This is a genomic window from Pseudarthrobacter sp. NamE5, assembly GCF_005796225.1.
In the GTDB taxonomy this organism is placed as follows: Bacteria; Actinomycetota; Actinomycetes; order Actinomycetales; family Micrococcaceae; genus Arthrobacter.
Window position 1 is genome coordinate 167,843 of sequence record NZ_VAHO01000002.1, and the last position, 115,343, is coordinate 283,185.

Consider the following 115,343-nt stretch of genomic DNA (forward strand, 5'->3'; position numbering starts at 1 on the left):
AACGGGAAAAACCACCCTTGCCCACGTGATCGCCCGCGGTCCCGGGCGGAAGTTTGTGGAGCTTTCCGCCATCACCGCCGGGGTGAAGGACGTGCGGCGGGTCATGGATGACGCGCTGACGGCCAGGGACCTGTACAAGACCACCACCGTCCTGTTTTTGGACGAAATCCACCGGTTCAACAAGGCGCAGCAGGATGCACTGCTGCCGGGGGTCGAGAACCGGTGGGTGGTCCTGGTGGCGGCGACCACCGAAAACCCGTCGTTTTCCGTGGTGTCGCCCCTGCTGTCCCGGTCACTGCTGCTGACGCTTCGTCCGCTTACTGACGGCGATATCGAGGGCCTGCTCCAGCGCGCCATTGCTGATCCGCGGGGACTCGGCGGGAAGGTGGCCGTCAGTGAGGAAGCGCTGGAGCATCTGGTCAGGCTTTCCGGCGGTGACGCGCGGCGCGCCCTGACCGCCCTGGAGGCGGCCGCCGGCGTTGCCTTTGGTGATGCAGACGACGCCAGTGACGGGCCCGTCGCCGTCGAACTTAAGCACACCGAGCGCGCCCTGGACGTCGCCGCCGTTCGCTATGACCGCGCAGGTGACCAGCACTATGACGTGATCAGTGCCTTCATCAAGTCCATCCGTGGCTCGGACGTCGATGCCGCACTGCACTACCTGGCACGGATGCTGGAGGCGGGGGAGGACCCGCGCTTCGTGGCCCGCCGGATCATGATCTCCGCTGCCGAGGATGTGGGCATGGCGGATCCCACCGCCTTGCAGACAGCCGTGGCCGCGGCCCAGGCAGTCCAGCTGATCGGCATGCCCGAAGGCCGGATTATCCTCGCCGAGGCCGTGGTGCACCTGGCCACCGCGCCCAAATCCAATGCGGCCTACATGGGCATCAACAAGGCCGTCGCCGACGTCCGGGCGGGCATGGGCAACGGCATCCCTGCCCACCTCAGGGACGCGCACTACCCGGGATCCAGGCAGCTTGGCCACGGGGTGGGATACAAATACGCCCATGACGCTCCGCATGCGGTGGCCACCCAGCAGTATCCGCCGGATGACCTGGTGGGGAAGGACTACTACCAGCCCACCGCGAACGGTGCCGAGCGCGACATTGCCGTACGGCTGGAGCGGCTCCGGAAGATCGTCCGGGGCAAGTGATCCGACTGGGGAAACGCGGGCGCCGTGGTAGGATGAATGTTTGTCTGGCAAGGCGCGGACGCACAATCTCCCCAATTTCACGTTGAGAAGGTTATGCCTGCGCCCAGTAGCAAAAGGCAGCGGTTGGCCGATGCTCTCCATCGTGGAGGCCAGTAACACTGACACACCGCAGATATTGGAAGGACACAAGTGGCTAACAACACTCGTGCTCGCCGTCAGGCCCGCCTCTCGCGGTCCCTCGGCATTGCTCTGACCCCCAAGGCCGCCAAATACATGGAGCGCCGCCCGTACGGCCCCGGTGAGCATGGCCGTGCCCGCAAGAAGCAGGACTCCGACTACGCCGTACGTCTGCGTGAAAAGCAGCGCCTGCGCGCCCAGTACGGCATCCGCGAAGCACAGATGACCCGTGCCTTCGAAGAAGCCCGCCGCACCAAGGGCCTGACCGGTGAGAACCTCATCGAACTGCTCGAAATGCGTCTCGACGCCCTGGTCCTGCGTGCCGGCTTCGCCCGCACCATCGCCCAGGCCCGCCAGCTGGTTGTGCACCGCCACATCATGGTTGACGGTGTCCGCGTTGACCGTCCGTCGTTCCGCGTCGGCGAGGGCCAGCTGGTCCACGTGCACAGCCGCAGCGAAACCATGGTTCCGCTCCAGGTTGCCGCCGCGGGCGCCCACCGCGATGTCCTGCCTGCCGTTCCGGCTTACCTGGACGTCAAGCTGGAAGCGCTGCAGGCACGCCTGGTCCGCCGCCCCAAGCGCTCCGAGATTCCCGTGACCTGCGAAGAGCAGCTCGTCGTCGAATTCTACGCACGCTAAATTCCGGCAGCGTATCCAAAGAAGCCCGTGGCAAGCGCCACGGGCTTTTTTGTATGTAAGGTACTTGGGGGACATCTGCGGAATGCGCTTGAGTGCGCTCCTTCCGGATGCAACCGAACCACAGAATTTTGAGGAGATGAACGTCTATGTCTGGTGGCGATATTGCCGGCCTGATCGCTGCCGGAGTGTTTGCGCTCCTGGTGCTGCTGCTCGCGGTGCCCATCCTGAAGCTCGGCAAGGTGCTGGACGAGGTGCGCACCACCATCCGTTCCCTGAGCGATGGCGCCACGCCCCTCATGGACGAGGTTACGGCCACTGTGTCCACCACCAACCAGCAGCTGAAGAAGGTGGACGGCATCTCGTCCAACGTCTCCGATGCCTCGGCCAACCTGTCCGCTTTGTCTTCCCTGGTGGCCGCCACCGTTGGATCGCCGCTCATCAAGGTGGCAGCTTTCAGCTATGGTGTCCGCACCGCGCTGACCAACCGCAAGAAACCTGCTGCCGGCCGCCGCAGCCGCTGAATTCCGGAGGATCACACACATGAAACGAATCGTCTGGATGGGAATTGGCGTCGCAATCGGAGTCATTGCCTTCCGCAAGGTCACCGAGGCGCAGGCCAGCGTCCAGTCCACCCTCGGCCCCGAAGGCCTGAACCGGGCGGTGGGGCGTCTCGCTGACGGCGTCTATGACTTCGCTGATGCGCTCCGGGCCGGCATGCGCGAACGCGAAACTGACCTCCGGACGGCTCTCGGGCTGGAGTCGGGAGACCTGGCACGCCGCTGACCTGGACAGCGGCAGCAACAACGTTAGAACCACACCGGGCTGGGACCGTGCACGCGGTACCGGCCACACGAAAGAACCTCCGTGCCGCAGACAATGCGCGGAGCAAGAAGGGTAAGTAGACAGCTCATGAAGTCGCAGGAGATCACAAAGCGCTGGGTGGACTTTTTTGTCAGCAAGGGCCACACCGCGGTTCCCTCCGCGTCGCTGGTCTCCAGCGACCCCTCGCTGCTGTTCACGGTTGCCGGCATGGTGCCGTTCATTCCCTACCTCACCGCCCGCGAAGAAGCTCCCTACTCCCGTGCCACAAGCGTGCAGAAATGCATCCGCACCGGCGATATCGAGGAAGTGGGCAAGACTGCCCGCCACGGCACTTTCTTTCAGATGTGCGGCAACTTCTCCTTCGGCGACTACTTCAAGGAAGACGCCGTCAAGTTCGCCTGGGAGCTGCTCACCAGGAGCGTTGACGACGGCGGTTACGGGCTTGCGCCGGAACGGCTTTGGGTCACCGTCTACGAAGAGGACGACGAAGCCAAGGAACTGTGGCTCAAGAACACCGGCGTGCCTGCAGAGCGCATCCAGAAGATGGGCAAGTCGGACAACTACTGGCACACCGGACAGCCCGGCCCTGCCGGCCCCTGCTCCGAGATCTACTACGACCGCGGCCCTGACTACGGCGTGGAGGGCGGTCCGCTGGCAGACGAGACCCGCTACATCGAGATCTGGAACCTCGTGTTCATGCAGTACCAGATCGAAAACGTCCGCTCGAAGGAAGATTTCGACGTTGTGGGCGAACTGCCCAAGCGCAACATCGACACCGGCCTTGGCATGGAACGCTTGGCCATGATCCTGCAGGGCGTCGAGAACATGTACGAGACGGACCAGGTCCGCCCGGTCATCGACAAGGCTGCCGAACTCTCCGGCAAGGAGTACACCTCCGCAGAGTCCGACGACGACCCCCACCACACAGACGACGTGCGGATGCGCGTGGTCGCCGACCACATCCGCTCGGCTTTGATGCTGATTTCCGACGGCGTGACCCCCTCCAACGAAGGCCGCGGCTACGTCCTGCGCCGCCTGATCCGCCGCGCCGTCCGCTCGATGCGGCTCCTGGGCGTCGAGCAGGCGTGCCTGCCGGAGCTGCTGCCGGCCTCCCGGGACGCCATGAAGGGCGTCTACCCCGTGGTGGACACTGACTTTGCCCGCATCAGCCGCATCGCCTACGCCGAAGAAAAGGCGTTCCTGCGCACCATCGCTTCCGGTACGGCCCGCCTGGAGGACGCCGTCAAGGAGTCCAAGGCTGCGAACAAGCCGCTGTCCGGCGAAGACGCTTTCACCCTGCACGACACCTACGGCTTCCCGATCGACCTCACGCTCGAGATGGCCGAGGAAGCCGGGCTCGAGGTCGATGAGGCTGCTTTCCGCAGCCTCATGCAGGAGCAGCGCCAGCGCGCCCAGGCAGATGCCAAGGGAAAGAAGGGCGGCCATGCCGACCTCAGCGCCTTCCAGGAAATCCTCACCCAGGGTGAGACCGTCTTTACCGGTTACACCGAGCTCGACGCCGAATCGCGCGTCCGCGGCCTCCTGTCCGGAGGCCGGCCGGTGCAGCAGGCCGCCACCGGCGACGAAATCGAGCTTGTCCTGGCGGAAACGCCGTTCTACGCCGAAGCCGGCGGGCAGGCGGCAGATACCGGCCTGATCACCGGGGACGGGTTCGTTGTGGAGGTCCTTGACGTGCAGCGCCCGCTGAAGGGCCTGAGCGTCCACAAGGCCATCGTGCGGGAAGGCGAAATCGGGGCGGACTCTCTGGTCCGCGCCGCCGTCGACCGTGAACGCCGGCATGCTGCCGAGCAGGCCCATACGGGTACGCACATTGTGCACGCGGCACTCCATCAGATCCTTGGGCCGGAGGCTACCCAGCGAGGCTCCTTCAACAAGGCCGGCTACCTGCGCTTCGACTTCGCCTGGGGCGAGGGCCTGAGCACGGCAACCCGCTCGGAAATTGAAGAAGTCTCCAACCTTGCCATCCGCAACAACTATGCGGTGGAGACCAAGGTGATGGCGCTGGCAGAGGCCAAGGCCCTGGGCGCCATGGCGCTCTTCGGCGAGAACTACGGCAACGAAGTGCGCGTGGTGGAGATCGACGGCGCGTGGTCCCGCGAGCTGTGCGGCGGAACGCACGTGTCCAACACCTCGCTGATTGGCAGCCTGTCGCTCCTGGGCGAACAGTCAGTCGGTTCCGGAAACCGCCGCGTGGAGGCCTTCGTCGGCATGGATGCATTCCGCCACCTGGCGGCCGAACGGGCCCTGGTTACCGAGCTGACCGAGATGCTGAAGGTCCCGTCCGGCCAGCTGGCCGGACGGATTGCCGCCACCCTTGCGAAGCTGAAGGCCACCGAGAAGGAACTTGACCGGCTGCGCAAGGAGCAGCTGGCCGCCTCGGCCGCCCAGCTGGTCAACTCTGCCAAGGATGCCGGCGGTGTCAGCGTCATCGCCCATGACGCCGGCCAGGTCAATGGTGCCGACGATATCCGCGGACTCGCCCTGGACCTGAGGAACCGGCTGGGATCGGCACCGGCAACGGTGGCAGTGGCAGGCGTCGCCAATGACCGTCCCGTCATCCTGGTGGCCACGAACGAGGCCGCGCGGGAAGCCGGAGTCAAAGCCGGAGCGTTGGTCCGCCTCGCTGCCGGCATCCTCGGCGGGGGCGGCGGCGGCAAGGACGACGTCGCCCAGGGCGGCGGAACCGACGCCGGCAAGACCGCGCAGGCGCTGGCCGCCGTCGTCGATGCCATCTCACGGCGCTGATCTTCCCATGACCGATCCTGCAGCTGCCGGCGCCTACCCCCAGGGCATCAAATTGGGGGTGGACGTCGGTACCGTCCGGGTGGGGGTTGCCGTGTGCGACCGCGACTCCATCCTTGCCACCCCGTACAAAACCCTGGACCGCAACGCGAAGAAGAACTCGGACATACGGGTGATTGCAAACCTGGTCGAGGAACTTGGCGCGGTGCAGGTCATCGTTGGGCTGCCCCGGACCATGAAGGGTGAAGAACGGTCCTCTGCGGAGATGGCCAGGGACTACGCGCAGCAGTTGGCCGCAGAGCTGGCAGCACGCGCCCTTGCGGTGCCCGTGAACCTCGTGGACGAGCGCCTCAGCAGCGTCACGGCGCACCGGAGCCTGCACGAAGCTGGCATGAGCAGCAGGAACCACCGTAAAGTGGTTGATCAGGTCGCGGCGGCAGGTATCCTTCAGCACGCCATCGACATGCAGAAAGCCAGGGGAGCGGACGTCGGCTCACGCGTGACGCCGCCAGCCCCTTCCGTGGACCTGGGAGGCAGCGGACAGGATGGTTCTGTTCATGCCGCCACAGGTGACACGGCCCGATCTTCAGATAATGGAAGGCAACAGTGAGCCCTGCCAACATTGACGACGCTTCCGGTCCGCTGCACGCCGGGGCAGCCAGACAGCTGACCCGCAAGGAACTCCGTGCCCGGGAAAAGACCCACACCGGGGACCACGACGCCGTTCCCGAGCAGGCCTACGAAACGGGCCATGATGTTCCCCCGCCGCCCGCCGGGGCTCCTTCAACTGCCGGTCAGGAAGACGCTGCCGCAGGCGGGAACGGTGCCCGGGAGGAGCAGTCCATACCGGCAGCGCCTGCTGCCCCACCCTCCATCCAGCAGTCCCGGCCGGACGACGTGGGCCGCGGGGACGCCCTGCAGTACCAGGACCCGCGCCACGGGGACGTGGACGCCGCCTACGCTGCGCCCATGCTGGCGCACCACGGTCACACAGGTGAGACGCCCTACACGGAGGACGTTCACTATGCCGACGCCGGCTATCCGGAGGGTGCGCACCACGACGATGCCTATGAAGAAGCCCAGTACCAGGACAGCGGTCAGCACGGGGATAACCAGCACGAAGACCTCCACCACAGTGAAGCGCATCACGGCAGCTATCAGACCGGCGGGCACCACGATTTCCTTCCAGGCGCCTCCGCGGCAACTGTAGTGGCCAAGCCGTCCAAAAAAGTCCGCCGCCGCCGTCGGCTACTGGCGCTTTTCCTGACCCTCGCCGTCTTCGTCACGGCCGTTGCAGTCGGAGCGCAGTTCCTGAAGCCGCTGCTTGGCAGCAGTAAACCCGAAGACTTCCCGGGACCCGGCACGGGCGAGGTCGTGCTGACCGTTGAAAACGGTGAAGGCGCCCGCTCGGTGGCGTCCAAGCTTGAGAACGAACGTGTGGTAGCGAATGCTGACACCTTCCTGCAGAGCTTCAGCGCATCCGGCGGGACGCTGGCCCCGGGGGATTACAAGTTCAGGAACGAGATGAAGAATTCCGACGCCGTGAACGTCCTGCTCGGCAAGGACCAGGAAAAGGTTATCTACTTCGCCCTGAGCGCCGGACTGCGGATCGGCGAATCGCTGCAGGCGATCTCCCAGGGGTCCGGCATCTCCATCCAGGATTTAAAGGCGCTCAGCGACAAGCCGGCCCAGTTCGGGCTGCCCGCCAGTGCCAAGAACCTGGAAGGGTACCTGGCTCCGGGCGAGCACCGTTTCCCCTTGGGGACGCCGGCAAAGGACATCCTCCAGGCACTGGTCAAGACCACCACGGATGAACTCGTGGCCCAGGGGATCACCGACCCCGCCAAGCAGTACGAGGCCGTGATCGTGGCAAGCATCGTGCAGGCCGAAGGCGGCCAGGCCGAGTACGGGGATGTGGCCGGGGCCATTTACAACAGGCTGAAGCCCAACGACCAGACCGGCGGCTTCCTGCAGGTGGACTCGGCGGTCACCTACGGCCTGGGCACCAAGAGCTACAACTTCACGGATGAACAGCGGCAGGACAAGTCGAACCCGTACAACACCTATGCGAATCCTGGACTGCCGCCAGGACCCATCGGTTCTCCTGGGAAAACGGCAATTGATGCTGCCGCCAAGCCGAAGTCCAACGACTACCTGTACTGGGTGACCATCAACCTGGACACCAAGGAGACCAAGTTCTCCAAGACGCTCGCTGAGCACAACGGCTATGTTGAGCAGTACAACGAGTGGTGCAGGGCCAACGCCGGACGTTGCACGTGAGCCTTCGGGCTGCCGTCCTCGGCCACCCGATCAGCCATTCCAAGTCCCCGGCGCTGCACCTTGCTGCCTACGGCCGGCTGGGAATCGGTATGAGCTACACGGCCATTGACGTAACAGAAAACCTGCTGCCGGCCCTGATGGGGCAGATCCGCGACCAGCCCGGCTGGCGCGGACTGTCCGTCACGATGCCGCTCAAAACGGCGATGCTTGGGCAGGTGGACGAGGTCCGCGGCGTGGCGGGAACCCTGGGTGTGGTCAACACCGTCACGTTCGAAGAACATCCAACCGGTACCCGCACTGTTGGTTCCAACACGGACGTTGCCGGGATCGTCAGTTCGCTCCGCCACGCCGGTGTTGCCGCAGCGCCCTCTGCCGTGGTCCTTGGCGGCGGTGGAACCGCGGCTTCAGCAGTGGCCGCACTCCAGCAACTGGGTGCCGGCCATGTAACGGTCTTCGTCCGGGACACGTCCCGCACCGGGGAAGTCTGCGCGGCTGCCGGAAGCCTGGGCGTTGAACTGGAAGTCCGAAACCTGGCTGACGCTGCCCGCCCCGCCGCGGGAGCCGACGTCGTCATATCCACCCTCCCGCCAAGAGCGGCGGATGGACTGGCCGCCGGGATGGCAGCCCTGAAGACCAGCACTCCGGGTGTGCTGCTGGACGTGGCCTACGACCCCTGGCCAAGCCTTATTGCCTCCGTTTGGCAGGCAGGCAGCGGAACAGTGGTGCCCGGACTCGAAATGCTGCTGTACCAAGCGGTGGAACAGGTACGCCTGTTCACCCGGCTGGATGAGGAAGTTAATGCATCTGTCATAGATGTGATGTGTGACGCAGTCGGGCTTCCCCGACGGGTGTTGTGACCGCCATACGTGGCAGGATGGAAAATATGTTGCGTTGGTTGACTGCCGGTGAATCCCATGGTCCGGCTCTGACGGGAATTATCGAAGGCATCCCCGCCGGTGTTGAAATCACCAGCGGGCACATCGCAGACTCCCTGGCCCGGCGCCGCCTCGGATACGGGCGCGGTGCACGGATGAAGTTCGAGCAGGACGTCGTCACCATCCTGGGGGGCGTCCGGCACGGCCTGACCCAAGGCGGCCCCGTGGCTATCCAGGTGGGCAACACCGAGTGGCCCAAGTGGGAGCAGATCATGTCCGCGGACCCGGTGGATCCGGAACTGCTTGCAGACCAGGCCCGCAACGCACCGCTGACCCGCCCCCGCCCGGGCCACGCAGACTTTACCGGCATGCAGAAGTACGGCTTCAGTGAAGCGCGGCCCGTCCTGGAACGCGCCAGCGCCCGCGAGACTGCTACCCGTGTTGCCATGGGCACTGTGGCAGCGCAGTTCCTGAAGCACCTCGGCATCGAGCTGGTCAGCCACACCGTCAGCATCGCCAGCGTCACCGTACCCGAAGGCCGTCCGCTGCCTGCACCCGGCGACGTCCTGGCCCTGGACGCGGATCCCTTGCGCTGCTTCGACCGCGAAACCTCCGACGCCATGGTTGCGGAGGTGGACGCCGCCCACAAGGAAGGCGAAACCCTGGGTGGGGTGGTTGAGGTACTCGCCTACGGCCTCCCGCCGGGACTGGGCAGCTACGTCCATTGGGACCGCCGGCTTGACTCCCGCCTGGCCGCCGCCCTGATGGGAATCCAGGCCATCAAGGGCGTGGAGGTGGGTGACGGTTTCCTGACCGCCGCGCGCCGTGGTTCCGCCGCCCACGACGAAATTGTCCGGGATGCCGACGGCCGCATCGTGCGCGCCAGCAACCGCGCTGGCGGCATCGAAGGCGGCATGAGCATCGGGGACGTACTGCGGGTCCGCGCGGCCATGAAGCCCATCGCCACGGTGCCCCGCGCATTGAGGACCATCGACGTCAGCACCGGAGAGCCCGCCAAGGCACATCACCAGCGTTCGGATGTCTGCGCCGTCCCGGCTGCCGGGGTGGTGGCCGAGGCAATGGTGGCGCTGGTACTGGCCGAGGCTGTCACCGAAAAGTTCGGCGGCGACTCCATCGCGGAAACAGCGCGGAACATCAAGGGTTACCTGGACAGCATTCCGGAATCCCTGGACTCGATTGGCCAGTAAGTGCCCGCCAGCAGCAAGACCATACCTGTGGGCAGGCCCATCGTCCTGATCGGGCCCATGGCGGTTGGAAAATCGGCTATCGGGCAGCAGCTGGCCCATCAGCTTGGAGTACCGTTCGTGGACACTGACGCCGTGATCGTCGCAGGCCACGGCTCCATCTCCGACATCTTCGCCGGCCGCGGTGAACATGCGTTCCGTGAGATCGAGGCAAGGACTGTAGCCGACGCCGTCGAGGCAGCGGACAACACTGCCACCGTTATCTCCCTGGGCGGGGGAGCGGTGCTGGACTCCGGCACACAGCAGCTCATCAGCCGCTGTACCGTGGTGTACCTCGAGTGTGATGCCCAAACCGTCGCCTCCCGCATTGCCCGGAACTCCGGGCGCCCGCTGCTGGCTGGGGACGCCATGGGACGCTGGACCGCCATGTTCGCCACCCGAAGGCCGGTCTATGAACGGCTGGCAGACATCACCCTGGACGTGCGCCACGGCTCGGTCGCCGAGCTTGGCGCGCGGCTCGAAGCAGCACTGCGCGAGTACGCAGCTGCCCAACAGGAAGTTGAAAAGTGAGCACCGAATCAACAGTCATCAGCATCACCGGCGGTTCCACCGCCGAGAACTACGACGTCGTCGTCGGCCGAGGGCTGCTGGGCGACCTTCCCGGCCTGCTGGGGGAGCGCGTGCGCCGGGTGCTGGTAATCCATCCGCGCGCCCTGCGCATGACCGGTGACACGGTCCGCGATGAGCTGGCCGCTGCAGGGTTCACCTCACTGACGGCTGAAATTCCCGACGCCGAAGAAGGCAAACACATCCAGGTGGCCGCCTTCTGCTGGCAGGTCCTGGGACAGAACGACTTCACCCGCTCTGACGCCATAGTTGCCGTCGGCGGCGGCGCCGTGACCGACCTTGCCGGTTTTGTGGCCGCCACCTGGCTGCGCGGAGTGAAGGTCATCCACATGCCCACCAGCCTCCTGGCCATGGTGGACGCCGCAGTTGGCGGCAAGACCGGGATCAACACCGCCGAAGGCAAGAACCTCGTCGGCGCCTTCCACCCGCCCGCCGGCGTGCTTGCGGATTTGGACACACTCAATACACTGCCCAGGAATGAGCTCATTTCCGGCATGGCGGAAGTCATCAAGTGCGGCTTCATCTCCGACCCCGCCATCCTTGACCTCGTGGAGAAGGACATCGCGGCAGTGCTCGATCCGCAGTCGGCGGTGGTGCGCGAACTGATTGAGCGGGCCATCTCCGTGAAGGCGAAGATAGTCTCCGAGGACCTGAAGGAATCCGGGCTGCGCGAAATCCTCAACTACGGGCATACGCTGGGCCACGCCATCGAGCTGGTGGAGCGCTATTCCTGGCGGCACGGGGCTGCTGTCTCCGTGGGCATGATGTTTGCCGCCGAACTCGCCCGCAGCGTGGGGCGGCTCAGCGATGCCGACGCCGACCGGCACCGCAGCATCCTCGAGGGCCTCGGGCTTCCGGTCACCTACCGGCGGGACCGCTGGCAGGGGCTGCTTGACGGGATGCGCCGGGACAAGAAGTCCCGCGGTGACCTGCTCCGCTTCGTGGTTCTGGACGGTGTCGGCAAGCCGGGGATGCTGGACGTTCCGGACACCTCGCTGCTGTTCGCCGCCTACCAGGAAATTGCCTCCTGATGCACGGCGACATGGAAGGAACAGCCGACTGGCCCGAGGCCGGCTTCCCGGGCATCCGCATCAACCCGGAGTCGCTGCTGCCGGAGATCGTGAACGCTGAAGCCTGCCGGGAGGCGCTGGCGACGTCCACCGATCCCGCAGACCACATCTTCGTGCTGCTGGTGGAAGGTCACGCGTCCGAGGCCGCCGAACTGCTCGCCGAAGCCCGGTTCAAGGACCCGGAATCCTTCCGGCTGCGCACGTTCGAAGCCGAAGTGCTCCGCGTTTCGAACCGCCTGGACCGCGCCGTGGAGCTGTTCCGACAGCTTTTGGCCGAGGTGCAGGGCACGCCCCGGGAGGCCCTGGTGTGGCAGTTCCTCGGCAAGACCCAGTACAGCGCCGGCCAGATGAGCGCGGCGGTGGAATCGTTCGCCCGTGCACTGGACCTGCGGGTGGCCCAGTCCGCGGACGCGGCACAGATCTACTCGTCCACTGTGGCCCTCCAGCGTGCCCGCGACGTCCTGGAACTGGCCTGCTGAGCCTGCCAACAGACATTCCCGCAACCCTGCCTGAGGCCGCTGCAGGATGGCGCTGCCGATTTACCGGTAGAATGGTCTTTGGATTTTTACCCACCCGATTTTTGACAAACACGCGCTGGCAGTCCGTTTGGCCTGTCCGCCGGCATAGCGCCTGACGCGCGACCAGACAGAGAAACCAGAGGAAACAGTGGCAACCACTAACGACATCAAGAACGGAACGGTCCTGAAGCTTGAGGGCCAGCTCTGGAACATCATCGAATTCCAGCACGTCAAGCCGGGCAAGGGTGGTGCCTTCGTGCGCACCAAGATGCGCAACGTCATGTCCGGCAAGGTCGTGGACAAGACCTTCAACGCCGGCCTCAAGATCGAAACCGCCACCGTTGACCGCCGCGACTACCAGTACCTGTACCAGGACGGCGCAGACTTCGTGTTCATGGACACCTCCGACTACGACCAAATTACTGTCTCCGGCGCGACCGTCGGCGACGCCACCAACTTCATGCTCGAGAACCAGATGGTCAACATTGCCATCCACGAGGGCACACCGCTGTACATCGAACTGCCGCCGAGCGTGGTCCTCGAGATCACCTACACCGAGCCGGGCCTGCAGGGCGACCGCTCCTCTGCGGGCACGAAGCCCGCAACCCTCGAGACCGGTTACGAGATCCAGGTCCCGCTGTTCATCGAGAACAACACCAAGGTCAAGGTGGACACCCGTGACGGCAGCTACCTGGGCCGGGTCACCGAGTAGTGAGCGCACGCGGCAAAGCCCGTAACAGGGCACTGGATATTCTTTTCGAAGCCGAGCAGCGCTCGGTTTCGGCCTTTGACGTGCTTCGGGCGCGCCGGGAGAAGACTGACCAGATCATTAATCCCTACACCCTGGAAATCATCGAAGGCGTGCTCTCGCAGCAGGCTGCCATTGATGAGTTCCTGGAGACTTACTCGCAGGGCTGGAGCCTCGAGCGGATGCCGTCCGTGGACCGCATCATCCTGCGCATCGGCACCTGGGAGCTCCTGTACAACGATGAGGTCCCGGACGGCGTAGCGGTCAGTGAGGCCGTTGCTCTGGCCAAGACGCTCTCCACTGACGAGTCACCGCAGTTCATCAACGGCCTTCTGGGCCGCCTGCAGCAGCTGAAGCCTTCGCTGCTCGCGTAATTCCGTAAAGCAGCATGAGGGGCTGGTTCCGACGTGGAACCAGCCCCTCATTGCTTTTAAGTGCACGCCGGGCCGGGAGGTCAGCCGGCGACGGCGGCGCGCAGGGCGAGGATACGCTGCAGTTGCTGGCGCTCCTCGGCCTGGTGCAGTTGGACGTCGCGGCCGCTGAGGATCCGCTGGCGGGTGTTGGCAAGATGGGTTGCAGCCTTGAGGAACTCCTTCATCTGCTTCTTCCGGCCATAGCTTCCGGCCCAGTTCAGCGCGGTCCGGCGACCGCCGATCGTTGCCAGGAGTTCCACCTCGGCCGGCGTGAACCAACCCGATGCCGAATACTCCAGGAGCCGCTGCCGGGTGAGCCTCTTCTCGGCTACCCGGAGCAGGATGATGCCGGCTATGGCAAGGAAGAAGATCGGCACCTGGACCATGATGTAGTCCACCAGGAAGCCCTGGCCCATGCTGTTCCAGCGGTTATGCAGGAACATCGCCGGCAGCAGTCCCACCAGGAAGGCGGCGACGGAGGCGCCCGTATGCCAGCGGCGGGCTGCGTAGCCCATGATCAGCCCGGTGGTGCCGGTGAAAATGGCGTGGGCAAATGGTGACATGACGCCGCGGAGGAGGAAGACCTGGGCGAAGCTGCTGGCGGGATCTGCCGATTCGGCTATAGCCCGGCCAAAGTAGAGGATGTTTTCCGTGAACGCGAAACCCCCGGCGATGGTGAACGCGAAAACCACGCCGTCCACTGGTCCGTCAAAGTGTTTCCTGGCGAGCAGGAGAAGAATCAGCAAGCCTAAGGACTTGGCGAATTCCTCAACGATGGGTGCCTGGACCGTGGCCATGTAGGTCTGCAGGTCCGCCTCATCGGTAAACTGGAACGCCAGGACAAAAAAGGGCTGGATGAGCAGGGTCACCGCAATGGACACTGCCGCGCCCCACGTAAAAGCGAAGTACAGGAGCCGTTTCGGCTCGGGCTCCCACTTGTCAATGATGTACACGGCAAGGAGCACCACCGAAAGGGGAACCAGGGAGGCCAGGAAGCCCACCAGGAAACCCGCAGTCCCCGTAGCGGACAGCAGGAACGGCACCACCAGGAAAAGGCTAAGGAAGGCCAGGGCGCTGCCGCCCAGCGTCAAAACCAGCAGCCCGCTGCGGGACCGCCCGGCCTTGAGCACTGCTCCTTGGACCTGCGGCGGCACCACCGTGTCCACCGGCCTGCCCTGGTGCCCGGGCGCGGGCCGGTAGTTTTCCGGCTGCACGTGCCCCATCCAACTGGGGTTCGCCTCACTGGGCAGGGGCGCGGTTGCCCGCTCCCAGGGATCCTCGGACGGGCCGGACGCGGGGTGGCGCGGATGCATTGACATAACGAAAGCCTAGATGCGGCGTGCCGGGACTCCTAGGATTCAGTCCACGAGCCGCCCCGGTGTGACCAGCACCGCGTCCTTCCGGCTGAAGTGCCAGCGGCCCTGTGTGGTAATTTTGTACCGCACATGATCCTTTTTTAATTCCGTCCTGTGAGGCGGGGAAAGGGGAGACGAGCGTTGACTTCTGTCACCAGCGCACCGGTTCCAGCCAGGGTTGTCCTCAGCCAGGCGGACATTGACCGGGCCCTCACTCGTATCGCCCATGAGATCCTCGAGGCCAACAAGGGTTCCCAGGACCTCGTTCTTTTGGGCATCCCGCGCCGCGGCTATCCGCTTGCACGCAGGCTTGCGGAGAAAATCGCCGCCGCCGACAACACGGTGGACGCTGGCGCCATCGTAGGCCAGCTCGATGTCACCATGTTCCGGGATGACCTTTCCCACCAGGGGACCCGGCCGCCCTACCCCACGAAGCTGCCGAGGACGGGCATCGACAACAAGGTGGTTGTCCTGATAGATGACGTCCTGTACTCCGGCCGCACCATCCGGGCAGCCCTGGACGCCCTCGTGGACCTGGGCCGGCCCCGCATCGTCCGGCTGGCTGTTCTGATCGACCGCGGCCACCGTGAGCTTCCCATCCGGGCGGACCACGTAGGCAAGAACCTGCCCACCTCCTCCGCTGAGAAGGTCCGCGTCCGGCTCGAGGAAACCGACACTGCCCCCGGCGGCGCCCCCGTCAATGAAGTAGTGATCGAGGGCCGCTCGTGAAGCACCTGCTCTCCACCGAGGACCTCAGCCTCGCCAACGCCATCAGCATCCTCGACACCGCGGAGGAAATGGCTGCCGTAGGCGACCGAGAGGTCAAAAAGCTGCCGGCACTCCGCGGTCGCACGGTGGTCAATCTCTTTTTCGAAGACTCCACCCGCACCCGGATCTCCTTCGAAGCCGCCGCCAAGCGCCTCTCGGCAGACGTCATCAACTTCGCCGCCAAGGGATCATCGGTTTCCAAGGGCGAGTCCCTCAAGGACACCGCCCAGACGCTCTCCGCCATGGGCGCCGACGCCGTCGTGATCCGGCACTGGGCGTCGGGCGCACCGCACCGGCTGGCAGCAACCGATTGGATCGACGCCGCCGTCATTAACGCCGGCGACGGTACTCACGAACACCCCACGCAGGCCCTCCTGGACGCGTTCACCATGCGCCGGCACTGGGCGCGGCTCGCGGGCACCGGCTCGGAGGGCACGGACCTCAAAGGCATGCGGGTGGCCATCGCCGGTGACGTCCTGCACTCCCGCGTGGCCCGCTCCAACGTCTGGCTCCTGCGCACCCTGGGCGCCGACGTCACCCTGGTGGCGCCGCCCACGCTGCTGCCGATCGGCGTCGAAAAGTGGCCCTGCAAGGTCAGCTACAACATGGACGAGACCCTTGCGCAGGGAGTCGATGCCGTCATGATGCTCCGGGTCCAGGGCGAACGCATGAACGCCTCCTTCTTTCCCAGTACCCGGGAATACTCCCGCCGCTGGGGCTTCGACGACAACCGGCTGCGGGCACTGGACACCCTGGGCATGAAGGACACGATCATCATGCACCCGGGCCCCATGAACCGGGGCCTGGAAATTTCCGCGGCTGCCGCCGATTCCCCCCGCTCCACCGTGCTGGCCCAGGTCCGCAACGGCGTGTCGGTCCGGATGGCCGCACTCTACCTGCTGCTCTCCGGGGACACCCGCGAACCAGCCGCCGCCCCAGCCCTGGCCTACGCCGGCACCCATCCCACCAAGGAGAGCAATTGATGGCAGCCACCACCGGAACCTACCTGATCCGCGGCGCGTCCATCCTGGGCGGTGAACCGGCGGACCTGCTGATCCGTGACGGCGTCATCGCCGAAACCGGAACAGGCCTTCAGGCTGAGGGCGCCACGGTCATCGACGCCGCGGGCCTGGTGGCGCTGCCCGGCATGGTGGACGTGCACACCCACCTCCGCGAACCCGGCCGCGAGGACGCCGAGACAGTGGAGACCGGAACCCGGGCAGCGGCATTGGGCGGCTACACCGCCGTCCACGCGATGGCCAACAGCACCCCGGTGGCGGACACGGCCGGCGTCGTTGAGCAGGTATTCTCCCTTGGCCGCGCAGCAGGATGGGTGGACGTCCGCCCGGTCGGGGCCGTCACCGTCGGCCTGGCAGGGGAGCAGCTCGCCGAACTGGGTGCAATGGCCGATTCCCGCGCCCGCGTCCGCATGTTCTCCGACGACGGCATCTGCGTCCACGACCCCGTGCTGATGCGACGCGCGCTCGAGTATGTCAAAGCCTTCGACGGCGTGGTGGCCCAGCATGCCCAGGAACCGCGCCTCACGTCCGGCGCCCAGATGAACGAAGGCGACGTGTCGGCCGTCCTGGGCCTTGCGGGGTGGCCGGCAGTGGCGGAGGAGAGCATCATTGCCCGCGACGTCCTGCTGGCCCAGCACGTTGGCTCCCGGCTGCACGTCTGCCACGTCTCCACCGCAGGGTCGGTGGAAATCATCCGCTGGGCCAAGGGACGGGGCATCAACGTCACGGCGGAGGTCACGCCGCACCACCTGCTGCTCACCGACGACCTCGTCCGCAGCTACGATCCAGTCTTCAAGGTCAACCCGCCGCTGCGCACGGATGCAGATGTTGAGGCGTTACGCGCCGGCCTGGCGGACGGCACCATCGACGTCGTGGGCACCGACCATGCTCCGCACCCCAGCGAACACAAGGAATGCGAGTGGGCGCAGGCAGCCATGGGCATGACGGGCCTGGAAACGGCGCTCTCAGTGGTCCAGCACGCCATGATTGAAACGGGTCTCATGACCTGGGCCGATTTCGCCCGGGTCACGTCCACGGCGGCAGCAAGGATCGGCCGCCTCGCCGACCAGGGCCGACCCCTGGAGGCAGGGGAACCTGCCAACGTCATCCTGGTGGACCCCGCCGCGCGCTGGACGGTTGACCCGTTCCGGATGGCCACCATGGGCCGCAACTCACCCTTCAAGGGAAGGGAGCTGCCCGGCAAGGTGGTGGCCACGTTCTTCAAGGGGCACCCCACCGTCCTGAACGGAGAACTCAACACCCCCTACGCGTTCACTGACGCCACTGCGGCAGGCGTTGCCTGATGGACAAAATCCTTCCCGGACTGGCGATGCTGGCGATCGTCGCCGTCGTCTTTGTCCTCCTTGCCATCGGGTGGCGCAACAGGCTGCGCCGCCAGTCCGACGTCGAACAGCTGCCTCCGGTGCCGGAGGCTCCCGGCCAGCCCACCGCCGTCGCAGAGGGGCAGTATGTTGCCACCACCACGGCAGGCGACTGGCTGGACCGGATCGCCGTGCACAGCCTCGGGATCCGCACCAACGCAACGCTAGCGGTGTACCCGCACGGCGTCCTCTTTGACCGTTCCGGGGCTCCCGCCCTCTATATACCCGCCACGTCCCTCACCGATGTCCGGCAGGACAGCGGAATGGCCGGAAAGTTCGTGGAGAAGGACGGCCTGCTGGTGCTGGCCTGGCTTCTCGGCGCCCACGCGCTGGACACCGGCTTCCGCACCCGCCGCGCGGCGGACAAGGACGTCCTCTTCGAAGCATTACGCCAATTGATCTCTTCAGCCCCGGCGGCTGACGCCAACAGTGGAAAGTAAGACAGTGACAACAAACACAGCAACCGCCGCCGCTCCGGCAGCCCCCGCGGCGCTCGTTCTCGAAGACGGCCGCATCTTCCGCGGGACCAGTTACGGCGCCACCGGAACCGCCCTGGGTGAAGCAGTCTTCGCCACCGGCATGACCGGCTACCAGGAGACCATCACGGACCCCTCCTATGCCCGCCAGCTGGTGGTGCAGACGGCGCCGCACATCGGCAACACCGGCGTCAACAATGACGACGCCGAGTCCCGCCGCATCTGGGTGGCCGGCTACATCGTCCGCGACGCAGCCCGCCGCCCGTCCAACTGGCGCTCCGAGCGTTCCCTGGACGAAGAACTCGCTGAGCAGGGCATCGTGGGCATCCAGGGCGTGGACACCCGCGCGATCACCCGCCACCTGCGCGAGCACAAGACCATGCGCGCGGGCATCTTCTCCGGCGACGCCGCCCGGGCAACGGACAAGGAACTCCTCGACGCCGTGCTGGCCAGCGCCCCCATGGAGGGCTCCCGGCTGGCGGAGGAAGTCAGCGTGGACAATGCCTATGTGGTGGAGCCGAAGGACTACGGCTGGGAAGGGGACCCGCGCTTCAGCATCGCCGCAATCGACCTCGGCATCAAGGCCATGACCCCGGTACGGTTCGCCGAGCGCGGCGTCCGCGTCCATGTCCTGCCGGCCACGGCCACGCTCGACGACGTGAAGGCAGTCAATCCCGACGGCTTCTTCATGTCCAACGGCCCCGGCGACCCCGCCACCGCCGATGCGCAGGTCAAGCTGCTCCGGTCAGTCCTGGACGAAAAACTGCCCTACTTCGGTATCTGCTTCGGCAACCAGATCCTGGGCCGCGCCCTCGGCTTTGGCACCTACAAGCTCCGCTACGGCCACCGCGGCATCAACCAGCCCGTGATGGACCGCCGCACGGGCAAGGTGGAAATCACCTCCCAGAACCACGGCTTCGCCGTGGACGCCCCGCTCGACGGCGCCACGCAGGCCCCGGAGGCACGCTACGGGCGCGTCGAAGTCAGCCACGTCAGCCTGAACGATGATGTGGTGGAAGGCCTGGCCTGCCTGGACATCCCCGCCTTCTCCGTCCAGTACCACCCCGAGGCGGCCGCAGGCCCCCACGACGCCGCCTACCTTTTCGACCGTTTCATCGATTTGATGGAGGGGACGCGGGACGGCAGGACCGCGAATCTGTCCAAGGACCCGGTTGACTCTGCCCACTCCGCCGGCGCTGAACACAAAAACGAAAACAAGACTGAGGACAAGAAGTAATGCCCAAGAGAACTGACCTTAAGAGCGTCCTGGTCATCGGTTCCGGCCCGATCGTCATCGGCCAGGCCGCCGAATTCGACTACTCCGGCACGCAGGCGCTTCGCGTCCTCAAGGAGGAGGGCCTGAGGGTCATCCTGGTCAACTCCAACCCGGCCACCATCATGACCGACCCGGAGTTCGCCGACGCCACCTACATCGAACCCATCACCCCCGAGGTGGTGGAAAAGATCATCGCCAAGGAGCGCCCTGACGCGGTCCTGCCCACCCTGGGCGGCCAGACGGCCCTGAACACGGCCATCGCCCTGGACAAGAACGGTGTGCTCGAGAAGTACAACGTGGAGCTGATCGGCGCCAACATCGCCGCCATCGAGCTGGGCGAGGACCGCGAGAAGTTCAAGGGCGTGGTGGAGCGCTGCGGCGCCGAATCTGCCCGCAGCCACATCATCCACAGCATGGACGAGGCACTGAAGGCCGCTGGCGACCTCGGCTACCCCATGGTGGTCCGGCCCTCCTTCACCATGGGCGGCCTGGGCTCGGGCCTCGCCTACAACGAGGATGACCTCCGCCGCATCGTGGGCCAGGGCCTGCAGTACAGCCCCACCAGCGAGGTGCTGCTCGAAGAGAGCATCCTCGGCTGGAAGGAGTACGAGCTCGAGATGATGCGGGACAAAAACGACAACGTCGTGGTGGTCTGCTCCATCGAGAACTTCGACCCCGTGGGCGTCCACACCGGAGATTCGATCACCGTGGCACCGGCCCTCACCCTGACCGACCGCGAGTACCAGCGGCTGCGGGACATCTCCATCGCCGTCATCCGCGAAGTGGGCGTTGACACCGGCGGCTGCAACATCCAGTTCGCGGTCGATCCCGCCACCGGGCGCGTCGTCGTCATCGAGATGAACCCCCGCGTGTCCCGTTCGTCAGCGTTGGCCTCCAAGGCGACCGGCTTCGCCATCGCCAAGATCGCCACGAAGCTCTCCCTGGGCTATACGCTGGACGAGATCCCGAATGACATCACCCAGAAGACCCCGGCCTCCTTCGAGCCCACGCTGGACTACGTTGTGGTGAAGGTGCCGCGCTTCGCGTTCGAGAAGTTCCCGGCGGCAGACAACACCCTGACCACCACCATGAAGTCCGTGGGCGAGGCCATGGCCATGGGCCGCAACTTCACCGAAGCCCTGCAGAAGGCCCTGCGGTCGCTGGAGCAGAAGGGCTCCCAGCTGGACTTCACCTCCGTTCCCGAATGGGAAGTGGCTCAGCTTATTGAAAAGGCAAAGCGCCCCACGACGGAACGCCTCCACCAGGTCCAGCGCGCCCTGCTGGGTGGCGCCACGGTTGAACAGCTCTTCGAGGCCACCAAAATCGACCCCTGGTTCCTTGACCAGCTGCAGCTCCTCAACGAAATCTCCCGCGAAATCCGCCAGGCCGGTGCGCTCACCAAGGAAATGCTGCAGCGTGCAAAGCGCCACGGCTTCTCTGACGAGCAGATTGGTGCCCTCACGCACAACTCCGAGGCTGTGGTCCGCGGAGTCCGCCAGGCGCTGGGCATCCGCCCGGTCTACAAGACCGTTGACACCTGCGCCGCCGAATTCGCCGCCTACACGCCGTACCACTACTCGGCCTACGACGAGGAGGACGAAGTTGCGCTGCACGCCAAGCCCTCCATCCTGATCCTCGGTTCCGGCCCCAACCGCATCGGCCAGGGCATCGAATTCGACTACTCCTGCGTTCATGCCTCCATGGCACTGCGCAAGGCCGGCTATGAGACCGTGATGGTCAATTGCAATCCGGAAACCGTCTCCACCGACTACGACATCTCCACCCGCCTGTACTTCGAGCCGCTGACGCTCGAGGACGTGCTGGAGGTCATCGCGGCAGAGGAGCGCACCGGCGGCGTGATGGGCGTTTTCGTCCAGCTCGGCGGCCAGACGCCCCTGAAGCTTGCCCAGCAGCTGGCAGACGCCGGCGTGCCCATCCTCGGCACCTCCCCGGAGGCCATCGACCTTGCGGAGCACCGCGGCGCGTTCTCCCGCGTCCTGGACAAGGCCGGCCTGACCTCGCCGAAGAACGGCACCGCCGTCTCCTTCGAGGACGCCAAAAAGATCGCTGACGAGATCGGCTACCCGGTCCTGGTCCGGCCCTCATACGTCCTGGGCGGCCGCGGCATGGAAATCGTCTATGACGAGCCCAACCTGTCCCGCTACATCGCCAACGCGACCGAAATCACCCCGGACCACCCGGTGCTCATCGACCGCTTCCTGGAGGACGCCGTCGAAATTGACGTCGACGCCCTCTTCGACGGCACCGAAATGTACCTCGGCGGCATCATGGAGCACATTGAGGAGGCCGGCATCCACTCCGGCGACTCCGCCTGCGTGCTGCCGCCCATCACCCTGGGTACCAACGTCCTTGAGCGCGTACGGACGGCAACCCGGGCCATCGCCGAAGGCGTGGGAGTCCGCGGGCTGATCAATATCCAGTTCGCGCTGGCTTCCGATGTCCTGTACGTCCTTGAAGCCAACCCGCGGGCTTCCCGGACGGTCCCGTTCGTCTCCAAGGCCACCGGCGTCCAGATGGCCAAGGCCGCGGCCCTGATCGGCACCGGCGTGACCATTAACCAGCTCCGCACCGGCTACAAGATGCTGCCGGAAGTGGGGGACGGCTCCTCCCTGCCCCTGGACGCACCCGTATCCGTCAAGGAGGCGGTCCTGCCGTTCAGCCGGTTCCGTACCATTGAAGGCAAGGTGGTGGACTCCCTGCTCGGACCGGAAATGCGCTCCACCGGCGAGGTCATGGGCATCGATAAGCACTTCGATACCGCCTTCGCCAAGAGCCAGGCGGCCGCCAACAATGCCCTGCCCACCGAAGGCAAGATTTTCGTCTCCGTCGCGAACCGGGACAAGCGCTCGGTGATCATGGGCGTCAAGCGGCTCTCCGACCTGGGCTTCGAGATCGTCTCCACCGGCGGCACCGCCGACGTCCTGCGCCGCAACGGCATCCAGGCCACTCCGGTCCGCAAGGTGGCAGAAGGCAGCAGCGCCGAAGGTGAAGGCACCATCGCCGACCTCGTCATCGCCGGCGAGATCGACATGGTCTTCAACACCCCATCCGGCGGCGAAGCACGCAGCGACGGATACGAACTCCGCGCGGCTGCCACGTCCATCGGCATTCCCTGCATCACCACCGTGGCCGAGTTCAACGCGGCAGTCCAGGCGATTGAGGCGATGCGGACCTACGAATGGTCCGTCACCAGCCTCCAGGAGCACGCAGCCGCCTTGGCTGAGTCCCAGAAAGCGGCCCTGCAGCATGCCTGAGCAGGTACCGGGCGCTCAGCAGGTACCAGGCGCCAGCCGGGAGCCCTTCGGCTCCCGGCTTGGCGCGGCCATGGCTGCCCGCGGCCCGCTCTGCGTGGGCATCGACCCGCACCCGGCCCTGCTGAAGGCCTGGGGACTTGACGACGACGCCGCCGGGCTGAGGCGCTTTTCCCTTACAGTTTTGGAGGCGGTGGCTCCGCTCGCTGCCGCCATTAAGCCACAGGTGGCCCTGTACGAACGCCTCGGTTCCGCCGGGATGGCAATCCTGGAGGACCTCCTCGCGGAAGCGAGGGACGAATCGGTGCTCACCATCGCCGACGCCAAGCGCGGGGACATCGGATCCACCATGGCCGCGTACGCTGACGCCTGGCTGCGCGACGATTCCCCGCTTGCGGCAGACTCGGTGACCCTCAGCCCGTACCTCGGCTTCGAGTCGCTGCGGCCGGCGCTGGACCTCGCGGCGGACACCGGACGCGGGGTTTTCGTCCTCGCGCTTACGTCCAACCAGGAGGGCGCCTCCGTCCAGCACGTCGGGGGGGCGGACTCAGTAGCACGGAGGATCGCCCAGGCGGCCGCAGTGGAAAATGGGCGTTACCAGGACAGCATGGGTTCCGTGGGCCTGGTGGTAGGGGCGACCGTGGGCTCGGCAATCGCCGACCTGGACCTCGACCTTTCCGCCGTCCGGGGCCCTCTGCTGGCACCCGGACTCGGGGCCCAGGGCGCCACGCCGGCTGATCTGCGCGCCACGTTCGGTGCTGCATATCCGCAGGTCCTGGGCACATCGAGCCGTGACATCCTCTCCGCTGGACCGGGGCTGCGGGGGCTTCGTGATGCGGCCCTGCGGACACTGGACGGACTCCGCGGCGAATAGCGTCCCGTTTCACCGGATGCATTGATTCGGGCAGCACCAAAGGGTAGTTTCAGGACAGGTCCAAGGGCGGCCGCCCTTGGACGAATCCGCCGAATCCGGGGGTGTCCTCCATGGTCCTGCGACCCTTGTCAGCGTCGGAACGGGCTGAGGCCCTGACCAAGGCAGCAGCAGCCAGGGCGGCCCGCGCAGCGGCCAAGGAAAGCCTGAAGAACGGTGAGAGGTCCGCCGCCGACATCATCAACTCGGCATTGCAGGACGACGCCCTGGCCAGGATGAAGGTTTCGGAACTGCTGGAGGCGCTGCCGGGCATCGGGAAGGTCCGTGCCGCTGCCATCATGGGCCAGTTGGGGATTGCCGCCTCCCGGAGGATCCGTGGCCTGGGCGTCCACCAGCGCCGGGCGCTGGTAGATTTTATAGACGAGAACTAGGACGGGCCGCAGCCCGCCGTACCGCGAACTTCGGCAAAAGGAATACGTGAGCAAGAAACCTGGACTGACAGTCCTCGCTGGTCCGACGGCTGTTGGCAAAGGCACCGTGTCCACCTACATCCGTGACAACTATCCCGAGGTTTGGCTGTCCGTATCGGCCACCACGCGGGCTCCCCGCCCAGGCGAGCAGGACGGCGTCCACTACTTCTTCAAAACGAAGGAGGAGTTCGAGCGACTCATCGCAGATGGTGAACTGCTTGAGTGGGCAGTGGTCCACGGCAAGAACACCTACGGCACCCTGAAGAGCACGGTGAACCAGGCGATCGCCGAGGGACGCTCGGTGCTGCTGGAGATCGACCTGCAGGGGGCCCGGCAGGTGAAGGCGGCCGTTCCGGACGCGCAGTTCGTCTTCCTGGCTCCGCCGAGCTGGGACGAAATGGTGCGCCGGCTGGTGGGGCGCGGCACGGAAACGCCCGCGGAACAGCAGCGACGCCTGGAAACCGCTAAACTGGAACTTGCTGCTGAACCGGAGTTCGACCACACCGTCATCAATGACGACGTCCGCCGGGCAGCGGACGAGCTTGTTTCACTCATGGGGCTGACCCCGCATCCACACCTGCCGGAACCCTCAGCCCGCTAGAAATTTGGAGAATTCGTGTCCACGAACCTTGAAGGCATCATCAACCCGCCCATCGACTCGCTGCTCGAGGCAGCCGATTCCAAGTACGGCCTGGTGATCTTCGGTGCCAAGCGTGCTCGTCAGATCAACGCTTACTACGCCCAGCTGCACGAGGGTCTCTTCGAGTACGTCGGCCCGCTCGTCGACACCAGGCTGAACGAGAAGTCGCTCTCGATCGCCCTTCGTGAGATCAACGAAGGCAAGCTGGTCTCCACGCCGATCGAAGCAGCAGAGTAATCCTGCTGCTGAACCTGACTTGCTGTTGACGGAGGTCACGTGCGCATAGTCCTCGGAGTCGGGGGAGGGATAGCCGCCTACAAGGTGGCATCGCTCCTCCGGCTTTTCACTGAAGCCGGACATCACGTCACGGTCATTCCCACCGAGGCATCCACCCGGTTTGTCGGCACCGCCACCTGGGAGGCCCTGTCCGGGAATCCGGTCAGCAACAGCGTCTTTGACGACGTCCACCAGGTCAACCACGTCCGCCTGGGCCACGAGGCAGACCTCATTGTGGTGGCACCGGCGACCGCCGACCTGCTGGCTAAGGCTGCCACCGGGCAGGCCGGCGACCTCCTCACCAACACCCTGCTGATGGCGCGCGGGCCGGTCCTGTTCGCGCCCGCCATGCACACTGAAATGTGGCAGCACGCGGCAACCCGCGCGAACGTCGAAACCCTCCGGGGCAGGGGGGCTGCCGTGCTGGAACCCGCCACGGGCAGGCTGACCGGGGCCGATTCCGGGCCGGGCAGGCTCCCTGAACCGGAAGCGATCTACGACGCCGCCATGGCGCTTGTGCAGGGTCAGTCGGATTTCCAGCTGCCACTGGCCGGCCGGACCGTCACCATCAGTGCCGGCGGCACCCGCGAGCCGCTCGATCCCGTGCGGTTTCTCGGGAACCGGTCCTCCGGGAAGCAGGGCGTTGCCCTGGCGGTAGCGGCGAGGAACGCCGGTGCAACCGTCCGTCTGCTGGCAGCCCACATGGATGTACCGGCGCCGGCCGGCGTCGAGGTTGTGCCGGTGGAGACTGCCCTGCAGCTGCGGGAGGCAGCGCTGGCAGCGGCAGCTGATTCCGACGTCGTCATCATGTCAGCGGCCGTTGCCGACTTCCGCCCGGCAGAGATCTCGGACACCAAGATCAAGAAACGCGATGACCATGCCGATCCGGTGATCACGCTGGTGCGGAACCCTGACATCCTCCAGGAACTGGTGGAGCTGAGGAACCTGAAGGGCGCCGGAGCGGGGGAGAAGCAGCAGCTCATTGTCGGTTTTGCCGCCGAAACGGGGGACAGCCAGGGGGACGTGCTGGCCTACGCCGAAGCGAAGCTGCACCGCAAAGGCTGTGACCTGCTGGTGGTCAACCATGTGGGAACGGACAGAGTCTTCGGCCAGGACCACAACTCGGTGGTCATTTTGGCGCGGTCCGGTTCCGAGCCGCAGGAGGCGACCGGGACCAAGACCGAGGTTTCGGCGGCCATCATCAGCCGCATCGGCCTTGAACTGAATTCCGTTTCGCCCCGCGCCTGAGTGTTTCAGGACACCTTTGCTTAGCACGGAGACATCTGCCGACGTCTCCGGGCGGGCGCGCATACTTCAACCAGTAAGGTAATTAAGTGACTTTACCGCTGCACCTTCCCCAGACGTCCGGGGCCTCGCCTTCCGCGCTTCGGCTCTTCACCTCCGAGTCGGTCACCGAGGGCCATCCGGACAAGATCTGCGACCAGATCAGCGACGCCATCCTCGACGCGCTGCTGGCCGCGGACCCGGAATCCCGGGTGGCAGTGGAAACCATGGCCACGACCGGCCTGGTCCATGTGGCCGGTGAGGTCACCACGGACGCCTACGTGGAAATCCCGCAGATTGTGCGCGAGACCATCCTGGGGATCGGTTACGACTCTTCCGCCAACGGTTTCGACGGCGCCCGCTGCGGTGTGTCCGTTTCCATCGGCCAGCAGTCCAATGACATCGCCGGCGGCGTGTTCAACTCCCTGGAGGCCCGCGAAGGGCGCCAGGAGGACGACTACGACCTGCAGGGCGCAGGCGACCAAGGCCTGATGTTTGGCTATGCCAGCGACGAAACCCCCTCCTACATGCCGCTGCCCATCTGGCTGGCCCACCGCCTGTCCGAACGGCTTACCGAAGTCCGCAAGACCGGCGAACTGGCCTACCTCCGCCCGGACGGCAAGACCCAGGTGACCGTTGGCTACGACAAGGACCTCCCGGTGTCCGTCGAAACCGTGGTGATCTCCAGCCAGCACGCCGAAGGCGCAAGCCTGGAACAGTTGCGGGCGGACCTCGCATCCGTGGTCATCGGACCTGTCCTGGCCGGCGCCAACCTGGACATCTCCCGGGCCCGGAACATCCTCAACCCTGCCGGCGAATTCGTCATCGGTGGCCCCGTGGGTGATGCCGGCCTGACCGGCCGCAAGATCATTGTGGACACCTACGGCGGGATGGCCCGCCACGGCGGCGGCGCCTTCTCCGGCAAGGACCCGTCCAAGGTGGACCGCTCCGCCGCTTACGCCATGCGCTGGGTAGCCAAGAACGTGGTGGCTGCCGGCCTGGCCAAGCGCGCCGAAATCCAGATCGCCTATGCAATCGGCCAGGCCCGCCCTGTGGGCACCTACGTGGAGACGTTCGGAACCGAAACCGTTGATCCTGCCCGCATCAGCGCTGCGATCGCCGAGATCTTCGACCTGCGCCCGCGGGCCATCATCGATGCACTCGACCTGAAGCGGCCCATCTACGCCAAGACTGCGGCGCACGGCCACTTCGGCCGCGACGAGCCGGACTTCACCTGGGAGCGCCTGGACCGCGTGGACGAGCTGAAAGCTTTCTTCAACGCTTAAAGTTCGGGGCAGCCGGGCTTCCTGCGCCGCCGGCAGCAATGTCAGTGCCCCGTGCTTTGATGGCCATGTCCAGCCGGAAGCCGAACGGAGGTAACTGCCATGGTTGCTGACCGGCCCTTCGCTGCCGGGAAAACCGTCCAGCCGGCACTGGATCTCCCGGGCTCCGTGCAGCCGTCCCTGCTGCAGGGTTTCCCCCCGACGCCACGGGCATCCGGGCCCCGGCTCGCCGAACACTTGCCGGTGGCCAAGGTGCTGGTGGAATCGTCCCTTCCGCACCTGGACAGGCTCTTTAATTACGGCGTTCCGGAGACCCTGGACAGCGCCGCCAGTCCCGGTGTCAGGGTCAAAGTTAAGTTCAACGGCCAGGAGCTCAACGGCTTCATCATGGAGCGCGTAGGGGAGTCCGACGCCGGACACACTTTGGTGCCGCTGGCGAAAGTTGTTTCGCCGGTCCCCGTTCTCACGCCTGCAGTGCAGGAGCTGGTTTCCGCCGTCGCCGCACGGTATGCGGGAACGGTCAGCGATGTGCTCCGCGTCGCCGTCCCGCCGCGGGTCGCACGGCTGGAGAAGGAGTTCGCCGCACCGGCACAGGATGCAGCCGCACCCGCGGAGGGGACTGCAGCGCCGGAAATCATTCCACCGGAGGGGGCGGCCGCGGGTGGAGAGTTGCCCGGTGCCGCCTGGAGGATGTACCGCAATGGCCCTGCCTTCCTGCGCCACGTGGCTGGGGGTGGTTCGCCGAGGGCGGTGGTGAACCCGCTGCAGGGTTACGGTCCGGGCGGGTGGCCGCAGTTGCTGGCAGAAGCAGTGGCCGCTGCCTGCGCTTCGGGCCGCGGCGCCGTGGTGGCGGTGCCCGACTACCGCGACCTGGACCGGCTTGAAGATGCCCTGCGGCCCCTGCTGCCGGAAGGTGCGGTTGCCCGCCTGGCGGCGGACGACGGTCCGACGCCACGGTACCGGAATTTCCTTCGGCTGCTTGCGGGGACAGCCCAGGTGGCCATTGGGACGAGGTCCGCGGCTTTCGCCCCTGTGCGGAACCTGGGCCTGGTCGTCTGCTGGGACGACGGGGACGACCTCCATATCGAGCAGCGTGCCCCCTATGCCCACGCCCGCGAAGTCCTGCTCCTGCGCGCAGAGCAGAAGGGCACCGCTTGTCTCCTGGCAGGCCACGCCCGCAGCACAGAGGCACAGCGGCTGGTGGAAGCCGGCTGGGCGCTGGCGGTGGAGGCCGGCCGCCCGGATGTCCGCCGGACTGTGCCGCGCGTCGTCAGTACTGCGGACAGCTTCGAACAGGAGCGGGATCCGTTGGCCAGGATTGCCCGGCTTCCCGGCGCAGCATGGCGTGCTGCCCAGGAGGGCCTGGAGCGCGGGCCCGTCCTGGTGCAGGTAGCCCGCGCCGGGTATGCACCGTCGTTGGCGTGCGAAACCTGCCGCGAGCCGGCGCGCTGCGGCGCCTGCCAGGGGCCCCTGGCACTGGCAGGCGCCAACGGCACCTCACTGATGCCCCAATGCCGCTGGTGCTCCACGCCTGCGCCTGACTGGCGCTGCGGACACTGCGGCGGACGCCGGCTCCGCAAGGGTGCTACCGGTGTCATCCGCACGGCGGAGGAGCTGGGCCGGGCTTTTCCCGGCACCACCGTCGTCACTTCCTCCGGGGACCAGGTGAAGGCAGAAGTCGGTGCGGGCAGGGCCCTGATCGTCGCCACGGTGGGGGCTGAGCCCGTGGCAGCCGGGGGATATGCTGCCGCCCTGTTGCTGGATGGGGATTCCCTGCTGCGGCGCGAAACACTCCGCGCCGCAGAGGACACCGTGCGGCGATGGTTCAACGCGGCAGCGCTGGTTCGCCCTGCCACAGATGGCGGCCTGGTGGTGGTAACCGCCTCAGACACGGCTGCCGTGGGCGCCCTGCTCCGGTGGGACCCTGCCGGTTACGCCCATCGGGAGCTGGCCCTGCGGGCAGAGTTGCAGCTTCCTCCTGCAGTGCGTATCGCGTCCGTCACCGGGCCACGCGCCGCCGTCGAGCAGTACACCGCCGCGGTCGCGGCCGAACTCGGCTCCGCCGGCATCTCCTTGCGCAGCGCCGGCCCTGCACCCCTGGTGCTCAATGGTCCGCCGTCCGCCCGCCGCTCCGTGGAGGATGTCCGCACCCTGCTGTTTTTCCCTTACGCCCAGGCGTCCGCCGTCACCCGCGTCCTGCGCGTCGCCCGGGCGGCGGCAGCAGCCAAGCGCACCATGGAGCCCTTCCAGCTCCGGCTGGATGGGGTTGACGTGCTTTAGCCTGAGCTGCCGTTGCGTGAGTTGGCCTTGCGTCGCCGCTGCACCACCTCGTGGGCAACCTCCACGAGCTGGCGGGCGGACTCGTCCCAGCTGAATTCCTGCGCCCGGGCAAGGGAACGCCGGGAGAAATCCTGCCAGCGGGTATTGTCCTGCAGCGTTGTCACGGCAGCGGCAAAGTCCCCGGGGGAGGCCGGGTCCACGTAAAGGGCAGCATCTCCGCCGACCTCCCTGAAGATGGGGATGTCGCTTGCTATGACGGGGGTGCCCAAAGCCATGGCCTCCACCAGCGGAAGCCCATATCCCTCCGCCCGGGACAGGCTGACAAGCGCAGTGGCCGACCGCAGGAACGCGTCGTACTCCTCGTCGGTGACGCCGTTGTGGAACACTACGTGGGCACCCTGCGGCACGAGCCGTTCCAGTTCCGCACGACGCTGCGGCGTGATGCGGCTGAGCAGGTGGAGGGTATAGCCCGGGAGTCCGGCCATGCCCGCCACCATGGTTTCCACATTCTTGTATGGCATGAAGGAGCCCATGTACACCAGTGACTGGTCCGCTCCGGCTTCGGCGGAGCGGGGCTCCTGCGCCGGCTGCGGTGCGTTGCTGATGATCCGGACCGGGCGGCGGGTGAGCCGGTACTTTGCCATGAGTGCTTCAGTGGTCCTGCTGATGGTGGCAACTGTATCTGCCCGGTTGAGGAGAAGCCGCTGCGGCCAGTACGCCTTGTGGTAGAGCCGCCAGAGCAGCCGCACGGGCGCCGGCAGGAACCCTGGAGGGGTCGGGTGCTCGTAATAGATGAGGTCATGGAGGGTCAGGACCAGGCCGTACTTGCGGCCCCACGTGCCCATCGTCTGCATGGGGCACACCACCACGTCAGCGTCGAGCCTATTGATGGTGCCCGCCACAAATAGCTCCCGCGGTGACAACGGGCTGCTGATCAGCGTGTAGGGAACGTCCGGCAGCAGGGCGAGTTGCCGGACATCGGAAACCAGCATGGAGACGTCCGCGATTTTGGCTGTGGCGGCGATCAGGCTTGCCCCATAGCGGCTGATGCCGTCGTGGTGGTCGGTCCTGGTGAAACGTGCATCGATCAGGATCTTCACGCGGGATGGTCCTTAAGGAAGCTACGGATGAAGGCGGCTGCCGGTTCGGGTGTTTCGTAATGGATGAGATGGCCGACGCCGGGAATCACCCGGAGTTCGCCGTCGGGGAGCCGCGCGGCCAGTCGGCGCTGGTCGCCGAGGACGGCAATTTCATCCTTTTCGCCCGCTATCAGGAGCACCGGCAGGGTCAGCCGGGGGGCTACTTCTGCCACATGGCTGGTGACGGATGCGGTGAATGCCTGAAGCAGGCTTTCGCGGCTCGCAAAGGCGCTGAAGTAGGCGTGGTGCTGCCGGTGGATGAAACGCCGGAGGCCCCGGTCAGCGGTCTTGGCCATGGTTTCGCTCATCACCCGGACGATCAGCGGACTCCGCAGCAGGGCCAGTCCCAAGGACCGGGGAAGGCGCGCGGACAGTCGGTAGTACAGCACCGCCAGCCGCGTCATCAGGCCTTTTGGCCCTTCAAGCGCCGGTGCTGCGATCGGATTGATGAGGATAAGGGGATAAACGGTTCCTGGGTTGTCGGCAACATAGTGCGCGGCAATGATGGAGCCGAAGGAATGGCCCAGCAGGACGGTATCCGGGCCCAGGCCCAGGGCTGTCATGAACTCCGTGATGAAAGCACCATAACGCTGCACGGAGTGCTCAGCCGACCTGAACGCCTCGGAGTCCCCGAACCCGGGAAGGTCCGGCATGATGATGCGCATGTCGGGAAGCTGGTCTGCTACCCGCAGCAGTCCGTGGTGGTCTCCCCGGAAGCCGTGGATGACCAGGATAGTCCGCGTTTCCGGAGTGGCAGGCAAGGGTTCGTAGGTCCAAAAGGCAACCTTGCCGCCGTCGAGCTCCACTGAGGAGGCAGAGGTGCGGGCGGCGAGGCCAGGGCTGAAGTAGGCAGGCGCGGCTGCTCCGGGGTGCGCTGTGGTCATCTGGTGCAGCCTAGCTGACGTGGTCCGGGTGTGAGCCTGTGCGGTGGCCACGGTCCAGCCCTGCCAGCGCCGCCATGTCCCGTTCGGAAAGCTCGAAATTGAAGAGGTTCAGGTTCTCACGGATGCGGGCTTCCGAGCTGGCCTTGGGGATGGCGATGTTGCCGAGCTGCATATGCCAGCGGAGGATCACCTGTGCGGGTGTCCTGCGGTGTTCGGCGGCGCAGGCCTGGACCACGGGATCGGCGAGGACCTGGCCGCGGCCCAGGGGGCTCCACGCCTCGGTGCGGATGCCGAGTTCGTCATGGATATTGCGGAGCTCTGCCTGCTGCAGCCAGGGGTGGAGCTCAATCTGGTTGACCGCGGGCACCACCTCTGCCGACTGGAGCAGCCGCTCAAGGTGAGCAGGCTGGAAATTGCTGACGCCGATGGCCCGGACTTTTCCTTCCCGGTAGAGGGTTTCCAGGGCGCGGTAGGTCTCCGGAAAAAGGCCCCGCTTCGCGCACGGCCAATGGATCAGGTACAGGTCCACGTAATCCAGGCCGAGGTTGACCATGGAGGTATCGAACGCCCGCAGCGTCGCGTCGTAGCCATGATCGGTGTTCCACACCTTGGTGGTGACGAAGAGGCCCTCCCTGGAGAGTGCCGGAAAAAGTTCACCTGATCCGCCGCGGTCCCCCTCCCCGCCCAGCTGCGAGCTGATCCCGCGGGCCAGCCCGGTTTCGTTGCCGTACATGGCGGCAGTGTCGAAATGGCGGTAGCCGGCGGCGAGCGCGATGGCAACCAGCTTTTCCGCGTCAGCTGCCGGGACCTTGTACAGCCCGAATCCAAGCTGCTGGATCAGCACGCCGTTATTGAGGCTGAGCCGCGGAGAGGTTTTCATAGCCACGACTCTACCCACTCAGTGTGGCGAGGCCCTCGAAGTCGACCAGGCGCCGTGCGGTGGCCTCGTCAAGGATCAGGTCGGTCGCCAGGCCTGCGGCGAGGGCGCCGCGAAGCCCCTTGATCTTCGACACGCCGGAAACCACGCAGATCCTCCGCCTGACCTGGCGCAGGTCAGCAAGGGCAGGCCCTGTGGACCGTTCATTCAGGACAATGCCGTCCGAGGATCCGTCGCCGCGGAAGAAGACCGTGGCCACGTCGCCCACCACATCGGACGTGGCCAGGATATTGAGGTCGGCCTCATCCAGGTATCCGCCGGCGTACACGTGGCTGGGATAGTCGGCATCCACGGAACCCACGCCGAAGATCGCGATGCTCATCTTTGCCTGGAGCTCCAGGATTCTTTGCACACTGCGTTCATTCCACATGGCGGTTTTGGTGGCTGCATGGTCGAAAAATGCAGGCACGGGGAACTGTTCCACCCGTGCTCCGTAGGCGCTTCCAAAGCGGCGCATAATGTCGCTCGCGTAGGTGATGCCTGTGGTGTGCATGTTGCCCGCCCCGTTCAGCTGCACCACGACGCTGTCGTGGGTGATCTTGCGGGTGAGGTGCCGGCTGACGGCGCTGAGGGTTGATCCCCAGGCCACGCCGATGATCGCGTTGGAGTCCACCAGCGGCCCGATGGTCCTGGCTGCCTGCATGGCCACCCGGTCAAGTGTTTCCGCTTCATTCAAGGTCTCCAGGACCGGCACCACATGTACATCCACCCCGAAACGCCGGCGGATCCTGCCCTCCAGTTCCGGTCCCGTGTCCAGCGGATTGCGGATCTGGATTTGCACCAGGCCGGAGTCCCGCGCGGCTGACAGGAGCCGGGAGACAGTGGATCTGGAAGTCCGCAGCTCTCGTGCGATCGCGTCCATCGTCAGGTCCTGCAGGTAGTACATTTGTGCAGCTCGAAGGGCATCTGAGTGCCTTGAAGCGTCCATGCCCGCTCCCTTCTGCACGTTCGTGCATAGTGCTTGACTCCATTTTCCATTAGTCCAAACAATAGTGGAGAACGGCGGCGCACCCCTGCGGTGCCCGCGCCATACAAAGCCCCAAGGGAGTTATTTTGGGACCCAAGGATGCAAATAACCCGCTTGTTGCGCCGGCGGCGAAGCCGGGCGCCGAGCGGAGCTCCGTCCATCATCTCCGCCGCAGGCCGCACGCGAAGGTCCTGGTGGTTGGAGGAGGCATCAACGGCGTGGGGACGTTCCGTGACCTGGCACTGCAGGGCGTGGATGTGGCCCTCGTGGAACGCGGAGATTACTGCCAAGGTGCCAGCGGCGCCTCCTCCCACATGATCCACGGCGGCATCCGCTACCTTGAAAACGGCGAGTTCCGCCTGGTCCGGGAATCAGTAGTGGAGCGCAACCGTCTCCTCCGGATCGCCCCGCACTATGTCAAGCCGCTGCAGACCACCATCCCCATCTTCAGCACGTTCTCCGGAGTGCTCTCTGCGCCTCTCCGCTTCCTGGCGCACAAGCAGCACGGAAAGCCCAAGGAACGCGGCGCCTTCCTGATCAAGCTCGGCCTCAGCCTGTACGACTCCTTCTCGCGGGACGGCGGCACCGTGCCCCGGCACCACTTCCGCAGCGGCGAACGTGCCCGCGCTGAACTTCCCAGCCTGCGCTCCGACGTCAAATACACTGCCACCTACTTTGATGCCTCGGTCCACAACCCGGAGCGGCTTACGCTCGATGTCCTCCAGGACGGTGAGAAGGCCGGGCACGCGGCAGCGGGCGAAGGCAATGCCCAAGGCAACACCGCCCGGGCCAGCAACTACGTCTCGCTGCAGTCCATGACCGGGCAACCCAACCCGGGGACCGGCAGGGGCAGCACTGTCCGGTTGCGGGATGAGCTGACGGGTGAGGAATTCGACTTCACTGCAGATGTCATCGTTAACACCACCGGTGCCTGGGTGGACCTGACCAATGAAGCGATGGGGGCCGCCTCCACGTTCATGGGCGGCACCAAGGGTTCGCATATCGTTCTTGACAACCCTGAGCTCCTCGCCGCCTGCCGCGGCCGGGAGATTTTCTTCGAGCACACGGACGGCCGGATCGTCCTGATCTACCCGATGGGGGACCGGGTCCTGGTGGGTACCACCGACGTGGATGCGGACATGGCGGAAGCCGCGGTCTGCACCGACGAGGAGATCGCCTACTTCTTCGATCTGATTAACCACGTCTTCCCCGACATCGCCGTAACGCGCGAACAGATCGTCTACACGTTTTCGGGAGTGCGGCCCCTGCCCCGCCATGACGCCACTCAGCCCGGGTTTGTCTCCCGGGACTACCGCATCGAGCGCCGCGGCCCTGCCAAGGGAACGGAGGGAACCGGCGCAGTGGTGCTCAGCCTGGTAGGCGGCAAATGGACCACTTTCCGGGCGTTGGCTGAGCATCTGGCCAACGACGTCCTGGCCGAAATCGGCATGGAACGCAAAGTCTCCACGGCGCAGCTTCCCATCGGCGGCGGCGCAGGCTTCCCTGCTGATGAAGCCGGGGTGCAGAAGTGGATCAAGGCGCACATGGGGGCCGGCCGGGACGCTGACCGGACCGTCGGCCTGCTGACCCGTTACGGCACCCGCGCGGAGGCCGTGATGGAGTACCTGGACGGTGCGCGGGACAGGCTGCTGCACTCAACCCGGGAGCTGAGCGTCCGGGAACTGGAATTCATGGCGGCGAACGAGCAGGTGGGACACCTCGTGGATGTCCTCATCCGCCGGACCTCGCTGGCCTTCCGTGGCCTGGTGACCGGCGAACTGCTGAATGAAGTAGCGGACGTGCTGTCAGGTCCGCTGGGTTGGGATGCTGCTGCCCGCGCAGCAGAAATCACGCACGCCCAGGAAGTGCTGCAGCGGTTCCACCGCGTAGAGATCCACAGCCTGGTCACCTAGGGCCCGGCTGCAGGCCGCGGCGGCAGCCCGCCCCGGTCACCGGTCCTTCAACCCGCGAAGGGCCTCCATCAGAAAATAAAAAAGGAGTCAAAGATGTCTCTTGGAATAGTTTTCTTATCTGAAGTATTTGGAACGGCAATGCTGACCCTCCTGGGCTGCGGCGTCGTCGCCAACGTCGCCCTGAGGGGAACAAAGGGCAACAGCGGCGGGTTCCTGATGGTCACCTGGGGATGGGGTGTTGCCGTCTTCGCGGGCGTTTATGTTGCCGCACAGTCCGGGGCCCACCTGAACCCTGCGGTGACCCTGGGTCTGCTCCTTAACGGAAAGACCGAATACGCGCCAAACGTCCCGGTGGACGCCATCACCACGCTGACATACTTCGGTGGCGAACTGCTGGGGGCATTCCTGGGCGCCGTGGTCTGCTGGCTCGCCTACAAGCAGCATTTTGACGCAGAAGAAGAAGTTGCCAGCAAACTGGGCGTCTTCTCCACCGGACCCGCCATCCGCTCCACGCCGTGGAACCTGGTCACCGAGATCATTGGCACCTTTGTCCTGGTCTTCGTGATCCTCACCTTCGGCGGGACCCCGTCAGGGCTTGGACCGCTTGCCGTTGCGCTGCTCGTCGTCGGCATTGGCGTGTCCCTCGGCGGCCCCACGGGTTACGCCATCAATCCGGCCCGCGACCTCGGCCCCCGCATTGCCCATGCAGTGCTTCCCATCAAGGGCAAAGGCTCCAGCGACTGGGGCTATTCCTGGATCCCGGTGGTGGGCCCGCTGGTTGGGGGCGCCCTTGGCGGCCTCGTTGCCAGGCTCGTTCCCATCATCGCCACCGCCGCCGCCTGACTTTTCCCAGCACCACAAATTCACTGCTCAAAGCCGCAACAAAGACAAGGACGTCACCATGAACCAGTACGTGATCGCCATCGACCAGGGCACCACCAGCACCCGCGCCATCATTTTTGACCACAGCGGCGCAATTGTCTCCTCGGGCCAGATGGAACACGAACAGATCTTCCCCCAGGCAGGCTGGGTGGAGCACGACGCGACGGAGATCTGGAACAACACCCGCGAAGTCATCGGTTCCGCCCTCTCGAAGGCGAACCTGACACGGCACGACATCGCCGCCGTCGGCATCACCAACCAGCGCGAAACCGCCGTGGTGTGGGACAAGACCACCGGCAAGCCCGTCTACAACGCCCTCGTGTGGCAGGATACCCGCACCCAGGACATCGTGGACGAACTGGCCAGGGACGGCGGCTCGGACCGCTTCAAACAGAAAGTGGGCCTGCCGCTGGCCACCTACTTCTCCGGCACCAAGATCAAATGGATTCTGGACAACGTGGACGGTGCCCGTGAGAAGGCAGAGGCCGGGGACCTGGTCTTTGGAAACACCGACGCCTGGGTGCTGTGGAACCTGACCGGCGGCGTGGACGGCGGCGTCCACGTCACCGACGTCACCAACGCCTCCCGGACCCTGTTCATGGACCTCGAAACGCTGCAGTGGGACGACGAAATCCTCGGCATCTTCGGCGTACCACGCAGCATGATGCCGGCAATCAAATCCTCCTCGGAGGTATATGGCACCGTGCACAGCTCCCAGCTGCTCCGTGAGACCCCCGTGGCAGGCATCCTGGGCGACCAGCAGGCCGCCACGTTCGGACAGGCCGCCTTTGAAACCGGTGAAGCCAAGAACACCTACGGCACAGGCTGCTTCCTGATCTTCAACACCGGCGAAGAGATCGTCCACTCCAAGAACGGTCTGCTGACCACGGTGGGCTACAAGCTGGGCGACGCCAGGCCGCACTACGCCCTGGAGGGATCCATCGCGGTCACAGGCTCGCTCATCCAGTGGCTGCGGGACAACCTGGGCATGATCAGCAGCGCCCCCGAGGTGGAAACCCTGGCGGCATCGGTAAAAGACAACGGCGGCGTCTACATCGTCCCGGCCTTCTCCGGCCTCTTTGCCCCCTACTGGCGCTCGGATGCCCGCGGCGCCATCGTGGGCCTCACCCGGTTCGTGAACAAGAACCACATTGCCCGGGCAGCGCTTGAGGCCACCGCCTTCCAGACCCGCGAGGTGCTGGACGCCGTCAATGCGGACTCCGGCGTGCCGCTGAGTGAGCTGAAGGTCGACGGCGGCATGGTCGCCAACGACGCGCTGATGCAGTTCCAGGCGGACATCCTGGGCGTTCCCGTCATCCGGCCCAAGGTGGTGGAAACCACTTCGTTGGGAGCTGCTTATGCGGCAGGCCTGGCCGTCGGGTTCTGGAAGGACCTGGGCGAGTGCTCCGCCAACTGGTCCGAGGACAAGCGCTGGGAACCGCAGATGGACAAGTCCGAGCAGGAACGCCAGATGCGGCTCTGGAAGAAGGCCGTCACCAAATCCATGGACTGGGTCGACGAGGACGTGAGGTAGCCCAGGAAAGCCATGCCTTCGCTGTGAAGGGGGCCCCGCCCGCTTCGCGGACGCCCGAAGCCGCTCCCGGGCCCCCTTTCACAGCCTCGGCATGTTCAGTCACTGCTACTCCAGCCGCTCGTTTGCGACTGGAGACTTTCGAGGTGCGCTAAAGTGGGTTTATGCGTGCGATCCTTCTGCTTACTTAGCCGCCCGGTATCCCGAAGAGCGGATAGCGTGCGGCAGCCCCTCCATGGCGAGGGGCTTTTGTGTGTCCGGGCCAGTTCCCGGGCCGGCAGCAGCAGGATCAGGCCGTTATGGCAGCACAGATGCCGTAACAGAACAGAAGAGGGCAGCAGTGGGCGTTCAGCCGGAGACAGAGACCGGAACAGCAGCATCAGTGTCGGCGGAAGTGCCTGAGGAGGGCACCTACAGTTTTACCGCCATGGAGGCCAAGTGGCCGCAGGTGTGGGAAGACCTCAAGGTCTTCACCCCCCTCGACGACGGGTCCCGCGACCGCCGCTATGTGCTGGACATGTTTCCCTACCCGTCAGGCGACCTGCACATGGGCCACGCCGAAGCGTTCGCCATGGGCGATGTCGTGGCCCGCTACCTGCGCCAGAAGGGCTATGACGTCCTGCACCCGATTGGCTGGGACTCCTTTGGCCTGCCCGCGGAGAACGCAGCGATCAAGCGCAACGCCCACCCCAGCGAGTGGACCTACGCCAACATCGACACGCAGGCTGCCTCCTTCAAGCGGTACGCCATCTCGGCTGACTGGTCACGCCGGCTGCACACCTCGGACCCCGAGTACTACCGCTGGACGCAGTGGCTGTTCAAGCGCTTTTACGAGCGGGGCCTGGCCTACCGCAAGAATTCTCCGGTCAACTGGTGCCCCAAGGACCAGACGGTGCTGGCGAACGAACAGGTAGTCAACGGTGCCTGTGAACGCTGCGGCACCACCGTGACCAAGAAGTCGCTCAACCAGTGGTACTTCAAGATCACCGACTATGCGGACCGGCTGCTGGACGACATGGAACAGCTCCGCGGCCACTGGCCCGAGCGCGTCCTGGCGATGCAGAAGAACTGGATCGGCCGCTCCGAGGGTGCCCACGTCAACTTCGTGATCGAGGCCGACGCCGGCAAGCCCGCCAGGGAGGTCACCGTCTTCACCACCCGCCCGGACACCCTCTATGGTGCAACGTTCTTTGTGGTGGCCGCCGACGCGCCGCTCGCCGTCGAACTCGTCACGGATGAGCACGCTGCCGCGCTGGACGAATACCGGGAAAAGGTCAAGGCCCTCACCGAGATCGAGCGCCAGTCCACCGAGCGGGAGAAGACCGGCGTCTTCACCGGCCGCTACGCCATCAACCCGCTGAACGGGGAGAAGCTGCCGGTCTGGGCGGCGGACTACGTCCTGGCCGACTACGGCACCGGCGCCATCATGGCTGTCCCCGCCCACGACCAGCGCGACCTTGACTTCGCCAGGACCTTCGACCTGCCCGTGCGGGCAGTCCTCGACACCGGCGAGGAGGATCCCGCAGTCTCGGGCGTGGCCACGGCGGGGGAGGGCACCCTGATCAACTCCGGCGAGCTGGATGGCCTGCCCAAGGCCGAGGCCATCCCGGCCGCGATCGCCATGCTTGAGCGCCAGGGGACCGGCGAGAAGTTCGTAAACTTCCGGCTGCGTGACTGGCTGCTCAGCCGCCAGCGGTTTTGGGGCACCCCTATCCCCATCATCCACTGCCCGTCCTGCGGGGAGGTTCCGGTGCCTGACGAGCACCTGCCCGTCACCCTGCCCTCCGACCTGCGCGGAGAGGATCTGGCACCCAAGGGCACTTCGCCCCTGGCCGCTGCCGAAGCCTGGGTCAACGTGGAGTGCCCCTCCTGCCACGGCCCCGCCAAGCGGGATACGGACACCATGGACACTTTCGTGGACTCGTCGTGGTACTTCCTGCGCTTTGTCTCCCCGCACTACACCGAAGGCCCGTTTGATCCGGAAAAGATCAACGACTGGATGCCCGTGGGCCAGTACGTGGGCGGCGTTGAACACGCCATCCTGCACCTGCTCTACGCGCGGTTCTTCACCAAGGTCATTAACGACCTCGGAATGATTGAAGCCAACGAACCCTTCAGCGCGCTCCTTAACCAGGGCCAGGTGCTCAACGGCGGCAAAGCCATGAGCAAGTCCCTGGGCAACGGCGTGGACCTGGGCGAGCAGCTGGACAAGTACGGGGTGGACGCTGTCCGCCTCACCATGGTCTTCGCTTCCCCGCCCGAGGACGACGTGGACTGGGCCGACGTCTCTCCCTCCGGTTCGGCGAAGTTCCTGGCCCGCGCCTGGCGCCTCGCCCAGGACGTATCCAGCGAGACTGGCGTTGACTTCACCAAGGGTGACCGCGCACTGCGTTCCGTCACGCACCGGACTGTTGCCGACGCCGCCGAACTGCTCGACGCCAACAAGTTCAACGTGGTGGTGGCCAAGCTGATGGAGCTGGTCAACGCCACCCGCAAAGCCATCGACTCGGGTGTCGGCGGCTCGGACCCAGCCGTCCGTGAAGCTGCCGAAGCTGTTGCCGTTATCCTGAGCCTCTTCGCGCCGTACACCGCGGAGGACATGTGGAACGTCCTGGGCCACCCCGCCTCTGTTGCCAATGCAGGATGGCCCACGCACGACGAAGGGCTGCTTGTCCAAGAAACCGTCACCGCCGTGGTGCAGGTCCAGGGCAAGGTTCGGGATCGCTTGGAAGTTTCTCCCTCGGTGTCCGAGGACCAGCTGCGTGAGCTGGCAATGGCCTCGGAGAACGTGCAGCGCGCCCTCGACGGCCGTGGCATCCGCAATGTGATCGTCCGCGCGCCTAAACTGGTCAACATCGTCCCGGCCTAGCGGTAAGCAGCCACGGCCGGACCCGGCCGCCGGAACAGCTTCGGCGGCCCCCATGACCTTCAGGAGGCCGCGTGCAGGACGCCAATGCCGCAGCCTGGGCCTGGTTCCGTGCTCGGATGGCGGGACTTCGCCCCGCTGCCAAGCCTGGAGCCGCCGTCGTCCGTACCGCAGTGGTGACCGATTCCGCTGCTGCCCTGCCCCCGGAATGGGTGGCTGAGCTTTCCGGAGAGGGCGTCCTTACGGTGATTCCCATGCCCGTGATGGTGGGGGAGGAGATTTACGGTGAGGGCGAGGATGACATTTCTGAAACCATCGCACTGGCCCTGGCCAGCGGAACATCGGTGAAGACGTCCCGGCCGTCACCGGGACAGTTTGAGCAGGCCTACCGGTCCGCCCGGCAAAGGGGCTTCGAGGCTGTGGTGTCGGTCCATATCTCCGGTGAACTCTCGGGAACGGCAGACGCAGCCCGACTGGCCGCAGCGCGGGTGGACATCCCGGTGAAGGTTGTTGACTCCCGTACGGTGGGGATGGCACAGGGCTTGGCCGTCCAGGCGGGCGTCCGTGCAGCTGCCGACGGCAGTGGCGCTGCAGCGGTTGCCGCTGCCGCTGCCAGCCAGGCAGCTCACACCAGGGTGTACTTCTATGTGCCCAGCCTCGAACAGCTGCGCCGCGGCGGCCGCATCGGCGCGGCGGCATCGCTGCTGGGGACGATGCTGTCCATCAAGCCCATCCTGGCCCTCGATGGCGGCCGGATTATGCCGTTGGAGAAGGTGCGGTCTACCGCCAGGGCGGTGTCCCGGCTTGAGGAGATCGCCGCCGCTGACGCTTCGGCCCGCCCGGCTTCGGCAGTCCGCCTCGCGGTCCACCATTTCGGCAATCCAGAGGAAGCGGCAGGCCTGGCCGAACGGCTGGCGGCAGCTTTGCCGGGCTGCCCCCCGGCCCAAACGAGTCCACTTCCCGCGGTCCTTGCCGCCCATGCGGGGCTGGGGGTCCTGGCCGTCATCGTCGGGGAGGAACCGACTCCTGCCGGCGATCTCTCGGACGGGCTTTCCACATAGCAGCCAGGTGGCCTGTCGGCGCCGTCGGGGTGTTTCTAGCCTGTAGCTATGGCACGCCGGGACGCTGGAGCAGCAGGTTCTTTGGCGCGCCACGCCAGGAACCGCCTCCATGCCGCGCTCGGCGAACCAGCCCCTGGCCTGCTGCTGGAGGGCGACGGGAACGAACTCTTCGTATACCGGGGCCAGGCGGGTGATGGAGCGGACAGTGCACGGGACGCACCAGCCATACCTGGGCGGGACACTGATCGCGCCACTCCTGCCGCAGCGGGTCCGGTCCTTCGGTGGCGGGTAGGGCTGCGCCTGGCCGTCTTCCTGGGCATCCTTGCCGTTCTTGCCGGGGCGTGGTTTTGGTGGCAGGCGGCTTCGGCGCGGCCCGAAATCCTGCCGCTTAGCGGCATCAGCACCGGCGGCACGGCACCTGCCGAGCCGGTGGGAACCGCAGTTGCGGAAAGCGCCGAAACCGGTGACCAGGCCGGGACCGATGAACCCTCAGGGAATGCTGTACCCGCCGGGGCTGTCGTTGTCCATGTCGCCGGGGCGGTTGCCAGCCCGGGCGTGGTGAGGCTGGCGGCAGAAAGCCGGGTCCATGACGCTATTTCTGCAGCCGGAGGGGGTGTCCCCGGCGCCGACCTGAACCGGCTGAACCTCGCCCTTGTTGTGCAGGACGGGCAGAAGATCCATGTTCCGCGGGAAGGGGAGGAAGAAACCGCGATCCGGCCCGGCGCCGCCGGTCAGGACGGGTCAACACAGGGTGTGGCAGGTCTGGGTGGCGAGGGCGGCGGGACACCGGGAGAGGCGAAAGTGAACCTCAATACGGCGGGCGTGGAGGAGCTGGATGCCTTGCCGAAGGTTGGCCCGGTGCTCGCCCAGCGCATCGTGGACTGGCGGAAGGAACACGGTAAGTTCAGCAGCGTTGAGGAGCTGGATGCGGTGGACGGCGTGGGACCCAAGATGCTCGAAGCGCTGCTGCCGCTGGTGACGGTGTGAGCAGGGATCCGGCGGGCTGCTCCAATGGGTAGCGGCAGCGGAACGTCCCGCACGAGTCCCTGGAACCGTTATGTGGAGGCGGCGGCCAAAGGCGGGGCAGTTGCGCCCCAGACTGCGGTGGAGCAGGAACCTGCCGCCGGCCTCCTCCCCGATGCTGTCGGCGTCCCGCAGGTCCGCCCCGCAACTGCGGCAGGCCGCCGTCGAACCCTGACGTTGCCTGCTGCCTCCCGGCACCGGCACCGGACTCAGTGGAACCGGCCGCTGGAAAGCGTATGGAAAGCAGCGGTGGCGGAATTGGCGGGGAACAGGGCCGCCGCAGGCAAGGACACACTGCGCCGTCGTACGGACGTGCGGCTCGCCCTGCCCGCGGCAGCGGTCTGGGGCGCGTCGATCGCGGGGCTCTGGCTGCAGCCGGCCGCGTTGGCCGGACTGTGCTGTGCACTGATCGCCCTTGCCGTGCTCTTGCTTTGCCGTGCACGCCGGCAGCCCTCACCCGGCTGTCGCCGGCGGCCGGGTGCAGGGATGACGGGCCGAGCTTCGGCCCGGAGGAGCTTCCTCGCCACGGCGGCGGCAGCGTTCTTCCTTGCAGCGGCCGCGGCAGCGCACTCAGCGGTGGCGTCCACCCAGCGCTTCGAAGGCCCGCTGTCAGAGGCGGTTGCGGCAGGAAAATCAGTGGTGGCCGTAGTTGAGGTCGGCGGGATCCCCCGTGCCTTGACTGCTCCGAACCAGGCTGGTCCGCCAGCCCGCTGGTCTGTACCCGTCTGGACCCGGGAGATCAGCACCGGCGGCGTGCAGCTCCGCACCCGGGCGCAGATGGTGGTCATGGGCAGCGGCGGTTGGGCCTCGCTGGTGCCGGGCCAGCTGGTCCGTGTCACGGGGAAGCTGCGGCCCCCTGATCCCGGGAGGGAGGAGGCAGCGGTCCTCGCTGCCTCTTCCGGGCCTCTGTCCGCTGCGGCAGGACCGCCCGATTCATCAGCGATGCTGCAGCGGGCAGCCAAGGAGTTCCGGGAACGTTTCGTCGCCGCCGCATCTTTCCTCGCCCCCGATCCCCGCGGGCTGCTCCCGGGTATGGTCACGGGAGATACCAGCGCCTTGGATGAGGGGTTGAACGGTGCCATGAAAAGCGTGGGCATGACTCACTTAACGGCTGTCAGCGGGGCAAACTGCAGCCTGGTCCTCGGAGCACTTCTGTTGGGGTGCCGGAGCTTGCGGCTGCCACGAGTGCCGGCAGCCGTGCTGGCGGGAACTGGGCTGTGCCTGTTCGTGGTTCTTGTGGGGCCGGATGCCAGCGTCCTGCGCGCAGCCCTCATGGGAGTGGTGTCCGTTATCTCGCTGGCCGGCGGTCGGTCCGGGCGTGGACTGAGCTTTTTGTGCCTTGCTGTGATCGGCCTGCTGCTGGCCGATCCCGCGCTGGGATCCAGTTTTGGATTTCTTCTGTCCGTCCTCGCTACCTTGGGGATCATCATCCTGGGCCGGCAGATCATCGACTGGGTGCCGCTGGTCATTCCGCGTTGGGTGGCCGCGGCCGTGGCTGTCCCGTTGTCCGCGCAACTGCTGTGCGGGCCGGTCACCGTGCTGCTGCAGCCCCAGTTCTCCACGTACTCCCTGCTGGCGAATGTCATTGCTTCACCGCTGGTCGCCCCCGTGACACTGCTGGGAACCGCTGCGGTGCCGATGATGGTTTTCGCCCCTTGGGCAGCAACAGCCCTCATAGGTGTTGCTGGAACCTTCAGTGCCGGAGTGGCCGCCACCGCCAGGTTCACCTCGCAGCTTCCGGGCGCGTCCCTCCCATGGCCCGAGGGGGTTCCAGGCCTGCTGACCATGCTGCTGCTGTCGGTGCTCACGTTTGCGGTTGTCTGGGCTGGGGCGCGTCCAGGACGGCTTGCCGCAGCTGTTCTTGCCTTGCACGGGCGCGTAGTCATGCTCCTGGAAGTCATGGACTCACGGCTCGAAAAACCGGCGGCGCGTCTCGGCTTCCGGCCCACCGCCTCAGCACTGGCGCATCCTTGCACCCTGGGCCGTGCCGGTGCGGAGCGGACGGCCCGACGAGGGAGGCTGGGATCATCTACAAACCTTTCGGGCATGCACCGTAACCGGAACCGGGAGGAGCGCGCATAGACGCGAGGCTGTTTGTGTTGCGGGACAGTTCAAAGCCCCCAAAAACCTGGTAACACGCTGCTTATAGTACGGGGGACAGGTTGGCACGCTCTTGTTTGCCATTGACCGGCCGCTGGCGAGCCAGTAGGTTATCGGCAGTCGTTATTAACGAATGCCGATAAGTGGGGGAAAAGTGAAACTGACGCGCGGGTCAGCCGAAACCGGACAAAAGAGGGTTGTATCGAGAAGCGATGGGATCTTCCTGATGGTCGCTTCAGCGATTGCGGCGATTGCTACAACGGCCGCGACTGTATCCGGTACCGTCGCGCTCTTTACCGGGCCGGTGACGCTCGTACTTCCGGTGGCCACGCCACATCAGCCGGCGACCCGCCTTTCACTGGGGGCGGCCGGGCACTTCACGTCAGTGGAAGCGACCATTCCCGTTCTGCCTTCCGGCCCGGCTTTGAGCTTGGCCTTGGCGGGCTTTCTGAACCAGGTCGGGATTCTGGCAATCCTGGCGCTGGTCTTCCTGCTGGCCTACCGCCTTCAAGGCAATATCCTCTTTACTGCCAAGTCCGCCCACCTGGTCGGGGCAGCCGGAGTTGTCCTGGCCGTGTCCGGTATCGTCGGCCAGGTCCTCGACGCTGTGGGGCGCAGCAGGCTCGCCGAAATGATCGGGGCAAACGCCCGTCTTTCGGGCGAGTCGCAGGTCTTTTCGGCGGAATTCGACACCGCCCCGTTGATGCTGGGCATCGCCCTGCTCCTGGTTGCAGCGGTCTTCGAGTACGGCCGCCGGCTACAGAAAGAGACCGAGGGGCTGGTCTGATGCCGGCTGAGGAGCCGTCGAACATCCAGTGCCACCTGGACGAGCTGCTGGCGGACCGCGGCATGACCCTGACAGAGTTGAGCAAGCGCGTGGGAGTCAGCCTGGTGAATCTGTCTGTGCTCAAGAATGATCGGGCAAAGGCGGTCCGGTTCTCGACCCTGACTGCGATCTGCGAGGTGCTCGATTGCCAGGTCGGTGATCTGCTGACCATCGCGCGCGACCCGTGAAGGATCTTCCCTGTTCCGGCTGACCGGGACCTAAAGCAGCAGGTCCTTGCAATGCCAGCGAAGAACATGCGGCAGTAGTCGGCACGCCAACAACGCCTGCGAGGGCACGGGTTCAGGAGCAGATGACGCAACAAGCCGGAGCTGCTCCGGAGGTGAGCCGCCCCGGCCGGCCTATCTCGACCCTGTCTGTCCTCGTCAGCGCAGCGGGTCGCTCTTCGGTGGCGCGGACCGCTTCAGTTCGGCGATCCGCAGCCGCAGGAAGACGATGGTCAGCATCAGGGCGTACACCGCCAAACTGGCCATCACGATCATGAAGATCGCGTACAGGATTCCGATGATGCCAAAGGCTGGTGTCAGAGTCATTACTACCCCCAAATAGTCGATGCCCCTAGGCTACGCGCGCCCCTGCGGTAGGGCATCGCACCGGTAGCGCCCTTATGTCTAACCGGCCCTTTCATCGGTGCTTTGCAGCTCAACGCCCTGAACCGCGCGCCTGACCTGGGCTGGCGGCTGGTGCCGGGCTTTGACCAGAACAATCAGCATGGTCAGGATGGTAACCATCCAGGCAACCGCGGCGAGGAACACCAGGCCGATTGCCACCAAGGGGTGCATGCCGAAAGTCTAGGACGGTAAAACCTCAAGACCCGGGCGAAACTCCGTATCGAAGGGACCGCGCCTGAATCGACTTTGAGGCTTCAGCCTTCGCTGGGCCCCCCGGCCGTCCCAGCTCCATACCCTGCCCTCGGGGCCGGTGGTCGACACTCCCGTGCAGGAGCGAACCTCAAGATAGAAACAATAAGTCCCTATGACGGACGAAGATCCTTCCGCCTGCTCCACGGCCTTCCTAGAGTGTTCCTATGACACGGCCCGGGGGCACTGGACAAGGCGATCAGGTCAAGGGGGACGTATGAGCGCTAGCATTCGGGCGTCTAAGGAAACACGTAGCACGGCATTGCCCAAAGACCGAATTCCTGTTCCCGGGCCACCCAAGAGGCCTTTGGAGCGGCCCCGGGCGGCACAACAAATTCCGACTGCCAGCCGGCGTGAACATGAGGTGCGGCGGTTGATCCGCGACCTCGCCGCCCTTGCGGCCTCTCATCGTCAACAGATTTCACGAGGTGCTTCGCGGGATGACGGCTGCCTGTGATCGTGGGAGTCGTGGGTATCCCTTGCGAACAATTTTCGTGTCTCGGTTCCAAAGACCCTGTTACGGTACTTCTGCCATCCCTAGTCTGGCATCATCCATCACATCAAGGAGGCATCCATGCGCACAACAGAATCAATGACAGAAACTGAGCGGCTCCATCGTCTCTCCGAAAACCTCATGAGTCAGCTGGGCAAGGGCAGGGAGTGGGCTACGCCCGGCGTCCAGGCTGCGCTCCAGAGAGCCGTGGCCGGACTGGATACAGGGATTGAGACCGCCTCCCCGCGCCTCCAGGCTCTATTGCGCAGGCTGGCCAACGAGCTTGCTGGCAGTGTGGAGACGCTCACTCCCCAGGTCCAGGAACGGTTGCGGCGTGTAGGTCCGAAAGCTGCCCCCGTCCCGGTCCCGCCTGTCCGGTCGGCATCCAAAGCCTGGTGGTTGATCCTTGGGCTGGTAGCCCTGGCAGCCGGGGCAGCAATGTGGCGCTCCGCGCAGTCGTCCACAGAAAAGTCAGCGCCATCGGTGAGTGGGGAGGAAGCCAGCAGCGCGGATCCGAATCTCGACGCAGACCTTGCCGCCGGCCGAATTTAGAAGCGACGACCGGGGAGGCGGTAGGAGGAGGTGCAGCTCCGAGTTCCGTTGCAACCAGTCGCAGTCCTTTGAGGCTGCTCTGGCGAGCCCAGCGTGTATTCCCGAAGCTCTGCCCAGCTTTCGTGCCAAGTCATCTGTCAGTTCAATCATGCGATCCCCCAACTTCGTTATATACCTAGACCCTACAGATGGATACGCTCGGTAAGGCTCCCAAGGCGACGGCTGCGGCCCTGTATCGCAGACTGGTGAGGTCCAGGACCTCTGCTTATGTTCTTCCGGGCCCTTCCGTTCTGACGCCCGAGCCATGCGGACCAGGGACCCCCAGCCTTGCCCCTAAGCAGTCCCGCCGCCGACACCCTTGCCCGAGCACCCCGAGCCGGGGAACCGCACCTTCGATCCCTGCCGCCGTTCCAGCTTTGAGCAGAAGGCCGGACATGGCAGGCTGGGATACTCCACAAAGCTTCCCGGAAGGAACCCGCGATGGCCGCTGCACAGAAGCGAGCAACCCGTTCCACGGCCTCGAATCCGGCCTCCTGGCGGGACGCCAGTCCCGCATCAGTTGTCCTGATTAGCGGCCCGGAGGAGTACCTGGGGATCAGGGCGATGGACAGCATCCGGACCAAGGTACGGGCAGCGGCGCCGGACGTGGAGTTGAGCCGCATCAACGCCGCCACCTATGAAGCGGGGACCCTCCTCATGCAGGTTAGTCCGTCCCTTTTTGGTGAAAGCAAGCTCATTGAAGTTGAAGCCGTCGAGGCCATGAACGATGCCTTCCTGGCAGAAGCGCTGGACTATCTGGGGCATCCTGAGTCCGACGTTGTCGTGGTCCTCCGGCACAGCGGAGGAGCCCGGGGAAAAAAGCTCCTGGACACGGTAAAAAAGGCGGGCTGGCCCGTGGTGGACTGCCAGCCGCTGAAAAAGGACGCTGAAAAGGCAGCCTTCGTGGCGGCGGAATTCAAGGCGGGCGGCCGGCGCATCGAACCGGAAGCAGTCCAGGCCCTAGTGAACGCCGTGGGAGCCAATCTGTCAGAACTCGCGGCGGCTTGCAGCCAGCTGATCGCCGACGCGGGTACCACTGTCACCACCGACATCGTGGACCAGTACTACGGGGGCCGCATTGAAGCGACGGCTTTTAAGGTGGCGGACGCGGCAATGGCGGGCAACGCCCCCTTGGCGCTCTCAACACTTCGCCACGCCCTGGCTACTGGAGCGGACCCCGTTCCTCTGGTAGCTGCGCTGGCGGCCAAGCTCCGCACTGTGGCAAGGGTTGCCGGTGCTTCCGGATCCTCAGCGCAAATAGCCGCAGAACTGGGGATGCAGCCCTGGCTGGTGGAGCAGGCGCAGCGCGAAGTCCGCCGATGGACGCCGGAGGGCCTGGTCCGGTCGATTCAGGCCACAGCCGAGGCCGACGCCCAAGTTAAGGGACTTTCCCGCGACCCGGTTTATGCCGTGGAGCATGCGGTGACGGTGATTGCCATGTCCGTCCAGGGCCGGTAGCGCTGCCGTTGCATCCTGCCGGGTTTTAAAGACGCGTGGCCGGCACCCGAGGGTACCGGCCACAGCCTTCAGTCCAAACGAACTGGAAACCTTACAGTGCGTTGACCTTCTTGGAGATCGCCGACTTGCGGTTCGCTGCGTTGTTCTTGTGCAGAACACCCTTGCTGACAGCCTTGTCCAGCTTGCGGCTGGCAACCTTCAGGGCAGCAGCAGCTGCATCCTTGTCCGTGGACTCAACGGCGGTGTTGACGGCGCGGATGGCCGTCTTCAGCTCGGACTTGACTGCGTTGTTGCGCAGGCGTGCCTTCTCATTGGTGAGGATGCGCTTCTTCTGGGACTTGATATTCGCCACGTGTGAACTCTCTTTTTAATGCGGAAATGGTCTAGAGGGCTTTCAGATTGGCCATTGACTGAGCGGCGTGGGGATACCTATGGCGGCCAACCATCAGTGGCCGTCGACCTGCACGGACACACAGCTGATAATAATAGCAGGTCAGCGGCATTACTGGCCATTTTCAGGGCTTCGTCGCCCTTCAGTGCTTACGTCCAGCCATGGAGCCGCCGCAGCCCCGCCGCAACATCCTCGAACCGGGCTGGGTCCAGCACTGCCCCTTCCCGCCGGATATTCTCTTCCCGCAACTGCAGGATCCGGTCGATCCGGGCCTCGCTGGGGCGGTTTTGCCGGTCCCACCCGCCCGCACCGAGGTCCACATAATCTCCAGAGGAAGAAGATGCCGGAACACGGTCGCGACTCGTGAGCATCAGTCCCAGGAGATACTCCCCGCTGCGCCCGACCAGCAGGACCGGGCGGTCCTTCCCGCGTGAGTGGTCCTCCTCATAGGGGACCCACGCCCACACCACTTCACCGGGATCCGGGTCTCCGTCCGGCTGCGGGGCATACCGAATGGCAGCGCGGCCCCGGAAATCACCGGGATATCCAACTCCGGGGGAGCGGGGTGCAGCGGCAGGCGTTCCGGCAGATGTCTTGCCATAAGTCTTCCCGGGAGCCTTGCCGGAGACCGGGCGGGGTCCCTGACGTGCTCCAGGGGCAGGCGGGCGCGAATTTTGGAGCAACCTGAGCCCCGCTTGGACGGCGGACGTCAACGAACGAAGATTGAAAGCCATGCGCACACCCTATCTCCGGTCACCGCATACTCCCTCGCAGGAAACGAAACCGCAGCCCCCGTCCGGATGCGGTGCGGCGGGCCGGGACGTGGGACACTGGAGGTTGAAGAAGTGCGGCATAACCGCGGGTGCCCTTGGTGCGCCCTGTGGCTTCGCCGCGAGAATGCCAACAGTAAGGATTCTGCGTGTCTCCCATGGCCCGCACCGCCCCGGTGCCCGCCGCGACAGATCCGGCCATCATCCGGAATTTCTGCATCATCGCGCACATTGACCACGGTAAGTCCACCCTGGCCGACCGCATGCTGCAGTCCACCGGCGTGGTGCAGGCGAGGGACATGAAGGCCCAGTACCTGGACCGCATGGATATCGAACGTGAACGCGGCATCACCATCAAGTCCCAGGCCGTCCGCATGCCCTGGGAAGTGGATGGCGTCAGTTACGCCCTGAACATGATCGACACCCCGGGCCACGTCGACTTCACCTACGAAGTATCCAGGTCCCTCGCGGCCTGCGAAGGCGCAGTCCTGCTGGTGGATGCAGCCCAGGGCATTGAGGCTCAGACCCTGGCCAACCTGTACCTGGCCATGGAAAACGACCTCACCATCATTCCGGTCCTGAACAAGATCGACCTTCCCGCCGCCCAGCCGGAGAAGTATGCAGCGGAACTGGCCAACCTGATCGGCGGCGATCCCGAGGATGTCCTCCTGGTCTCCGGCAAGACGGGTGTTGGAGTCGAAGCACTGTTGGACAAGATCGTCGCAGATATTCCCGCACCAGTGGGTAACGCTGACGCGCCGGCCCGTGCCATGATCTTCGACTCCGTCTATGACACCTACCGCGGCGTGGTGACCTACGTCCGCGTGGTGGACGGCATGCTGCACCCGCGTGAACGCATCCAGATGATGTCCACAAGAGCTTCGCATGAACTCCTGGAGATCGGCGTCAGCTCACCGGAGCCCACGCCTTCCAAGGGTCTCGGGGTGGGCGAAGTGGGCTACCTCATCACCGGCGTGAAGGACGTCCGCCAGTCCAAGGTCGGTGACACGGTCACCAACCTTGCGAAGCCGGCGTCGGAATCCCTCAGCGGGTACGCGGATCCCAAGCCCATGGTGTTCTCCGGCCTTTACCCGCTGGACGGCACTGACTACCCTGTGCTCCGCGATGCGCTGGACAAGCTCAAGCTCAACGACGCGGCGCTGGTCTATGAACCCGAGACCTCCGCCGCGCTGGGCTTCGGCTTCCGCGTCGGTTTCCTGGGGCTGCTGCACCTGGAGATCGTCCGCGAACGCCTGGAACGCGAATTCAACCTGGACCTCATTTCCACCGCGCCGAACGTGGTGTACGAGGTCACCCTCGAAGACAAGAGCGTCCTCACGGTGACCAACCCGAGCGAATTCCCGGCCGGCAAGATCAGGGAAGTCAGGGAACCGATGGTGTCCGCCACCATTCTTGCTCCGAACGAATTTGTCGGAGCCATCATGGAGTTGTGCCAGGGCCGCCGCGGGCAGATGAAGGGCATGGACTACCTCTCCGAGGACCGGGTGGAGCTGCGCTACTGGATCCCGCTGGCCGAGATCGTCTTCGACTTCTTTGACATCCTCAAATCCAAGACGCGCGGCTACGCCTCGCTGGACTGGAAGGCCGACGGCGAACAGGTCGCCGATCTGGTCAAGGTGGACATCCTGCTCCAAGGCGAACAGGTGGACGCTTTCAGCGCCATCACCCACAAGGACAAGGCCTACGCCTACGGCGTGATGATGACCGGCAAGCTCCGCGAGCTCATTCCAAGGCAGCAGTTCGAGGTGCCCATCCAGGCCGCTATCGGCTCACGGATCATTGCCCGCGAAAGCATCCGGGCCATCCGCAAGGACGTGTTGGCCAAGTGCTACGGCGGCGACATCTCCCGGAAGCGCAAGCTGCTGGAGAAGCAAAAAGAAGGCAAGAAGCGCATGAAGATGGTGGGCCGCGTGGAGGTTCCCCAGGAAGCCTTCATCGCCGCCCTCACCACCGACGAGTCCAAGGACAAGGCCAAGAAGTAGTGAACACAGCGTCCGGCAACACCGGAGGCCCCTGCAATGCCTAGCACCCTTCCCCTTGGCGACCCTGCGCCGTCGGACGGCCTGCTGCCCGGACAGGCTACAGACGGTGCGGCGGACCGCTCGTTCGGGCTGTATGTTCACATCCCGTTTTGCGCAGTCCGCTGCGGTTACTGCGATTTCAACACGTACACTGCCACCGAACTCGGGGGCGGTGCCTCACAGGACGCCTATGCGGCCACCGCGTCATCAGAAGTGGCGTTCGCGGCAAAGGTCCTTGCCCAGTCGGGCCTTCCCCAGCGGAAGCTGGGGACAGTGTTCTTCGGCGGGGGAACCCCCACGCTGCTCCCCGCCGGTGACCTGGCCGTGATCCTTCGCACGGCCATTGGACAATGGGGGCTTGAGGAGGGCGCAGAGGTCACTACCGAAGCCAACCCGGATTCCGTTACCCCTGAGTCGCTTGCGGTCCTCAAGGAGGCGGGCTTTACCCGGGTCTCGTTCGGCATGCAGTCCGCCGTCCCGCACGTCCTCAAGGTCCTGGACCGTACGCACACCCCAAGCCGGGTTCCCCAAGTGGTCCGGTGGGCACGGGAAGCCGGCCTGGACGTGAGCCTGGACCTGATTTACGGCACGCCGGGGGAGTCCCTCGCCGACTGGCGGCTTTCGTTGGAAACCGCGCTGTCCTACCAACCTGACCACATCAGTGCCTACGCCCTGATCGTGGAGGACGGCACCAAGCTGGCGGCCCAGATCCGCCGTGGCGAAGTCCCCGGAATCGACGACGACGACCACGCCGACAAGTACGAACTCGCCGACCAGCTGATCACCGAAGCCGGCCTGGGCTGGTATGAGGTCAGCAACTGGGCACGGACGCCGGAGCACGCCTGCCGGCACAACCTCGCCTATTGGCGCGGCGAGGACTGGTGGGGGATCGGACCAGGCGCCCATTCCCACGTCGGGGGCGTCCGCTGGTGGAACGTCAAACACCCCACAGCCTATGCCGGGCGCCTGGCACAGGGCCTTTCACCGGCAGCAGGCAGGGAGACCCTGGACCAGGAAACGCGGAACGTTGAACGCGTGTTGCTTGAGGTGCGCCTCCGGTCCGGCCTCGATATTTCGACGCTGAGTTCGCCGGGGCGGCACGAGGTTGCCGGGCTGATCGCGGACGGGCTGGTGGATCCCGCAGCAGCGTTTCGGGGCAAGCTGGTCCTCACGCTTCAGGGCAGGCTGCTGGCAGATGCGGTGGTCCGCAGAGTCCTGCCGGACTGACGCGGAGATCCCTTCCCAGCACTCGCAAGCTGCCGGGGAGCCCTGCGGGCGTGACCCCGAAATGTTGCCTTCGCTACTTGATCCAGCGGAGGTTGTACTGGTACCGGTGCGGCTGACCGCGGTTGACGTGGATGCCGGCCGCAACCGAGTAGCAGGTCAGCGCGATCCAGATGAGGGTGGCAATCACGGCAAACACATTGCCGATCACCGGAACAAAAACCAGGATGTTGGCCACCACTGCCGCTATGGTGGGCGGCAGGCTGAAGTTCAGCGCCTCTTTGGACTCCTGCGCCGTAAAGGGCCCCCGGTCGCGGAAGATCAGGTAGATCAGCAGCGCGGGAACGCAGCCCAGGATGCCGCCGAAATGTGCCATGGTGGCCCATTGCCGGTCTTCGCTGGCTGTCAGGGGCAGCGCATTCGCCGGAACGCCATGGTATTCCGAACGGCCCTGGCCGCCCTGGCTGTCCCTGTGATCGCGTGCGTTTTCTGCCACAGTCTGTTCCTTCTGAAGTGCAAATGGTGCTGACTAAGAGTGCTCGTGCAATGCGCCCGGCCTGCAACTGTCACAGGATCCGCAGTACCAAGAATACTGGCTGCCGGCCCCCTTCTGCCGCCGGGCACGGCAAGGCCGGCGAAACGCGGCCGCTACGGAACCGTCAGGAAGTCGATGACTTCCTCAACCCTTCCCAGCAGGGAGGCTTCCAGATCGGCGTACGTCCGGACCGCGCCCAGCAGCTTCTGCCATCCCAGGCCGATGTCTTCCTTTGTTTCATGCGGCCAGCCAAAGGCTGCAAGGATTCCGGTTTTCCAGTCCTGCCCGCGAGGCACCACCGGCCACTTCTCAATGCCCAGGACAGCAGGGCGGATAGCCTGCCAAACGTCCACGTAGGGGTGCCCCACAATGAGCACGTTGCCGGCGGCACCGGGGGAGGCCATCACAGCGTCGGCAATGCGGGACTCCTTGGAGTCGGGCACCAGGTGGTCCACCAGTACGCCCAGCCGCCGGCCCGGGCCGGGCCTGAACCCGGCCACCGCTGCCGCGAGGTCATCAATGCCATGCAGCGGTTCGACGACGATGCCTTCCACCCGCAGGTCATCTCCCCAAACCTTCTCCACCAGTTCGGCGTCGTGCTTTCCCTCCACCCAGATGCGGCTTGCCTTGGCTACCTGGGCACGCTGGCCGGCCACACGGACGGAGCCGGAGGCGGTCCTGCCGGCAGCGACGGAGGCGCCCGACGCCTGGCGCGGGGCGGGAGGCAACAGTTCAATGGGCTGGCCTTCAAGGAGGAACCCAAATCCCAACCGGAAAGACCTGGACTTGCCGCGGCGGTCCTCCAGGGCCACCACGTGCATCCCGCCCGACTTTTCCACCCGGGTCACGGCACCTACCCAGCCGGACTGGACGTCCTCCAGCACCATCCCCCGTTCAACGGGCACCTCAGGCAGTTTGGCCTTTTGCGGGGCGGACATGTCCTGGGGTCCCCAGTTCTGGTACTGCATGGATTCACTCCGCCTAGCGCTAGATCACCGTCCGGAATTTCGCCCGGAGCGGTACCAATGCTAGCAACGGGGCGAGTCATAATAGACTGTTAGCACTGAGGCATGTCGAGTGCTAACCGTGGTGGTGGCACAGTGCGGGCGGCGCGGCCGCCCGAACCCTGGATGGAGGTGGAGTGTGAGCGAGCCACGCAAACTGGAAGTACTGCGGGCCATCGTGGAGGACTACGTCCACTCCCGCGAGCCTGTTGGGTCGAAGGCCCTGGTGGAGCGCCATCATCTTGGCGTGTCCAGCGCAACGATCCGGAATGATATGGCCGCCTTGGAGGAAGAGGGCCTGATTACAGCTCCGCACACCAGCGCCGGCCGGATCCCCACGGACAAAGGCTACCGGCTGTTCGTGGACCAGATTTCGGCAGTCAAGCCGCTGTCCCAGGCAGAACGCCGGGCCATCCAGTCGCTGCTGGAAGGATCGGATGACCTTGACGATGTGCTGGACCGCACTGTCCGCCTGCTGTCCCAGCTGACCAACCAGGTTGCGGTGGTCCAGTACCCGCACCTGAGCCGTGCGCTCGTGCGCCATATCGAGTTCGTCCTCCTCGCTCCGCGGAAGGTGCTGGTGGTGCTGATCGCCAACAGCGGCAAGGTCGAACAGCGGGTCATCGACGTCGGCCAGGACTTGGGGGATGAGGCACTCGCGGCCCTGCGCTCACTCTTCCTGGGATCCCTTACCGGTACCCCGCTCAGCCAGCTCGCCCAGTCCCTCCCTGCAGTGGTGGCCACGGCGGGCCCGGGGCAAAGGCAGGCTGCGCAGGCGCTGGCGCGCGGGCTTGAAGGCCTTGCCCACAGCAGCCGCGAGGAGCGGATGGTGATGGCCGGCACGGCAAACCTGGCGCGGTCCAACGTCGACTTCCCGCTGAGCATAGGCCCGGTGCTGGAGGCGCTCGAGGAGCAGGTAGTCATGCTGCGCCTGTTGAGTGAGATGGCGCAGGACCATCGCGGAATAGCTGTCAGCATTGGACGCGAAAACCCCTACGACGGGCTTGCCGAGGCATCCGTCGTTGCCACGGGGTACGGCCCGGACAGCGCAGCGAAAATCGGCGTGCTGGGCCCCACCCGGATGGACTATCCGACCACCATGGCCGCTGTCAGGGCAGTGGCCCGCTACCTTTCACGAATCCTGGGGCCCTGACACCACAACCCGGCACCCGGACAGGCAGAGCATTTCCCGCAGTCCAACTGCAGGCAGTACAACAAGGAAGAGATACGAACTTTGAGCAGCCACTATGACGTCCTTGGAGTCTCACCGGAGGCCACGGGAGAAGAGATCAAAAAGGCCTACCGGAAACTGGCCAGGAACCTCCACCCGGACGTTAATCCCGGGGAAGAGGCAGCCGACCGTTTCAAAGCAGTGACCCACGCCTACGAAGTTCTATCGGATCCCCAGAAGCGCCGGGTGTATGACACCACCGGCAACGAGAACGGCACCGACAACGGTTTTGGGGGCGGCGCCTACGCCGGCCAGGGATTTGCGTTCCAGGACATTTTCGACACCTTCTTTGGTGCGGGCGGCACGTCCGGCCCGGCCTCCCGGGTCCGGCGCGGCCAGGACGCGCTTATCAGCGTCCGGATCGAACTCCGCGACGCTGTGTTCGGCGTCAATAAGAAGCTGGAAGTGGATACTGCCGTCACCTGCCCCACCTGTGAGGGTTCGTGCTGCCGCCCGGGGACCCATCCCGAACGCTGTGACATTTGCGGAGGCAGCGGACAGGTCCAGCGTGCCGTCCGCTCCATCCTGGGACAGGTCATGACCGCCGCACCCTGCGGAACCTGCGAGGGCTTCGGTACTGTCATCAAAGATCCCTGCAACGAGTGCAGCGGCCAGGGACGGATCCGCAGCCGCCGTTCGCTCACCATCAAGGTTCCTGCCGGTGTGGCCACCGGAACCCGCATCCAGCTTGCCGGCCAGGGCGAGGCCGGGCCTGCAGGCGGACCCGCGGGGGACCTCTACGTAGAGATCCGCGTCAACAACGACCCCACATACGTCCGGGACAACGACGACCTTCACGCAACCCTGCATATCCCTATGACGGCAGCTGCCCTGGGCACCGAGGTGAGCCTTGAAACCTTCGACGGACCCCAGGAAATCGACGTCAAGCCCGGCACCCAGTCGGGAGAAATCATCACTCTGCGCGGACTCGGAGTGACCCATTTGCGCGGCTACGGCCGCGGGGACCTCAAAGTGCATCTTCAGGTTGAGACGCCGGCCAAGCTTGACGCCGCCCAGGAAGAGCTCCTGCGGCAGCTGGCCAAGATGCGTGGAGAGCAGATCACGGAGGGCAAGCTGGCGGCCAGCGGAGGCATGTTTGCCAAGCTCCGTGACCGGCTCGGTAACCTGTAGCGGTGAGCAACCCCGTCTTTTTCGCCCCTCCCGGGACATTGGGGCAGGTGGCACCAGGCGGAATCTTCCTCCTGGAAGGGCCCGAGGCCCGGCACGCCGTCACAGTGAAACGGCTCGCACCCCATGAGTACGTCGACATCGTGGATGGCGCCGGAACGCGGATGAGCGGAAGGGTGCTCACGGCGTCGGCCGGCAGCCTCGAAGTTGAGTGCACGTCCCTGGCCATTGAGGAAAGGCCCCGCATCAGGCTGGTGCTGGTTCAGGCCCTGGCAAAAGGTGACAGGGACGAACTGGCCATCGAGACGGCCACCGAACTCGGGATTGACGCCGTCATACCGTGGCAGTCCGAAAGATCCATTGTCCGCTGGAAGGGCGACCGGGCAGCCAAGGCGCACGCCAAGTGGCAGTCCGTCGTCACCGCAGCTGCAAAGCAGGCGCGGCGGTCGTGGGTGCCGGAGGTCCGGCCAGCGGTGGACACTGCCGGGCTGGCGGGACTTGTGGAGGCCGGGGAGCTTGCCGTCATCCTGCATGAGGACGCCGTGCGGCCTTTGCGCACCGTGCTGGAAGCCTGGAAGTTTCCAAACGGATCGGAACCCCGGGAAGTGCTGCTGATCGTGGGACCGGAAGGTGGCATCAGTCCGCGCGAGGTAACCCGCCTCTGCGGGAAGGGCGCCGTCACGGCACTGCTGGGGCACCATGTGTTGCGCTCATCCACCGCCGGACCTGCCGCCGTCGTCCTTGCCAGCGACGTGCTGGGCCGCTGGGCTGCTCCTGACCGCTAGCCGTATCAACCGCGGACCTGCCCGCTAGCGGACTTTGAAACTCCGTGAGTCTTCATTCGGGTCAGGCTGGTCCGCGGTATCGGCCTGGGCCACCCGCAGTTCGTACTCGCCGGCCGGCAGCGTAAGGGCCAGGGTGAAAACCCCCGCTTGGGCAGCCTCAGCGGCTGCTGCTGCTTCTCCGGTGACGAACGGAGCCTTGGTGCCGTTTTCTTCAGCCCGCAGGACCTGCCAGCGGACTTTCCCGCCCGGCGAGGTACTGCGCCCCGTGACCTTGACACTTCCGGCAGGGAGCTCGGAGTCTTCCTGGGGATCGATAATCCACACGGGGGCCACCATGCCGGCACCCCTTGCCATCAGATCGCCCAGCTGGACATGGCCAAAAGCAAGGTAATCCGTGTGTCCGTCCACCAGGATCCGCACCCGCATCTGTTGCCCGGAGTCGATAAGCCCTGAACTGGCAGCCGCGGCAGTGGCTGTGTACACGAGCTGCTGGATGGCACGCGCCGCCATGCCGGCGTCGAGGTTGCTGTTGAAGGCGTCCTCGGAAACATCCACCGTGATGACATCCTTGCCTGAAATGGAAGTGGCCAGCTTGCTGGGGTTCTGCCACGGGGTGAAGAAGTCCGGGTCCAGGGGCTTCTCGGACATCATGGCCCGCAATGCCCGCGTCACAGGGTTCTCCTGGTCGGGAACATCCCTGAACTCCCGGAACAGGAAAACGTTGCTGCTGGTGCGGCCAATCCAGTACACCGGCGCCTTGTTGGATGACTGGGTCGTTTCCAGGGGCGCGCTGGTGGAGGGCGCCGTGCCGGTGACTGCTGGACTCGACGTAAGGGCCTCAGTGGGGGAAGGATCCGGGTCAACAAGGCAGCCCGACAGCAGCGGGACTACGGCCAGAACTGCAGCCAGGAGGGCCGGGCGCACGCGGCCGCCATCCCGTCCTGCCCTTCGGGGCGCAGCAGTTTCCGCCACTTTTGTTGCCCAATCCTTTCGTGCATCGCGGGCCGCTCCCCAAAGCGGCGGTTCCCAGCGCAAGCTGGATTTCCAGCATGGCACAGGGTGCTGTGCCAGTTTGCAGTTCAGCGCCTCCCGGCGTTGAACTGCAACGCGAACGATATGAGGACGATATGAAGTTGATACCTAACCACAGATGCTGCCCTTCCTGAAGCAGCATCCTTCACCGCTGCTGCGCTTCCGGGTATCAAGTGTTGACGTTGTCCTGGCGTAAGATAGAAGGATCGTTGGGGAAGGCGAACCGGACGGCTCGCCGGCTCCCGGCGGTGTCATTGTTTTCGGACTTGAGGGGATTACGGGCCTGCGGGCCAACACCATGACTGAATCAGCGAATGGAAAGCGTCGGCTCAACACGGGAGAAGGCGCTGCGGGGGAATTTCCCCATTCCCTCCCCGGCAGCCGTACCGAGGTAGTCCTTTTCGACAACTCCGATCAGATGGTCCAGTCCCTGGGCAGCCACGATGAAGCCTTGCGTTTCATCGAGGAGCAATTTCCGGACGTGAACTTCCATGTCCGCGGCAACGAGCTTTCCATTACGGGGCCGGCCAGCGACGTGCCCCGGATCATGCGGCTCCTCCACGAGGTCCGCGGACTCGTCGCACGCGGGACCGTGATCAGTCCGGCCGTGCTGCAGCAACTCGTGGCACTCCTGCGGACCCAGTCGCTTCAGAACCCGGTGGATGTGCTCACGCACGACATTCTTTCGAGCCGCGGAAAAACCATCCGGCCCAAGACGCTCAACCAAAAGAACTACGTTGACGCCATCGACGACAATACGGTGATTTTCGGCATCGGCCCGGCGGGAACAGGCAAGACCTACCTGGCGATGGCAAAAGCAGTCCAGGCCCTGCAGCAGAAAGAGGTCAGCCGCATCATCCTGACGCGCCCGGCGGTGGAAGCGGGGGAGCGGCTGGGATTCCTTCCCGGAACCCTGAGCGACAAGATCGATCCCTACCTGCGCCCGCTGTACGATGCCCTGCACGACATGATGGACCCCGAGTCCATCCCCAGGCTGATGGCTGCCGGGACCATCGAGGTTGCTCCCCTTGCCTACATGCGTGGACGGACCCTGAACGACGCCTTCATCATCCTTGATGAGGCACAGAACACCACCCCTGAACAGATGAAGATGTTCCTGACAAGGCTTGGGTTCGGTTCCAAGATGGTGGTCACCGGCGACGTCACCCAGGTTGACCTGCCATTCGGAACCCGCTCGGGGCTCCGCATTGTGGAGGAGATCCTGCAGGGCATCGAGGGAGTCAACTTCTCGGTACTGGACGCTGCCGACGTCGTCCGGCACCGGCTCGTAGGGGACATCGTCCACGCCTACAGTGTTTGGGATGACGTCCAGCGCAGCCGGGTGAAGCACTCGGCGGGCAGCGGCAAACGGGGGGAACACGCGTGAGCATCGAGGTCAACAATGAGTCCGGCGTCCAGGTGGATGAAGCAGAACTCGTAGCGTTGTCCCGGTACATTTTCGAACAGCTCTACATCCATCCGCAGGCCGAGCTGTCCATCCTCCTGGTGGATGAGCCGGCCATGGAGAAGCTCCACATCGAACTCATGGATGAGCCAGGTTCCACTGACGTCCTGTCCGTGCCCATGGATGAACTCACTCCCGGCACTCCCGACCGGCCAACGCCCCAAGGCATGCTCGGCGACATCGCCATTTGTCCGCAGGTGGCCAGGGTGCAGGCCCGGAACGCCGGCCATCCCCTGCAGGAGGAGATGCTCCTGCTGACGACGCACGGCATCCTGCACCTGCTCGGTTACGACCATGCCGAACCCGAGGAAAAGGCAGAGATGTTCGGGCTCCAGCGCGAGTTGCTGTCCGGCTTCACGGGTAAAGAAGCTCCTGCCGAGACCACCCAGTGACGCCACTGCTCCTCGTCGCCATGGCCTTGGCTTTCCTGGCTGTGGCGGCCGTGCTGACCGCGGCCGAGGCCGCCTTCAACTTCATTCCGCGCCACGACGCCGAGGAAGCACTGCTCAAAAGCCGCGGCAACGCACTGCGGCGGATCCTCGCCCAGCCTGTGGCGCACATTCGTGCCCTGCGTTTCTGGCGAATTTGGTTTGAGATGGCTTCCGCCGTTGCCGTTGCCGTCCTGCTGTACAGCCTGCTGGACAATGCGTGGCTCGCCGGCCTGGCTGCCACCGGCATCATGGCTCTGCTGGGCTTTGTCATCGTGGGAGTGTCCCCACGGCAGCTTGGCAGGCTCCACTCGGCCGCCGTCGTCCGCTTCACCGCACCGTTGATCCGTTTCCTCACCTGGGTCCTGGGCCCCATCCCGGCCTGGCTTGTGAGGCTTGGAAGCTCGGCCGCCCCCGGCGCCCCCGGTGGAGACGAAGCCTTTTTCAGCGAGCAGGAGTTTCGCGAGCTCGTGGAGCGCGCCAGCGAGTCGGACATGATCGAGGACACCGAAGCGGAAATGATCCAGTCGGTCTTCGACTTCGGAGACACACTGGTCCGGGCTGTCATGGTGCCCAGGACGGACATCCTCACCATTGAAGCGGGATCGAGCCTGCGCCAGGCCATGTCCCTTTTCCTTCGCTCCGGCTATTCCAGGATCCCGGTCATCGGTGAAAGTACCGACCAGATTCTTGGCATCATCTACCTCAAGGATGTTGCAGCGGCCATCCACGAGCTGGGACCGAACGAGGAACCCCCGCTGGTGGATTCCCTCGCCCGGGAAGTACGGTACGTACCCGAATCGAAACCCGTAAGCGACCTCCTCCGCGAGCTCCAGAAAGAGTCGACGCACGTGGCCATCGTTATCGACGAATACGGTGGGACTGCCGGCCTGGTCACCCTCGAGGACCTCATAGAGGAAATCGTCGGCGAGATTGTCGACGAATACGACACGGAAAGCGCCGAGGCCGTTGAACTTGGCGACGGCTCTTACCGGGTCAGTGCCCGCATGGGCATAGATGACCTGGGTGAACTTTTCGACGTTGAGCTGGACGACGACGAAGTGGACACCGTCGGCGGTCTGCTCGCCAAAGCACTCGGCCGGGTTCCGATCGTGGGCAGCACCGTGGAAGTCCAGGGTGTGTCGCTGCGGGCGGACAGGCTGGAAGGCCGCCGCAACCGCGTCAGCCACATCATTGCGGCGCCGCTGGCAAAAGAAGACACTGACCTTGAAGACCTCTTCGAAGAGGCGGAAGCAACCCAGCAGGGAGTTTCACGTGAGCAAGAAAAATAGGGCCGAAAACCAGGACGATTTCGGCGGTTTCCGGGCTGGCTTCTCCGTCCTGGTGGGCCGCCCCAACGCCGGCAAGTCCACCCTGACCAATGCGCTGGTGGGCAAGAAAGTGGCCATCACTTCCGCCAAACCGCAAACCACGCGCCACACCATCCGTGGCATCGTCCACCGGGAGGATGCCCAGCTGATCCTGGTGGACACGCCCGGGCTCCACCGCCCGCGCACGCTCCTGGGCAAGCGGCTGAACGAGCTCGTTGCCGACACGCTGGCCGAGGTGGACGCGATCGGGTTCTGCCTGCCGGCGAATGAAAGAATCGGCCCGGGGGACAAATTCATTGCCGCCCAGCTGGCCGCTGTCGGCCGCAAGCCTGTTATCGCCATCGTCACCAAAGCCGACCTGGTGGACCGGCAGGCCCTGACCGGGCAGTTGCTGGCCGTGGCTGAACTCGGCCGGGAAGTAATGGGGGAGGAGGGCTGGAAGGACATCGTTCCTGTCTCCGCCAGCGATGGGTTCCAGGTGGATACCGTGGCAGAGGTCCTCATTAGCCACATGCCGCCGTCGCCTCCGCTGTATCCGGACGGTGAACTCACCGACGAGCCGGAGGCTGTGATGGTGGCGGAACTCATCCGCGAAGCGGCGCTGGAAGGCGTCCGGGATGAGCTGCCCCACTCGCTGGCCGTAGTGGTGGAGGAGATTGTTCCCCGCGAGGACCGGCCTGAGGACAACCCGCTCCTGGATGTCCGGGTCAACCTGTACGTGGAACGCCCGTCACAGAAGGCAATCATCATCGGCAAGGGTGGCAGCAGGCTCCGGGAAGTAGGCACCAACGCCCGCAAGGGCATCGAAGCGCTTTTGGGTACGCGCATCTATCTTGACCTGCATGTGAAGGTGGCAAAGGACTGGCAGCGGGACCCGAAACAGCTGGTGAAGCTGGGCTTCTGATCCACTCCTACCGGGTACTGGCACGTGCCACCCGGCGTTTTCCCAGCCTGGACCACTAAAATGGACCGGATTTCGTATTTAGAGGAAGGTTCTGCACGTGGGGTTAGGCCGCGATAGACGCGACAACGGGTCCGATGTGCCAAACGGGAGGGGCCCCGTGTCCCGCCACACCGGGGACGGTGCCGTTGGAGCAGCCCGTCATCTTGGCCCCCTCCGGGGTAAGCCCGTTTGGCTCAAGGCCGTCACTGCCTTCCTCGCACTCGTCCTCGTGGGCGGCCTGGCGTTCGCAGGCTTCTGGTACCTGCGCCTTCAGAACAACATCTCCAAAGCCCCGCTGAATGCAGGCGGCAGCAACACCGAGTCGGTCAGCGATGCCACCGGACGCATGCAGATCCTGATCCTTGGCTCGGATACGCGCGACGGTAAGAACGCCGAGTACGGAACAGCGGACGATTCCAGGGGCTATGGCAAATCGGATGTCATGATGCTGATGGACATCTCCGAGGACAACGAGCGCGTGAGCGTGATCAGCTTTCCCCGGGACCTGTTGGTGGACATTCCGGAGTGCAGGGATGAGGAAACCGACCGGGTGTATCCGGCCCGCAGCGGCGTAATGATCAACGAAGCCATGGCTGAGGCAGGCATCGGTTGCGCCGTGGACACCGTCAACCAGCTCACCGGGCTGGAGGTGGACCACTTCATGATGGCCGACTTCAATGCGGTCAAGGAGTTGTCCAATGCCGTCGGAGGCGTGGAAGTGTGCATCAGTGATGCCGTCTACGACCCTGATTCGCGGCTCCGGCTGCCTGCCGGTACCTCCGCCGTGCAAGGCGAGATGGCCCTGGCCTTCCTGCGGACACGCCACGCTTTCGCTGACGGCGGTGACCTGGGCCGGATCAAGGCCCAGCAGGGCTTCCTGTCAGCCTTGACCCGTAAGATCAAGGACGACGGCACGCTGTCCGATCCCGGCAAGATGCTGAAGATTGCTGACGTGGTGACTCAAAACCTGACCGTGGATGAGGGCTTGGCATCCGTGCCCACCCTGATGACCATCGGCAACCGGCTCAAGGACATTGACATCAGCAAGGTCGCTTTTGTCGCCGTACCTACCATGCCGGCAGTTGCCGACATCAACCGGCTCCAGATCGCCGAGCCGGCTGGCTCGCAGCTCTTTGCCGCCCTGCGCGAGGACGTGGATCTGACCGATCCGACCGCCCCTGCCACCCCCGCTCCAACGGAAACGGCGGCTCCGCCGTCAGCCGCGCCGACAGAGACGGCTCCACCCCTGCCGCCTTACGACAAGGCGCTGCAACCGGTGACGGTGGCCAACGGGTCCGGTGTCCCTGGCCGGGCGCAGGAAATTGTGCAGGCGCTGGTTTCTGGGGGATTCAGCCTGGCAGCCCAGTACGAGGCGGCCGCGGTTGAGCAGTCTGTGGTCTATTACGGTCCTGACTATGCCGCTGTCGCAGCGGACGTTGCCGCCCTGCTGGGCATCCCAGCCGGGCAGATGGTCCAGGCACCTGCGGTATCCGGCGTGCAGGTTTATCTTGGCACGGACTTCGCCACGGGCACTGCCTACGGAGCGGCACCGGCACTGCCTGAGAACATCGTCAACCAGACCGCCGGCGATGCCTCCTGCCAGCAGGCGAATCCGGCGCTTATCGTCCAGGGTTAGCTTCCCGGCCCGGCCAGCGGGAGACCGGCCACACTGGCCCGGTTAAAGACAGTGGGGCCCGCCAGACGGCGGGCCCCACTGCGGGTCCTGCTACCAGATGCTCACGCGCTCCGCGGGCGGCATCCACATACCGTCCTGCTCGGTGACATCGAACGCTTCGTGGAAGGCGTCCAGGTTCTTTGCGATGGCGTTGGTGCGGAACTCATTGGGGGAGTGCGGGTCCGTCGCCAGGCGCCGGATGGCCTCCTCCGGCCTGATGACCTGGCGCCAGCCAGCCGCCCACGAAGCAAAGAAACGCTGCTCCCCGGTCAGGCCGTCCAGCACCTCCGGTTCCTCCCCGTCCAGGCTGATCCGGTAGGCCTTGTAGGCGATGGTCAATCCTGCAAGGTCGCCGATGTTTTCGCCCAAGGTGAGGCGGCCGTTGACGTTGTGGCCAGGAGCTGCCGAAGGTGACAACACTTCGAACTGGGCCACCAGCTGCGCGGTGAGCTTTTCGAACGCCTGGCGGTCCTCCTCCGACCACCAGTTCCGCAGTGCCCCGCCGCCGTCGAACTGCGACCCCTGGTCGTCGAAGCCGTGGCCGATCTCATGACCGATCACGGCACCGATACCGCCATAGTTCACGGCGTCGTCGGCATCGGCGGTGAAGAACGGTGGCTGCAGGATCGCCGCCGGGAACACTATCTCGTTCATCATCGGGTGGTAGTAAGCGTTCACGGTCTGTGGCGTCATCAGCCATTTGCTGCGGTCCACCGGCTTGCCCACTTCGTCAAGGTGGCGCTCTACATCAGCGTTGTGCGCCCGCTCTACGTTGCCCAGCAGGTCGGCGGGGTCGATCGCAACGGCAGAGTAGTCAATCCACTTCTCCGGGTAGCCGATCTTCGCCCGGAATCCCTCCAGTTTGCGGAGTGCCTCCGCCTTCGTGGCCTCACCCATCCAGCCAACAGCAGTGATGCTCTGGCGGTAAGCCTCGATGAGGTTGGTAACGAGCGTCTGCATCCGCGCTTTATGTGACTCGGGAAAGTGCCGGGAGACATAGATCTGGCCAACAGCCTCGCCCAGGGCCGCCTCGACGACGGCTACGCCCCGCTTCCAGCGGTCCTTGTTCCGGGGTGTGCCGCTGATAGTCGTTCCGTAGAACGCGAAATTTGCACTCACGAAGGCTGAGGAGAGGTACGGAGCCGCTGCACTTACCACCCGCATGGCAAGCCATTCCTGCCAGTGCTCGAGCGGTTCTGAATCCAGGAGGGCGGCTGCGCCGTCAAAGAACGGCGGAGTGCTCACCACAATCTCCTGCCGCTTTTCCTTGTCGATCCCTGCAGCATCGAACCAAGTGCCCAGCAGCGGGAACAGTTCGGACGCCTCCTCCGCCGTTCTCAGGTTGTAGGTCTTTTGCGGGTTGCGCAGGGTGACGTTGTCCCAGTGGTGGGACGCCAGCTTGGTTTCCAGCTGCACCACACGCTTTGCAGCGGCACCCGCATCGGCAACCCCCGCCAGACCCAGCATTGTCTGCACGTGCCCGGTATAGGCCGTGACCATCGGGACGAACTTTTCTTCCCGGTAGTAGGACTCATCCGGAAGTCCGAGGCCGCCCTGCCCGGTATACAGCAGCACCCGGTCCGGGTTGCCGGCGTCCGGCGCCGGGTAGATGTAGAAGAGTCCGCCAACATCGGCCCGGAACAGCCGCCCGGCCAGGGCGACGAGTTCCGCCACTGAGGTGGTGGCAAAAACCTCCGCGAGGCGCCCACGGATCGGTTCCATACCCTTGGCTTCCACTGCGGCCTCGTCCATGAAGCTGGTGTACAGGTCGCCGATCTTGCGCTCGATCCCGGTGGCGGCGTCACCCTTGGCGGCTGCTTCCTCAATGATGTCGCGGACCGCGATCTCGGAACCGTCGCGGAGGGCCGTGAAGGTCCCCTCGAGCGGCCGGTCATCGGGGATCTCCGTGGCCTTCAGCCATGCTCCGTTGACGTGCTGGTAAAGGTCATCCTGCGGTCGGACCGTGTGGTCGATGGTGGACAGGTCGATCCCCGAAATGGGCACTGAAACTCCTTTTGATGAAGAGCCATGCAGGGAAAATTCCCCGCGCAGCGTCTGCATGGTGGACTTTGCTGACGGTAGTGCCCTTTCATCTTACGCACCCGTGTTACCCTCAAAAGGTGCGTGCAGAGCTCCTTCTTCTTAGCTGCCGCGGCGAGGCCTCAGACGCGATCTAGCGCAAGGCCCACCCTCGCTGCGGAGTTTGTGTTGCCCGGCCACCCTTTCAACGTAGAACCACAGAAAAGGCCCCGATAGTAATGCGAAACGCACAGAAGCCCTCCGGAATGCCGGTCCACCGGTACATGCCCTTCCAGGACCTGATCAAGGTTGAGATGCCGGACCGCACTTGGCCGGACAAGGTCATCACCAAGGCCCCGCGCTGGTGCGCGGTTGACCTCCGTGACGGCAACCAGGCCCTGATTGACCCCATGAGCCCGGCCCGCAAGATGAAGATGTTCGATCTGCTGGTCCGCATGGGATACAAGGAGATCGAGGTTGGCTTCCCGTCCGCGTCGCAGACCGACTTCGACTTTGTCCGCCAGCTGATTGAGGGCAACCACATCCCGGACGACGTCACCATCCAGGTGCTGACCCAGGCCCGCGAACACCTGATCGAGCGGACTTACGAATCCCTGGTGGGCGCCAAGCAGGCTATCGTGCACCTCTACAACTCCACCTCCGTGCTGCAGCGCCGCGTGGTCTTTAACCAGGACGAGGACGGTATCCTCGACATCGCGCTGCAAGGTGCGCGGCTGTGCCGGAAGTACGAGGAAACCCTCGTGGACACCCACGTGACGTACGAATATTCTCCGGAATCCTTCACTGGTACTGAACTGGAATACGCGGTGCGCGTGTGCAACGCCGTCGCTGATGTTTTCGAAGCCTCAGCGGACCGCCAGGTGATAATCAATCTGCCGGCGACCGTAGAAATGGCCACCCCCAACGTCTATGCCGACTCGATCGAGTGGATGAGCCGGCACCTGCATCCGCGGGAAGGCATCATCCTCTCACTGCACCCGCACAACGACCGGGGTACGGGCGTGGCGGCGGCAGAACTGGGCTACATGGCCGGTGCGGACCGGATCGAAGGCTGCCTGTTCGGCAACGGCGAACGTACCGGCAACGTTGACCTGGTCACCCTGGGCCTGAACCTCTTCGTCCAGGGGATCGACCCCATGATCGATTTTTCCAACATCGACGAGGTCCGCCGGACAGTCGAATACTGCAACCAGCTGCCCGTCCCTGAGCGTTCGCCGTACGGCGGGGACCTGGTGTTCACTGCTTTCTCCGGCTCCCACCAGGACGCCATTAAGAAGGGCTTCGAGGCGCTGGAGCGCGACGCTGCCGCCGCCGGCAAGGCTGTGGAGGACTTTACCTGGCAGGTGCCGTACCTGCCGGTGGACCCCAAGGACCTGGGCCGCAGCTACGAAGCCGTCATCCGGGTCAACTCCCAGTCCGGCAAGGGCGGCGTGGCCTACCTGCTCAAGAACGAGCACAGTCTGGACCTTCCCCGCCGAGCCCAGATTGAATTCTCTGGCGTGATCCAGCGCCGCACAGACACTGTGGGCGGCGAAGTCAGCGGTGCCCAGCTCTGGCAGATCTTCCAGGACGAGTACTTGCCGTCAGGTGCAAGCGACGGACAGTGGGGACGCTACTCCCTGGGTGCGGTCAAGACCGAGACGGACGACGACGGCGGCACGACTCTTCACGCCTCGCTCACCGTGGATGGGGTGCAGGTTCAGCGTACGGGCGCCGGGAACGGCCCCATCGCCGCGCTGCTGGGCATCCTGCGGGAAGACGGCGTGGACGTCCGCGTCCTGGACTACAGCGAGCATGCACTCTCCGAAGGCGGCAATGCGATGGCAGCCGCGTACGTCGAGTGTGCGGTAGGGGAGCGGGTCCTCTGGGGCGTCGGCATCGACGCCAACACCAGCATGTCGTCCCTGAAGGCCGTTATCTCCGCCGTAAACCGCGCCATCCGGGACGCCCAGGCCTGACCGCTGCCCTGTTGGGCCACCGCGGGTCCCGCCGCGGCGGCCCAACAGGCACGCCGGAAGCCGTATCCGCAAAGGATGGGAAGATAAAGGCGTGGCCCAACACTCTTTCGCCTCCCGCGCGTACCGGGACGACGCCGTCGTGCTCCGAACCCACAAGCTGGGCGAGGCGGACCGCATCATTACGCTGCTGACCAAGCACCACGGCCAGGTGCGTGCCGTCGCCAAAGGTGTCCGGCGCACCAGCAGCCGGTTCGGGGCGCGGCTTGAACCCTTCATGGTGGCCGACCTCCAGCTGGTGTCCGGACGGAACCTGGACATTGTCACCCAGGCCGTGGCCAAGGGCGCGTATGGCGGCAGCATCGCGGCCGATTACGCCCGGTACACGGTGGCGGCGGCAATGACCGAGACTGCGGAGAAGCTCACCGATGTGGACGGTGAGGCCGGAACGGCGCAGTACAACCTGCTGGTGGGTGCACTTGCCGCATTGAGCCGGGATGAGCACGCTGCGGGCCTGATCCTCGATTCGTACCTCCTGCGGGCCCTGGCCACCGGCGGTTGGGCGCCCAGCTTCACCGGCTGCGCCCGCTGCGGGGTGCCAGGTCCGCACTCCGCTTTCTCCGCGCCGTTGGGAGGAATGGTCTGCAGTGGCTGCAGGCCCCCCGGGTCCCCGGCCCCAGCGCCCGAAACGGTCGCCCTGCTCGCGGCCCTGCTGTCCGGCGACTGGGCCACGGCGGACCAGTCCCATCCGGTCCACCGGAAGGAGGCCGCCGGCCTGGTGGCGGCCTACCTGCAATGGCACCTCGAACGAGTCCTGAAGTCCCTTAAACATGTGGAGCGAAGCTGACAGTGGCCCTCGGCAAGAAGAACACCGCGTCCCGTAAGCGCACCCACCCTGTGGTTGCACCATATCCGCACCCCTCCGGAGCGCTGCCGCCCTCCATCCCGGCAGAATTCATCCCCCGCCACGTCGCCATTGTGATGGACGGCAACGGCCGCTGGGCCAACCAGCGCGGCCTGCCAAGGATCGAAGGGCACAAGGCAGGGGAACCTGCGCTGCTCGATGTGATGGCAGGGGCCATTGAGCTGGGAATCGAGTACGTCAGCGTCTACGCCTTCTCCACCGAGAACTGGCGCCGGTCACCCGAGGAAGTCCGGTTCCTGATGGGATTTAACAAGGACGTGCTGCGCCGACAAAGAAACCAGCTCGACGAATGGGGCGTGCGTGTGCGCTGGGCCGGCCGGCGTCCGCGGCTGTGGGGTTCAGTCATCAAGGAGCTGGAGGAGGCGGAGGAATTCACGGCCGGCAACAGCACCTGCACATTGACCATGTGTGTTAATTACGGCGGCCGCGCGGAAATTACCGATGCCGTGTCCGCCATCGCCGCCGAAGTGGCCGCCGGCAGGCTCAAGCCGGGGGCCATTACCGAGCGCACCATCCAAAAATATCTTGACGAGCCCGACCTGCCCGACGTGGATCTCTTCCTGCGCAGCTCGGGCGAGCAGCGGCTGTCCAACTTCCTGCTCTGGCAGTCCGCCTACGCCGAGTTCGTCTTCATGGATACCCTGTGGCCCGACGTGGACCGCCGGACGCTCTGGGCTGCCGTTGAAGAGTACGCGCAACGCGACCGCCGCTATGGCGGGGCAGTGGATGCGGCACCGGCAGGCACCTCCGCCCCAGGCACGTCCGGGGCAGCGGCTCAGGCGGGGTAGCACCTCAGCCACGCGGCCAGGTCCCGCTAAGCTTCCTCCCGCACCCCGCACCCCGCGGCCCGGAACCGTGTCCCGGCCGGTGCGGGCGGTCATCGCGTCTCCCTTCCCATTCCTTCGTACCCTCCCGGTGGCTGCGGTCCGAAGTCGCCATACGCCTTTAGCCAGCGCGCCAGGCGGGCGTACGCGTCGGCACGCACCGCAGCGGGGGAGAGGAACACATCATGCAGCGCGCCGTCGATCCGCTCCACAGTCACTGTGCGGCCAAGGGTGAGTGCCCGCGCAGCAATCACATTGACGTCAAGGACGGCATCCCTCCGCCGCATCTCCTCGGACCAGAAAAGCCCGTTGGCGCTTCCGCGGGAGAGCAGGACAAGGATGGGAACGTCAATGTTCAACCCGCGCGCCACCTTCGTGTGCCCGGCCAGCACGGCACTGAGCCAGCCCGCCCGCACGGGAAACGCCATCGGCGGGCGGTAACGGTCATCCAGGGACCACTCGCCGTCTGCCGAACTGCTGATGGTCCGCCAATAGAAGCCCCGCTCCGGAAGCCGGAGTACGGCCTCCGGACGGAACCGGGCAACGGGCCCCACCATGCTGGACGCCGCCCGCCGGACCAGTGAACTGCCATGCATCTCAAGCCAGGGGCTATTCAGCACGAGCCGCGACACCTCGCCCGGATGTCTGCTGGCCCACAGGACCGCCACCAGCCCCCCGGTCGAATGGCCCATGACGGTCAATGACGGGTCACCGCTCTCCCGGCCGATCAGCTTGCAGGCGGCGTTGATTTCTGCGTCGTAGTCCTCGAGGTTGGCCACGTAGCCCCCCGGGAAGTCCGGACGCAGGCTGCGGCCGTGGTTGTGCATGTCGAGTGCGTAAAAGTCATAACCTGCCGAGGACCAGAATCGGGCCAGGTCGACATTGAAGAAGTAGTCGCTCCAACCGTGAAGAAAAAGGACCGCCCTGCGCGGCGGGGAAGGCAGTGAGACGGTGGCCGGACGGAACCGGACCAGGGTGGCGGTGCGCTCCACGCCGTCCGGCCCGGCGGCGAGGAAGGCATGGGACTCGAATTCATCACCCAAAATGTCCTGCTGCCATTCCATGGCATTATGCTAATCCGCTCCCGTTTTGGCCGGGTCCGTTTGGCCTGCCGGCTCCAAGGCGGAAAACTAGAGGCATGCGCATCTACCCCACTTTTTTCAGGCTGGCCTTTTCATGGATGGACGCCGAGCGCGCCCACAAAATCGGGTTCATGGGTATCAGACTTGCGCATCGCTCCGGCGCGGGAAAGGTTCTGGAGAAGCTGACGGCACCCGACCAGTCACTGCGGACAACGGCTTTCGGCATCACCTTTCCGTCGCCCTTCGGGCTTGCTGCCGGCTTTGACAAGGAAGGGCACGGTATCGAGGCCCTGACGGAGCTCGGGTTCGGTCATGTGGAAGTGGGCACCATCACCGGACAGGCCCAGCCGGGCAACGAGAAGCCGCGGCTGTTCCGCCTGGTCCAGGACCGCGCCGTCATCAACCGGATGGGCTTCAACAACGACGGCGCCGCCGCCGTCGCCCCCCGGCTCAGGGCCGCCCGTGCTGCGCTCCAGCGCCGGCACCCGGGCGTCCGCCCGATCATCGGTGTCAATATCGGCAAGACCAAGGCAGTGGAACTGGCAGACGCTGTGGAGGACTACCTGGTCAGCGCCCGCAGCCTTGCACCCGCTGCGGACTACCTGGTGGTCAATGTGAGCTCGCCCAATACCCCCGGGCTGCGTCTGCTGCAGGACGTGGAGTCGCTCCGCCCCCTGCTCAGCGCCGTGGGCGGGGAAGCCGACAGGGCAGCGGGACGGCACGTCCCCCTGCTCGTCAAGATAGCCCCCGATCTCGCCGACGAGGATATCGACGACGTCGCGCGCCTTGCGCTGGACCTCAAGCTGGACGGCATCATTGCCACCAACACCACCATCTCCCGGACGGGGCTGACGTCATCCAGGGAGCAGGTGGAGAAATGCGGCGCGGGCGGGCTTTCCGGTGCTCCGCTGAAGAAGCGGTCGCTGGAGGTACTGCGCCGGCTCAGGAAGACCACGGGAAACGCGCTCACCCTGGTTGCCGTCGGTGGTGTCGAAACAGCGCAGGACGTGCAGGACAGGCTTGACGCCGGGGCAACCCTGGTCCAGGGCTACACGGCATTCCTCTACGAGGGGCCCTTTTGGGCAGCCCGCATCAACCGGGAGCTGGCGAAAAACCGGCGGTCCTGAATTTTTCTGGCGGTACTGGAACCGCTCAAAGCGAAAACCCCGGCGGGCGTCCGCCGGGGTTTTACTGATTTTTGTGGTGTCCAGTCTTCTTCCTGAGCCGGACATGGTGGGGTTCAGGAAGGGTACTGCCCGCGTTTGACCTGCGGCTTGGGCAGCCGGAGCTTGCGGAACTGCAGGGAACGCATGGAGCCGTACCAGACGGTCCCGCGTTCGACCTCGCCAAACTTCGCGGTCAGCCGTTTGCGGAGCTGGCGGGACAGGATAAAGACATCCACGAAGACAGCCAGGAACATCACCCAGAATCCGCCCAGCACGTAGATCATCAGGTCACTGGACGCCGGCACCACCAGTGATACGAGGACGAAGACCAGGGCACCGAACATCAGGTACTCCCCGAGGCTGAACCGGGCGTCCACGAAATCGCGGGCGAAGCGTTTCTGCGGGCCCTTGTCCCGGAGGGGGAGGAACCTTTCGTCCCCGGTGTCCAGGGCCTGGCGCATCTTAAGTCGCTGCTCCTGGACGGCCTGGCGCTCGGCGGCCTTGGATGCTTTGCGGTCCTCCGGGACGAGCGGCCGCCTGCGGGCTGCCTCCTGTGCCTTCCGGGTAGGCGTGGGGGCACCCTTGCCGCTCACGCGGGATGCCTCCGCCGCGGCTTCTGCAGCCTGTTGGTCTACTGTTTGCTGCGCCGAGGGCGCTTCCTTCTTACGTCCGAACACCTGACCAGAATACCTTGCGGAGGCTGACGGAATTCATCCCGCACCCGCCCTCTCCGGCGCAAGCTGATGTGGCGCAGGTAATGTTTCGGCCATGACTTCATCGCCAACGGCCATGCCGCAGAATCCCAAAGGCACCGCATCCCCGGGCCTCGCCGAAAACAGCTGGACGGAAGAACTCCGCAGCTCGATCGACCAGGCCTTCGGGCAAACGCTGGAACGCCTGAAAAACCTCGTTGCCATTCCAGGCATAGCCTGGCCCAGCTTCGAACGCGCACCCCTGGAACGCAGTGCGGAAGCAGTTGCGGACCTGCTCCGGGAAGCTGGCCTTGGCAATGTGCAGATCCTGGGCTGCGACAAGCCGGACGGCACGCCGGGAGGTCCCGCCGTCGTCGCCTCCCGACCTGCCGCGAAGGGTAAGCCGACCATCCTCCTGTACGCCCACCACGACGTCCAGCCCACCGGCGATGAAAGGTTATGGGAAACAGAGCCGTTCCAGGCAGTGGAAAAGGATGGGCGGCTGTACGGCCGCGGCGCCGCTGACGACAAAGCCGGGATCATGGCTCACATAGCCGCCTATGCGGCAGTTTCGGAAGTGCTTGGCAGCACATTCGGCCTGGGCGTGACGTTCTTTTTTGAAGGCGAAGAAGAAGCCGGCTCACCCACGTTCCGTTCCTTCCTGGAGGCCAACCGTGAGCTGCTCCGGGCTGACGTCATCGTCGTGGCGGACTCGAGCAACTGGAAGGTGGGCATCCCCGCCCTCACCACCAGCCTGAGGGGCCTCGTAGACGGCACGATTGGGGTCCAGGTCCTTGAGCACGCCGTTCATTCGGGCATGTACGGCGGGCCCGTACTGGATGCGCCCACGCTGCTGTCCAGGCTCATTGCCACCCTGCACGATGACGAGGGAAATGTTGCCATCGAGGGACTCGTGGCAAAGGATACGGCCACGGTGGAACTTCCCGAAGCGGACTACCGGGCCGACGCATCAGTGCTCGACGGCGTCCGGCTGGCGGGCTCGGGCAGCATCGCCTCGCGGCTTTGGACCAAGCCTGCCCTGTCCATCATCGGGTTCGATGCTCCCTCCGTGGAGGCGGCCTCGAATACTTTGTTGCCCACCGCACGTGCGAAGTTCAGCCTGCGCCTGGCGCCGGGGCAGAATCCCGGCGGGGCCATGGATGCCGTTCGCCGGCATGTGGAGGCGAATGCGCCGTTCGGGGCGAAGGTGATGTTCACCCCGGGGGAGAGCGGCAACCCGTTCCAGACTGATACTTCTTCCCCCGCCGCTTCAGTGGCCATGTGGGCCCTGGGAGAGGCATGGGGGGTGCCGGCGGTGGAAACAGGAATTGGCGGTTCCATCCCCTTCATTGCCGACCTCACCGAGATGTATCCGGATGTGCAGATCCTGGTGACCGGGGTGGAGGATCCCGACTCACGCGCCCACAGCGCCAACGAGTCCCTGCACCTTGGGGACTTCCGTAAGGCGATCCTTGCCGAAGCGCTGCTTCTGGCACGGATCAACGCCGAGGGCCTGTAGGGGGAGGAGTCCGGAGGGAACAACCGGGACGCGTACATGGTTACGTCTGGAGTTAGAGCTACAGGTGCGCCCCGCGTAGCATGTAGCTATAGCCCATACCGTATCCGTAGGGGCAGGCACCGCCAGCGCGGGGCCGCCAGACCGTCCTAAGAAGGTAGGCCAATGAGCACCGCAACCAATGAGAACAGCACCGGTACCACCAGCACGGCCAGTGATGAACTGCCCGTCCACGAGGTCAATCTGACTGACGTCGCAGCAGGCAAGGTACGCAGTCTTCTCGAACAGGAAGGCCGTACCGATCTGCGCCTCCGGGTTGCCGTGCAGCCCGGCGGCTGCTCGGGGCTGATCTACCAGCTCTACTTTGATGAGCGGCTCCTGGACGGAGACGCAGTCCGTGACTTTGACGGCGTTGAAGTGGTGGTGGACAAGATGAGCGTGCCTTACCTCAGCGGCGCAAGCATCGACTTTGAGGACACCATTTCCAAGCAGGGCTTCACCATCGACAACCCGAACGCCGGCGGCTCCTGCGCCTGCGGGGACTCGTTCCACTAAGCCGGTTATTTCGCCCGGTGTCGGCGCCGTGCCACCTGCCGTGAACAACGGCCAGGGGGCACGGCGCCGACATGTGGGCGAAACTCCCGGCGGAGCGGTAAGCTCTACACCAAGTAGTAAAACTTTTCGTGTGCCCGGGGCGGCCAAGTCTGCCCGGACAACAGCAACAAGTAGGAAGGGCCGTCTGTGAGTTCGCAGAACCGAACCGGCAGCCGACGCAAAACGATCACCACGATCTCAAGCTTGGCGATTGCCGGCGCGTTGGTTTTGACCGGATGTTCGCCAGAGGTAGAGAAGGGGTGGCTGCCCACTGAACGTGGCACCACCAGCAACACCGACCGCATCATGGACCTCTGGGTCAACTCATGGATTGCCGCCCTGGTTGTGGGCATCATTACCTGGGGCCTGATCGTCTGGTGCCTGGTCGCGTACCGCCGCCGCAAGGGCACTGTCGGGTTCCCGCGGCAGACCAGCTTCAACCTCCCGCTGGAGGTCTTCTACCTGACCATCCCGCTGTTCATGGTGGTGGTGTTCTTCTACTTCACCGACCGCGACCAGCAGGCGATCGATGACCGTTCGCAGCCTGCCGACGTCGTTGTTGACGTCCGCGGCAAGCAGTGGGCCTGGGACTTCAACTACAAAGCAGGCGACGTCATCGAAGAGGACGTCCACGAGGCAGGCGTTCAGACCAGCCTGACCGGCAACCCCATCGACAAGGAACAGATGCCAACGCTGTACCTGCCGGTGAACAGGTCCGTTGACCTCGAGCTCAACGCCCGCGACGTCATTCACTCCTTCTGGGTTCCCGCCTTCCTTCAGAAGCGCGACATGATCCCGGGCAAGACCAACTACATCAGGTTCACCCCCACTAAAGAGGGCACCTACGACGGCAAGTGCGCCGAACTTTGCGGTGAGTACCACTCCGAAATGCTGTTCCGCGTCAAGGTGGTGCCGGAAGCTGAATTCCAGGCCCACATGGACGATCTGCGCGAAGCAGGCAACACGGGCCTGCTCGGCGTGGAGTATGACCGCAACCCGAACGTGAACGACATTAAGTAAGGGGAGCGACGTGGCTACGTACACTCAATCCGCACCCACCGGAGTCCTGGCGGCTCCCGTGGTTCCGAAATCCAAGGGGCGCATCGTCGTCAACTGGATTACCTCCACTGACCACAAGACCATCGGGTACATGTACCTGATCGCGTCCTTCGTCTTCTTCTGCCTGGGCGGCGTAATGGCGCTGCTCATCCGTGCCGAACTCTTTGAGCCGGGCATGCAGATCCTGCAGACCAAGGAGCAGTACAACCAGCTGTTCACCATGCACGGCACCGTGATGCTGCTGATGTTCGCTACCCCGCTCTTCGCCGGCTTCGCGAATGTCATCATGCCGCTGCAGATCGGTGCTCCCGATGTCGCCTTCCCGCGACTGAACGCATTGGCTTTCTGGTTCTTCCTGTTCGGCTCCACCATCGCCGTGTCCGGCTTCATCACCCCGCAGGGAGCAGCGTCCTTTGGCTGGTTCGCCTACGCGCCGCTGTCCAACACCACCTTCAGTCCCGGCATCGGTGGTGACCTGTGGGTCTTCGGCCTGGCGTTGTCCGGCTTCGGTACCATCCTGGGCGCAGTCAACTTCATCACCACCATCATCTGCATGCGTGCTCCCGGCATGACCATGTGGCGGATGCCGATCTTCACCTGGAACACCCTGGTGACCGCAATCCTGGTGCTGATGGCGTTCCCGCCGCTGGCCGCCGCACTGTTCGCACTCGGCGCCGACCGTCGCTTCGGGGCGCACATCTTCGACCCGGAGAACGGCGGTGCGGTCCTCTGGCAGCACCTGTTCTGGTTCTTCGGCCACCCCGAGGTGTACATCATCGCGCTGCCGTTCTTCGGCATCGTGTCCGAGATCTTCCCGGTGTTCAGCCGCAAGCCGATCTTCGGCTACAAGGGCCTGGTCTACGCCACGATCGCCATCGCGGCCCTGTCGGTGACGGTATGGGCGCACCACATGTATGTCACCGGCGCTGTGCTGCTGCCGTTCTTCGCCTTCATGACCATGCTGATCGCAGTGCCTACGGGTGTGAAGTTCTTCAACTGGATCGGCACCATGTGGCGCGGATCGCTGACCTTTGAAACCCCCATGCTGTGGAGCATCGGCTTCCTGATCACGTTCCTCTTTGGCGGACTGACGGGCATTATCCTGGCTTCACCGCCGCTGGACTTCCACGTCTCCGATTCCTACTTCGTGGTGGCGCACTTCCACTACGTGGTGTTCGGCACCGTGGTATTCGCGATGTTCGCCGGTTTCTACTTCTGGTGGCCCAAGTTCACCGGAAAGATGCTGAACGAACGCCTGGGCAAGATCCACTTCTGGCTGCTCTTCCTGGGCTTCCACGGCACCTTCCTCATCCAGCACTGGCTGGGCGTCGAAGGCATGCCGCGCCGATACGCAGACTACCTGGTGGAGGACAACTTCACCTGGATGAACCAGTTCTCCACCGTCGCATCATTCGTCCTGGGCGCATCGCTGATCCCCTTCTTCTGGAACGTCTACATCACGTGGCGCAGCGCCGAGAAGGTCCAAGTGGATGACCCGTGGGGCTTCGGCGCTTCCCTGGAGTGGGCCACGTCCTGCCCGCCGCCGCGGCACAACTTCACCTCGTTGCCCCGAATCCGTTCGGAGCGTCCCGCCCTGGACCTGCACCACCCGGAGCTGCGCCAGGTACACACCGTTGAATCACCGGCTCCTGCAGCCCAGGCACTCGGAAACGCCGACCAGAAGGACAACTAACGATGAAAATTGAATCTTGGATCTTTGGTGCAGGAGTTTTCTTCTTCGTTCCCGTCTCCCTGATTTACGGGTTCCTCACCAACTGGGGTGAGTGGGTGGGCATCCTCGGGATCCTGCTCGTGGGCGGCCTTGCCGGCATGATCGGGGGATACCTCGGCTTCACCGGAAAGCGCGTTGGCCTGCGTCCTGAGGACCGCAGCGACGCTGAAATCCATGAGGGCGCCGGCGAGCAGGGTCACTTCAGCCCCTGGAGCTGGTGGCCGCTGGTTCTTGGCATCTCCTGCGCAACAGGCTTCCTGGGCCTGGCAGTAGGTTTCTGGATTGTTTACATCGCTGCGGGCCTGGCAGTTGTTGCCCTTGTGGGCTGGGTGTATGAATACAGCCGCGGAGACCACGCGCACTAGAAGAGCAGTACATATATAAACGACGTCGGGCCCCATCAGATCTGGTGGGGCCCGACGTCGTTTATGTCCGTCTTAGCAGCGGCTTAGACGGTGCCCTGTGACTCCAAAAGCTCACCCAGCGTCCGGAGGGCCTCCTTAGCTTTTTCGCGGCTCAGGCGACCGTCGAGGGCCGTTTCGCTGATCCCCAGTTCCACTTCACAGCCCTGGGGAAAGTCAGCCGTCATCACCTGCAGCAGGGACCTGGCGTCGACACCCGCGCTGCCTTCCTTGGTGATGGTGACCGGAAGTCCGGTCTCGTTAACAGCCCGTACAAAAATGGCGGCAGGTCGTGCGTGCAGCCCGATGGCTGCTGTGACCACGGCCTTGTGTGTTGGCAAAGGGACTCCTTCATGGCGACGGCCCCCAACCGCCGGTTCGAATTTTCCTGACAAATATAGCTGTCCGGCCTACTGCCCCGCCAAACGGGCAGAGGGGGGAGAAAACGTGGTCTAGACCTGCACTAAAATTCAGGTGTGGATTTCAAAGCAGGAGAGATGACCCATGGCTGCTAGTGCCGCAGCCATCACTGGCAACATCGACCGTGCAAGCGGCGTAGCCATCTATATCCAGCTGCGCGAGATACTCCGTTCCTACATTGCAGAGTCGTGCCCGCCGGGGTCGGCTTTGCCCTCAGAACGTGATCTCGCCGAACGTTTCGGCCTTGCCCGGATGACAGTGCGCCAGGCGATTGATGCCTTGGTCGGCGAAGAGGTTATTGAGCGGGTCGTAGGCCTGGGCACCTTCGTCCGCCGGCCCAAATTGGATCTCCAGGTAAAGCTCACTTCCTACAGTGAGGAAATGCAGCGCCGCGGGATGGTCCCCGCGGCGAAGGTCCTTAGCTTTGAGCAGATTGGCGCGAGTGCCTTCCTGGCCCGTGAACTGCAGCTGGACGAGGGGACACCCTTGGTGCGTTTCCGGCGCCTGCTGCTGGCCGACGGTGAGCCCATGAGCGTTGACGAAAACTTCATTCCCGCCCATCGCGTGCCGGGCCTGCTGGACGGTGAACCGCCAACGTCCCTGTACAACGTTCTTAGCGAGCAGTTCGGGCTGGTGATGGAATGGGGCGAGGACATGATTGAGGCTACTGCAGCATCCCCGTCCACCGCGCGGCTGCTGAACGTGGAGGTTGGCTCACCGCTCTTGAAGATCCAGCGGCACGCCTTTGTTGCACGGGCTATGGTGGATTATTCCGTGTCGTACTACCGGGCAGACAGATACAAGCTGTGGGTGCCGCTGCAGCGGCCGGGCGCACGCAGGGCGCGCAATCACTGAACATGCCGCGCACGTGCCGAGGCGCCCGGTAGCTGCAGCAACAACTTAGCGGTTTATACGGAAAGAGGAAGGCCCGGTCCAGTGGACCGGGCCTTCCTTGTATGCACTGTTCGAACCTAGTGGGACAGGCTCTTTGCTTCCTCTGGCGCCTCAACTGCTGCATGGCCGTGACCGTGGGCAGCTTCCAGCTCAGCGGGAGTGGCAGGGGCAACGCGGTCCTCGAAGAACCACTTGGAGAGGAATGCGCGGCGCTTTTCCTTGCGCGTCACCACGCCGTGCTCGTTCGGGACTGCAGGCAGGACCTCGGGTGATTCAAAGCCCACCAGTTTGTACCGCTTGTATTCGTCCAGCGGCGCGTGCACCTCGATGAACTCACCGTGCGGAAGGCGTACGATCCGTCCGGTCTCCCGTCCGTGAAGGGCGATCTCGCGGTCCTTGCGCTGAAGGGCCAGGGCCACACGCTTGGTGACGATGAACGCGATGATCGGGCCAACGAAGAACAGGGTCCGCAGCCAGTAGGTCACGTCGTTCAGCGATACACCGAAGTGCGTTGCGATGAGGTCGGAACCTGCGGCTGCCCACATTACGCAGTACCAAACGAAACCGGCCATGCCTATGGCGGTACGGGTCGGAGCGTTGCGGGGACGGTCCAGGACGTGGTGCTCACGGTCGTCCTTGGTGATCCAACGTTCGATCCACGGGTACATGAACATGACCGTGAACAGGATTCCGGCAGGCACGAGGGCCGGCAGCAGGACGTTGAAGCTGAAGACGTAGCCGAACCAGTCCTGCTCTACCTGCCAGTCACCCAAGGTGCCTGGCATCAGGCGCAAGGCGCCATCGACGAAACCGATGTACCAGTCGGGCTGGGTACCGGCCGAGACGGGGGAGGGGTCGTAGGGACCGTAGTTCCAGATCGGGTTGATGGTGAAGAAGCCTGCCATGAGGGCAAGTACACCGAAGACGATGAAGAAGAATCCACCGGCCTTGGCAGCGTAGACGGGGCCAAGCGGGTAACCCACGACGTTGTTGTCGTTGCGGCCGGGGCCGGGGTACTGGGTGTGCTTGTGGATGACCACCATAAAGAGGTGCAGGACGATCATCAGGAGGATCAGCGCCGGCACCAACAGGATGTGCAGCACGTACAGGCGGCCGATGATGGCCGTACCCGGGAACTCCCCGCCGAAGAGGAAGAACGAGATGTAGGTGCCAATGACCGGAATCGACTTGATAACGCCGTCGATGATGCGCAGGCCGTTGCCGGACAGCAGGTCATCGGGGAGGGAGTAACCGGTGAAGCCGGCAGCCATGGCCAGGATGAGCAGGACGCCGCCCACAACCCAGTTCATTTCACGGGGCCGGCGGAAAGCGCCGGTGAAGAACACGCGCAGCATGTGTACCGCGATGGAAGCCACGAACAGCAGGGCTGCCCAGTGGTGGACCTGCCTCATGAAGAGCCCGCCGCGGACATCGAAGGAGATGTCCAGTGACGAGTTGTAGGCCACCGACATCTCCACGCCCTTGAGGGGAACGTACGAGCCGTCGTAGTGGGTTTCCGCCATGGACGGATCAAAGAAGAATGTCAGGAATGTTCCGGACAGCAACAGGATGACGAAGGAGTAGAGGGCTACTTCACCAAACATGAAGGACCAGTGGTCCGGAAAGACCTTGCGGCCGAACTCCCTGAGGATTCCGGAACCGCCAACACGTGAATCGACGAAGTCGGTGAACCGGCCTGTCTTGGTTTTGGCGGCGAAAGCGGGCTCAGCTGTTGACGCTGCGCTCATGCATATCACGCTCCCAGTAACTTGGTCCTACAGGTTCTTTGAAGTCGCTGGTTGCGACCAGGTAGCCCTCGTCATCAACTGCGATGGGCAGCTGGGGGAGGGGCCGGCTGGCGGGGCCGAAGATCACCTTGCACTCTTGAGTCAGGTCAAAGGTGGACTGGTGGCACGGGCACAGCAGGTGGTGCGTCTGCTGCTCGTAAAGAGCAACCGGGCAACCGACGTGGGTGCAGATCTTGGAGTAGGCAACGATGCCGTTGTAGCCCCAGTCCTCGCGGCCCTCGGAAGGGTTCAGGGAATCGGGGTCCAGGCGCATCAGCAGGACAACCGCTTTTGCCTTTTCGTTGAGCTTGCCTTCGTGAAGTTCGTTGAGTCCTTCGGGAATGACGTGGAAAGCTGAGCCGATGGTGACGTCTGCCGCCCTGATGGGCGTACCGTCGGGGTCGCGGGCGAGGCGCTTCAGCTTGCCGTCCTGGGGAGCCCACATGGTGTGGGCCAGTTTCTCGTCCGGCCGCGGTCCGAGGTCGCCGAAGATTGCGACGGCGGGCAGCGGAGCGAGTGCCACTGCACCCAGCAGGGTGTTCCGGATCAGGGGACGGCGCTTGATGCCCGTCTCTTCAACGATGTCGTCGACAATACGGACAGCTGCCTGCCGGTCCTCTTCGTAGCGGATTGCGTGCCGCTCTTCCGAGACTTCGTGGTCCGGCATCAGGGCCTTGGCCCAGTGCACGATTCCTGTGCCGATGCCGAGCATCGCAAACGCAGTTCCCAGGCCCAGGAGCATGTTCTGCAGCCTGATGGTGCCAATGGTGGACTCTCCGCTTCCAAGATCGATGGCGAAGTACGCCACCAGGAAGATCAGGGTTCCAACAACAGAAATGCCAAACAGTAAGGCGACCTGCCGTTCTGCCCGCTTTGCGGCCTTCGGGTCCGTGTCAGCCAGGCGCAAACGGTGCGGAGGAATTCCAGGATCCTGGAATTTCTCCACCTCATTCTGACCAGCCGTAGCTACGGTGCCCGAGTGGTTCGGACTGCCGTCACTATGGTTGCCCATAATTCGCCTCATCCTTCTCTCGTCCCGGCTGTTGCCGGGTTAGTTTCTAATATCAAGCTGCTGACTGCTCAGCAGAAGTGCGGTGGTTCGCGGAGGTCAGGACGTCCGGGAAGTCAGCCAGATGGTGAAGGCGATGATCACGCCAAGACCTGCGACCCATACGAAGAGGCCTTCTGCAACCGGACCCAGAGATCCTAGGTCGGCGCCGCCGGGCGAACCCGTGGTTTCGATCTGCTTGAGGAAGGTGATGATGTCGCGCTTGCCTTCGGGGGTGATGTTGGAGTCGCTGAAGACCGGCATGTTCTGCGGGCCGGTCACCATGGCTTCGTAGATGTGCTTGCCGGAGACATCTGCCAAGGCAGGTGCGAACTTGCCGCGCGTCAGTGCGCCGCCTGCTGCTGCTGCGTTGTGGCACATGGCGCAGTTGGTGCGGAAGAGCTCGCCGCCGGCCGCTGCGTCACCGCCTTCGTCCAGCAGGCTTTCTTCAGGAACTGCCGGGCCTGCGCCCAGGGAAGCCACATAGGCTGCAAGCTGGCGGGTCTGCTCGTCGTTGAACTGCACCGGCTTCTCAAGGGCCTGGGGACCGTTCATCTGCATCGGCATACGGCCGGTGCCCACTTGGAAGTCAACAGCGGCTGCGCCGACGCCGACCAGCGACGGGCCTGCCCCGCTTCCGCTTGCACCCATGCCGTGGCACGTGGCGCAGTTGGCGGCGAACAGTTTGCCGCCTTCTTCGACGTCGTTGGCGCTGTAGGAAGTCGTGGAAGCCTTGGCCTCGTTGACGGTGGTAGCCGCGGCATAGAGCCCACCCGTGATGAGGAGCCCCATCAGGAGCAGCGCTATTGCTGCAAGTGGGTGACGCCGCTTTTGTGAGAGTGCCTTCACGTGGTGGTTCCTTTATTCGTTCCTGCGCCGGCTCCGCGAGCCGCTACCTGAAATTCTGCCTCTTGTAGAAAAAGAATCAAAGCTGGCTACTTGAGTACGTAGATGACCAGGAAGAGGCCGATCCACACGACGTCCACGAAGTGCCAGTAGTAAGAGGTGACAATTGCGGAAGTGGCTTCAAAATGCCCGAACTTCTTGGCGGCGAACGCGCGTCCCATGATGAGGAGGAACGCGATGAGCCCGCCGATGACGTGGAGGCCGTGGAAGCCGGTGGTCATGTAGAAAGCGGAGCCGTAGGCATTGGAGTTGAGCGATACGTGCTCCGAAACCAGCATTGCGTACTCGGTTGCCTGGCCGGCAACGAAGAACGCACCCATGAGGAACGTCAGGGTGAACCATTCATTCATGCCCCAGCGGGCGAACTGGAACACCCCGCCGGTCCGGCGCGGTTGGAGCCGTTCGGCCGCGAAAACGCCCATCTGGCAAGTGAAGGAACTGGCCACGAGGACGATCGTGTTGGCGAGCGCAAAGGGGAAGTTGAGCTTTGCCGTCTCGTCCGCCCACATCTGTGCACTCGTCGAGCGCAGCGTGAAGTACATGGCGAAGAGACCGGCGAAGAACATCAACTCGCTGGACAGCCAAACAACGGTTCCAACGGAAACCATGTTGGGGCGGTTCAGCGTGGGGTGCGCCGGGGTACTGGGGGCATGGGTCGCAGATGTCACATAGACATTATGTCTGTAAAAGTCCGTGCTGCCCAACGCAAACCGCCTTTTCGGGGGACTTTTTCTACAAAGACGCGAAATCACGCCGGAAAGTTCCCGTGGGGGTTCATATTGGTCAGTCTCCTGCCACGATGGATAGCATCAGGAGGTGACTTCACAGGCTTCTGCACCGTCCGGCAACACTTGGCCCCGCCTGATCTCGGCTTTGATCGGAGGCTCGGACCTCACCGCGCACAACACTTCCTGGGCGATGGACGCCATCATGTCCGGTGAGGCTACGCCGGCCCAGATCGCCGGCTTCCTGGTGGCGCTCAGCGCAAAGGGTGAAACGGTAGAGGAACTTTCCGGCCTGGTGGATGCGATGCTTGCACACGCCAAGCCGATTTCCATCTCCGGTGAAAAGCTGGACATCGTGGGAACCGGGGGCGACCAGCTGAATACGGTGAACATCTCCACCATGGCGGCTCTTGTTGCTGCCGGCGCGGGCGCCAAAGTGGTCAAGCACGGCAACCGGGCTGCGTCGTCGTCGTCGGGTTCCGCGGACGTGCTGGAAGCGCTGGGAGTCCGGCTGGACCTGACCATCGAGGAGGTGGCCAGAAATGCGGAGGAAGCGGGCATCACCTTCTGCTTCGCGCAGGTTTTCCACCCGTCGTTCCGCCACACCGCCGTTCCCCGCCGCGAGCTGGCTGTTCCCACGGCCTTCAACTTCCTTGGCCCGCTCACTAACCCGGCCAATGTGCAGGCCTCGGCAGTCGGCGTCGCAAATGCGCGGATGGCTCCGCTGGTTGCCGGCGTCCTGGCCCAGCGGGGGAGCAGAGGACTGGTTTTCCGCGGCAACGACGGCCTTGATGAACTGACCACCACCGGGCCCTCTACTGTGTGGGAAATCCGCGAGGGCAGGGTGGCAGAGCTGACCTTCTCCCCGCAGGACCTCGGCATCGGCCTGGCCACGGTGGAGCAGCTTCGTGGTGGAGACGCCACTGTGAATGCCGCTGTTGTCCGTGACGTCCTCGCAGGCAAGGAAGGCCCGGCCCGGGACGCCGTCCTGGTCAATGCAGCCGCCGGGCTGGTGGCCTTTGACACCTTGGCCGAGGGACCTTTCCTGGAACGGATGCAGAACGCTTTCGCCCGTGCTGCCGAGTCCGTTGATTCCGGAGCCGCCGCAGCCGTCCTCGAGAAGTGGGTTTCGCTGACCGCTCGATGACAGCGGCCGTGCCACCCTGCCTACTGTTCGAAGCCCAGCGAAAAAGCCGCGTCCAGGTCATGCTGGGAATACGCACGGAAAGCGATGTGTGTGGTGGTGTGGACCACGGCAGGTACTTTGGAGAGCCGGTCCGCAATGACGTCCGCCAGGTCCTCGTGCCGGTGCACCCGGGCAACGGCAATAAGGTCCCATTCCCCGGTCACCGAGTACACCTCGCTGATCCCTTCGAGGGCGGAAATCTCCTCAGCAGTCTCGGGGATGCGGGCAGCGTCGGTCTTGATCAGAACGAATGCGGTGATCACGTTAAACCCTTCCGGATCTGTTGCGCCGAAGCAGTGGCCCGGCAAGCTTTTCACTGCTGTCAGCCTATTACACCAGCTACTTGCTGGGCGGCGGCTCCTGTTCAGGCGCGGCGCCGCCGGTTTAGGAACGCAAGCACAAGACGGTAGCCGAGCAGCAGGACTCCCAGACTGAGCAAGGCCACAATGACGAACGGGAGCACTACCGTCTGCCCGGTCAGGGCACGGAGCGCCATGCCTCCAGCCACGCTGCCCAGCCATACTGCCAGCCCGGCCCGGCGCACCGAGAGCGGGTGGCGCCATGCCCTGGCCGCCGTCCAGCCTAGTGCTGCTCCGGCAAGGAAAGGCCAGGCGGTCAGCAGCACGCCGGTCAGGACATCACCCCGCTGGTGGGCATCACGTCCGATGCCGGCAAACACCAGGATCAGGATGACGTCGGCCGCCGCCACGGCCGCAACTGGCAGGCCCCGGGTTGGCGGTTTTGCTGGCTGCACATCGCGGAAACTCATGCCTCCGAGCTTAATGCCCGCCAGCGCGCCGGCCTTATTCGCCGCCGCACACGGGCAGCACGAGGCAGTCCTGTCCCATCTGGAACCGTTGTGCAGCCTGAAGCTCCGCACTAGGCTCAACCCGGAAGGGAGCATCAATGCCACGCAAAATCGGGACCTGCCTCTGGTTCGACCACCAGGCGGAAGAAGCTGCCCAGTTCTACACATCGGTCTTTGATGACGCAAAGATCCTGAACATATCGCGGTTCGGCGAGGGCGGCCCTGGTCCGGCTGGAGCGGCGATCGCCGTCGACTTCGAACTGGAGGGGCGCGGCTTCACTGCCCTTAACGGCGCCAGGGGCTCCAGTTTTACGGATGCGGTCTCCTTCGTTGTTGAGTGCGAGGACCAGGCAGCCGTGGACAGGTACTGGACTGCGCTGACAGACGGCGGCACCGAAAGCCAGTGCGGGTGGCTGAAGGACCGCTTCGGGGTCGCCTGGCAGATCGTTCCGGCAGTCCTGCCGCAGTTGATCGCCGGTCCTGACCCGCACGGCGCGCAGCGCGCCATGGAGGCGATGCTGGGCATGCGCAAGCTGGATATAGCGGAACTGGAGAGGGCGTACGCCGGCTGAACAGAATGCAGCCGGTAGCTGCCGGCCCCGGTGCCCCACGAGCACTGGCGAAATCTAGGGCTGGGGCGGCATGCAGTACTCTCTGAAGGACTGGAAAGATGACGTTATCCGCAGCGGGAGGAACTGTGAACAAGCCGCTCTGGATTTCCTGCCTCCTTGGCGCGGCAGTAGGCATCACCCTTGGCCTGGCGGTCTTCGACAGCCCGTTCCTCGGGTTTGCCCTGGGGCTGGGTATCGGCGCGGTGGTGGGCGCCGCAATCGGTCCCAGGCGCTAGGGCCCAGCTCGAGGCCCTAATTCCGGCCATTCACTCCCGGCTGGCCGGCCAGCCAGCGCTTGACCACTGTTAGGACCTCCGCAGGGTCGGCCGTAACTATTGTGCTTGAATCGCTGCCTGGAGGCTCCCCGTAAGTAATCCTCGCTCGGAAACCCTGAGGGTGCCCCGGCTCATGCCATGCACGGATGACTATCGTGTCCGAAACCGGATTCTCCGGGACCGCCCCGGGGTCACCGACGGCTTCAGACCATTGGTGATCTCTCATTGTGCGGCCACCCCTTTCCGGTCTGCACTCCATGTCAAGGTGAAGCCCCAGGCTTCCGCCCTGTCGACCCCTTCCGGAATGCGGGAGGTGCGCCTTCGGGTGAATGGCGGGCTGCAATCCTCGGTTGCTCCGATCTTGGTGCAGGAAAATCAGGAGTTAGCTCACATTCCCGCAATATTGGCCAAAGATTAGCGGGGTGCTTTGCATCAGGAAGGACTCCACGGCCCGGACACGACTGCCGCTGTCCGTTTTCGCCAGAACATCGGCTTCACCAGTACATGAGGGCTCTCTGCCCTGCTTCAGCCGCCCGGTAGAGCCCCATCGATCGGCCCCACGGCAACACCGCGCAGGCACGCCTCGGTCCTTGAAAACGGGGGAGAGGTCCGCTCAAACGCTCCACCCCGGCCCCCTTTGCGGAAAACCGATGCCGGCAGACCTGCCGGCAAGGGCCGGCAAAAAAGCGGCATATCGGGCATGGACGCCGTCGACAAGCAGGTTTCAGCAATCAGTGCCAAGCCTTCGCGGGCTTTGTAGCGCTCGGTCCAATGGAAAGAAGACAACGAGCGCGGCGTATTTCAGCCGACCTGCTTCAGACCCCATGAAGCAAACTGCCTCAGCAGCCAGCAGCGTGCGTCGGAAGGCTGCTTACAGGAGAGGACCCTTTCTAGGCTACTTGACATAATGTAGATTATCGGCGTTTCGGAGGGGCTCCTGTGAGCGGCCGCCAGCAGCGCCAATAGCGGGTCCATGCGCAGCAACTGCGCAGGTCAGCACGTTGCCTTTATCCGGAGCCTCGTTAAGAATGAGTCAATGACGGTCTACGTGCGCTCACTCGAAACTGCAGTTCCGAAAACAAGGCTGGTCCAGTCTGAAGCCCGGGACGTATTCGCGGCCCAACCTGGCTTGTCCAGGCTTGGCGCCAGACTGGTCAGCACCTGTTTTGATTCAGCTGCCATTGAGACCCGGTTTACAGCCGTTGACGAACTGACCAACGAATCGCGCTCCGACGACCCGCAATTCTATGACCCTGCCACCGGCCTCCTCCTGAACCCCAGCACCAAGGTCCGCAACGACATCTTTGGGCGGGAAGCCACCAAACTGTTCGTCCAGGCTGCCCGCTCCGCGATGGAGGCCTGCCCGGAACTCGATTTACTTGACATAACTCATCTCGTGACAGTTTCCTGCACCGGTTTCTTCAACCCCGGCCCGGACTACAAGATTGTCAGGGAACTCGGGCTGAACCCGGCCGTCCAGCGGTACCACCTTGGGTTCATGGGCTGTTACGCGGCATTCCCGGCCCTGCGTGCGGGCAAGGCTTTCTGTGATGCCGACCCCAACGCCGTGGTTCTCGTTGTCTGCGCAGAACTCTGCTCCCTCCACGTACGCACCTCCAACGATCCGGACACCATCATGGGGTCTGCCCTTTTCGCGGACGGCGCCGCGGCCGCCGTCATCACGGCACGGCCCGGCAGCGAGGAAACCGCACTGCTGCAGCTCGACCACTTCGAAACCGTCCTCACTCCTGTCGGCGAGGATTCGATGGCCTGGAACATCGGCGACCACGGATTCGAAATGGTCCTTGGAAACTACGTGCCGCACATCATTGATGACCATATCGTGGGCGCCCTGGAGCCATTGCTTGCGCGGGAACCGGAACTGGCGGCACTCCCCTACTCCTCCATCAGGCACTGGGCCATCCACCCCGGCGGCCGGAGCATCCTGGATAAGGTCGAGTCACGGCTTGGCCTGACGGAAGAGCAACTGGTTCCGGCCCGTGAGATCCTCCGCAATTACGGCAACATGAGCAGTGCGACTGTGCTGTTTGTCATCAGGCGCATCCTTGAACAGGCGCCGGAGCCCGGTGATGAGCGGATTTGCTCCATGGCGTTCGGCCCTGGGCTGACGGTGGAGACAGCACTGTTCACCAAGCTCCGCCAGGCACCGCCCGCACTCCGGCCGGGGCAGGGCAGCAAGGCGGACCAGGTCCGGGAGCTCGTGGCGGCGGAAGCACCCGTAGCCTGAGCGCCGTGGATCTCCTGCTGCGGCGGCGTGCCGCCAGTGCCGTGGAAATCATGGACCTGCCGGACTGCGACCCGCAGGCCCTGGACAACACCTATCGCCAGTTCGCTGTAGTGAACCGGGTACTGTCCGGCTGGCGGAGGCTGTACACCCGTGAGCTGCGGCCCTTTCTTTCAGCCAGCCCGCGGCCGGCAACAATCCTGGACATCGGCTCCGGCGGCGGCGACCTCGCACTCATGCTGGCCCGCTGGGCCGCGCGCGACCACCTGGCCCTGCACATCACGGGCATCGACCCTGACGCCCGGGCGGCCGCCTTCGCCCAGGGGCAGCCGGCAGTGCCCGCGGTCAGCTTCAGGCAGGCCCACAGCAGTGATCTTGTCAGCGAAGGCCGGCAGTACGATTTCGTGATCTCGAACCATGTCCTGCACCATCTGGGCGCCGACCAACTGCAGGAACTGCTGGCGCATTCGGAACTGTTGGCGGGAGAGGCAGCCCTGCACAACGATCTCCGCCGCAGCCCCATCGCGTTTGCCCTCTTCAGCGCCGCCGCTCTTCCCTTCCGCCGTTCCTTCATCCGTGCGGACGGGCTCACCTCCATCCGGCGCAGCTACACACCCCGGGAACTGACGGCCCTCGCTCCCCCTGGCTGGACCGTCCGGCCGGGCAGCGCCTTCCACCAGCTTCTCGCGTGGCGCAAGGAGTAGCGTGGCCGCAGACGTCGTGATCGTGGGCGGCGGGCCGGTGGGCCTGTACCTGGCCGCTTCGCTCCTTCAGGAGGGCGTCTCCGTGCGTGTGCTGGAGCAGAGGACGGAACGCAGCCCGCACAGCCGCGCCATTGGGATCCATCCGCCCGCTCTGGCAGCGCTCAACCAGGTGCACGTGGCGGGTGCCATGGTGCGCGAAGGAGTTTCGATCCGCACAGGAAAGGCGATCAGCGGCGGGAAAACGGTGGGCACCTTGTCCTTCGCGGGCGTTTCGGAAGACTTTCCATTCGTCCTCGCCCTCCCCCAGTCCCGTACCGAGCAGCTCCTGGAGGAGCGCGTCCGTGCCCTTTCGGCCGACGCCATCGTCCGGGGAGTACGGGTGACGGGAGTCACGGACGACGGCGAAACGGCCGCCGTCGCCGTCGAACCTTTGGCCGGGGCTGGGACACGCCGGAAAGAGATTGAGGCGTCAATAGTTGTTGCGGCCGACGGGGCGCGGTCAAATCTGCGCACGGCTCTTGGCGTGCCCGTCAAGGCCAAGGAGTATCCGGACCACTACCTGATGGGCGACTTCGCTGATGCCGGCGAGTACGGCCAGATGGCTGTCCTGTTCCTCGAAGCCGAGGGTATCGTCGAGTCCTTTCCACTCCCGGGCGGGGTGCGGCGGTGGGTGGTGCGGCTGAGCAGGCCCCCGAAAGATGCAGGTGCGGGGCAACTAGCTGGCCTGGTCATGCGCCGGACCGGCGTCCTGCCGGACCTCCAAACCAACACGATGATGAGCGCCTTCAGCGTCCGATCGACGCTGGCCCGCCGCATGGTGTCCGGACGGGTGGTGCTTATCGGGGATGCCGCACACGAGGTCAGCCCCATCGGCGGACAGGGCATGAACCTAGGCTGGCTTGATGCCCAGGCGCTTTCGCCACTGATTCGGGTTGCTTTGGCCGACGGGCCGGTGGACCTGCAGCTGAAGAGATTCGAGGCTGACCGACAGCGTGCCGCGGTCACCGCCCGCCGCCAGTCTGAAGTCAACATGATGCTGGGACGTCCGCTGCCGGCGCCGTTCCTGAAGCTTCGCAACCTGGCCATCGGCGCCGCCGCATCTGCTCCGGCCATCAACCTCTGGACTGCAAGGCGCTTCACCATGCAGTAGCAGGCCCATTCCCGGGACAGCTTGCAGGCTAGGAACCGTCCCTGAAGTAACAGTCATAGCTGTCCTGGCTCACAATCCTGCCGTTGCGGACCTCAAAGACGGAAGAGGTCCTGGCGCGGATGGTCTCTCCCCGGTCCCAGTAACGGAGGTCCACCAGGGCAGTTGCCGACCAGTCTGCTTCCACAGCTACCCTGCCGCCCTCACAGGTAGTACGCCTGATAACAAACTTCTGGTCCGCCACCACCTCGGCGCTTTGGTCGGCACCGTCCAGGACTGCCGCCAGGGTACGGGTGGAACCCTCAGGCGCCAGGAGGTGGGGCGCTTCCGCCAGCACGAAGGAATCCGCCAGGAAAGGCCTGATGTCGTCGCCTCCTCCGCCCGCTTCCAGCACGCGGATGAAGCGAAGCACGCAGTCCAGGGGGTCGTGAGAAAGGGAGGGTTGGTCAGCCATGGAAAAGACACTAGCCCAGCCCGGGCGTGGTGGTGCCGCCAGTAGGCTTTCCCCATGAGCCACATCCCGCCGGAAACTGCAGCCAATGCCGAACAGATCAGCGAAACCGTAGAGCGGATATTGTCGGCCGGGACGATGCCGCCCATTGTGCAGGCTGGCCATCCCGCGCTGCGCCGGCGCGCCGCTCGCTTCGACGGGCAGCTGTCCGGCGACCAGCTTGACCGCCTGATCGCCCTGATGCGGCAGGTGATGCATGAAGCGCCGGGGGTTGGACTGGCAGCACCGCAGCTCGGCATCCCCCTGCAGGTCGCCGTCGTCGAGGACCAGTTCGACGTCGATCCTGAAGCCGCTGCCCTGCGCAAACGGAGCCCCCTGGAGTTCCTGGCCCTCCTGAACCCGCGGTACAGTGCGTTGGGTTCGGAGCTGGCCTCTTTCTACGAGGGGTGCCTCTCGCTGAGCGGGCTGCAGGCAGTGGTGGCCCGGCCGGAAAGAGTCCTGCTCGAATACCAGGCCCCTGATGGTTCAGCTGTCCGTCGTGAGTTCAGCGGCTGGCAGGCCCGGATAGTGCAGCACGAAACAGACCACCTTAACGGCATTCTCTACGTTGATCGCGCCCAGCTGCGGTCGCTCAGCAGCAACGCGGAGTATGCCGCGCACTGGGCTGAACCCGGGATCGGAAAGGCAAGTGCCGGACTCGGTTTCGACGCCGGACCCGTGACGCCCGCCGGTCACTGACCGGCTCCAGGCCATGGCGCGACCTGGGGCAGGCGCGACGGGAGTGCGCCGGCAGGCCTGGCACGCAGCCCTAAAATGGTGCCTATGCCTCTTCACGCCGACCTCCCGCTGCTGTGTCCGGTGTGCTCCCAACCGGTGGAACTCGTGGGACAGCATCCTGCAGGGCAAAGCCGCCTCATCTGCGGCTCCGGCCACAGTTTCGACGCAGCAAGGCAAGGCTATTTCAACCTGCTGGTTGGAAAGGGCACGGCCTTCGAGGCAGACACCGCAGAGATGGTGGATGCCCGCTTCACTTTTCTGGGGAACGGGCATTACCGGCCCCTCGCAGAGGCAGTGGCCGCCGCCGTCGTCCCCTCCCTGGCCGCGGAAGCCGCCGTCGTCCTGGACTCCGGTACGGGAACAGGGCACTACCTGCGTGTGCTGCTCGATGCCGCCGCCGCACAAGGACGGAAAGTCGCGGCACTGGGGCTGGACATCTCCAAGTTCGCCCTGCGGCGCGCCGCGCGGCTCAATCCGGAGGCGGTCAACCTGGTCTGGGACATCTGGCAGCCCTTGCCGATGGCCGCAGATTCGGTGGACGCCGTTACGGTCGTCTTTGCGCCGCGGAACGCCGCGGAGTTCGCCCGGGTCCTGAAACCAACGGGCCGGCTGGTGGTGGTGACACCCCGCCCCGGGCACCTCTCCTCCGTCGCTGCCGTCACGGGCATGCTCGGAATCGAAGAAGGCAAGGACACCCGCCTTATTTCTGCAATGGCTGCCCGTTTCACGGTCGAAAGTACCCGGGACATCGACTTCCCACTGTCGCTTTCCCGGCTGGAGGCAGCCCACCTTGCCATCATGGGCCCGGCGGGACACCACCTGGACCGCGCCGCTGTCGCAGCCCGGCTGGAGGACCACCCGCAGAACATTGAGTCCGAGGCGCGCTTCAGGCTCACTGTCTTCCGCCCCGCCCAACCCCAAATGCCGTAACGACTTGGACACTATCCCCCGGGAACCGCACCCGCACCGCCCACTGTATGACCGGCAGCACTAGGATTAGAGGACAGTTACTGGAGGGTCCGCGGGCGCGGCTCCCCGTAGCGAAGGGGGAGCAATTGTTCGAGTGGTTGGGTGAAAACTGGTGGGCACTATGGCTCACGGCTTTCCTCGCTTTTGCAGTGGTCGAGATGATCACCCTCGACCTTTTCTTCATCATGCTCGGCGGAGGAACGCTCGCTGCGCTGGCGGCCGACTTCGCCGGCGCAGACCCGTGGCTGCAGATTGTTGTTTTTTGCGTGGTGTCCCTGCTGATGATCGCCTTTGTCCGGCCCGTGGCCCTGGCCCACCTGAAAAAGGGCCCTTCGGAGCAGCGGACCAACGTGGACCGGCTGATCGGCGAACGCGCCGTTGTCATGGAGCCCGTCACGGCCGACGGCGGCCTGGTCAAGATCGGCGGGGATATCTGGAGCGCCCGGTCGGCGGCGGGGGTCCTCCCTGCCGGACAAAAAGTAGTGGTGGCCGCCATCGACGGGGCCACTGCCGTGGTCTCGGCGGCGTCGGACACCGACGGCAAGTCCTGATACAGCCTGAACACATGGGGAAGAAGGAAATGTATGGATAACGCAGGAGGAACCGCACTGGCGATCGTGCTGGTGGTCCTGATCGTGTTTGTGATTATCGTCCTGGTCCGGGCCATCCGGATCATTCCACAGGCACGGGCAGGTGTGGTTGAACGGCTGGGCAAATACCAGCGGACCCTGAACCCGGGGCTGACCATCCTGATTCCTTTCGTGGACCGGCTCCTGCCACTGCTGGACCTCCGCGAGCAGGTGGTCTCCTTCCCTCCACAGCCCGTCATCACCGAGGACAACCTGGTAGTGTCCATCGACACCGTGGTGTACTTCCAGGTCACGGACCCGCGGGCCGCCACCTATGAGATCGCCAACTACATCCAGGCGGTGGAGCAGCTGACCACCACCACGCTGCGCAATGTGGTGGGTGGGCTGAACCTGGAGGAAGCGCTGACCTCCCGCGACCAGATCAACGGCCAGCTCCGCGGCGTCCTGGACGAGGCCACCGGCCGCTGGGGGATCCGGGTTTCCCGCGTCGAACTGAAGGCCATTGACCCGCCCCACTCGATCCAGGACTCGATGGAGAAACAGATGCGCGCCGAGCGGGACCGCCGCGCCGCGATCCTGACGGCGGAGGGAACCAAGCAGTCCGCGATCCTGACGGCTGAAGGGCAGCGGCAGGCCGCAATCCTCCAAGCGGAAGGCGACGCCAAAGCTGCCATCCTCCGCGCCGACGGTGAAGCGCAGGCTATCCAAAAGGTCTTCGACGCCATCCACCGCGGCAACCCGGACCAGAAGCTGCTGGCCTACCAGTACCTGCAGACGCTTCCCAAGCTGGCGGAGGGTTCCTCCAACAAGCTGTGGATTATTCCCAGTGAAGTTGGCGAGGCGCTCAAAGGGATTGGCAACGCATTGGGTGGAACGACCTCCGAAACTGTCGGCGGACTGTTTGATGAGATCGGGGCCAAAAGCTCCGAACCCTGACGGGCGCTGCCAAGGCAGAGTAAGGGGATCCGCAGCTGCCGCGGATCCCCTTCTATTTTGGCCGGGACGGCATGATACCGGTATAGTTGGGTATTTGTCTGGCAGGAGCAGATCCGCTGGAACAACAAGACTTAGCAATGCGTTGAATCTAAAGATGCAGCACAGAGCACACAGTAGTCCGGCGGTGCTTGACGGCCACCGGCTAGCGCGGTGTTGTACACCGCGAACCGACCAGAGGGAGAAATCATGAGCGATCGCAGCCTGCGGGGCATGCGCCTTGGTGCGCAGAGCATGGAGACCGAGTCCGGCGTCGAGCCGGCTCCGCGCCAGCGCGTCGAATACCGTTGCGAGGACGGCGAGCAGGTCTTCGTCACCTTCTCCTCAGAGGCGGAAATCCCCCCTGTCTGGGTTTCCAAAACCGGCAAGGAAGCGCTCCTGGTTGATGGCGAACGCCCCGATACCAGCAATGACAAAGCCGTCCGCACCCACTGGGACATGCTTCTGGAACGCCGCTCGCTTCCTGAGCTGGAGCAGATCCTCGAGGACCGGCTGACCATCCTGCGCGAACGCCGCGGAGAACGTCGCTCCGCCTAAAGAGTTTCCTGCACTGAAAAAGGGGCCGCCCCCGCACCACAGGTGCGGGGGCGGCCCCTTTCGTCCCAGCCGGGCGCTGCTAGGGCTGTCCGCTTGCCTTACGGGTCAGTGTGTTCCAGCGGGCCTGCAGGCCCCACTTGGTGACGTTGACCATGGCTTCGAGCACAATGTTGCCGCTCATTTTGGAAGCACCGAGTTCCCGCTCAACAAAGGTGATGGGCCGTTCCTCGATGCGGAGCCCCATGCGCGCCACCCGGAAAGCGAGGTCCACCTGGAAGCCGTAACCTACGGAGTCCACCTGGTCCAGGTTGAGCTTCTCCAGGGTGGTCCTGCGGAATGCGCGGTAGCCGCCCGTGACATCCTTGATCTTCAGTCCCAGCATGAGCCTGGCGTAGGTGCTTCCCACCCGGGAGATCGCCTGGCGGTAGAGCGGCCAGTTGACGACGCTTCCGCCAGGGACCCAGCGCGAGCCCATGGCAAGGTCCGCCCCCTGCTCAACTGCTTCCAGGAGCTGGGGAAGCTGTTCCGGCTGGTGGGACCCATCCGCATCCATCTCCACCAGGACGTCGTACCCGGCGTCCAGTCCCCATCTGAAGCCGGCGATGTATGCCGCGCCGAGCCCTTCTTTGCCCTTCCGGTGCAGGACATGAACCTGGGAGTCCTCGGCGGCGAAGCCGTCGGCAAGCTTGCCGGTGCCATCGGGGCTGTTGTCATCCACCACCAGCACGTCCGAGGCCGGAACTGCCGCGCGAAGCCGCTGAAGGGTCTTCGGCAGTGATTCCAGCTCGTTGTAGGTGGGAATGATGGTGAGGACGCGCACAGAGGGCCTTTCCTGGGGGAAATGGTCAGTGCGTCCGGCGGCGAACAGGTCGGCGGCGGGCGCAACTACCAATTATAGGGCGGTGAAAACCTGGTCAGGACCGCAGCGCGGGACTGGCGAAAAGTTCGACGCCGCCCCGCACCGTCTGGAGGCATACCGGGTCACTGCCCGTGTCCAGTGCAGGGAGCAGCGGAGTCCTGGCCCTCGGGTCGGTGCTCCAGGACTGGACGCGGCCGTCGGCCACCTGGACCATCAGTTCCTCGACCTCCCATACGGCGAAACTCGCGGGAGCTCCAGGCACGAGTTGCCCAGCCATGGGATTGGGGTACTTGGCTGCCCGCCAACCAGCCCGCGTGTGGCCCAGGAAGGCAGCACGGGCGGAAATGCGCTCTTCCTGGTTGTGGTGCTCCAGGCAGGCCCGGACGCTGGACCACGGCCGCAGCGGGGTGACGGGGCTGTCGCTGCCAAAGCAGACCGGCACGCCTGCCGAATACAGGCCTGCGAAGGGGTTCATAAACCGGCTCCGTTCCCCCAGCCTCTGCTCGTAGAGTCCCCCGGGCCCACCCCAGGCGGCATCGAAGGACGGCTGCGCGCTGACCGTCACGGCGTAACGTGCCAGGGTTTCCACCGCCGCGGCATCCACCATTTCCACGTGCTCGAACCGGTGGCCGGCTGCCCGCACCCGCTGCTCCCCTACTTCGCTGGCCGCAAGCTCAAGGGCCTCCAGGGCGGCATCCAGCCCGGCATCACCGATCACGTGGAACCCGCCCTGTACACCGGCCAGGGAACAGGCTGCCAGATGCGCTGCTGCCTCATCAACGCTCAGGTACAGCGTGCCCCGCTCCCCCGCCGCGTCCGTATAGCCGGTCCTCAGGGCTGCTGTCCTGGACCCCACAGAGCCGTCGATGTTGAGATCCCCGGCGAGCCCGCGCACAGCGAAGCCGAACTGGTCAAGGATGCTGCGGGCGTGCTCTTCGGACGAGGCCAGCTCGCCCCAGTACGGCAGGACCTCAGGTACCGCCGCGCCTTCCTGACCGGCATTGTTCCATGCGCCCGCTAACCTCAGGTCCTCTGCTCCGCCGATATGGGGAGCCCCCATTTCCGCCACTGCCACATAACCGTTGGCAGCCGCTTCGGACAGCGCACGTGACTGGTGCCGCTGCAGCACGGACTCCGGCAGCCGCCGGGTGGCCTGCCTGGCTGCCGTGTGCGCCGCCCTGCAAACCCGTGCGCCACCGTCGAACCCATCCATCTCCCGCAGCCCCGCCGCCTGGGCGAGTGTCGTGGAAACGAGTGCAGAGTGGACGTCCACCCGGGAGAGGTACACCGGACGTCCCCCTGCCGCCCGTTCGAGTTCCTCCGCACTGGGCAGGGTGCCGTCAGCCCAAGCGGTCTCATCCCAGCCGTGGCCCAGGACAGGACCGTCACCGGGGGCGGCAGCTACGGCGTCAAGCAGCTCCTGCGCGGACCGTATCCCGGCCAACTTCAAGGATTCCAGGGCGATGCCCGTTTCTGTGAGATGCAGGTGGGAGTCGACAAAACCGGGAGCAACCAGCGCGCCCCGAAGGTCGATGATCTCCATGGAACTGTCTGCGATGGAAGACGCCGCCTGTTCCGACCCCACCCACGCCACAGTGTCACCGTCCACCACCATGGCTGTGGCGAACGGGTCCGCGGCAGTGTAGACGGACCCGTTGCGGTACAGGACCGTTTTGGGACGGGGGGCGGGCAGCGGTTCAGGCTCGGACATACGGGCAGTACTCCTGGTAGGGCAGGCCTGCGGACAGCAGGCAGGATCGGCAGAGTTGTCAGAAAACCGCGCAGTCAGAGGACGGAGGAATAGGCCACGACGCCGCGGCGGATCAGGGAGATTGCCTCGGCGCAGAGACGGGCAAGGCGGGGATCCAGGCCCGGGATCTTGGCAAGCTGATCAAGAAGGTCAACCACCTGCTTCACCCAACGGACGAAATCTCCGGCTGCCAGATCCGTTCCAGTGAGGACATCCTGCAGGTGCCGTCCACGGGCCCACTTGTAAACCGGCCAGACAAGCCCGAGTTCAGGTTCACCTGTCAGCGGAAGCTTCTTTTCCTCTTCCACATCCTCCAGGGCAGACCATTCGCGGATGACGATGTCCACCGACGTCTCCAGGGAGACACTCGGCATCCGGGGCCGCAGCCCCCGGTCCTCCCGTTTCGCCTGGTACACCAGCACACTGGCGAGGGCGGCGATTTCCGCGGCATCCAAATCTTCGAACGCACCCAGCCGTAAAGACTGGGAAATGAGGAGGTCCTTCTCGCCATAGATCCTGCGCAGCCGCTGGCCGTCAGGACTGATGGCCAGCCTTCCGTCCCCGGCCGGTTCAAGGTAGCCGTAGGAGGACAGGACGTCACAGACGCGGTCGAAAGTCTTGGCGATGGTGTTGGTCCGCCCCTGGATCTGCCGCACCAGTCCGTCCGTTTCCCGCCGCAGCTTCCACCAGCGTTCGGACCATCGTGCGTGGTCCTCCCGCTCGTTGCAGCCATGGCAGGGGTGGGCGCGGAGGGCACGGCGCAGGTCCGCTATACGCTTTTCCTGGTTGGGCAGGGCGGTTGCGAGGCCGAAGTCGTTGTTACGGTTGTTGCCGGGCGCGGGCGGCCGGTTTTCCCGAAGCGCGTTCCGGGCCGAGGACGCAAGGTCCCGCCGGGACTTGGGCACCTTCGCATTGAAAGACTTTGGGATCCGGATGCGTGTTACGGGCGCTATCGGGCCTTCCAAATCGTCGGTCCCAATCCTGCGCAGCTGGTTGTCAAGCGTAAGGACGGCGGGCCGTGGCTCCCGGCTGGTGTGGTCCGAGCTGAGCACGATGGCCGGGCCGGGTGCCCTGCCGCCGGGAACATCCACCACATCACCGGGCAGGAGCCTCGCCAGCGAATCGTCGCTCAAAGACTTCCGGGCGCGCGACTTGGTGCGCGAGGTCAGATTTTCGGCGTCGGACAGTTCCCGGCGCAGGCGGGCGTACTCAGTGAAGTCCCCCAAGTGGCAGGTCATTGCCTTGGCGAAGCCGGCCAGGGACTCCTCCCGGCTGCGCACCTGCTTGGCGAGGCCCACCACGGAGCGGTCCGCCTGGAACTGCGCAAAGGAGGACTCAAGGATTTCCCGGGCCCTTGCCCGTCCGAACTGGGCCAGGAGGTTGATGCTCATGTTGTACGTGGGCCGGAAGCTCGAGTTCAAGGGGTAGGTGCGCCGCGAGGCCAAGCCGGCGACCGCCGTCGGATCCGTCCCCGGCTGCCACAGCACCACGGCGTGGCCTTCGACGTCGATGCCCCGCCGCCCGGCGCGGCCGGTCAGCTGGGTGTACTCCCCCGCGGTAATGTCCACGTGGGCCTCGCCGTTGAACTTGTCAAGCTTCTCCAGGACTACTGACCGGGCAGGCATGTTAACGCCCAGCGCAAGCGTTTCCGTCGCGAAGACTGCCTTCACCAGGCCGTCGGCAAAGAGCTTCTCCACCACTTCCTTGAACGTTGGCAGCATACCGGCGTGGTGCGCGGCAAAGCCCCGCAGCAGTCCGTCCCGCCAGGTCCAAAAGCCCAGCACATCCAGGTCGTCCGGCGGGATCTCGAACCCGGCTTCATCAACACGTTCAGCGATGATCCGCTGCTCTTTTTCGGTGGTCAGCCACAGCCCGGATCTGACGCACTGTGCCACGGCTGCGTCGCAGCCTGCCCTGGAAAAAATGAAGGTGATGGCCGGGAGCAGGTCCATGCGGTCGAGGCTGGCGATAACCTGGGGACGGCTGGCCGGACGTACTCCCCGTTCTTCCCTGCCCGGCCTGTCGTTCCCGCGCCTTCCCCGCTGGCCGCGTCCGCCGGGACCTGGCCGGCTGCGGAAGCTCTGCTGGCTCTCGCTTTGGGCAACGGTCAGGAGATCGGGATTGACCTCGAAGCCCCGCCCCTTGGCCGAGTCCTTTACGGAGGACGGCCGCGTGTCCTCCTCGTCCACGGGCGGCGCAATCTCATCGAACGTGGTTTCGCCGGCGAACAGGTCCATGATTTGGCGCCCCACCATGACATGCTGCCACAGCGGCACCGGCCGGTGCTCGGAGACGATGATGTCCGTGTCACCGCGGACGGTATCCAGCCAGGCGCCGAACTCCTCGGCATTCGAGACGGTGGCGCTGAGGGAGACCACCTGCACCTCGCTCGGAAGGTGGATGATCACTTCCTCCCACACGGCCCCGCGGAAGCGGTCGGCAAGATAGTGCACTTCGTCCATCACCACATAGCCGAGGTCGTCCAGGGTAGCCGAGTCGGCGTACAGCATGTTCCGGAGCACTTCGGTGGTCATGACGACGACGGGGGCGTCACCATTGATGCTTGTGTCGCCGGTCAGCAGGCCTACCTTATCGGCACCGTACTTCTCGGAGAGCTCCGTGAACTTCTGGTTGCTCAGGGCCTTGATCGGAGTTGTATAAAAGGCTTTGAGGCCCCGCTGCAGCGCCAGGTATATGGCGAATTCGCCAACGATCGTTTTTCCGGCCCCCGTCGGCGCGGCCACAAGAACTCCCCGGCCCTCCTGCAGGGAACGGCACGACTGGCGCTGGAAATCGTCAAGCCCGAAGTCCAGGGTGCGGACAAAGGCGCCCAGGTAAGTCGCTGCTTCGGCCCTGCGCTCGGCGCTGGCCCGGTAACGCTCGGCCGGGGAGAGCTCTTCGTAGTCGGTGGGCCCGGTGTTGGAGGACATACCCCAAGCCTAACGGGCGCCTAGAGGTTCTTCAGCTCACTGCCCGGGGTGGCGATGTCCGCTGTTGCCTCTGTCTCGGCCATTCGCTTGGCCTGGCGGCGCTCCCGGCGCTTGTCGTTCATCAGGCAGATACCGATGGCTGCGAAGAAGAGCACAAGCAAGGGGCCGGCCAGCATGAACATCGAAATGGCATCCGCCCCTGGCGCGGCAATGGCGGCCAGGACAAACACCAGGAAAACGGTGATCCGCCAGGCTTTGAGGATGGCGCGTCCCGAGATGACGCCGGCCATGTTGATGCCCACGAGTACCACCGGCACCAGGAAGGCGATGCCGAGCACCAGGACCATCCGCGTCACGAATTCGATGTAGGTGCGGGCATCAATGACGCTTGAGGAGCCGTCCGGTGTGAACTGGGTCAGTGCCCGGACAACCTGCGGGACCACAAGCCAGCCCGCCCAGATGCCGGCCAGGAACAACGGGACTGCTGCCGCCATGTAGCCCAGCGTGTACTTGCGCTCCTTTGAAGTGAGTCCGGGCGTGATGAATGCCCACAGCTGGTAGATCCAGATGGGACTGGAAATTACCACGCCTATGAGCAGCGACATCTGGAGCTTGAAGTCAAACGGGGACGCGATGGTTCCGAAGTTGATCGCCGAAAGCCCACCGGTCTGCTGCGAGATGCGGTTGACAGGGTCGGCCAGCGCCTTCAACAGCGGATCGTAAAGTATCCAGCCCCCAATGCCGCCAATGACGACGCCGATCGCCGACTTGATCAGCCGGTTCTTCAGCTCTTTGAGGTGGTCCCAAAGAGCCATCCGCCCTTCTGGGTTGGCTTTACGGGCCCGCGACAGTGCCACTGGGGGTCAGGCGCGGTTTGACGGCGGAACGTCAGTGCCGTCTGTCGGCTCACCGGGCTTCGCCTTGGGGTGGTTCACAATGGTGCCCTCAACCGGGCCTGAGGCGTCCGTGGAGTCGGTCTTGCCGTCGTTCTTCATTTCCTTGACCTCGGACTTGATGATCCGCATGGACTGTCCAAGGCTGCGTGCCATGGCCGGAAGTTTGGGCGCGGCGAAGAGAAGCAGGGCAACAACGATGATGATTACGATGGGCCAGGGGCCATCAAAGAGTCTTCCCATGGGAAATCCTTTCGTCTTACTTCATTTTACTTCTATGTGAAGTCGAGATCGCCGAGTGCCAGCGGCTGGCCCCGGTCCTTCCTGCGCTGCACTCGCCGCAGTCGGCGTTCTTCCCGTCGGGATGACTTGGATGCCTCGTAATCATGTCGCATCGCAGCAGGTGAGGCAAAAACCGCGGATCCCGGGCGGGGCCGTCCCGGATCCGCCTGTTGCTCCCCGTCCAGCCCGACCGGGTTCAGGTGCCCCAGCTTCTCACCTGCTGCGCCGAGATCCTGCATGGTCGCCATGAACTGGCGGAAGAGGCGGATGCCCAAAAGGACATAGAACAGCAGCGAAAGCGCAACGAGCGCCACCCATATCAGGATCCAGGACCACCAAGGCATGCTGAGAAGTCTATCCGTCGTACCTGGCCAAGGCTGCCGCCAACCAGGTGCTGGCTGCCTCCGCGTGTTCGGCCGGCGCCAGAATCCGGACAAAGCCGCCGTGCTGGGCCACGAACATGGGGAGCCAGTCGGTGTTGCCGAAACGGATGTCGGCCACCAGCCCGCCGTCGTTCAGTTCGGCCGTGCGTTCGGCGTAGTAGTCATCAGCCAGCCCCCTTCCCTGCCGGGTGAGCTGGACGGTGACTGTGGTGTCATCGTCCCTGGCGGTGAAGAGTTTGGCAGGAACCCCCTGGGCGGGTGTGGCGCGGGGCGCTGCCGGTCGCCCGTTGGCGTGAACCTCCTGGATCCGGTCCAGCCGGAAATTCCTGAGCCCTTCCACGGAGTGGCAGTACGCCTCGAGGTACCACGTGTTGTCCAGCGAGTACAGTCGCAACGGGTCCACGTCGCGCACTGAGACGCTGTCCCGCTGCGGGGAGAAGTACGTGAGGTTGAGCTGGGCCCGCGACTCGATGGCCTGCCGCACCAGCGCGTGGGTTGCAGCGTCCGCCGGCGCCACTTCCGGGCCGGCCACCGAGGCCGCATGTAGCCCCTCCTCGCCGGCTGCGGCAAGGAGCTTGAGCGTCACTGATTCCAGCGCACCCCCTTCAGCCACGTCCGGAAGGCCGTTCAGGGTTTCCAGCCCCGTGAGGAGCGCGGACGCTTCCTCGACAGTAAAACGGACCGGCTTGGTCAGGTCCAGGTCCTGGGTGATGTACACGTGGTCGTCGTCCCACTGGATATCCAGGAGGTCATCCGGGTAGCCTTCCGGAAGTCCGGAACAAATGAGGATTTGCAGGTCATTTTCCAGTTCCTTCCTGCTGATACCGAACCGGTCCGCCACGTCCTGGATGTGCAGGCCCTGGTTGTGCACCAGGAAGGGAACGAGCTGGAGCATCCGCTTCAGCTGGTCCTCCGAGGTGCGCGGGCGGACCGGCCGGGCAGCAGCATCCGAGAACCGGTATTCCGGCACAGGCGCGGCGGAAAAGTCAGCTGCGGCGCGCAGCCTCCGCCGCGCGGCGTCGACCAGTTCGGGGGGAGCAACGGCCAGGGCGTCCGGGCCGTACGAGGCGAGCTCCTCAGCGAGGACCTCCGGGTCCCGGTACTGCAGGATGAGCCGGTCAGAGCCTGCCTCCGGCTCCGGGACGCTGTCCTGGCCAGCCTCGTCTTGGGCGACCGCACGGCGCCGCAGTGCCAGCAGGCGTCCTGCCCGGACATCCACGACGGCGGTGCGCAGCGGCAGTTCCGGCAGACGTTCCAGTTCCTGCCGGACATTGAAGTCGCGCGGCGGGGTGAATTGGTCGCGCTCCTGGACGGAAACCGCACTGGTGAACCGCGAGAGACGGAAATGGCGCGTTTCCTTCCGGATGCGGTCATAACCCACCAGGTACCAGTGGCCGAAACGGCTGCCCAGGCCCCAGGGCTCCACTGACCGCTGTTCTTCATTTCCCGTGCTGCCCGCAAGGTAGGTGAAGATGACCGGGTGCTTGGCATGGATCGCGGCAACGAGGTCATCGAAGGTCTGGCCGGCAGGCCTGATCCGGGGCTGGACTCCGGCCGGCAGTTGGACGTCCGTCATGCCGCCTGTTGCCTGCAGTTTGCGCAGCGCGCTTTGGGCGGCTGTGCCCAGGGCTGCCCGTTCCCAGAGCTGGGAGGCGAGCAGGAGCACCGTCCACTCTTCAGGCCCCAGCTGGACGTCCGGCAGGCGGTTGGATTCTTTGCCGATCCGGTACCGGGTGGTGGCGGGGTCATCCTCGCTCCAGCCCAGGTCCGTCAGCGTTTCGACCTCGAATCCGAACTTCCGCAGATCGGTTTTGTCCCGTTCGAACATGCGGCCGAAGGAGGCTTCGTTACCGTAGGCATCGCGGTAGACCGTTTTTCGGAGCTCGCTGCGGCGCAGGCCGTACTTGGTGTTCAGCAGTGCGATGAGCAGGTTGAGGAGTCGTTCAGTACGGGATGCGGGCACTCTCGTTACGTTACTAAAATCCTCGCCGGAACGCAGGAAACGCGGCAGCAGCAGGAAAGATTGCTCCTGCTGCTGCCGCGTTTCCGGCAGCTCGTGACAGGCGGTTTAGCGGATGCCGACGAGGTCCACTACGAAGATCAGGGCCTCGTTGGGAGCGATCGCTCCGCCGGCACCGCGGGATCCGTACGCCAGCTCCGAGGGGATCTCCAGCCGACGGCGGCCGCCCACCTTCATGCCCAGCAGGCCCTGGTCCCAGCCTTGGATGACCTGGCCAACGCCCACCCGGAAGTCAAGGGGTGCCCCGCGGCCCCAGGAGGCGTCGAATTCTTCACCAGTGGACCAGGCAACCCCAACGTAGTGGGTGGAAACAGTGTCCCCGGGCTTGGCTTCCCGGCCCTCGCCCTCAATGAGGTCCGTAATCACCAGTTCAGTGGGTACGTCTCCCTCGGGAAAATCGATCTCGGGCTTCGTGCGGTCGAATTCACGCTGGCCAAATGACATGGTTGCTCCTTCGGTGTGGATGTGCTGGTAGGTGTGACGCCGGTGGATGCCGCCGCAGGGAAGCCGCGGCCCGACTGTAAGTGTTGCTACTTGGCCCCGAGGATGTCCACTACGAAGACAAGATCGCCCTTGGCTTCGCCCTGGCCTGCGTCGCCATACGCAAGATCCTTGGGGATGACCAGCAGCACGCGGGATCCAACAGTCTTGCCGGCGAGGCCCTGGGTCCAGCCCTTGATCACGCCGGTGAGGGGGAAGCTTGCGGGTTCGCCGCGGTCGAAGCTGGAATCGAACTTGGTGCCGCCTGCAAGGGTGACACCGACGTAGTTCACGGTCAGGGTGTCGGTCTCCTTCACGGTGGCCCCGTTACCCTTGATGAGGTCCTGCGAGACCAGTTCCGTGGGAGCGGCTACGCCCTCGACGTTGATCTCGGGGATGCCCTCGCCGTTCTCGGTCACCTTGGGGAGACCTGGCGGCGGGGTGACGGCTTCACCTTCAGGCTTTTCGAGGACAGGAGCAACGTCCTCCGCGGAGATCACCTTGATGACCAGCAGCTGCGTAGGTTGTGCTTCACCGCCTGCGGCGGCAGCCTGTCCGGGCACGGCAAGCGCCAGGCTGGAGCCGACCTTGGCACCAACAAAGGCGTTGTAGATGACCTCGCTGCCTGTCTTGAGCTCCTCGTTAAGTTCCAGGGCCTCCGGCTCGTTGGGGAACGTGTCCTCGAGCGTGCTGCCGTCCGTACCGTTGAGCGCCAGGACGGAGATGTTTGCCACCTGGTTCGCTTTGACTGTTTCGCCGCTGCCCTCGGTGATCACCTTGACAGTAGGCTCTGACACTTCCAGCGGCTTGGTGAATTCCACACCGGGGGCTTTCTTGTCCCCGTTGTCGGTCAGTTTGAGGGAGTCGAACTTGGCAGTCTCACCGGCGGACATGCTGGTGGGCTCCGGCTCGGCGGTTGGGCCGCCGCAGGCGGTCAGCAGCAACAGACCGGGAAGAAGGATTGCTAGTAGTCGGCGCACGTAAGAGAACTTTCGTCGGGGCAGGGTGGATGCGATGGTCCGCATGGCAACGGCTCAACGCGGCAGGCCGATATAAAGGGCCTTATCCAGAATAGACCCTGAAGCTGGGTCAGCCCATAGAGTCCAGGAGCGCATTCACCCGCTCATCGATGCTGCGGAAGGGATCTTTGCACAGGATGGTCTGGTGCGCCCTGTCGTTCAGCTTGAGGTGGACCCAGTCAACGGTGTAGTCCCGGCCCAGCTCCTGAGCCCGGCGCACGAAGTCGCCGCGGAGCTTGGCGCGGGTGGTCTGGGGTGGGACGTCAACGGCGTCCTTGATGACTGTGTCATCCACGATGCGCCGCACCGCACCTCGTGATTGGAGCAGGTAAAACAAGCCGCGGCCGCGGGAGATGTCATGGTACGTGAGGTCCAGCTGGGCAATCCGCGCATTGTCCAGGCCGAGCCCGTGGCGTTCACGGTAATTGTCCATGAGCTTCTTCTTGATGGCCCAGTCGATTTCGGTGTCGATGCCCCTGAAGTCTGCGGTTTCGATCGCCTTGAGTGTCCGCTCCCAGAGATCGAGGATTAGCGGAACATACGGGTTGTGGGCTCCGTGCTCCTTGACGAAAGCTGTCACTTTCGTCAAGTACTCCTGCTGGATTTCGAGGGCAGTGAGCTGGCGCCCGTTGGCCAGGCGAACCAATGCCCGGCCGCTGAGGTCATGGGAGATTTCACGGATGCTGCGGATGGGGTTTTCCATCCTCATGTCCCGCATGATCACACCTGCTTCAATCATGCGCAAGACGAGGTCGACGGTGCCGATTTTCATGAGGGCAGTGGCCTCAGACATGTTCGAGTCGCCCACAATGACATGGAGGCGCCGATAGAATTCCGCATCGGCATGGGGCTCATCGCGGGTGTTGATGATGGGGCGCGACCGGGTGGTGGCGGAGGAAACCCCTTCCCAGATATGGTCAGCCCGCTGGGAAAAGGCGTAGGTGGCCCCATGGGGTGTCTTGAGGATCTTGCCCGCACCGGCAATCAACTGGCGGGTAACCAGGAACGGGATCAGGATCTCCGCAAGGCGCGAAAATTCGCCACGGCGGGGAATGAGGTAATTTTCGTGGCTGCCGTATGAGTTTCCTGCAGAGTCGGTGTTGTTCTTGAACAGGTAGACGGTCCCGTTGAAACCTTCTGCCGCGAGCCGCGCCTGCGCTTCGTCCACGAGGTCATCAAGGATCAGCTCCCCTGCACGGTCGTGGGCGATTAGCTGCGCCAGGTCATCGCACTCAGCAGTCGCGTATTCCGGGTGGGACCCGACATCAAGGTAGAGCCGTGATCCGTTGGTCAGGAAGACGTTGGATGAGCGCCCCCAGCTAACCACTTTGCGGAAGAGGTACCGGGCCACCTCCTCGGGAGCAAGAGGCCTTGAATCGGGGCTCGAATACGAGATCCCGAACTCGGTTTCAATGCCGAAGATTCTCTTGTCCATCTGTACTGTCCTCCTAGGCCAGCAGTGCAGTGATTTCCGCGTCGTTGAGCCGGCGGAAGGCCCGCCTGGATCCGCGGCCGGCCTCCGAATCCCGGTCAAGAACCGCCACTTCCAGGGCACCCGGGGGCAGTGTCTTCGGCTGTTCGTCCGCCTCCGCCGGTGGGACCAGGCCTGACACGGCGAGGCGCACGGCCTCTGCGAGGCTCAGCGAACTGCGCCAGCCCTGCCCAATGACTGAGGAGACCTTGTCCGCCTGGCCACCCATGACAACGAAGGAGTGCTCGTCGGCGATGGAGCCGTCAAAGGTAAGTCGGTACAGGTGGTCCTCGGCCTGCGTGGGGCCAACTTCAGCGACTGCGAGTTCCACCTCGAACGGCTTCTGTTCGGCCGTGAACACCGCTCCCAGGCTCTGGGCATAAACACTTGCGAGACCTCTGGCCGTGACATCCTCGCGGTCGTAGGAGTAGCCGCGTACGTCTGCGTACCGGACCCCCGCCTGGCGAAGGCTTTCAAACTCGTTGTATTTCCCGACGGCGGCGAACGCGATCTTGTCGTAGATCTCGCCGACCTTGTGAAGGGAAGGTGAAGGATTCTCGGCTACGAGGGCGATGCCGTCCTGGCCGCTGATGACGACGACGGACCGGCCCCTGGCTATGCCCTTCCGCGCGAAGTCCGCGCGGTCCTTCATCAGTTGCTCGGGCGATACATAGAATTGCTGCGTCATATCAGGCCTCCCGTCCTGCGATGGTACGGGCTTCTATGATGTTCCTCGATACAGCTGCGAGTTCGTTCTCGGGCACGCGCCGCGCACCGGAACTGTCCACTGTGTAGACGATGGGCCATAGCTTGCGGACGGTATCGGGACCGCCGGTTGCTGAGTCGTCGTCGGCGGCATCGTAAAGGGATTCCACTGCGACGGCGATGGCCTCGGCGGCGGCGAGGTTGGGCCGCCAGAGCTTTTTCAGGGCACCGCGGGCAAAGACCGATCCGGACCCTACGGTGTGGTGTTCATGTTCTTCGTACCGGCCGCCGGTGACGTCGTAGGAAAAGAGCCGGCCCACACCTGCGCTGGTGTCAAAGCCGGCGAAGAGCGGCACCACGGCCAGGCCCTGCAGTGCCAGCGGGAGGTTCCCCCGGATCATGGCGCCCAGCCGGTTGGCTTTGCCTTCAAGGCTGAGGAGCGTGCCCTCGATTTTTTCGTAGTGCTCAAGTTCAACCTGGAACAACCGGGTCAGGTCGATGGCTATGCCGGCAGTCCCCGCGATTCCCAGAACCGAGTAACGGTCTGCCGGGAAGACTTTCTCGATGTGCCGGCTGGCTATGACGTTGCCCATGGTCGCGCGCCTGTCCCCTGCCATCAGCACGCCACCGTCGTAGGCCATGGCAACTATGGTGGTGGCGTGCGGAACCTGCAGTGGGGCGGCGGGAGACGCACCTGCCTGGAGGGACCGGTTGTAGGGCAGAAGCTCAGGCCGGTCCCGTTGCAGGTGTTCCGTAAAGGACGAGGTGGCGTTGGCGGCTACCTGGTTGGCGGTTGATTCCAGCACTCATGCACTCCTTGAACGTAGTTCTTCAACGTCGGTACAGATTCCGGCCGACCGCGGCTTCCGCCACCTACCGGGTCCGGGTTACTGACCGCCCTTTTGGACGAACGCCCGGACGAACTCTTCGGCGTTGGATTCGAGGACGCCGTCGATCTCGTCGAGGAGATCATCTACGCCTTCTGTTGATGCTGAAGCCTGCGCCTCAGGCGGTGCGGGCGGCGCCTCGGGAATGTCTTCATCGACCTGGCTGTCCCGTGATTGCGGATGCTGCTGTTCCTGGCCTGCCATTGGTACCCCTCCTTATATCAGTCATCGGATCCGGCGGATCCTCCGATATGCCCATCCTGCCACGGTATGGGCTTCCTGGGGCGGTTTACGCCGCAGGCGGAGCGATATGTCCCAGAAGCTCCGCAAGAAACGGGCCCGCCTCCCGGTAGCGTTCAAACAACGCTCCGGTCAGGGCTTTCGTTCCCCGCAGCGGTTCCCTGGTGGGCACCCGCTGAAGCCGCCCGTATCCCGGAACGTCGAAGATGACCGAGTCCCAACTGGCTCCCACCACGTCCTTGCCGAAGCTGCTGATGCACTTGCCCCGGAAGAAGGCACGGGTATCTGAAGGAGGCTCCGAGACGGCTGAAGCAATGGCTGCGTCCTCGAGGATCCTTTGCATCCGGTTCCTCGCCAGGAGCCGGTAGTAGAGTCCCTTTTCGGGCCTTATGTCGGCCCACTGCAGGTCGACGAGTCCCATCCTGGCGTCGTTCCATTCAAGTCCGTCACGCTCGCGGTACCCCTCGAGCAGTGACAGTTTGGCGAGCCACTCGACAGAGGAGGCAGCGGCTTTGCGGTCATTGTCCAGTTGGGTGAGGACAGTGGCCCAGTGCTCAAGGACCGCGTGCGTATGCCCGTCGCCGTCCAAGGCATCCCCTACGCCGGTATCCTGTGCCAGTTTGGCAGCGGCCTCGTGGTACATCCACTGGAGGTCGAGGGCGGTGACCCGCCGTCCGTCCGTCAGGCGGAGGGGGGCGGTAAGGGAGGTGTCGTGGCTGACGGCCTGGAGTGCGGCCACCGGTTCGTGGACTTCTACCTTTGGGGCAAGCCCGGCCTCAATGAGGCTGAGCACCATGGCGGTCGTTCCGAACTTCAGATAGTTGGACACCTGGCTGAGGTTGGCGTCCCCGATAATCACGTGCAGCCGCCGGTACTTGTCAGCGGTGGCGTGGGGCTCGTCCCTGGTGTTGATGATTGGCCGCCGTATGGTAGTTTCCAGCCCGACTTCGGCTTCGAAGAAGTCAGCCCGCTGGCTGATCTGGTATCCCGGGGTGGAGCTGTCCTGCCCGATCCCCACCCGGCCCGTGCCGCACAGGATCTGGCGGGTGACGAAAAAAGGCGTCAGGCCCCGCACGATGTCCCCAAAGGGGACGGATCGCGGCATGAGGTAGTTCTCATGGGAGCCGTAGGACACGGATTTGTTGTCCGTGTTGTTCTTGTACAGGTTGACGGGCGGCAGGTCCGGATCAGCTGCCAGCCGGCGCACGGTGGCCAGCGCTACGAGGTCTCCCGCGGCGTCCCACTTGACGGCGTCGCGGGGGTTAGTGACCTCGGGGCTGGAATATTCAGGATGGGCGTGGTCCACGTAGAGCCGTGCTCCGTTGCCCAGGACCATGTTCATCAGGAGGGTGCCGGACTCGTCCTGCCCGTCAAGCTCGAGCTCCTCCCGTCCGTAGGCGAGGGCCACCGCTTCCGCATCCAGAACCGGCGGCTGGTCGGTCAGCTGACTCGGATGGGCGGTGGCGCGGTCCACCGTCCAGCCGCGGGCGTCGTGCAGCGGCTCCTCGTCTGTGTAGTCCCAGCGCGTCTCCGCTCCCCCGGCGGCGCGCTGCCGCGTGACCTGCGCGTAGGCCTGCACCACCCTGGCACTCATCATGGTGGCATTGGCGGAGGGCGCGGACGGGGCATGGATGCCATATTCCGTTTCCGCACCCATAACCCGCATGGCCCCGCCGGCGGGCAGTGCTCCGCCGCCGGCAGGTTCCGAAGCAGCCGTCATAGATACTGCCCTGTGGCCGGCATCGTTTCGATGGACTTGCCGGGCTCCTGGCCGGCCTTGCCCTGGACGATGGTCCGGATATAGGTGATGCGTTCGCCCTTCTTGCCCGAGATCCTTGCCCAGTCGTCCGGATTGGTGGTGTTGGGCATGTCCTCGTGCTCGCGGAACTCATCCACCACGGCGCGGAGCAGGTGCTCGATCCGCAGCCCCTTCTGGTGGGTGGTCAGGAGGTCCTTGATGGCGTATTTCTTGGCCCGGTCCACGACATTTTGCACCACCGCACCTGAGTTGAAGTCCTTGAAGTACAGCATCTCCGTGTCGCCGTTGGCGTACGTGACCTCCAGGAACTCGTTGGACTTGTCCGTTGAGTACATGGCCTCCACCGTCCGCTGCACCATGGCGTCGACGGTTGCCTGGACGTCTCCGTTGTGCTCGGCGAGGTCCGACTCATGGAAGGGAAGGTCAGTAGTGATGTACTTGTTGAAGATATCGGCGGCGGCCTCGGCGTCCGGACGGTGGATCTTGACCTTTACGTCCAGGCGGCCGGGCCGGAGGATGGCGGGGTCGATCATGTCCTCGCGGTTTGACGCGCCAATTACGATCACATTGTCCAGCCGCTCCACACCGTCGATCTCGCTGAGCAGCTGGGGCACAATTGTTGTTTCGACGTCGGACGAGATGCCGGTGCCGCGGGTGCGGAACAGCGAGTCCATTTCGTCGAAGAACACCACCACCGGGCTGCCGTCGGACGCCTTTTCGCGCGCCCTGGAGAAGATCAGCCGGATGTGGCGCTCAGTTTCACCGACGTACTTGTCCAGGAGTTCCGGGCCCTTGATGTTCAGGAAGTAGCTCTTGAGGTCCACGTTGCCGGACCGCTCTGCTGCGCGGGCCGCGAGGGAATTGGCCACTGCCTTGGCGATGAGGGTCTTTCCGCAGCCCGGCGGACCGTACAGCAGGATGCCCTTAGGGGCCTTGAGCCCGTGTTCCCGGTAGAGGTCAGGGTGCAGGAACGGCAACTCGACGGCATCACGAATCTGCTCGATCTGCGGTCCGAGGCCACCGATGTCCTCGTAGGTGATGTCCGGAACTTCCTCCAGCACCAGGTTCTCCACCTCGGAGCGGGGGACTTTCTCGAGGGCATACCCGGTCCTCGAGTCAACGGACAGGGCATCGCCCACACGCAGCTTTTCGGTCATGAGCGCGCCGGAGAGCCGGACGACGCGTTCTTCATCCGCACGCCCCACCACAAGGGCACGGTCGGCTCCGAGCATCTCCTTCAGCGTGGCCAGTTCACCTGCGCGCTCGTACCCCAAACCGGCGACGATGAGGAGCGCCTCGTTCAAGAGGACCTCCTGGCCCACCGCCAACTGGTTGATGTTCACCAGCGGGCTGATGCCCACGCGCATTTTGCGGCCCGCGTTGAAGATGTCCACGGATTCCTCTGTTGCTGCCTGCCCGCTGCTGCCCGGTGCTGGCTGCCGCTTGGGATTCAGTTGGAGGATGGTGCCGAAGCTGTACGGCGGCTGCCCTTCCTGGTCCAAGGCGTTCTTCAGCCGAAGAATTTCGGCCTTCGCGGTCTCAAGCATGCTGACCAGCTTGGCGTTGTTCTGCGTCGCCGCCGCCAACTGACGGTCAATGTGTCTGAGCTTGTCCCGGAGGATGTTGACCTGGCGGTCGGCAACCGAGAGGTCATTTGCGGCAGACTGCTCTGCCGGTGTACGCCCGGAGTCCTGGTTTGGTGTCTCCATGATGTATCAGCCCCTTCCTGCGCTTCTATTAAGACATTAGCCCCAAGATGGCAGGTACGGAGGGAGACTCCCGAAATGTGGACTAGTTCGTGACCTCGGGATCGTCCTTGACGTTGGTCCCGGCGATGGCGTCCCGCGCGGCACGCCGGAGTTTCTTATCCGAAACCTGCCGCTCCCCCACGGCCCCGGGCGTCCACGCGTTGACGTCGCTTTCGTTGAAGTCCGTTTTGGACGGGCGGCGCTTTACGGAAATGCCGATAACGCCGTCGGCCAGCCGCCGCGTGACCAGCAGGAACCCGGTGTGCGCCACCATCCGGTGGTCCGGCCGGACTGCAAGTCCCTCAAGGTGCCAGCCGCGGACCAGCGATTCCCAGGCGTCGGGCTCTGTGAAGCGGCCGTCGGCCCGGATTGCTTCCGCAGTGCGGGAGAGCTGGGTGACAGTGGCAACGTAATTGATCCAGACGCCGCCGGGTGCCAGGACAGTGGCCACGGCGTCAAGGCATTCCCAGGGCGCGAGCATGTCCAGGACCACCCGGTCCACGGAGCCTGGCGCCTCCGTGCGGACAACTTCTTCCTGGAAGTCGCCCAACGTGATCTGCCAGGCGGGGTGCGGTCCGCCGAAGATGGTTTCAACGTTGCCGCGCGCAATGTCGGCGAACTCCTCACGGCGTTCAAAGGAGTGCAGGTACCCGTCGTCGCCCACTGCCCGGAGCAGGGAGATGGACAGGGCGCCCGAGCCTACGCCTGCTTCCACCACCCGTGCACCCGGGAAGATGTCTGCCATCGTGACGATCTGGCCGGCGTCCTTGGGATAAACCACGGCTGCGCCGCGCGGCATGGAGAGTACAAAGTCGGAGAGGAGGGGACGCAGGGTCTGGTACTGCTGGCCAACGTTGTTCACCACCACCGAGCCATCCACCTTGCCGATGATGTCGTCGTGGTTCAGGAAGCCCCGGTGCGTATGGAAGGCACCGCCGCTTTCGAGAGTGATGGTGTTCATACGGCCGCGCTCGTCGGTCAGCTGGACACGTTCGCCTTCCCGGAAGGGGCCACGGCGGCGCGCCGCGCCCACCGGCTGCGAGCCGCCGGCGGCAGCACCGGTGGGACCGGCTGCTGTGGCTTCGTTGACGGCAGTTTCGCTGCTCATGACTTTCCTCGCTCCTGTAAAACTGTGGCGCCCGAATGTCCTGTTATGAACATTGTGGCTTCTGCGGCGGCAATGCACGGCCGGCAGGTAACTCTACCGGTTTTGGCCTTGCCGGCGTGTATCGGGCCGCCGGGGTTTGCCGGTGATGGCGGCCAGCACGGCGTCCTGGGAGAGCAGGCCGGTCACCTTGCCGTTGTGGTCCACCACTGCGTAGTAACGCCCTTCGAGCTGCGACAGGAACTGAATTAACTCCTGCCCCTTCGACCATTCGGGGA

At 64.7% G+C, this 115,343-nt stretch carries 109 protein-coding genes (2 of these 109 running past the window's edge); 69 read left to right on the plus strand and 40 right to left on the minus strand.

Annotated features, from left to right (window positions below):
- The 14 genes from FDW84_RS04005 to nusB all read left to right on the plus strand — a co-directional run.
- Window positions 1-1,153, plus strand: partial view of a replication-associated recombination protein A gene (locus tag FDW84_RS04005; RefSeq protein ID WP_138606795.1) — the 3' portion only. It extends 275 nt beyond the left edge of the window; the window shows 1,153 of its 1,428 coding nt (coding positions 276-1,428); its start codon lies beyond the left edge, outside the window; it ends in the stop codon at window positions 1,151-1,153.
- A gap of 189 nt (window positions 1,154-1,342) precedes the next feature.
- The gene (gene rpsD / locus FDW84_RS04010) at window positions 1,343-1,969 is read left to right on the plus strand and encodes a 30S ribosomal protein S4 (protein WP_009357431.1); all 627 of its coding nucleotides are present in this window, start codon (window positions 1,343-1,345) and stop codon (window positions 1,967-1,969) included.
- A 146-nt stretch (window positions 1,970-2,115) separates the two neighbouring features.
- A complete protein-coding gene (locus tag FDW84_RS04015; RefSeq protein WP_138133811.1) occupies window positions 2,116-2,490 on the plus strand; it encodes a DUF948 domain-containing protein in 375 nt (124 codons plus the stop codon).
- A 19-nt stretch (window positions 2,491-2,509) separates the two neighbouring features.
- Window positions 2,510-2,752, plus strand: a complete 243-nt coding sequence (locus FDW84_RS04020; protein ID WP_240721371.1) for a hypothetical protein — start codon at window positions 2,510-2,512, stop codon at window positions 2,750-2,752.
- 126 nt (window positions 2,753-2,878) lie between these two features.
- A complete protein-coding gene (gene alaS / locus FDW84_RS04025) occupies window positions 2,879-5,557 on the plus strand; it encodes an alanine--tRNA ligase (RefSeq protein ID WP_138606797.1) in 2,679 nt (892 codons plus the stop codon).
- 7 nt (window positions 5,558-5,564) lie between these two features.
- A complete protein-coding gene (gene ruvX / locus FDW84_RS04030) occupies window positions 5,565-6,164 on the plus strand; it encodes a Holliday junction resolvase RuvX (protein WP_138606799.1) in 600 nt (199 codons plus the stop codon).
- Window positions 6,161-7,834: an endolytic transglycosylase MltG gene (mltG, locus tag FDW84_RS04035; protein WP_138606801.1), complete on the plus strand. Its 1,674-nt coding sequence runs from the start codon at window positions 6,161-6,163 to the stop codon at window positions 7,832-7,834. Before ruvX ends, mltG begins: the two co-directional genes overlap by 4 nt.
- Window positions 7,831-8,691, plus strand: coding sequence for a shikimate dehydrogenase (locus FDW84_RS04040; RefSeq protein WP_138606803.1), 861 nt, complete (start codon window positions 7,831-7,833; stop codon window positions 8,689-8,691). The genes mltG and FDW84_RS04040 overlap by 4 nt, the downstream gene beginning before the upstream one ends.
- A 26-nt stretch (window positions 8,692-8,717) precedes the next feature.
- Window positions 8,718-9,917, plus strand: coding sequence for a chorismate synthase (gene aroC, locus FDW84_RS04045; RefSeq protein ID WP_138606805.1), 1,200 nt, complete (start codon window positions 8,718-8,720; stop codon window positions 9,915-9,917).
- Window positions 9,918-10,484, plus strand: coding sequence for a shikimate kinase (locus tag FDW84_RS04050; protein WP_240721372.1), 567 nt, complete (start codon window positions 9,918-9,920; stop codon window positions 10,482-10,484).
- The gene (aroB, locus tag FDW84_RS04055) at window positions 10,481-11,572 is read left to right on the plus strand and encodes a 3-dehydroquinate synthase (protein ID WP_138606807.1); all 1,092 of its coding nucleotides are present in this window, start codon (window positions 10,481-10,483) and stop codon (window positions 11,570-11,572) included. Before FDW84_RS04050 ends, aroB begins: the two co-directional genes overlap by 4 nt.
- Window positions 11,572-12,090 carry a tetratricopeptide repeat protein gene (locus FDW84_RS04060; RefSeq protein WP_138606809.1) on the plus strand — a complete coding sequence of 173 codons (519 nt, stop codon included), beginning with the start codon at window positions 11,572-11,574 and terminating at the stop codon, window positions 12,088-12,090. The genes aroB and FDW84_RS04060 overlap by 1 nt, the downstream gene beginning before the upstream one ends.
- Window positions 12,091-12,277: 187 nt before the next feature.
- Window positions 12,278-12,841: an elongation factor P gene (gene efp / locus FDW84_RS04065; RefSeq protein ID WP_050054941.1), complete on the plus strand. Its 564-nt coding sequence runs from the start codon at window positions 12,278-12,280 to the stop codon at window positions 12,839-12,841.
- On the plus strand, window positions 12,841-13,251 hold the full coding sequence (gene nusB, locus FDW84_RS04070; RefSeq protein ID WP_138606811.1) for a transcription antitermination factor NusB: 411 nt from the start codon (window positions 12,841-12,843) through the stop codon (window positions 13,249-13,251). The genes efp and nusB overlap by 1 nt, the downstream gene beginning before the upstream one ends.
- 80 nt (window positions 13,252-13,331) lie before the next feature.
- On the opposite strand, the gene FDW84_RS04075 is transcribed toward nusB, so the two are convergent.
- Window positions 13,332-14,609 (minus strand): PrsW family intramembrane metalloprotease, encoded by a 1,278-nt coding sequence (locus tag FDW84_RS04075; protein ID WP_138606813.1) that lies wholly within the window; start codon window positions 14,607-14,609, stop codon window positions 13,332-13,334.
- A 177-nt stretch (window positions 14,610-14,786) separates the two neighbouring features.
- On the opposite strand from FDW84_RS04075, the gene pyrR reads away from it, so the two are divergent.
- The 13 genes from pyrR (at window position 14,787) to FDW84_RS04140 (ending at window position 29,942) form a co-directional block, all read left to right on the plus strand.
- Complete coding sequence (gene pyrR, locus FDW84_RS04080; protein ID WP_138606815.1) at window positions 14,787-15,374, plus strand: bifunctional pyr operon transcriptional regulator/uracil phosphoribosyltransferase PyrR; 588 nt, start codon at window positions 14,787-14,789, stop codon at window positions 15,372-15,374.
- Window positions 15,371-16,396, plus strand: coding sequence for an aspartate carbamoyltransferase catalytic subunit (locus FDW84_RS04085; protein ID WP_138606817.1), 1,026 nt, complete (start codon window positions 15,371-15,373; stop codon window positions 16,394-16,396). The genes pyrR and FDW84_RS04085 overlap by 4 nt, the downstream gene beginning before the upstream one ends.
- Window positions 16,396-17,736: a dihydroorotase gene (locus tag FDW84_RS04090; RefSeq protein ID WP_138606819.1), complete on the plus strand. Its 1,341-nt coding sequence runs from the start codon at window positions 16,396-16,398 to the stop codon at window positions 17,734-17,736. The genes FDW84_RS04085 and FDW84_RS04090 overlap by 1 nt, the downstream gene beginning before the upstream one ends.
- Window positions 17,736-18,254: a PH-like domain-containing protein gene (locus tag FDW84_RS04095; RefSeq protein ID WP_138606821.1), complete on the plus strand. Its 519-nt coding sequence runs from the start codon at window positions 17,736-17,738 to the stop codon at window positions 18,252-18,254. Before FDW84_RS04090 ends, FDW84_RS04095 begins: the two co-directional genes overlap by 1 nt.
- Before the next feature lie 4 nt (window positions 18,255-18,258).
- Window positions 18,259-19,527, plus strand: a complete 1,269-nt coding sequence (gene carA, locus FDW84_RS04100; protein ID WP_138606823.1) for a glutamine-hydrolyzing carbamoyl-phosphate synthase small subunit — start codon at window positions 18,259-18,261, stop codon at window positions 19,525-19,527.
- Entirely contained in the window at window positions 19,527-22,841 is a 3,315-nt protein-coding gene (gene carB, locus FDW84_RS04105; RefSeq protein WP_138606825.1) for a carbamoyl-phosphate synthase large subunit, read from the plus strand. Before carA ends, carB begins: the two co-directional genes overlap by 1 nt.
- Window positions 22,834-23,712 carry an orotidine-5'-phosphate decarboxylase gene (gene pyrF / locus FDW84_RS04110; RefSeq protein ID WP_138606827.1) on the plus strand — a complete coding sequence of 293 codons (879 nt, stop codon included), beginning with the start codon at window positions 22,834-22,836 and terminating at the stop codon, window positions 23,710-23,712. The genes carB and pyrF overlap by 8 nt, the downstream gene beginning before the upstream one ends.
- 110 nt (window positions 23,713-23,822) lie before the next feature.
- Window positions 23,823-24,140: an integration host factor, actinobacterial type gene (gene mihF / locus FDW84_RS04115; protein ID WP_171046646.1), complete on the plus strand. Its 318-nt coding sequence runs from the start codon at window positions 23,823-23,825 to the stop codon at window positions 24,138-24,140.
- 46 nt (window positions 24,141-24,186) lie between these two features.
- Window positions 24,187-24,780 (plus strand): guanylate kinase, encoded by a 594-nt coding sequence (gmk, locus tag FDW84_RS04120; protein ID WP_138606831.1) that lies wholly within the window; start codon window positions 24,187-24,189, stop codon window positions 24,778-24,780.
- A 15-nt stretch (window positions 24,781-24,795) separates the two neighbouring features.
- Window positions 24,796-25,056 carry a DNA-directed RNA polymerase subunit omega gene (gene rpoZ / locus FDW84_RS04125; RefSeq protein ID WP_138606833.1) on the plus strand — a complete coding sequence of 87 codons (261 nt, stop codon included), beginning with the start codon at window positions 24,796-24,798 and terminating at the stop codon, window positions 25,054-25,056.
- A 39-nt stretch (window positions 25,057-25,095) separates the two neighbouring features.
- A complete protein-coding gene (coaBC, locus tag FDW84_RS04130; protein ID WP_138606835.1) occupies window positions 25,096-26,343 on the plus strand; it encodes a bifunctional phosphopantothenoylcysteine decarboxylase/phosphopantothenate--cysteine ligase CoaBC in 1,248 nt (415 codons plus the stop codon).
- 86 nt (window positions 26,344-26,429) lie between these two features.
- Window positions 26,430-27,665 carry a methionine adenosyltransferase gene (gene metK / locus FDW84_RS04135; RefSeq protein ID WP_240721373.1) on the plus strand — a complete coding sequence of 412 codons (1,236 nt, stop codon included), beginning with the start codon at window positions 26,430-26,432 and terminating at the stop codon, window positions 27,663-27,665.
- A gap of 99 nt (window positions 27,666-27,764) precedes the next feature.
- Complete coding sequence (locus FDW84_RS04140; protein WP_171046647.1) at window positions 27,765-29,942, plus strand: primosomal protein N' family DNA-binding protein; 2,178 nt, start codon at window positions 27,765-27,767, stop codon at window positions 29,940-29,942.
- On the opposite strand, the gene FDW84_RS04145 is transcribed toward FDW84_RS04140, so the two are convergent.
- The 4 genes from FDW84_RS04145 to FDW84_RS04160 are packed head-to-tail and all read right to left on the minus strand — an operon-like array spanning window position 29,939 to window position 33,830.
- The gene (locus FDW84_RS04145) at window positions 29,939-31,042 is read right to left on the minus strand and encodes a glycosyltransferase family 4 protein (RefSeq protein ID WP_138606837.1); all 1,104 of its coding nucleotides are present in this window, start codon (window positions 31,040-31,042) and stop codon (window positions 29,939-29,941) included. The two genes, FDW84_RS04140 and FDW84_RS04145, sit on opposite strands and share 4 nt — an antisense overlap.
- A complete protein-coding gene (locus FDW84_RS04150; RefSeq protein ID WP_138606839.1) occupies window positions 31,039-31,965 on the minus strand; it encodes an alpha/beta fold hydrolase in 927 nt (308 codons plus the stop codon). The genes FDW84_RS04145 and FDW84_RS04150 overlap by 4 nt, the downstream gene beginning before the upstream one ends.
- 10 nt (window positions 31,966-31,975) lie before the next feature.
- Window positions 31,976-32,845 (minus strand): aldo/keto reductase, encoded by an 870-nt coding sequence (locus tag FDW84_RS04155; protein WP_138606841.1) that lies wholly within the window; start codon window positions 32,843-32,845, stop codon window positions 31,976-31,978.
- 10 nt (window positions 32,846-32,855) lie between these two features.
- On the minus strand, window positions 32,856-33,830 hold the full coding sequence (locus tag FDW84_RS04160) for a sugar-binding transcriptional regulator (RefSeq protein ID WP_138606843.1): 975 nt from the start codon (window positions 33,828-33,830) through the stop codon (window positions 32,856-32,858).
- A gap of 125 nt (window positions 33,831-33,955) precedes the next feature.
- Here FDW84_RS04160 and FDW84_RS04165 point away from each other — a divergent pair, with 125 nt between their 5' ends.
- The 9 genes from FDW84_RS04165 to FDW84_RS04205 all read left to right on the plus strand — a co-directional run bounded on the left by FDW84_RS04165 (window position 33,956) and on the right by FDW84_RS04205 (window position 46,259).
- On the plus strand, window positions 33,956-35,782 hold the full coding sequence (locus FDW84_RS04165; RefSeq protein WP_138606845.1) for a glycerol-3-phosphate dehydrogenase/oxidase: 1,827 nt from the start codon (window positions 33,956-33,958) through the stop codon (window positions 35,780-35,782).
- Window positions 35,783-35,875: 93 nt separating this feature from the next.
- Window positions 35,876-36,625: an MIP/aquaporin family protein gene (locus FDW84_RS04170; protein WP_138606847.1), complete on the plus strand. Its 750-nt coding sequence runs from the start codon at window positions 35,876-35,878 to the stop codon at window positions 36,623-36,625.
- Window positions 36,626-36,683: 58 nt separating this feature from the next.
- Window positions 36,684-38,198 (plus strand): glycerol kinase GlpK, encoded by a 1,515-nt coding sequence (gene glpK / locus FDW84_RS04175; RefSeq protein ID WP_138606849.1) that lies wholly within the window; start codon window positions 36,684-36,686, stop codon window positions 38,196-38,198.
- A gap of 337 nt (window positions 38,199-38,535) precedes the next feature.
- Window positions 38,536-41,064: a leucine--tRNA ligase gene (gene leuS, locus FDW84_RS04180; RefSeq protein WP_138606851.1), complete on the plus strand. Its 2,529-nt coding sequence runs from the start codon at window positions 38,536-38,538 to the stop codon at window positions 41,062-41,064.
- A 71-nt stretch (window positions 41,065-41,135) separates the two neighbouring features.
- A complete protein-coding gene (locus tag FDW84_RS04185) occupies window positions 41,136-42,122 on the plus strand; it encodes a DegV family protein (RefSeq protein ID WP_240721374.1) in 987 nt (328 codons plus the stop codon).
- Window positions 42,123-42,170: 48 nt separating this feature from the next.
- Window positions 42,171-43,109, plus strand: a complete 939-nt coding sequence (locus FDW84_RS04190; protein ID WP_138606853.1) for a helix-hairpin-helix domain-containing protein — start codon at window positions 42,171-42,173, stop codon at window positions 43,107-43,109.
- Between the two features lie 24 nt (window positions 43,110-43,133).
- Window positions 43,134-45,227 carry a ComEC/Rec2 family competence protein gene (locus FDW84_RS04195; protein ID WP_138606855.1) on the plus strand — a complete coding sequence of 698 codons (2,094 nt, stop codon included), beginning with the start codon at window positions 43,134-43,136 and terminating at the stop codon, window positions 45,225-45,227.
- A gap of 244 nt (window positions 45,228-45,471) precedes the next feature.
- The gene (locus FDW84_RS04200) at window positions 45,472-46,032 is read left to right on the plus strand and encodes a hypothetical protein (RefSeq protein WP_240721375.1); all 561 of its coding nucleotides are present in this window, start codon (window positions 45,472-45,474) and stop codon (window positions 46,030-46,032) included.
- A complete protein-coding gene (locus FDW84_RS04205) occupies window positions 46,032-46,259 on the plus strand; it encodes a helix-turn-helix domain-containing protein (protein ID WP_138606859.1) in 228 nt (75 codons plus the stop codon). Before FDW84_RS04200 ends, FDW84_RS04205 begins: the two co-directional genes overlap by 1 nt.
- A gap of 195 nt (window positions 46,260-46,454) precedes the next feature.
- On the opposite strand, the gene FDW84_RS19205 is transcribed toward FDW84_RS04205, so the two are convergent.
- Window positions 46,455-46,622: a hypothetical protein gene (locus FDW84_RS19205; protein ID WP_171046648.1), complete on the minus strand. Its 168-nt coding sequence runs from the start codon at window positions 46,620-46,622 to the stop codon at window positions 46,455-46,457.
- 78 nt (window positions 46,623-46,700) lie between these two features.
- The gene (locus FDW84_RS19210; RefSeq protein ID WP_171046649.1) at window positions 46,701-46,871 is read right to left on the minus strand and encodes a hypothetical protein; all 171 of its coding nucleotides are present in this window, start codon (window positions 46,869-46,871) and stop codon (window positions 46,701-46,703) included.
- Window positions 46,872-47,523: 652 nt separating this feature from the next.
- On the opposite strand from FDW84_RS19210, the gene FDW84_RS04210 reads away from it, so the two are divergent.
- Both FDW84_RS04210 and holA read left to right on the plus strand, forming a co-directional pair.
- Entirely contained in the window at window positions 47,524-47,994 is a 471-nt protein-coding gene (locus FDW84_RS04210) for a hypothetical protein (RefSeq protein WP_138606861.1), read from the plus strand.
- Window positions 47,995-48,474: 480 nt separating this feature from the next.
- Window positions 48,475-49,491 (plus strand): DNA polymerase III subunit delta, encoded by a 1,017-nt coding sequence (holA, locus tag FDW84_RS04215; RefSeq protein WP_138606863.1) that lies wholly within the window; start codon window positions 48,475-48,477, stop codon window positions 49,489-49,491.
- Between the two features lie 91 nt (window positions 49,492-49,582).
- On the opposite strand, the gene rpsT is transcribed toward holA, so the two are convergent.
- On the minus strand, window positions 49,583-49,843 hold the full coding sequence (gene rpsT, locus FDW84_RS04220; protein WP_138133777.1) for a 30S ribosomal protein S20: 261 nt from the start codon (window positions 49,841-49,843) through the stop codon (window positions 49,583-49,585).
- A 188-nt stretch (window positions 49,844-50,031) separates the two neighbouring features.
- The gene (locus tag FDW84_RS04225; RefSeq protein ID WP_138606866.1) at window positions 50,032-50,616 is read right to left on the minus strand and encodes a type II toxin-antitoxin system PemK/MazF family toxin; all 585 of its coding nucleotides are present in this window, start codon (window positions 50,614-50,616) and stop codon (window positions 50,032-50,034) included.
- Window positions 50,617-50,801: 185 nt separating this feature from the next.
- Here FDW84_RS04225 and lepA point away from each other — a divergent pair, with 185 nt between their 5' ends.
- Entirely contained in the window at window positions 50,802-52,655 is a 1,854-nt protein-coding gene (gene lepA, locus FDW84_RS04230; protein ID WP_171046650.1) for a translation elongation factor 4, read from the plus strand.
- A 36-nt stretch (window positions 52,656-52,691) separates the two neighbouring features.
- Window positions 52,692-53,921, plus strand: coding sequence for a radical SAM family heme chaperone HemW (gene hemW, locus FDW84_RS04235; RefSeq protein ID WP_138606868.1), 1,230 nt, complete (start codon window positions 52,692-52,694; stop codon window positions 53,919-53,921).
- Window positions 53,922-53,994: 73 nt separating this feature from the next.
- Here hemW and FDW84_RS04240 read toward each other — a convergent pair whose 3' ends face one another.
- Both FDW84_RS04240 and FDW84_RS04245 read right to left on the minus strand, forming a co-directional pair.
- Window positions 53,995-54,414: a DUF4870 domain-containing protein gene (locus FDW84_RS04240; protein ID WP_138606870.1), complete on the minus strand. Its 420-nt coding sequence runs from the start codon at window positions 54,412-54,414 to the stop codon at window positions 53,995-53,997.
- Window positions 54,415-54,566: 152 nt separating this feature from the next.
- Window positions 54,567-55,421 (minus strand): DUF3097 domain-containing protein, encoded by an 855-nt coding sequence (locus FDW84_RS04245; protein WP_138606872.1) that lies wholly within the window; start codon window positions 55,419-55,421, stop codon window positions 54,567-54,569.
- A 175-nt stretch (window positions 55,422-55,596) separates the two neighbouring features.
- Between FDW84_RS04245 and hrcA the strand changes: the two genes are divergently transcribed.
- The 3 genes from hrcA to FDW84_RS04260 all read left to right on the plus strand — a co-directional run bounded on the left by hrcA (window position 55,597) and on the right by FDW84_RS04260 (window position 58,601).
- The gene (gene hrcA / locus FDW84_RS04250) at window positions 55,597-56,610 is read left to right on the plus strand and encodes a heat-inducible transcriptional repressor HrcA (RefSeq protein WP_138606875.1); all 1,014 of its coding nucleotides are present in this window, start codon (window positions 55,597-55,599) and stop codon (window positions 56,608-56,610) included.
- An 81-nt stretch (window positions 56,611-56,691) separates the two neighbouring features.
- Window positions 56,692-57,819: a molecular chaperone DnaJ gene (gene dnaJ, locus FDW84_RS04255; RefSeq protein WP_138606877.1), complete on the plus strand. Its 1,128-nt coding sequence runs from the start codon at window positions 56,692-56,694 to the stop codon at window positions 57,817-57,819.
- Between the two features lie 2 nt (window positions 57,820-57,821).
- Window positions 57,822-58,601, plus strand: a complete 780-nt coding sequence (locus tag FDW84_RS04260) for a 16S rRNA (uracil(1498)-N(3))-methyltransferase (protein ID WP_138606879.1) — start codon at window positions 57,822-57,824, stop codon at window positions 58,599-58,601.
- 24 nt (window positions 58,602-58,625) lie between these two features.
- Here FDW84_RS04260 and FDW84_RS04265 read toward each other — a convergent pair whose 3' ends face one another.
- Window positions 58,626-59,573, minus strand: a complete 948-nt coding sequence (locus tag FDW84_RS04265) for a GerMN domain-containing protein (RefSeq protein ID WP_138606881.1) — start codon at window positions 59,571-59,573, stop codon at window positions 58,626-58,628.
- Window positions 59,574-59,931: 358 nt separating this feature from the next.
- Between FDW84_RS04265 and FDW84_RS04270 the strand changes: the two genes are divergently transcribed.
- The 5 genes from FDW84_RS04270 to FDW84_RS04290 all read left to right on the plus strand — a co-directional run bounded on the left by FDW84_RS04270 (window position 59,932) and on the right by FDW84_RS04290 (window position 65,436).
- Window positions 59,932-61,020 (plus strand): PhoH family protein, encoded by a 1,089-nt coding sequence (locus FDW84_RS04270; protein WP_138606883.1) that lies wholly within the window; start codon window positions 59,932-59,934, stop codon window positions 61,018-61,020.
- Window positions 61,017-61,490: an rRNA maturation RNase YbeY gene (ybeY, locus tag FDW84_RS04275; RefSeq protein WP_138606885.1), complete on the plus strand. Its 474-nt coding sequence runs from the start codon at window positions 61,017-61,019 to the stop codon at window positions 61,488-61,490. The genes FDW84_RS04270 and ybeY overlap by 4 nt, the downstream gene beginning before the upstream one ends.
- On the plus strand, window positions 61,487-62,818 hold the full coding sequence (locus FDW84_RS04280) for a hemolysin family protein (protein WP_138606887.1): 1,332 nt from the start codon (window positions 61,487-61,489) through the stop codon (window positions 62,816-62,818). Before ybeY ends, FDW84_RS04280 begins: the two co-directional genes overlap by 4 nt.
- A complete protein-coding gene (gene era / locus FDW84_RS04285) occupies window positions 62,802-63,761 on the plus strand; it encodes a GTPase Era (protein ID WP_138606889.1) in 960 nt (319 codons plus the stop codon). Before FDW84_RS04280 ends, era begins: the two co-directional genes overlap by 17 nt.
- Before the next feature lie 157 nt (window positions 63,762-63,918).
- Window positions 63,919-65,436 (plus strand): LCP family protein, encoded by a 1,518-nt coding sequence (locus FDW84_RS04290; RefSeq protein WP_240721376.1) that lies wholly within the window; start codon window positions 63,919-63,921, stop codon window positions 65,434-65,436.
- Between the two features lie 90 nt (window positions 65,437-65,526).
- Here FDW84_RS04290 and FDW84_RS04295 read toward each other — a convergent pair whose 3' ends face one another.
- Window positions 65,527-67,479, minus strand: coding sequence for a M13 family metallopeptidase (locus tag FDW84_RS04295; protein ID WP_138606893.1), 1,953 nt, complete (start codon window positions 67,477-67,479; stop codon window positions 65,527-65,529).
- Between the two features lie 254 nt (window positions 67,480-67,733).
- Between FDW84_RS04295 and leuA the strand changes: the two genes are divergently transcribed.
- The 3 genes from leuA (at window position 67,734) to FDW84_RS04310 (ending at window position 71,183) form a co-directional block, all read left to right on the plus strand.
- Window positions 67,734-69,473 (plus strand): 2-isopropylmalate synthase, encoded by a 1,740-nt coding sequence (leuA, locus tag FDW84_RS04300; protein ID WP_138606895.1) that lies wholly within the window; start codon window positions 67,734-67,736, stop codon window positions 69,471-69,473.
- A 91-nt stretch (window positions 69,474-69,564) separates the two neighbouring features.
- The gene (gene recO / locus FDW84_RS04305; RefSeq protein ID WP_138606897.1) at window positions 69,565-70,317 is read left to right on the plus strand and encodes a DNA repair protein RecO; all 753 of its coding nucleotides are present in this window, start codon (window positions 69,565-69,567) and stop codon (window positions 70,315-70,317) included.
- A 2-nt stretch (window positions 70,318-70,319) separates the two neighbouring features.
- Entirely contained in the window at window positions 70,320-71,183 is an 864-nt protein-coding gene (locus FDW84_RS04310) for an isoprenyl transferase (protein WP_138606899.1), read from the plus strand.
- An 89-nt stretch (window positions 71,184-71,272) separates the two neighbouring features.
- Here FDW84_RS04310 and FDW84_RS04315 read toward each other — a convergent pair whose 3' ends face one another.
- A complete protein-coding gene (locus tag FDW84_RS04315) occupies window positions 71,273-72,283 on the minus strand; it encodes an alpha/beta hydrolase (protein ID WP_138606901.1) in 1,011 nt (336 codons plus the stop codon).
- A gap of 74 nt (window positions 72,284-72,357) precedes the next feature.
- On the opposite strand from FDW84_RS04315, the gene FDW84_RS04320 reads away from it, so the two are divergent.
- Complete coding sequence (locus FDW84_RS04320) at window positions 72,358-73,428, plus strand: quinone-dependent dihydroorotate dehydrogenase (protein WP_138606903.1); 1,071 nt, start codon at window positions 72,358-72,360, stop codon at window positions 73,426-73,428.
- Between the two features lie 113 nt (window positions 73,429-73,541).
- Here FDW84_RS04320 and FDW84_RS04325 read toward each other — a convergent pair whose 3' ends face one another.
- Window positions 73,542-74,144, minus strand: coding sequence for a DUF3043 domain-containing protein (locus FDW84_RS04325; RefSeq protein ID WP_138606905.1), 603 nt, complete (start codon window positions 74,142-74,144; stop codon window positions 73,542-73,544).
- A gap of 91 nt (window positions 74,145-74,235) precedes the next feature.
- Here FDW84_RS04325 and FDW84_RS04330 point away from each other — a divergent pair, with 91 nt between their 5' ends.
- The 5 genes from FDW84_RS04330 to FDW84_RS04350 all read left to right on the plus strand — a co-directional run bounded on the left by FDW84_RS04330 (window position 74,236) and on the right by FDW84_RS04350 (window position 79,425).
- A complete protein-coding gene (locus FDW84_RS04330) occupies window positions 74,236-75,678 on the plus strand; it encodes a dipeptidase (protein ID WP_138606907.1) in 1,443 nt (480 codons plus the stop codon).
- A 162-nt stretch (window positions 75,679-75,840) separates the two neighbouring features.
- Entirely contained in the window at window positions 75,841-76,230 is a 390-nt protein-coding gene (locus tag FDW84_RS04335) for a HesB/IscA family protein (protein ID WP_138606909.1), read from the plus strand.
- Window positions 76,231-76,416: 186 nt separating this feature from the next.
- Window positions 76,417-77,289, plus strand: coding sequence for an aa3-type cytochrome oxidase subunit II (gene coxB / locus FDW84_RS04340; RefSeq protein ID WP_138606911.1), 873 nt, complete (start codon window positions 76,417-76,419; stop codon window positions 77,287-77,289).
- 10 nt (window positions 77,290-77,299) lie between these two features.
- Complete coding sequence (gene ctaD / locus FDW84_RS04345) at window positions 77,300-79,021, plus strand: aa3-type cytochrome oxidase subunit I (protein ID WP_138606913.1); 1,722 nt, start codon at window positions 77,300-77,302, stop codon at window positions 79,019-79,021.
- Between the two features lie 2 nt (window positions 79,022-79,023).
- Entirely contained in the window at window positions 79,024-79,425 is a 402-nt protein-coding gene (locus tag FDW84_RS04350; RefSeq protein ID WP_138133752.1) for a cytochrome c oxidase subunit 4, read from the plus strand.
- 83 nt (window positions 79,426-79,508) lie between these two features.
- Here FDW84_RS04350 and FDW84_RS04355 read toward each other — a convergent pair whose 3' ends face one another.
- Window positions 79,509-79,802, minus strand: coding sequence for an HPr family phosphocarrier protein (locus tag FDW84_RS04355; RefSeq protein WP_138606915.1), 294 nt, complete (start codon window positions 79,800-79,802; stop codon window positions 79,509-79,511).
- 163 nt (window positions 79,803-79,965) lie between these two features.
- On the opposite strand from FDW84_RS04355, the gene FDW84_RS04360 reads away from it, so the two are divergent.
- The gene (locus FDW84_RS04360) at window positions 79,966-80,736 is read left to right on the plus strand and encodes a GntR family transcriptional regulator (RefSeq protein WP_138606918.1); all 771 of its coding nucleotides are present in this window, start codon (window positions 79,966-79,968) and stop codon (window positions 80,734-80,736) included.
- A gap of 116 nt (window positions 80,737-80,852) precedes the next feature.
- Here FDW84_RS04360 and FDW84_RS04365 read toward each other — a convergent pair whose 3' ends face one another.
- The 4 genes from FDW84_RS04365 to FDW84_RS04380 form a co-directional block, all read right to left on the minus strand.
- Window positions 80,853-82,523 (minus strand): cytochrome bc1 complex cytochrome b subunit, encoded by a 1,671-nt coding sequence (locus tag FDW84_RS04365; protein WP_138606920.1) that lies wholly within the window; start codon window positions 82,521-82,523, stop codon window positions 80,853-80,855.
- Window positions 82,501-83,574 (minus strand): cytochrome bc1 complex Rieske iron-sulfur subunit, encoded by a 1,074-nt coding sequence (locus tag FDW84_RS04370; protein WP_138606923.1) that lies wholly within the window; start codon window positions 83,572-83,574, stop codon window positions 82,501-82,503. The genes FDW84_RS04365 and FDW84_RS04370 overlap by 23 nt, the downstream gene beginning before the upstream one ends.
- A gap of 96 nt (window positions 83,575-83,670) precedes the next feature.
- Window positions 83,671-84,459, minus strand: coding sequence for a cytochrome bc1 complex diheme cytochrome c subunit (locus tag FDW84_RS04375; RefSeq protein WP_138606925.1), 789 nt, complete (start codon window positions 84,457-84,459; stop codon window positions 83,671-83,673).
- An 86-nt stretch (window positions 84,460-84,545) separates the two neighbouring features.
- Window positions 84,546-85,220 carry an aa3-type cytochrome oxidase subunit III gene (locus tag FDW84_RS04380; protein WP_240720081.1) on the minus strand — a complete coding sequence of 225 codons (675 nt, stop codon included), beginning with the start codon at window positions 85,218-85,220 and terminating at the stop codon, window positions 84,546-84,548.
- A gap of 112 nt (window positions 85,221-85,332) precedes the next feature.
- On the opposite strand from FDW84_RS04380, the gene trpD reads away from it, so the two are divergent.
- Window positions 85,333-86,388, plus strand: a complete 1,056-nt coding sequence (gene trpD, locus FDW84_RS04385; RefSeq protein ID WP_138606927.1) for an anthranilate phosphoribosyltransferase — start codon at window positions 85,333-85,335, stop codon at window positions 86,386-86,388.
- Between the two features lie 20 nt (window positions 86,389-86,408).
- On the opposite strand, the gene FDW84_RS04390 is transcribed toward trpD, so the two are convergent.
- Window positions 86,409-86,690: an Lrp/AsnC family transcriptional regulator gene (locus FDW84_RS04390; protein WP_138133876.1), complete on the minus strand. Its 282-nt coding sequence runs from the start codon at window positions 86,688-86,690 to the stop codon at window positions 86,409-86,411.
- A 101-nt stretch (window positions 86,691-86,791) separates the two neighbouring features.
- Window positions 86,792-87,196, minus strand: a complete 405-nt coding sequence (locus FDW84_RS04395) for a DUF3054 domain-containing protein (RefSeq protein WP_138606929.1) — start codon at window positions 87,194-87,196, stop codon at window positions 86,792-86,794.
- Window positions 87,197-87,333: 137 nt separating this feature from the next.
- Between FDW84_RS04395 and FDW84_RS04400 the strand changes: the two genes are divergently transcribed.
- The 5 genes from FDW84_RS04400 (at window position 87,334) to FDW84_RS04415 (ending at window position 92,220) form a co-directional block, all read left to right on the plus strand.
- Window positions 87,334-87,807, plus strand: coding sequence for a VOC family protein (locus FDW84_RS04400; protein ID WP_138606931.1), 474 nt, complete (start codon window positions 87,334-87,336; stop codon window positions 87,805-87,807).
- Between the two features lie 98 nt (window positions 87,808-87,905).
- The gene (locus FDW84_RS19215) at window positions 87,906-88,082 is read left to right on the plus strand and encodes a hypothetical protein (protein WP_171046639.1); all 177 of its coding nucleotides are present in this window, start codon (window positions 87,906-87,908) and stop codon (window positions 88,080-88,082) included.
- A 1,075-nt stretch (window positions 88,083-89,157) separates the two neighbouring features.
- Window positions 89,158-90,369 carry a type III polyketide synthase gene (locus FDW84_RS04405; protein ID WP_138606934.1) on the plus strand — a complete coding sequence of 404 codons (1,212 nt, stop codon included), beginning with the start codon at window positions 89,158-89,160 and terminating at the stop codon, window positions 90,367-90,369.
- 50 nt (window positions 90,370-90,419) lie between these two features.
- The gene (locus FDW84_RS04410; RefSeq protein ID WP_240721389.1) at window positions 90,420-91,070 is read left to right on the plus strand and encodes a class I SAM-dependent methyltransferase; all 651 of its coding nucleotides are present in this window, start codon (window positions 90,420-90,422) and stop codon (window positions 91,068-91,070) included.
- Between the two features lies 1 nt (window position 91,071).
- Window positions 91,072-92,220, plus strand: coding sequence for an FAD-dependent oxidoreductase (locus FDW84_RS04415; protein ID WP_138606938.1), 1,149 nt, complete (start codon window positions 91,072-91,074; stop codon window positions 92,218-92,220).
- 28 nt (window positions 92,221-92,248) lie between these two features.
- Here FDW84_RS04415 and FDW84_RS04420 read toward each other — a convergent pair whose 3' ends face one another.
- On the minus strand, window positions 92,249-92,671 hold the full coding sequence (locus tag FDW84_RS04420) for a nuclear transport factor 2 family protein (protein WP_138606940.1): 423 nt from the start codon (window positions 92,669-92,671) through the stop codon (window positions 92,249-92,251).
- Between the two features lie 54 nt (window positions 92,672-92,725).
- Here FDW84_RS04420 and FDW84_RS04425 point away from each other — a divergent pair, with 54 nt between their 5' ends.
- From FDW84_RS04425 to FDW84_RS04445, 5 genes are all read left to right on the plus strand, one after another.
- Window positions 92,726-93,406, plus strand: a complete 681-nt coding sequence (locus tag FDW84_RS04425) for a peptide deformylase (RefSeq protein ID WP_138606942.1) — start codon at window positions 92,726-92,728, stop codon at window positions 93,404-93,406.
- 84 nt (window positions 93,407-93,490) lie between these two features.
- A complete protein-coding gene (locus FDW84_RS04430) occupies window positions 93,491-94,375 on the plus strand; it encodes a putative RNA methyltransferase (protein WP_138606944.1) in 885 nt (294 codons plus the stop codon).
- Between the two features lie 125 nt (window positions 94,376-94,500).
- Entirely contained in the window at window positions 94,501-94,965 is a 465-nt protein-coding gene (locus FDW84_RS04435) for an NfeD family protein (RefSeq protein ID WP_138606946.1), read from the plus strand.
- 33 nt (window positions 94,966-94,998) lie between these two features.
- Window positions 94,999-95,940, plus strand: a complete 942-nt coding sequence (locus FDW84_RS04440; protein ID WP_138606948.1) for an SPFH domain-containing protein — start codon at window positions 94,999-95,001, stop codon at window positions 95,938-95,940.
- 246 nt (window positions 95,941-96,186) lie between these two features.
- Window positions 96,187-96,534 (plus strand): RNA polymerase-binding protein RbpA, encoded by a 348-nt coding sequence (locus tag FDW84_RS04445; RefSeq protein WP_013600997.1) that lies wholly within the window; start codon window positions 96,187-96,189, stop codon window positions 96,532-96,534.
- 79 nt (window positions 96,535-96,613) lie between these two features.
- On the opposite strand, the gene FDW84_RS04450 is transcribed toward FDW84_RS04445, so the two are convergent.
- The 17 genes from FDW84_RS04450 to FDW84_RS04530 form a co-directional block, all read right to left on the minus strand.
- Window positions 96,614-97,354 (minus strand): polyprenol monophosphomannose synthase, encoded by a 741-nt coding sequence (locus FDW84_RS04450; protein WP_138133733.1) that lies wholly within the window; start codon window positions 97,352-97,354, stop codon window positions 96,614-96,616.
- A 94-nt stretch (window positions 97,355-97,448) separates the two neighbouring features.
- Window positions 97,449-99,104, minus strand: coding sequence for an amidohydrolase (locus tag FDW84_RS04455; RefSeq protein ID WP_138606950.1), 1,656 nt, complete (start codon window positions 99,102-99,104; stop codon window positions 97,449-97,451).
- A gap of 74 nt (window positions 99,105-99,178) precedes the next feature.
- Window positions 99,179-102,073: a DEAD/DEAH box helicase gene (locus tag FDW84_RS04460; protein WP_138606952.1), complete on the minus strand. Its 2,895-nt coding sequence runs from the start codon at window positions 102,071-102,073 to the stop codon at window positions 99,179-99,181.
- A 20-nt stretch (window positions 102,074-102,093) separates the two neighbouring features.
- Window positions 102,094-102,888, minus strand: a complete 795-nt coding sequence (gene tatC / locus FDW84_RS04465) for a twin-arginine translocase subunit TatC (RefSeq protein ID WP_138606954.1) — start codon at window positions 102,886-102,888, stop codon at window positions 102,094-102,096.
- Window positions 102,889-102,936: 48 nt separating this feature from the next.
- Window positions 102,937-103,209: a Sec-independent protein translocase subunit TatA gene (gene tatA, locus FDW84_RS04470; RefSeq protein ID WP_104997977.1), complete on the minus strand. Its 273-nt coding sequence runs from the start codon at window positions 103,207-103,209 to the stop codon at window positions 102,937-102,939.
- 32 nt (window positions 103,210-103,241) lie between these two features.
- Window positions 103,242-103,592 (minus strand): hypothetical protein, encoded by a 351-nt coding sequence (locus FDW84_RS04475; protein WP_138606956.1) that lies wholly within the window; start codon window positions 103,590-103,592, stop codon window positions 103,242-103,244.
- 10 nt (window positions 103,593-103,602) lie between these two features.
- Window positions 103,603-105,594 carry a helix-turn-helix transcriptional regulator gene (locus FDW84_RS04480; RefSeq protein ID WP_138606958.1) on the minus strand — a complete coding sequence of 664 codons (1,992 nt, stop codon included), beginning with the start codon at window positions 105,592-105,594 and terminating at the stop codon, window positions 103,603-103,605.
- A gap of 105 nt (window positions 105,595-105,699) precedes the next feature.
- On the minus strand, window positions 105,700-106,095 hold the full coding sequence (locus FDW84_RS04485; RefSeq protein WP_138606960.1) for an FKBP-type peptidyl-prolyl cis-trans isomerase: 396 nt from the start codon (window positions 106,093-106,095) through the stop codon (window positions 105,700-105,702).
- 86 nt (window positions 106,096-106,181) lie between these two features.
- The gene (locus tag FDW84_RS04490; RefSeq protein WP_138606962.1) at window positions 106,182-107,111 is read right to left on the minus strand and encodes an FKBP-type peptidyl-prolyl cis-trans isomerase; all 930 of its coding nucleotides are present in this window, start codon (window positions 107,109-107,111) and stop codon (window positions 106,182-106,184) included.
- Between the two features lie 109 nt (window positions 107,112-107,220).
- Window positions 107,221-108,585, minus strand: a complete 1,365-nt coding sequence (gene pafA / locus FDW84_RS04495; RefSeq protein WP_138606964.1) for a Pup--protein ligase — start codon at window positions 108,583-108,585, stop codon at window positions 107,221-107,223.
- A 13-nt stretch (window positions 108,586-108,598) separates the two neighbouring features.
- Window positions 108,599-109,309, minus strand: coding sequence for a proteasome subunit alpha (gene prcA, locus FDW84_RS04500; protein WP_138606966.1), 711 nt, complete (start codon window positions 109,307-109,309; stop codon window positions 108,599-108,601).
- A 1-nt stretch (window position 109,310) separates the two neighbouring features.
- Entirely contained in the window at window positions 109,311-110,132 is an 822-nt protein-coding gene (prcB, locus tag FDW84_RS04505; protein ID WP_138606968.1) for a proteasome subunit beta, read from the minus strand.
- Window positions 110,133-110,213: 81 nt separating this feature from the next.
- Entirely contained in the window at window positions 110,214-110,417 is a 204-nt protein-coding gene (locus FDW84_RS04510) for a ubiquitin-like protein Pup (protein ID WP_138133723.1), read from the minus strand.
- An 85-nt stretch (window positions 110,418-110,502) separates the two neighbouring features.
- Window positions 110,503-112,173, minus strand: coding sequence for a depupylase/deamidase Dop (gene dop, locus FDW84_RS04515; protein ID WP_138606970.1), 1,671 nt, complete (start codon window positions 112,171-112,173; stop codon window positions 110,503-110,505).
- Window positions 112,170-113,921, minus strand: a complete 1,752-nt coding sequence (arc, locus tag FDW84_RS04520) for a proteasome ATPase (RefSeq protein WP_138606972.1) — start codon at window positions 113,919-113,921, stop codon at window positions 112,170-112,172. The genes dop and arc overlap by 4 nt, the downstream gene beginning before the upstream one ends.
- Before the next feature lie 82 nt (window positions 113,922-114,003).
- The gene (locus tag FDW84_RS04525) at window positions 114,004-115,068 is read right to left on the minus strand and encodes a tRNA (adenine-N1)-methyltransferase (RefSeq protein WP_138606974.1); all 1,065 of its coding nucleotides are present in this window, start codon (window positions 115,066-115,068) and stop codon (window positions 114,004-114,006) included.
- 93 nt (window positions 115,069-115,161) lie between these two features.
- A protein-coding gene (locus tag FDW84_RS04530) for a site-2 protease family protein (RefSeq protein WP_371419127.1) crosses the window boundary here: on the minus strand, window positions 115,162-115,343 show its 3' end. The gene runs 1,030 nt beyond the window's last position; the window shows 182 of its 1,212 coding nt (coding positions 1,031-1,212); the start codon falls outside the window, past its right edge; the stop codon is at window positions 115,162-115,164.

Coding starts and splice junctions, on each gene's coding strand:
- FDW84_RS04395 (WP_138606929.1), bottom strand. CDS start 87,196: ATGAGTTTCCGCGATGTGCAGCCAGCAAAACCGCCAACCCGGGGCCTG.
- FDW84_RS04015 (WP_138133811.1), top strand. CDS start 2,116: ATGTCTGGTGGCGATATTGCCGGCCTGATCGCTGCCGGAGTGTTTGCG.
- FDW84_RS04335 (WP_138606909.1), top strand. CDS start 75,841: ATGAGCACCGCAACCAATGAGAACAGCACCGGTACCACCAGCACGGCC.
- FDW84_RS04315 (WP_138606901.1), bottom strand. CDS start 72,283: ATGGAATGGCAGCAGGACATTTTGGGTGATGAATTCGAGTCCCATGCC.
- FDW84_RS04150 (WP_138606839.1), bottom strand. CDS start 31,965: ATGACCACAGCGCACCCCGGAGCAGCCGCGCCTGCCTACTTCAGCCCT.
- FDW84_RS04420 (WP_138606940.1), bottom strand. CDS start 92,671: ATGGCTGACCAACCCTCCCTTTCTCACGACCCCCTGGACTGCGTGCTT.
- FDW84_RS04405 (WP_138606934.1), top strand. CDS start 89,158: ATGACGGTCTACGTGCGCTCACTCGAAACTGCAGTTCCGAAAACAAGG.
- FDW84_RS04160 (WP_138606843.1), bottom strand. CDS start 33,830: ATGGACGCTTCAAGGCACTCAGATGCCCTTCGAGCTGCACAAATGTAC.
- FDW84_RS04060 (WP_138606809.1), top strand. CDS start 11,572: ATGCACGGCGACATGGAAGGAACAGCCGACTGGCCCGAGGCCGGCTTC.
- glpK (WP_138606849.1), top strand. CDS start 36,684: ATGAACCAGTACGTGATCGCCATCGACCAGGGCACCACCAGCACCCGC.
- FDW84_RS19210 (WP_171046649.1), bottom strand. CDS start 46,871: ATGCACCCCTTGGTGGCAATCGGCCTGGTGTTCCTCGCCGCGGTTGCC.
- FDW84_RS04510 (WP_138133723.1), bottom strand. CDS start 110,417: ATGGCAGGCCAGGAACAGCAGCATCCGCAATCACGGGACAGCCAGGTC.
- mihF (WP_171046646.1), top strand. CDS start 23,823: ATGGTCCTGCGACCCTTGTCAGCGTCGGAACGGGCTGAGGCCCTGACC.
- FDW84_RS04350 (WP_138133752.1), top strand. CDS start 79,024: ATGAAAATTGAATCTTGGATCTTTGGTGCAGGAGTTTTCTTCTTCGTT.
- tatA (WP_104997977.1), bottom strand. CDS start 103,209: ATGGGAAGACTCTTTGATGGCCCCTGGCCCATCGTAATCATCATCGTT.
- FDW84_RS04445 (WP_013600997.1), top strand. CDS start 96,187: ATGAGCGATCGCAGCCTGCGGGGCATGCGCCTTGGTGCGCAGAGCATG.
- FDW84_RS04140 (WP_171046647.1), top strand. CDS start 27,765: ATGGTTGCTGACCGGCCCTTCGCTGCCGGGAAAACCGTCCAGCCGGCA.
- FDW84_RS04430 (WP_138606944.1), top strand. CDS start 93,491: ATGCCTCTTCACGCCGACCTCCCGCTGCTGTGTCCGGTGTGCTCCCAA.
- prcA (WP_138606966.1), bottom strand. CDS start 109,309: ATGACGCAGCAATTCTATGTATCGCCCGAGCAACTGATGAAGGACCGC.
- FDW84_RS19205 (WP_171046648.1), bottom strand. CDS start 46,622: ATGACTCTGACACCAGCCTTTGGCATCATCGGAATCCTGTACGCGATC.
- tatC (WP_138606954.1), bottom strand. CDS start 102,888: ATGGCTCTTTGGGACCACCTCAAAGAGCTGAAGAACCGGCTGATCAAG.
- hemW (WP_138606868.1), top strand. CDS start 52,692: ATGCCTAGCACCCTTCCCCTTGGCGACCCTGCGCCGTCGGACGGCCTG.
- FDW84_RS04195 (WP_138606855.1), top strand. CDS start 43,134: ATGGGTAGCGGCAGCGGAACGTCCCGCACGAGTCCCTGGAACCGTTAT.
- FDW84_RS04360 (WP_138606918.1), top strand. CDS start 79,966: ATGGCTGCTAGTGCCGCAGCCATCACTGGCAACATCGACCGTGCAAGC.
- FDW84_RS04245 (WP_138606872.1), bottom strand. CDS start 55,421: ATGCAGTACCAGAACTGGGGACCCCAGGACATGTCCGCCCCGCAAAAG.
- FDW84_RS04095 (WP_138606821.1), top strand. CDS start 17,736: ATGGACAAAATCCTTCCCGGACTGGCGATGCTGGCGATCGTCGCCGTC.
- FDW84_RS04210 (WP_138606861.1), top strand. CDS start 47,524: ATGCGCACAACAGAATCAATGACAGAAACTGAGCGGCTCCATCGTCTC.
- dop (WP_138606970.1), bottom strand. CDS start 112,173: ATGACGGCTGCTTCGGAACCTGCCGGCGGCGGAGCACTGCCCGCCGGC.
- alaS (WP_138606797.1), top strand. CDS start 2,879: ATGAAGTCGCAGGAGATCACAAAGCGCTGGGTGGACTTTTTTGTCAGC.
- FDW84_RS04225 (WP_138606866.1), bottom strand. CDS start 50,616: ATGGCTTTCAATCTTCGTTCGTTGACGTCCGCCGTCCAAGCGGGGCTC.
- pafA (WP_138606964.1), bottom strand. CDS start 108,585: ATGGACAAGAGAATCTTCGGCATTGAAACCGAGTTCGGGATCTCGTAT.
- FDW84_RS04020 (WP_240721371.1), top strand. CDS start 2,510: ATGAAACGAATCGTCTGGATGGGAATTGGCGTCGCAATCGGAGTCATT.
- FDW84_RS04190 (WP_138606853.1), top strand. CDS start 42,171: ATGGCACGCCGGGACGCTGGAGCAGCAGGTTCTTTGGCGCGCCACGCC.
- FDW84_RS04365 (WP_138606920.1), bottom strand. CDS start 82,523: ATGAGCGCAGCGTCAACAGCTGAGCCCGCTTTCGCCGCCAAAACCAAG.
- ruvX (WP_138606799.1), top strand. CDS start 5,565: ATGACCGATCCTGCAGCTGCCGGCGCCTACCCCCAGGGCATCAAATTG.
- FDW84_RS04370 (WP_138606923.1), bottom strand. CDS start 83,574: ATGGGCAACCATAGTGACGGCAGTCCGAACCACTCGGGCACCGTAGCT.
- carB (WP_138606825.1), top strand. CDS start 19,527: ATGCCCAAGAGAACTGACCTTAAGAGCGTCCTGGTCATCGGTTCCGGC.
- FDW84_RS04075 (WP_138606813.1), bottom strand. CDS start 14,609: ATGTCAATGCATCCGCGCCACCCCGCGTCCGGCCCGTCCGAGGATCCC.
- holA (WP_138606863.1), top strand. CDS start 48,475: ATGGCCGCTGCACAGAAGCGAGCAACCCGTTCCACGGCCTCGAATCCG.
- FDW84_RS04525 (WP_138606974.1), bottom strand. CDS start 115,068: ATGAGCAGCGAAACTGCCGTCAACGAAGCCACAGCAGCCGGTCCCACC.
- FDW84_RS04425 (WP_138606942.1), top strand. CDS start 92,726: ATGAGCCACATCCCGCCGGAAACTGCAGCCAATGCCGAACAGATCAGC.
- FDW84_RS04475 (WP_138606956.1), bottom strand. CDS start 103,592: ATGCCTTGGTGGTCCTGGATCCTGATATGGGTGGCGCTCGTTGCGCTT.
- arc (WP_138606972.1), bottom strand. CDS start 113,921: ATGGAGACACCAAACCAGGACTCCGGGCGTACACCGGCAGAGCAGTCT.
- FDW84_RS04440 (WP_138606948.1), top strand. CDS start 94,999: ATGGATAACGCAGGAGGAACCGCACTGGCGATCGTGCTGGTGGTCCTG.
- FDW84_RS04205 (WP_138606859.1), top strand. CDS start 46,032: ATGCCGGCTGAGGAGCCGTCGAACATCCAGTGCCACCTGGACGAGCTG.
- FDW84_RS19215 (WP_171046639.1), top strand. CDS start 87,906: ATGACGTTATCCGCAGCGGGAGGAACTGTGAACAAGCCGCTCTGGATT.
- FDW84_RS04090 (WP_138606819.1), top strand. CDS start 16,396: ATGGCAGCCACCACCGGAACCTACCTGATCCGCGGCGCGTCCATCCTG.
- FDW84_RS04400 (WP_138606931.1), top strand. CDS start 87,334: ATGCCACGCAAAATCGGGACCTGCCTCTGGTTCGACCACCAGGCGGAA.
- aroC (WP_138606805.1), top strand. CDS start 8,718: ATGTTGCGTTGGTTGACTGCCGGTGAATCCCATGGTCCGGCTCTGACG.
- FDW84_RS04485 (WP_138606960.1), bottom strand. CDS start 106,095: ATGTCATTTGGCCAGCGTGAATTCGACCGCACGAAGCCCGAGATCGAT.
- FDW84_RS04330 (WP_138606907.1), top strand. CDS start 74,236: ATGACTTCATCGCCAACGGCCATGCCGCAGAATCCCAAAGGCACCGCA.
- FDW84_RS04170 (WP_138606847.1), top strand. CDS start 35,876: ATGTCTCTTGGAATAGTTTTCTTATCTGAAGTATTTGGAACGGCAATG.
- FDW84_RS04155 (WP_138606841.1), bottom strand. CDS start 32,845: ATGAAAACCTCTCCGCGGCTCAGCCTCAATAACGGCGTGCTGATCCAG.
- leuA (WP_138606895.1), top strand. CDS start 67,734: ATGCGAAACGCACAGAAGCCCTCCGGAATGCCGGTCCACCGGTACATG.
- FDW84_RS04455 (WP_138606950.1), bottom strand. CDS start 99,104: ATGTCCGAGCCTGAACCGCTGCCCGCCCCCCGTCCCAAAACGGTCCTG.
- pyrF (WP_138606827.1), top strand. CDS start 22,834: ATGCCTGAGCAGGTACCGGGCGCTCAGCAGGTACCAGGCGCCAGCCGG.
- FDW84_RS04320 (WP_138606903.1), top strand. CDS start 72,358: ATGCGCATCTACCCCACTTTTTTCAGGCTGGCCTTTTCATGGATGGAC.
- FDW84_RS04410 (WP_240721389.1), top strand. CDS start 90,420: ATGGACCTGCCGGACTGCGACCCGCAGGCCCTGGACAACACCTATCGC.
- FDW84_RS04270 (WP_138606883.1), top strand. CDS start 59,932: ATGACTGAATCAGCGAATGGAAAGCGTCGGCTCAACACGGGAGAAGGC.
- FDW84_RS04200 (WP_240721375.1), top strand. CDS start 45,472: ATGGTCGCTTCAGCGATTGCGGCGATTGCTACAACGGCCGCGACTGTA.
- FDW84_RS04460 (WP_138606952.1), bottom strand. CDS start 102,073: ATGTCCTCCAACACCGGGCCCACCGACTACGAAGAGCTCTCCCCGGCC.